General features: G+C 68.4%; 107 protein-coding genes (2 of these 107 running past the window's edge). 58 read left to right on the top strand and 49 right to left on the bottom strand.

From position 1 onward, the window contains the following. A protein-coding gene (locus ACJ4V0_RS08570) for a response regulator (protein WP_448299155.1) crosses the window boundary here: on the top strand, positions 1-348 show its 3' portion. The gene continues 36 nt to the left of window position 1, outside the view; 348 of the gene's 384 nt are visible here — the last part of the coding sequence; its start codon lies beyond the left edge, outside the window; it ends in the stop codon at positions 346-348. A 14-nt stretch (positions 349-362) separates the two neighbouring features. Here ACJ4V0_RS08570 and ppa read toward each other — a convergent pair whose 3' ends face one another. The 5 genes from ppa to ACJ4V0_RS08545 form a co-directional block, all read right to left on the bottom strand. Beyond that, positions 363-905 (bottom strand): inorganic diphosphatase, encoded by a 543-nt coding sequence (ppa, locus tag ACJ4V0_RS08565; protein ID WP_448299154.1) that lies wholly within the window; start codon positions 903-905, stop codon positions 363-365. Positions 906-1,002: 97 nt separating this feature from the next. Beyond that, entirely contained in the window at positions 1,003-1,512 is a 510-nt protein-coding gene (locus tag ACJ4V0_RS08560; RefSeq protein ID WP_448299153.1) for a GNAT family N-acetyltransferase, read from the bottom strand. A gap of 174 nt (positions 1,513-1,686) precedes the next feature. Further along, positions 1,687-2,691, bottom strand: coding sequence for a Tim44 domain-containing protein (locus tag ACJ4V0_RS08555; protein WP_448299152.1), 1,005 nt, complete (start codon positions 2,689-2,691; stop codon positions 1,687-1,689). Positions 2,692-2,847: 156 nt separating this feature from the next. Continuing rightward, on the bottom strand, positions 2,848-3,153 hold the full coding sequence (rpmB, locus tag ACJ4V0_RS08550) for a 50S ribosomal protein L28 (protein ID WP_448299151.1): 306 nt from the start codon (positions 3,151-3,153) through the stop codon (positions 2,848-2,850). A gap of 166 nt (positions 3,154-3,319) precedes the next feature. After that, positions 3,320-4,129 carry a hypothetical protein gene (locus ACJ4V0_RS08545; protein ID WP_448299150.1) on the bottom strand — a complete coding sequence of 270 codons (810 nt, stop codon included), beginning with the start codon at positions 4,127-4,129 and terminating at the stop codon, positions 3,320-3,322. Positions 4,130-4,332: 203 nt separating this feature from the next. Here ACJ4V0_RS08545 and ACJ4V0_RS08540 point away from each other — a divergent pair, with 203 nt between their 5' ends. From ACJ4V0_RS08540 to pbpC, 7 genes are all read left to right on the top strand, one after another. Beyond that, the gene (locus tag ACJ4V0_RS08540) at positions 4,333-4,737 is read left to right on the top strand and encodes a cupin domain-containing protein (protein ID WP_448299149.1); all 405 of its coding nucleotides are present in this window, start codon (positions 4,333-4,335) and stop codon (positions 4,735-4,737) included. Between the two features lie 34 nt (positions 4,738-4,771). Continuing rightward, entirely contained in the window at positions 4,772-5,731 is a 960-nt protein-coding gene (locus tag ACJ4V0_RS08535) for a Bug family tripartite tricarboxylate transporter substrate binding protein (RefSeq protein WP_448299148.1), read from the top strand. A 5-nt stretch (positions 5,732-5,736) separates the two neighbouring features. Continuing rightward, positions 5,737-6,903: an acyl-CoA dehydrogenase family protein gene (locus tag ACJ4V0_RS08530; protein WP_448299147.1), complete on the top strand. Its 1,167-nt coding sequence runs from the start codon at positions 5,737-5,739 to the stop codon at positions 6,901-6,903. A 35-nt stretch (positions 6,904-6,938) separates the two neighbouring features. After that, positions 6,939-7,934 (top strand): thiamine pyrophosphate-dependent dehydrogenase E1 component subunit alpha, encoded by a 996-nt coding sequence (locus ACJ4V0_RS08525; RefSeq protein ID WP_448299146.1) that lies wholly within the window; start codon positions 6,939-6,941, stop codon positions 7,932-7,934. Then, the gene (locus ACJ4V0_RS08520) at positions 7,931-8,908 is read left to right on the top strand and encodes an alpha-ketoacid dehydrogenase subunit beta (RefSeq protein WP_448299145.1); all 978 of its coding nucleotides are present in this window, start codon (positions 7,931-7,933) and stop codon (positions 8,906-8,908) included. Before ACJ4V0_RS08525 ends, ACJ4V0_RS08520 begins: the two co-directional genes overlap by 4 nt. 149 nt (positions 8,909-9,057) lie before the next feature. Continuing rightward, the gene (locus tag ACJ4V0_RS08515; RefSeq protein ID WP_448299144.1) at positions 9,058-14,418 is read left to right on the top strand and encodes an alpha-2-macroglobulin family protein; all 5,361 of its coding nucleotides are present in this window, start codon (positions 9,058-9,060) and stop codon (positions 14,416-14,418) included. Between the two features lie 11 nt (positions 14,419-14,429). After that, on the top strand, positions 14,430-16,484 hold the full coding sequence (gene pbpC / locus ACJ4V0_RS08510) for a penicillin-binding protein 1C (protein WP_448299143.1): 2,055 nt from the start codon (positions 14,430-14,432) through the stop codon (positions 16,482-16,484). Here the strand turns inward: pbpC and ACJ4V0_RS08505 are convergent, their stop codons facing one another. Next, the gene (locus ACJ4V0_RS08505; RefSeq protein ID WP_448299142.1) at positions 16,485-17,099 is read right to left on the bottom strand and encodes a TetR/AcrR family transcriptional regulator; all 615 of its coding nucleotides are present in this window, start codon (positions 17,097-17,099) and stop codon (positions 16,485-16,487) included. A gap of 108 nt (positions 17,100-17,207) precedes the next feature. Here ACJ4V0_RS08505 and ACJ4V0_RS08500 point away from each other — a divergent pair, with 108 nt between their 5' ends. Next, on the top strand, positions 17,208-17,903 hold the full coding sequence (locus ACJ4V0_RS08500; RefSeq protein WP_448299141.1) for a PspA/IM30 family protein: 696 nt from the start codon (positions 17,208-17,210) through the stop codon (positions 17,901-17,903). A 9-nt stretch (positions 17,904-17,912) separates the two neighbouring features. Here the strand turns inward: ACJ4V0_RS08500 and hisS are convergent, their stop codons facing one another. The 3 genes from hisS to ACJ4V0_RS08485 are packed head-to-tail and all read right to left on the bottom strand — an operon-like array spanning position 17,913 to position 20,866. Beyond that, entirely contained in the window at positions 17,913-19,460 is a 1,548-nt protein-coding gene (gene hisS, locus ACJ4V0_RS08495; protein ID WP_448299140.1) for a histidine--tRNA ligase, read from the bottom strand. A 33-nt stretch (positions 19,461-19,493) separates the two neighbouring features. Beyond that, positions 19,494-20,219, bottom strand: coding sequence for a hypothetical protein (locus ACJ4V0_RS08490; RefSeq protein ID WP_448299139.1), 726 nt, complete (start codon positions 20,217-20,219; stop codon positions 19,494-19,496). Then, the gene (locus ACJ4V0_RS08485; RefSeq protein WP_448299138.1) at positions 20,216-20,866 is read right to left on the bottom strand and encodes a hypothetical protein; all 651 of its coding nucleotides are present in this window, start codon (positions 20,864-20,866) and stop codon (positions 20,216-20,218) included. Before ACJ4V0_RS08485 ends, ACJ4V0_RS08490 begins: the two co-directional genes overlap by 4 nt. A 291-nt stretch (positions 20,867-21,157) precedes the next feature. Here ACJ4V0_RS08485 and ACJ4V0_RS08480 point away from each other — a divergent pair, with 291 nt between their 5' ends. Continuing rightward, positions 21,158-22,528 carry a glutamate--cysteine ligase gene (locus ACJ4V0_RS08480; protein WP_448299137.1) on the top strand — a complete coding sequence of 457 codons (1,371 nt, stop codon included), beginning with the start codon at positions 21,158-21,160 and terminating at the stop codon, positions 22,526-22,528. Between the two features lie 17 nt (positions 22,529-22,545). Here ACJ4V0_RS08480 and ACJ4V0_RS08475 read toward each other — a convergent pair whose 3' ends face one another. After that, positions 22,546-23,640, bottom strand: coding sequence for an enolase C-terminal domain-like protein (locus tag ACJ4V0_RS08475; protein ID WP_448299136.1), 1,095 nt, complete (start codon positions 23,638-23,640; stop codon positions 22,546-22,548). 101 nt (positions 23,641-23,741) lie between these two features. Beyond that, complete coding sequence (locus ACJ4V0_RS08470) at positions 23,742-24,623, bottom strand: LysR substrate-binding domain-containing protein (protein ID WP_448299135.1); 882 nt, start codon at positions 24,621-24,623, stop codon at positions 23,742-23,744. Positions 24,624-24,822: 199 nt separating this feature from the next. On the opposite strand from ACJ4V0_RS08470, the gene ACJ4V0_RS08465 reads away from it, so the two are divergent. The 3 genes from ACJ4V0_RS08465 (at position 24,823) to ACJ4V0_RS08455 (ending at position 27,013) form a co-directional block, all read left to right on the top strand. Then, complete coding sequence (locus ACJ4V0_RS08465; protein WP_448299134.1) at positions 24,823-25,161, top strand: DUF1127 domain-containing protein; 339 nt, start codon at positions 24,823-24,825, stop codon at positions 25,159-25,161. A gap of 188 nt (positions 25,162-25,349) precedes the next feature. Continuing rightward, positions 25,350-26,144, top strand: a complete 795-nt coding sequence (locus ACJ4V0_RS08460; RefSeq protein WP_448299133.1) for a sulfite exporter TauE/SafE family protein — start codon at positions 25,350-25,352, stop codon at positions 26,142-26,144. After that, positions 26,141-27,013 (top strand): DMT family transporter, encoded by an 873-nt coding sequence (locus tag ACJ4V0_RS08455; protein WP_448299132.1) that lies wholly within the window; start codon positions 26,141-26,143, stop codon positions 27,011-27,013. Before ACJ4V0_RS08460 ends, ACJ4V0_RS08455 begins: the two co-directional genes overlap by 4 nt. Positions 27,014-27,016: 3 nt before the next feature. Here ACJ4V0_RS08455 and ACJ4V0_RS08450 read toward each other — a convergent pair whose 3' ends face one another. Together ACJ4V0_RS08450 and ACJ4V0_RS08445 are read right to left on the bottom strand one after the other, a co-directional pair. Further along, the gene (locus ACJ4V0_RS08450) at positions 27,017-27,517 is read right to left on the bottom strand and encodes a PaaI family thioesterase (protein ID WP_448299131.1); all 501 of its coding nucleotides are present in this window, start codon (positions 27,515-27,517) and stop codon (positions 27,017-27,019) included. A gap of 119 nt (positions 27,518-27,636) precedes the next feature. Then, on the bottom strand, positions 27,637-28,137 hold the full coding sequence (locus ACJ4V0_RS08445; protein WP_448299130.1) for a MarR family winged helix-turn-helix transcriptional regulator: 501 nt from the start codon (positions 28,135-28,137) through the stop codon (positions 27,637-27,639). Positions 28,138-28,356: 219 nt separating this feature from the next. Between ACJ4V0_RS08445 and groES the strand changes: the two genes are divergently transcribed. From groES to ACJ4V0_RS08420, 5 genes are all read left to right on the top strand, one after another. Then, a complete protein-coding gene (gene groES, locus ACJ4V0_RS08440) occupies positions 28,357-28,647 on the top strand; it encodes a co-chaperone GroES (protein ID WP_106749553.1) in 291 nt (96 codons plus the stop codon). Between the two features lie 55 nt (positions 28,648-28,702). Next, positions 28,703-30,343 (top strand): chaperonin GroEL, encoded by a 1,641-nt coding sequence (groL, locus tag ACJ4V0_RS08435; RefSeq protein WP_448299129.1) that lies wholly within the window; start codon positions 28,703-28,705, stop codon positions 30,341-30,343. A gap of 370 nt (positions 30,344-30,713) precedes the next feature. Beyond that, the gene (locus ACJ4V0_RS08430; protein ID WP_448299128.1) at positions 30,714-31,838 is read left to right on the top strand and encodes a TRAP transporter substrate-binding protein; all 1,125 of its coding nucleotides are present in this window, start codon (positions 30,714-30,716) and stop codon (positions 31,836-31,838) included. A gap of 99 nt (positions 31,839-31,937) precedes the next feature. Next, positions 31,938-32,624 carry a TRAP transporter small permease subunit gene (locus ACJ4V0_RS08425; RefSeq protein ID WP_448299127.1) on the top strand — a complete coding sequence of 229 codons (687 nt, stop codon included), beginning with the start codon at positions 31,938-31,940 and terminating at the stop codon, positions 32,622-32,624. Between the two features lie 14 nt (positions 32,625-32,638). Further along, entirely contained in the window at positions 32,639-34,195 is a 1,557-nt protein-coding gene (locus ACJ4V0_RS08420; RefSeq protein WP_448299236.1) for a TRAP transporter large permease, read from the top strand. 6 nt (positions 34,196-34,201) lie between these two features. Here the strand turns inward: ACJ4V0_RS08420 and ACJ4V0_RS08415 are convergent, their stop codons facing one another. From ACJ4V0_RS08415 to ACJ4V0_RS08395, 5 genes are all read right to left on the bottom strand, one after another. Continuing rightward, positions 34,202-34,534 (bottom strand): hypothetical protein, encoded by a 333-nt coding sequence (locus ACJ4V0_RS08415; RefSeq protein ID WP_448299126.1) that lies wholly within the window; start codon positions 34,532-34,534, stop codon positions 34,202-34,204. A 47-nt stretch (positions 34,535-34,581) separates the two neighbouring features. Next, entirely contained in the window at positions 34,582-35,316 is a 735-nt protein-coding gene (locus ACJ4V0_RS08410) for an ABC transporter ATP-binding protein (RefSeq protein ID WP_448299125.1), read from the bottom strand. Next, positions 35,313-36,548, bottom strand: coding sequence for an ABC transporter permease (locus ACJ4V0_RS08405; protein WP_448299124.1), 1,236 nt, complete (start codon positions 36,546-36,548; stop codon positions 35,313-35,315). Before ACJ4V0_RS08405 ends, ACJ4V0_RS08410 begins: the two co-directional genes overlap by 4 nt. A 13-nt stretch (positions 36,549-36,561) precedes the next feature. After that, entirely contained in the window at positions 36,562-37,560 is a 999-nt protein-coding gene (locus ACJ4V0_RS08400; protein WP_448299123.1) for an efflux RND transporter periplasmic adaptor subunit, read from the bottom strand. 111 nt (positions 37,561-37,671) lie between these two features. After that, positions 37,672-38,748, bottom strand: coding sequence for a site-specific DNA-methyltransferase (locus ACJ4V0_RS08395; RefSeq protein WP_448299122.1), 1,077 nt, complete (start codon positions 38,746-38,748; stop codon positions 37,672-37,674). 314 nt (positions 38,749-39,062) lie between these two features. Here ACJ4V0_RS08395 and ypfJ point away from each other — a divergent pair, with 314 nt between their 5' ends. Then, positions 39,063-39,971 (top strand): KPN_02809 family neutral zinc metallopeptidase, encoded by a 909-nt coding sequence (gene ypfJ, locus ACJ4V0_RS08390; protein ID WP_448299121.1) that lies wholly within the window; start codon positions 39,063-39,065, stop codon positions 39,969-39,971. Positions 39,972-39,981: 10 nt separating this feature from the next. On the opposite strand, the gene ACJ4V0_RS08385 is transcribed toward ypfJ, so the two are convergent. Further along, entirely contained in the window at positions 39,982-40,659 is a 678-nt protein-coding gene (locus ACJ4V0_RS08385) for a response regulator (protein ID WP_448299120.1), read from the bottom strand. Between the two features lie 278 nt (positions 40,660-40,937). On the opposite strand from ACJ4V0_RS08385, the gene ACJ4V0_RS08380 reads away from it, so the two are divergent. After that, a complete protein-coding gene (locus ACJ4V0_RS08380) occupies positions 40,938-41,729 on the top strand; it encodes a S1 family peptidase (RefSeq protein ID WP_448299119.1) in 792 nt (263 codons plus the stop codon). Between the two features lie 15 nt (positions 41,730-41,744). Here ACJ4V0_RS08380 and ACJ4V0_RS08375 read toward each other — a convergent pair whose 3' ends face one another. Further along, positions 41,745-43,793: a M3 family metallopeptidase gene (locus tag ACJ4V0_RS08375; protein ID WP_448299118.1), complete on the bottom strand. Its 2,049-nt coding sequence runs from the start codon at positions 43,791-43,793 to the stop codon at positions 41,745-41,747. Between the two features lie 85 nt (positions 43,794-43,878). After that, positions 43,879-45,360: a dihydropyrimidinase gene (gene hydA / locus ACJ4V0_RS08370; RefSeq protein ID WP_448299117.1), complete on the bottom strand. Its 1,482-nt coding sequence runs from the start codon at positions 45,358-45,360 to the stop codon at positions 43,879-43,881. 71 nt (positions 45,361-45,431) lie between these two features. Here hydA and ACJ4V0_RS08365 point away from each other — a divergent pair, with 71 nt between their 5' ends. The 9 genes from ACJ4V0_RS08365 to ACJ4V0_RS08325 all read left to right on the top strand — a co-directional run bounded on the left by ACJ4V0_RS08365 (position 45,432) and on the right by ACJ4V0_RS08325 (position 54,741). Next, positions 45,432-46,091 (top strand): aspartate/glutamate racemase family protein, encoded by a 660-nt coding sequence (locus ACJ4V0_RS08365; RefSeq protein ID WP_448299116.1) that lies wholly within the window; start codon positions 45,432-45,434, stop codon positions 46,089-46,091. A 67-nt stretch (positions 46,092-46,158) separates the two neighbouring features. After that, a complete protein-coding gene (locus ACJ4V0_RS08360; protein ID WP_448299115.1) occupies positions 46,159-47,253 on the top strand; it encodes a microcin C ABC transporter permease YejB in 1,095 nt (364 codons plus the stop codon). A gap of 1 nt (position 47,254) precedes the next feature. Beyond that, a complete protein-coding gene (locus tag ACJ4V0_RS08355) occupies positions 47,255-48,421 on the top strand; it encodes an ABC transporter permease (protein WP_448299114.1) in 1,167 nt (388 codons plus the stop codon). 20 nt (positions 48,422-48,441) lie between these two features. Then, on the top strand, positions 48,442-48,702 hold the full coding sequence (locus ACJ4V0_RS08350) for a hypothetical protein (protein ID WP_448299113.1): 261 nt from the start codon (positions 48,442-48,444) through the stop codon (positions 48,700-48,702). After that, positions 48,702-49,163: a type II toxin-antitoxin system VapC family toxin gene (locus ACJ4V0_RS08345; protein WP_448299112.1), complete on the top strand. Its 462-nt coding sequence runs from the start codon at positions 48,702-48,704 to the stop codon at positions 49,161-49,163. The genes ACJ4V0_RS08350 and ACJ4V0_RS08345 overlap by 1 nt, the downstream gene beginning before the upstream one ends. Next, complete coding sequence (locus tag ACJ4V0_RS08340; protein ID WP_448299111.1) at positions 49,160-50,791, top strand: ABC transporter ATP-binding protein; 1,632 nt, start codon at positions 49,160-49,162, stop codon at positions 50,789-50,791. Before ACJ4V0_RS08345 ends, ACJ4V0_RS08340 begins: the two co-directional genes overlap by 4 nt. Then, a complete protein-coding gene (locus tag ACJ4V0_RS08335) occupies positions 50,788-51,738 on the top strand; it encodes a 2-hydroxyacid dehydrogenase (protein ID WP_448299110.1) in 951 nt (316 codons plus the stop codon). The genes ACJ4V0_RS08340 and ACJ4V0_RS08335 overlap by 4 nt, the downstream gene beginning before the upstream one ends. A 136-nt stretch (positions 51,739-51,874) precedes the next feature. Then, positions 51,875-53,968, top strand: a complete 2,094-nt coding sequence (locus ACJ4V0_RS08330; protein ID WP_448299109.1) for a methyl-accepting chemotaxis protein — start codon at positions 51,875-51,877, stop codon at positions 53,966-53,968. A 95-nt stretch (positions 53,969-54,063) separates the two neighbouring features. Continuing rightward, positions 54,064-54,741 (top strand): DsbA family protein, encoded by a 678-nt coding sequence (locus ACJ4V0_RS08325; protein WP_448299108.1) that lies wholly within the window; start codon positions 54,064-54,066, stop codon positions 54,739-54,741. Here the strand turns inward: ACJ4V0_RS08325 and ACJ4V0_RS08320 are convergent. Beyond that, entirely contained in the window at positions 54,738-55,610 is an 873-nt protein-coding gene (locus ACJ4V0_RS08320; RefSeq protein WP_448299107.1) for a C40 family peptidase, read from the bottom strand. The two genes, ACJ4V0_RS08325 and ACJ4V0_RS08320, sit on opposite strands and share 4 nt — an antisense overlap. 32 nt (positions 55,611-55,642) lie before the next feature. Further along, positions 55,643-55,993: a MarR family transcriptional regulator gene (locus ACJ4V0_RS08315; RefSeq protein WP_448299106.1), complete on the bottom strand. Its 351-nt coding sequence runs from the start codon at positions 55,991-55,993 to the stop codon at positions 55,643-55,645. A 119-nt stretch (positions 55,994-56,112) separates the two neighbouring features. Here ACJ4V0_RS08315 and ACJ4V0_RS08310 point away from each other — a divergent pair, with 119 nt between their 5' ends. Beyond that, entirely contained in the window at positions 56,113-56,586 is a 474-nt protein-coding gene (locus tag ACJ4V0_RS08310; RefSeq protein ID WP_448299105.1) for a YqaA family protein, read from the top strand. A gap of 98 nt (positions 56,587-56,684) precedes the next feature. Then, a complete protein-coding gene (locus ACJ4V0_RS08305) occupies positions 56,685-57,647 on the top strand; it encodes a complex I NDUFA9 subunit family protein (protein ID WP_448299104.1) in 963 nt (320 codons plus the stop codon). A gap of 6 nt (positions 57,648-57,653) precedes the next feature. On the opposite strand, the gene ACJ4V0_RS08300 is transcribed toward ACJ4V0_RS08305, so the two are convergent. Then, positions 57,654-58,457, bottom strand: a complete 804-nt coding sequence (locus tag ACJ4V0_RS08300) for an undecaprenyl-diphosphate phosphatase (protein ID WP_448299103.1) — start codon at positions 58,455-58,457, stop codon at positions 57,654-57,656. A gap of 221 nt (positions 58,458-58,678) precedes the next feature. Here ACJ4V0_RS08300 and ACJ4V0_RS08295 point away from each other — a divergent pair, with 221 nt between their 5' ends. Beyond that, positions 58,679-59,371 carry a glutathione S-transferase family protein gene (locus ACJ4V0_RS08295; RefSeq protein WP_448299102.1) on the top strand — a complete coding sequence of 231 codons (693 nt, stop codon included), beginning with the start codon at positions 58,679-58,681 and terminating at the stop codon, positions 59,369-59,371. Beyond that, positions 59,368-60,483, top strand: a complete 1,116-nt coding sequence (gene queG, locus ACJ4V0_RS08290; protein ID WP_448299235.1) for a tRNA epoxyqueuosine(34) reductase QueG — start codon at positions 59,368-59,370, stop codon at positions 60,481-60,483. Before ACJ4V0_RS08295 ends, queG begins: the two co-directional genes overlap by 4 nt. A gap of 9 nt (positions 60,484-60,492) precedes the next feature. On the opposite strand, the gene ACJ4V0_RS08285 is transcribed toward queG, so the two are convergent. From ACJ4V0_RS08285 to ACJ4V0_RS08275, 3 genes are read right to left on the bottom strand one after another with little or no spacing between them, the layout of a single operon-like run. Next, positions 60,493-61,674 carry a DNA recombination protein RmuC gene (locus ACJ4V0_RS08285; protein ID WP_448299101.1) on the bottom strand — a complete coding sequence of 394 codons (1,182 nt, stop codon included), beginning with the start codon at positions 61,672-61,674 and terminating at the stop codon, positions 60,493-60,495. A gap of 54 nt (positions 61,675-61,728) precedes the next feature. After that, the gene (locus ACJ4V0_RS08280; protein ID WP_448299100.1) at positions 61,729-62,352 is read right to left on the bottom strand and encodes an SCO family protein; all 624 of its coding nucleotides are present in this window, start codon (positions 62,350-62,352) and stop codon (positions 61,729-61,731) included. A 7-nt stretch (positions 62,353-62,359) separates the two neighbouring features. Then, entirely contained in the window at positions 62,360-62,530 is a 171-nt protein-coding gene (locus ACJ4V0_RS08275) for a hypothetical protein (RefSeq protein ID WP_448299099.1), read from the bottom strand. Positions 62,531-62,617: 87 nt separating this feature from the next. On the opposite strand from ACJ4V0_RS08275, the gene ACJ4V0_RS08270 reads away from it, so the two are divergent. The 8 genes from ACJ4V0_RS08270 to ACJ4V0_RS08235 all read left to right on the top strand — a co-directional run bounded on the left by ACJ4V0_RS08270 (position 62,618) and on the right by ACJ4V0_RS08235 (position 71,703). Beyond that, entirely contained in the window at positions 62,618-63,661 is a 1,044-nt protein-coding gene (locus ACJ4V0_RS08270) for a ligase-associated DNA damage response exonuclease (protein WP_448299098.1), read from the top strand. Further along, positions 63,658-65,304 (top strand): cisplatin damage response ATP-dependent DNA ligase, encoded by a 1,647-nt coding sequence (locus ACJ4V0_RS08265; protein ID WP_448299097.1) that lies wholly within the window; start codon positions 63,658-63,660, stop codon positions 65,302-65,304. The genes ACJ4V0_RS08270 and ACJ4V0_RS08265 overlap by 4 nt, the downstream gene beginning before the upstream one ends. Positions 65,305-65,569: 265 nt before the next feature. Next, positions 65,570-65,986 carry a nucleoside diphosphate kinase regulator gene (rnk, locus tag ACJ4V0_RS08260; RefSeq protein WP_448299096.1) on the top strand — a complete coding sequence of 139 codons (417 nt, stop codon included), beginning with the start codon at positions 65,570-65,572 and terminating at the stop codon, positions 65,984-65,986. Positions 65,987-66,054: 68 nt separating this feature from the next. Continuing rightward, positions 66,055-67,116 (top strand): AbrB family protein, encoded by a 1,062-nt coding sequence (locus ACJ4V0_RS08255; RefSeq protein WP_448299095.1) that lies wholly within the window; start codon positions 66,055-66,057, stop codon positions 67,114-67,116. A gap of 76 nt (positions 67,117-67,192) precedes the next feature. After that, a complete protein-coding gene (locus tag ACJ4V0_RS08250; RefSeq protein ID WP_448299094.1) occupies positions 67,193-67,939 on the top strand; it encodes an SGNH/GDSL hydrolase family protein in 747 nt (248 codons plus the stop codon). An 86-nt stretch (positions 67,940-68,025) separates the two neighbouring features. Continuing rightward, on the top strand, positions 68,026-69,222 hold the full coding sequence (locus ACJ4V0_RS08245; RefSeq protein ID WP_448299093.1) for an RLV_5639 family protein: 1,197 nt from the start codon (positions 68,026-68,028) through the stop codon (positions 69,220-69,222). A 52-nt stretch (positions 69,223-69,274) separates the two neighbouring features. Next, positions 69,275-70,219, top strand: a complete 945-nt coding sequence (locus tag ACJ4V0_RS08240) for a DUF6384 family protein (protein WP_448299092.1) — start codon at positions 69,275-69,277, stop codon at positions 70,217-70,219. Positions 70,220-70,230: 11 nt separating this feature from the next. Continuing rightward, positions 70,231-71,703 carry a coiled-coil domain-containing protein gene (locus tag ACJ4V0_RS08235; protein ID WP_448299091.1) on the top strand — a complete coding sequence of 491 codons (1,473 nt, stop codon included), beginning with the start codon at positions 70,231-70,233 and terminating at the stop codon, positions 71,701-71,703. On the opposite strand, the gene ACJ4V0_RS08230 is transcribed toward ACJ4V0_RS08235, so the two are convergent. The 3 genes from ACJ4V0_RS08230 to argB are packed head-to-tail and all read right to left on the bottom strand — an operon-like array spanning position 71,704 to position 74,298. Beyond that, entirely contained in the window at positions 71,704-72,405 is a 702-nt protein-coding gene (locus tag ACJ4V0_RS08230) for a pyrimidine 5'-nucleotidase (RefSeq protein WP_448299090.1), read from the bottom strand. Then, positions 72,405-73,409, bottom strand: coding sequence for a DUF1036 domain-containing protein (locus tag ACJ4V0_RS08225; protein ID WP_448299089.1), 1,005 nt, complete (start codon positions 73,407-73,409; stop codon positions 72,405-72,407). The genes ACJ4V0_RS08230 and ACJ4V0_RS08225 overlap by 1 nt, the downstream gene beginning before the upstream one ends. Continuing rightward, positions 73,402-74,298 (bottom strand): acetylglutamate kinase, encoded by an 897-nt coding sequence (argB, locus tag ACJ4V0_RS08220; protein WP_448299088.1) that lies wholly within the window; start codon positions 74,296-74,298, stop codon positions 73,402-73,404. Before argB ends, ACJ4V0_RS08225 begins: the two co-directional genes overlap by 8 nt. Positions 74,299-74,525: 227 nt before the next feature. Between argB and ACJ4V0_RS08215 the strand changes: the two genes are divergently transcribed. From ACJ4V0_RS08215 to ACJ4V0_RS08200, 4 genes are all read left to right on the top strand, one after another. Then, a complete protein-coding gene (locus ACJ4V0_RS08215) occupies positions 74,526-75,227 on the top strand; it encodes a lysophospholipid acyltransferase family protein (RefSeq protein WP_448299087.1) in 702 nt (233 codons plus the stop codon). 145 nt (positions 75,228-75,372) lie between these two features. Then, positions 75,373-75,990 (top strand): thiamine phosphate synthase, encoded by a 618-nt coding sequence (gene thiE, locus ACJ4V0_RS08210; protein WP_448299086.1) that lies wholly within the window; start codon positions 75,373-75,375, stop codon positions 75,988-75,990. A 67-nt stretch (positions 75,991-76,057) separates the two neighbouring features. Then, complete coding sequence (hemW, locus tag ACJ4V0_RS08205) at positions 76,058-77,221, top strand: radical SAM family heme chaperone HemW (RefSeq protein ID WP_448299234.1); 1,164 nt, start codon at positions 76,058-76,060, stop codon at positions 77,219-77,221. 4 nt (positions 77,222-77,225) lie between these two features. Next, a complete protein-coding gene (locus ACJ4V0_RS08200; protein ID WP_448299085.1) occupies positions 77,226-77,453 on the top strand; it encodes a hypothetical protein in 228 nt (75 codons plus the stop codon). A 3-nt stretch (positions 77,454-77,456) separates the two neighbouring features. Here the strand turns inward: ACJ4V0_RS08200 and ACJ4V0_RS08195 are convergent, their stop codons facing one another. Then, entirely contained in the window at positions 77,457-78,170 is a 714-nt protein-coding gene (locus ACJ4V0_RS08195; RefSeq protein ID WP_448299084.1) for an extensin-like domain-containing protein, read from the bottom strand. Positions 78,171-78,288: 118 nt separating this feature from the next. Here ACJ4V0_RS08195 and ACJ4V0_RS08190 point away from each other — a divergent pair, with 118 nt between their 5' ends. Together ACJ4V0_RS08190 and ACJ4V0_RS08185 are read left to right on the top strand one after the other, a co-directional pair. Beyond that, positions 78,289-79,665, top strand: a complete 1,377-nt coding sequence (locus ACJ4V0_RS08190) for an ActS/PrrB/RegB family redox-sensitive histidine kinase (RefSeq protein ID WP_448299083.1) — start codon at positions 78,289-78,291, stop codon at positions 79,663-79,665. Positions 79,666-79,741: 76 nt separating this feature from the next. Next, on the top strand, positions 79,742-80,314 hold the full coding sequence (locus tag ACJ4V0_RS08185) for an ActR/PrrA/RegA family redox response regulator transcription factor (RefSeq protein ID WP_448299082.1): 573 nt from the start codon (positions 79,742-79,744) through the stop codon (positions 80,312-80,314). Between the two features lie 4 nt (positions 80,315-80,318). Here the strand turns inward: ACJ4V0_RS08185 and ACJ4V0_RS08180 are convergent, their stop codons facing one another. Further along, positions 80,319-80,807 (bottom strand): MmcB family DNA repair protein, encoded by a 489-nt coding sequence (locus ACJ4V0_RS08180; RefSeq protein ID WP_448299081.1) that lies wholly within the window; start codon positions 80,805-80,807, stop codon positions 80,319-80,321. A 102-nt stretch (positions 80,808-80,909) separates the two neighbouring features. Between ACJ4V0_RS08180 and rpsO the strand changes: the two genes are divergently transcribed. Next, the gene (gene rpsO / locus ACJ4V0_RS08175; protein WP_448299080.1) at positions 80,910-81,290 is read left to right on the top strand and encodes a 30S ribosomal protein S15; all 381 of its coding nucleotides are present in this window, start codon (positions 80,910-80,912) and stop codon (positions 81,288-81,290) included. A 248-nt stretch (positions 81,291-81,538) separates the two neighbouring features. After that, a complete protein-coding gene (pnp, locus tag ACJ4V0_RS08170) occupies positions 81,539-83,692 on the top strand; it encodes a polyribonucleotide nucleotidyltransferase (protein ID WP_448299079.1) in 2,154 nt (717 codons plus the stop codon). Positions 83,693-83,766: 74 nt separating this feature from the next. Here the strand turns inward: pnp and ACJ4V0_RS08165 are convergent, their stop codons facing one another. From ACJ4V0_RS08165 to ACJ4V0_RS08150, 4 genes are all read right to left on the bottom strand, one after another. After that, complete coding sequence (locus tag ACJ4V0_RS08165; RefSeq protein ID WP_448299078.1) at positions 83,767-84,327, bottom strand: lectin; 561 nt, start codon at positions 84,325-84,327, stop codon at positions 83,767-83,769. 233 nt (positions 84,328-84,560) lie between these two features. Continuing rightward, positions 84,561-85,889 carry a malonyl-CoA decarboxylase gene (locus ACJ4V0_RS08160; protein ID WP_448299077.1) on the bottom strand — a complete coding sequence of 443 codons (1,329 nt, stop codon included), beginning with the start codon at positions 85,887-85,889 and terminating at the stop codon, positions 84,561-84,563. Positions 85,890-85,979: 90 nt separating this feature from the next. Further along, positions 85,980-86,267 (bottom strand): DUF2218 domain-containing protein, encoded by a 288-nt coding sequence (locus ACJ4V0_RS08155; protein WP_448299076.1) that lies wholly within the window; start codon positions 86,265-86,267, stop codon positions 85,980-85,982. Positions 86,268-86,389: 122 nt separating this feature from the next. Next, the gene (locus ACJ4V0_RS08150; RefSeq protein ID WP_448299075.1) at positions 86,390-87,166 is read right to left on the bottom strand and encodes an enoyl-CoA hydratase; all 777 of its coding nucleotides are present in this window, start codon (positions 87,164-87,166) and stop codon (positions 86,390-86,392) included. A 171-nt stretch (positions 87,167-87,337) separates the two neighbouring features. Between ACJ4V0_RS08150 and ACJ4V0_RS08145 the strand changes: the two genes are divergently transcribed. Next, positions 87,338-88,201, top strand: coding sequence for an aldose 1-epimerase family protein (locus ACJ4V0_RS08145; protein WP_448299233.1), 864 nt, complete (start codon positions 87,338-87,340; stop codon positions 88,199-88,201). A 4-nt stretch (positions 88,202-88,205) separates the two neighbouring features. Here the strand turns inward: ACJ4V0_RS08145 and ACJ4V0_RS08140 are convergent, their stop codons facing one another. The 6 genes from ACJ4V0_RS08140 to ACJ4V0_RS08115 form a co-directional block, all read right to left on the bottom strand. Then, positions 88,206-89,177 (bottom strand): acyl-CoA dehydrogenase family protein, encoded by a 972-nt coding sequence (locus tag ACJ4V0_RS08140; RefSeq protein ID WP_448299074.1) that lies wholly within the window; start codon positions 89,175-89,177, stop codon positions 88,206-88,208. Positions 89,178-89,187: 10 nt separating this feature from the next. Beyond that, positions 89,188-90,348 carry an acyl-CoA dehydrogenase family protein gene (locus tag ACJ4V0_RS08135; protein ID WP_448299073.1) on the bottom strand — a complete coding sequence of 387 codons (1,161 nt, stop codon included), beginning with the start codon at positions 90,346-90,348 and terminating at the stop codon, positions 89,188-89,190. 217 nt (positions 90,349-90,565) lie between these two features. Next, a complete protein-coding gene (locus ACJ4V0_RS08130; RefSeq protein WP_448299072.1) occupies positions 90,566-90,919 on the bottom strand; it encodes a DUF2794 domain-containing protein in 354 nt (117 codons plus the stop codon). A gap of 88 nt (positions 90,920-91,007) precedes the next feature. Next, the gene (locus tag ACJ4V0_RS08125; protein WP_448299071.1) at positions 91,008-91,583 is read right to left on the bottom strand and encodes a hypothetical protein; all 576 of its coding nucleotides are present in this window, start codon (positions 91,581-91,583) and stop codon (positions 91,008-91,010) included. A gap of 50 nt (positions 91,584-91,633) precedes the next feature. Continuing rightward, positions 91,634-93,424: an ABC transporter ATP-binding protein/permease gene (locus tag ACJ4V0_RS08120; protein ID WP_448299070.1), complete on the bottom strand. Its 1,791-nt coding sequence runs from the start codon at positions 93,422-93,424 to the stop codon at positions 91,634-91,636. A 120-nt stretch (positions 93,425-93,544) separates the two neighbouring features. After that, the gene (locus tag ACJ4V0_RS08115) at positions 93,545-94,477 is read right to left on the bottom strand and encodes an AEC family transporter (protein WP_448299069.1); all 933 of its coding nucleotides are present in this window, start codon (positions 94,475-94,477) and stop codon (positions 93,545-93,547) included. Positions 94,478-94,558: 81 nt separating this feature from the next. On the opposite strand from ACJ4V0_RS08115, the gene ACJ4V0_RS08110 reads away from it, so the two are divergent. The 3 genes from ACJ4V0_RS08110 (at position 94,559) to thpR (ending at position 96,521) form a co-directional block, all read left to right on the top strand. After that, complete coding sequence (locus tag ACJ4V0_RS08110; protein WP_448299068.1) at positions 94,559-94,933, top strand: response regulator; 375 nt, start codon at positions 94,559-94,561, stop codon at positions 94,931-94,933. Between the two features lie 132 nt (positions 94,934-95,065). Next, positions 95,066-95,851, top strand: coding sequence for a glutamine amidotransferase (locus ACJ4V0_RS08105; protein WP_448299067.1), 786 nt, complete (start codon positions 95,066-95,068; stop codon positions 95,849-95,851). 130 nt (positions 95,852-95,981) lie between these two features. Next, positions 95,982-96,521, top strand: coding sequence for an RNA 2',3'-cyclic phosphodiesterase (gene thpR / locus ACJ4V0_RS08100; protein ID WP_448299066.1), 540 nt, complete (start codon positions 95,982-95,984; stop codon positions 96,519-96,521). A gap of 75 nt (positions 96,522-96,596) precedes the next feature. On the opposite strand, the gene ACJ4V0_RS08095 is transcribed toward thpR, so the two are convergent. The 4 genes from ACJ4V0_RS08095 to ACJ4V0_RS08080 all read right to left on the bottom strand — a co-directional run bounded on the left by ACJ4V0_RS08095 (position 96,597) and on the right by ACJ4V0_RS08080 (position 100,642). Then, positions 96,597-98,177, bottom strand: coding sequence for a L,D-transpeptidase family protein (locus ACJ4V0_RS08095; protein WP_448299232.1), 1,581 nt, complete (start codon positions 98,175-98,177; stop codon positions 96,597-96,599). A gap of 304 nt (positions 98,178-98,481) precedes the next feature. Beyond that, the gene (locus ACJ4V0_RS08090; RefSeq protein ID WP_448299231.1) at positions 98,482-99,435 is read right to left on the bottom strand and encodes an acetyl-CoA carboxylase carboxyltransferase subunit alpha; all 954 of its coding nucleotides are present in this window, start codon (positions 99,433-99,435) and stop codon (positions 98,482-98,484) included. Between the two features lie 124 nt (positions 99,436-99,559). After that, entirely contained in the window at positions 99,560-100,483 is a 924-nt protein-coding gene (locus ACJ4V0_RS08085) for a site-specific tyrosine recombinase XerD (protein WP_448299065.1), read from the bottom strand. Positions 100,484-100,492: 9 nt separating this feature from the next. Next, positions 100,493-100,642 (bottom strand): histidine kinase, encoded by a 150-nt coding sequence (locus ACJ4V0_RS08080; protein WP_448299064.1) that lies wholly within the window; start codon positions 100,640-100,642, stop codon positions 100,493-100,495. A 158-nt stretch (positions 100,643-100,800) separates the two neighbouring features. Here ACJ4V0_RS08080 and xth point away from each other — a divergent pair, with 158 nt between their 5' ends. From xth to ACJ4V0_RS08060, 4 genes are all read left to right on the top strand, one after another. After that, positions 100,801-101,613: an exodeoxyribonuclease III gene (gene xth / locus ACJ4V0_RS08075; protein WP_448299063.1), complete on the top strand. Its 813-nt coding sequence runs from the start codon at positions 100,801-100,803 to the stop codon at positions 101,611-101,613. A gap of 167 nt (positions 101,614-101,780) precedes the next feature. After that, complete coding sequence (locus ACJ4V0_RS08070; RefSeq protein ID WP_448299062.1) at positions 101,781-102,530, top strand: electron transfer flavoprotein subunit beta/FixA family protein; 750 nt, start codon at positions 101,781-101,783, stop codon at positions 102,528-102,530. After that, the gene (locus ACJ4V0_RS08065) at positions 102,530-103,465 is read left to right on the top strand and encodes an electron transfer flavoprotein subunit alpha/FixB family protein (protein WP_448299061.1); all 936 of its coding nucleotides are present in this window, start codon (positions 102,530-102,532) and stop codon (positions 103,463-103,465) included. Before ACJ4V0_RS08070 ends, ACJ4V0_RS08065 begins: the two co-directional genes overlap by 1 nt. Positions 103,466-103,620: 155 nt before the next feature. Further along, positions 103,621-104,496, top strand: a complete 876-nt coding sequence (locus tag ACJ4V0_RS08060) for a 3-hydroxybutyryl-CoA dehydrogenase (RefSeq protein ID WP_448299060.1) — start codon at positions 103,621-103,623, stop codon at positions 104,494-104,496. A gap of 12 nt (positions 104,497-104,508) precedes the next feature. Here the strand turns inward: ACJ4V0_RS08060 and ACJ4V0_RS08055 are convergent, their stop codons facing one another. Beyond that, positions 104,509-105,636, bottom strand: coding sequence for a GGDEF domain-containing protein (locus ACJ4V0_RS08055; protein ID WP_448299059.1), 1,128 nt, complete (start codon positions 105,634-105,636; stop codon positions 104,509-104,511). 246 nt (positions 105,637-105,882) lie between these two features. On the opposite strand from ACJ4V0_RS08055, the gene ACJ4V0_RS08050 reads away from it, so the two are divergent. Beyond that, positions 105,883-106,068, top strand: coding sequence for a hypothetical protein (locus ACJ4V0_RS08050; protein WP_448299058.1), 186 nt, complete (start codon positions 105,883-105,885; stop codon positions 106,066-106,068). Positions 106,069-106,071: 3 nt separating this feature from the next. On the opposite strand, the gene ACJ4V0_RS08045 is transcribed toward ACJ4V0_RS08050, so the two are convergent. Together ACJ4V0_RS08045 and ACJ4V0_RS08040 are read right to left on the bottom strand one after the other, a co-directional pair. Next, on the bottom strand, positions 106,072-106,938 hold the full coding sequence (locus ACJ4V0_RS08045; protein WP_448299057.1) for an alpha/beta hydrolase family protein: 867 nt from the start codon (positions 106,936-106,938) through the stop codon (positions 106,072-106,074). After that, positions 106,935-110,159 carry the 3' portion of an NAD-glutamate dehydrogenase gene (locus tag ACJ4V0_RS08040; protein ID WP_448299056.1) on the bottom strand. Its footprint extends 1,608 nt past the window's final position, so the window shows 3,225 of its 4,833 coding nt (coding positions 1,609-4,833); its start codon lies off the right edge, out of view — the gene reads right to left on this strand; the stop codon is at positions 106,935-106,937. Before ACJ4V0_RS08040 ends, ACJ4V0_RS08045 begins: the two co-directional genes overlap by 4 nt.

The following is a 110,159-nucleotide window of genomic DNA, read 5'->3' as shown; positions in this document are numbered from 1 at the left end:
GTCCGCGCCTTCGTGCGCCGGGCGCTGGAGATCGACGGCCACACCGTGACAGAGGCGCGGGACGGCGCCGAGGCGCTTGAGTTCCTCGAGCGCGAGCGGGGCGCCTACGACCTTCTTCTCACCGATATCCGCATGCCGCTGATGGACGGCATCGCGCTGGCGCTTGCGGCCGCGCCGCAGTTCCCGGACCTCGTGATCCTGCTGATGACCGCCTATGCCGACCAGCGCGAGCGCGCCCATGGCCTCGAGGCCCTGGTCCATGACGTCGTGACCAAGCCGTTCACGCTGGCCGATATCCGCACCAAGGTGACGGAGGCGCTGGCCGCCGGGCCGAAGCGCCCGGGCTGAGGATACCGGGCGCCTCAGGCCTTCGTCTTGGCCTTGTTGGCCCGCTCGATCGCCTCGAGGATCAGCCGCTTGGCCTCCGCCGCATCGCCCCAGCCGACGACCTTCACCCACTTGGAGGATTCCAGATCCTTGTAGTGCTGGAAGAAATGCTCGATCTGCTTCAGCGTGATCTCGGGCAGATCCTTGATGTCGAGGATCTTCTCGTAGCGGCGGGTCAGACGTGACACCGGCACGGCGACGATCTTCTCGTCCCCGCCGGCCTCGTCCTCCATCTTCAGCACGCCCACCGGGCGGCAGGCGACGATGGCGCCGGGAACAATGCCGCGCTGGTTGGCGATCAGCACGTCGCAGGGATCGCCGTCCTCGGACAGGGTGTGGGGGATGAAGCCGTAGTTCCCGGGGTAGCGCATCGAGGTGTAGAGGAACCGGTCGACGACGAGCGTGCCGGCCTCCTTGTCCATCTCGTACTTGATCGGTTCGCCGCCGACCGGAACCTCGACGATGACGTTCACCTCGTCAGGAGGATTGCTGCCGATCGAAATCGCGTCGATACGCATGGGACGGTGTCTCCGGGGACCTGTGGCGCCTCGTTAGCCGCAACACGACCCGGGCCGCAAGTGCTGCAGTGCAAAATGCACGTTAGACCAAGGGAGATCAGGCGGCCCAGCCGAAGGCCGTCTTGTCGAGCGGCCGGTCGCCGAAGGTCTCGGAGGAACGGGCGACGGGCTTGCCGCCAAGGCTGCGATAGAAGCGCATGGCGGCGTCGTTGTCGGTCAAGGCCCAGATGACGAGGCTGTCGAGACCATGGCTGCCAAGATCCTTGCGGGCGGCATGGAACAGGCGCTGGCCGAGCCCGAGTCCGATGAACTTCGGCCTCAGATAGAGCTCGTAGATTTCGCCTTCGTAGGTCAGCGCCTTGGCGCGGTTCCGGCCGTAGTTGGCATAGCCGGCGATCTCGTCGCCAAAGCCGAGCAGCGCGATGCGGTTGCCTTTCCGGATGGCGGCATCCCACCAGTTCGGGCCACGGCGGGAGATGAGCTTCTCCAGCTCGGCGCCGGGAATCAGGCCGCGATAGGCGGCGCGCCAGGCCTCGTCGTGGACTTCGGCCACGATCGGGGCGTCGGATTGCCGGGCCAGGCGGATCTCTGTGGTGACGGTCTTCATCGCACCGCAATGGAACCACGAGAGCGGAAGCGCCGCAACGGTTTCGTTAAGACTTCCTCAACAGGTATGGACAAAGGGTTAATATCCACAGGGCGGCAAAAGAGCCGCCGCCCGGAAAGAAAAAGCCCCGGCGCGTGGCCGGGGCTCTGGATGTCGTGCGAGGGCTGACGGCGATCAGGTGTTCTGGATCGCCGAGAGCTGCCAGACGCCTCCGTGCGGGCGGCGGAACGTCCACAGTTCGGTCGCCTCCTCGCCTTGCGGATTGCCGCTGACGACCCGGCCGCTGGCGCGATCGATGGTCAGGTCGGTCAGCGCGAAGCGCATGGCGACCGTCGCGTAATCGGCGTCCTGCTCACGCCAGGCTTCCGACAGGTCTCCCTGCAGCAGCTTGACGTCGGAGATGCGGCTGACGACGCCGCGGGAGGCGGCATCCTTCAGGTCGTCGGCGAAATAGCCTGCCATCTCGGGCGTCGCCATGGCGCGCAGGGCATTCAGGTCCTCGCGCGAGTAGGCTTCGTTGACATGCGCGAGCAGGCGCTCGAAGGCATCGTAGTCCTGCGGGGTGACGCCGATCGTGTCGGTGGGGCCAGCGGCCGGGGCGGCGACGGAGCCGCCCGCCATGCCGGGGATCGCCCCGTTCCCGGGAAGACCCATCGGTCCGTTGCCCGGGCCGGTGGACGAACGCGCCATGGCCGGCTGCGGACCGGCGGCGCCTTCGCGACGGCCGCGCACCAGACGGACGACGAGGTAGATGACGCCGGCGATCAGCGCGAACTGGGCCAGAAAACCGAGCATGCCCATCAGCGAGCCGAGGCCGCCGAGGAAGCCCTGGCCCGAGAGCATGCCGAACAGGCCTGCGCCGAGGAAGCCGGCTGCGAGGCCCATGCCGAGACCGCCGAAGCGGGAGCCCTGGGCGGCCGGCGGCGTCATGCCGGGACGGGGCGCCATACCAGGTTGCTGCATGCCGGGCGCGGGTGTCGGCGCGGTCGTGCGCTGCATCGGCGCGGCCACGTTGGGCGCTGTGCTGGTGGCTGCGGGCGGCGTGAAGGTCCGGCCGCCGCGGCTTCCGCCACCGCGCGGACGAGCCTCAGCGGCAACGGCGCCGAGCATGATGGCGACGCCCGCAATCGCGAAGGCGCGCACGATATTCCTGGACCTGAAAAGGGTCTTCGACGACATGGATTCCCCACCGGTGACGCGGCGTTGTCGCTGCCGCTGTTTCATATAGTAGCGACATGTGGGGTCAGAGTCGCCGCGCGACAATGCCGCAGCGTCCACAAGAAAACCGGCGGCGGTTTCCCGGCGCCGGCTCCAATCGTCAGCAGGAAGCGCGCCTCAGGCGGCCTCGGCGGACTTCGCCTCGGCGCTCTTCTTGGCGATCGCCGTCTTGACCTGACGCGCCTTCGGCGACAGGTCCTCGGCGCGGGCCTTCAGCAGGAACGCGTCCAGACCGCCATTGTGGTCGACCGAGCGGAGGGCGTGGGTCGACACGCGCAGCGACACGGTCTGTCCCAGCGTCTCGGACGCAAAGGAGATGTTCTGCAGGTTCGGCAGGAAGCGGTGCTTCGTCTTGATGTTCGAATGGCTGACCCGGTGGCCAACCTGAACACCCTTGCCGGTGAGTTCACAACGACGCGACATCTGTCGGATCCCAAAGGTAAAGTGCGACGGCAACGGCCAGCCGCTGGACAAAATGGTCCTGTTCGGAGACGCGACGGCATAGTGACAGGACCCCGCCCTGTCAAGCAAAACCGGCAGGCGGCGCTGTCGGGAGGTCGATGGACGCCCCACGCGACCGCCGGAAGGTTCAGGCGGAGGCGATGATCGCCGCAACGAAATCCCGAGTCGACTGGCCGATGGCGCCGCCGCGACGGCCGGCCTCGGCATTGATCGCGGAGACGAAACCGTCGTTCCAGACCGACATGCCGTCGCCGATGCGGGCCGAAAAGGCCGAGACCATGGCGCCGGCGATGCCGCGCGCCTGGAGCGCGGGAAGGCGCGAGATTCCGGCATCGTCCAGGCCACGGTCGGCATCGACATAGACGGCGGCCAGCACGTCCGACTTGACCGCAGTCTCCGGCCTGCCGGCGAGCAGCCCGCCATGGGACGCGGTGACGACGATGTGGCCGGCGTCGTCCTTGCCGACGAGACCGTTGGAATCGAGGACGAAGACGCGGATGCCCTTGGCCCCCGCTCCGGCGATCTCGTGGCGAGCCTCGTCGAGCGGGGCCGGCGTCGGCGAGGGCGCGAGGTCTGCGCGCTGCAGGAGGTCGAGCGCCGTGCTGCAGGCCATGCCGGGCCTGAGGCCGAGGCTCGCCGCCGCCGCATTGACGAAGGACAGTACGCCGCGCTCCGGCATGTCGGCCCCCCAGCCGATGCGCGCCGAGCGGTGCGAGACGGTCGCCCCCGGCACGCCGAGTTCGTCGAGCCAGGCGAGGCCCGAGATGCCGGCCCGTTCGCGGCCGATGCCGGCATCGTTGAGGATCATGGCGGCGACGCCCTTCGTCGCGCCGTACCAGGCGGCATAGACCGCACCGTGCGAGGCGCAGACCGCGACCCGGCCGCGGGCGTCGGCGGTCAGGTGGGTGACGCTGTCGAGGATGATGGCTGGCTGCATCGGCAGGCCCCGTTCCGGTCGTCGTGGGCCGGCAGTCTTTCAATCTCGCCTGTCGGCGGCAATGCGCCAAGCCGTGCCGTTCGGCTGGTGCCAGACATGCCGGCGCTCGCCTTGACAGGTCGGGCCCGGTCCTGACACTCGCGGCGCAAGATCCGCTGCACGGATCACAGGCGGGCGAACGATCCGCAATCGGGAGGACTGACATGACGGCGTCGGCCGGGCGCGCGCAGCGCCGTTACCACGTCCGCGAGGAGGACGTTCAGGGCTATCACCCCGCCAACCATACCGGCACCCTGAACCGCCGGCTGATCAGCCGCGAGACGGTGGGGGCGGAATCCGTCGAGATGCTCGTCGGCACGATCGAGAAGGGCAATGGCGCGCTCCCCCACGCCCATCCCGGCATCGACCAGATCTGCTACCTGCTGGAAGGCACGGCCGACGCCGAGGTGGACGGCCAGCGGTTTTCGATGAAGGCGGGCGATTCCTGCTTCTTTCCCGCTGGCATGGAGCATGTCTTCACGGTGACGAGCGAGACGCCGGTGCGCGTCCTCGTCATCTATACGCCGCCCTATGAAGAGAACCCGGACAGGGTCATCCGCCGGCGCTGAGTCCGGCCCAACAGACGTCCCGGGAGGACAAAGCATGATCGACCGCAGAACCTTGCTCGCCAGCGCCGCCGCCATGGCTGTCGCCGCGCCGGCGCGCGCCGCCTGGCCGGAGCGACCCATTACCCTCGTCGTGCCCTTCGCTGCCGGCAGCGGCACCGACACGGTGGCGCGCATCGTCGCCCAGCAGCTCGCCGCAAAGCTCGGCCAGGGCGTCGTGGTGGAGAACAGGGCGGGCGCCAACGGCTCGGTGGCGGCGACCTTCGTCGCCCGCTCCCAGCCCGACGGCTACACGCTGTTCATGACCACCAACACCTCGCATTCGGCCAATCCGAGCCTGTTGAAGACGCTGACCTACGACCCGGTGAACGACTTCTCGCCCATCGCCCGCATGGGCAACCTGCCCTTCCTGCTGGTGGTCGATCCGAAGCTGCCGGTGACCTCGGTGAAGGAGCTCATCGCCCACGCCAAGGCCAATCCCGGCAAGCTGACCTATGCCAGCGGCAATTCCACCGGCATCGTGGCGGGGGCCACCTTCACCAAGCGCGCCGGCGTCGACATCCTGCATGTGCCCTATCGCTCGACGCCGCCCGCCATCACCGACATCATCGGCGGGCGCATCTCGATGATGTTCGTCGACATCACGGCTTCGCTCAGTCAGGTCAATGCCGGTTCGCTCCGGGCGCTCGCGGTGACGACGGCCGAACGGTCCAAGCTGCTGCCGAACCTGCCGTCGATGCAGGAGGCTGGCGTTCCCGAGTTCGACATCACCTCGTGGAACGGCGTGTTCGGGCCGGCGCGCACGCCGCCCGAGGTGATCACCCGGCTCAACAAGGAGCTCGCCGCCATCGCCACCGACCCGGAGACCGTGAAGAAGCTCGCCGAGATCGGCTTCGACGCCTTCACCCAGACGCCGGAGGAACTCGGCGCCTTCGTCAAGGCGCAGATCGCCAACTGGGCGCGCATGATCAAGGAAGCCGGCATCGAGCCGCAGTGACGTCGATGGACTTCTTGCTAACCGACGACCAGATGGCGTTGCGCGATGCCGTGCGGCGCCTCTGCGCGCGCTTCGGCGACGACTACTGGCTCGAGCGCGATACGAAGGGCGGCTTTCCCGACGATTTTCACCGCGCCTTCGCGGAGGCCGGCTTTCTCGGCGTCGCCATGCCGGAGGCCTATGGCGGATCGGGGCTCGGCATCACGGAAGCGGCCATCATGATGGAGGCGATCGCTGCCTCCGGCGCCGGCATGTCCGGGGCCTCCGCCATCCATCTCAACATTTTCGGCCTCAACCCCGTCGTGGTGAAGGGCTCGGAGGAGCAGAAGGCGCGCATGTTGCCGCCGCTGATCGAGGGCCGGGAGAAGGCCTGCTTCGGCGTCACCGAGCCCGACGCCGGCCTCGACACGCTGAAGATCAAGACCCGCGCCGAGCGTCAGGGCGACACCTATATCGTCACCGGCCAGAAGATCTGGACCTCGACGGCACAGGTCGCCGACAAGATCCTGCTGCTCGCCCGCACCGCGCCGCTGTCCGAGGTGAAGCGGCGCACCGACGGGCTGTCGCTGTTCTATACGACGCTCGACCGCGCCCATGTCGAGGTGCGCGAGATCGCCAAGATGGGCCGCAAGGCGGTCGATTCGAACCAGGTATTCTTCGACCGCCTGCCGGTGCCCGCGAGCGACCTCATTGGCGAGGAGGGCCGCGGCTTCGACATCATCCTGCACGGGCTCAATCCCGAGCGCATCCTCATCGCGGCGGAGGCCATCGGGCTCGGCCGCGCGGCGCTGAAACGCGCCACCGCCTATGCCAAGGAGCGCATCGTCTTCGACCGGCCGATCGGCCAGAACCAGTCGATCCAGCATCCGCTCGCCGAATGCTGGATGGAACTGGAGGCGGCCGAGTTGATGATGCTGAAGGCCGCCACCCTCTATGATCGCGACCAGCCCTGCGGGCCTTTCGCCAATGCGGCCAAGTATCTGGCGGCGGAGGCCGGCTACAAGGTCTGCGAGCGGGCCGTGATGACGCTCGGCGGCATGGGCTATGCCCGCGAGTTCCATGTCGAGCGCTACCTGCGCGAGGCGTGGATTCCGCGGCTGGCACCCGTGTCGGCGCAGCTCATCCTCTCCTTCATCGCCGAGAAGGTGCTCGACCTGCCGAAATCCTACTGAACCAGAACAGGACGCCAGTCCCCGGGGAAACGCCGATGCAACAGACCCACAACGTCCAGCGCCTGCTGGATCTCTACGGCACCATGTGCCGTATCCGCGCCTTCGAGACCGCGGCCCTCAACGCGCACAAGGAAGGGGTCGTGCCGGGGCCGCTGCACGTCTCCATCGGCCAGGAGGGCGTCGCTACCGGCGTCTGCCTCAACCTGACGCCTGAGGATCGGATCACCTCCAACCATCGCGGCCACGGCCACGCCATCGCCAAGGGCGCCGGCGTGCAGGGCATGATGCGCGAGCTGTTCGGGCGCGAGGGTGGCCATTGCCGCGGCAAGGGCGGCTCCATGCACATTGCCGACTTCTCGGTCGGCATGCTCGGCGCCAACGGTGTCGTCTCCGGCGGCATTCCGATCGCGGTCGGCGCGGCGCAGGGCCTGAAGATGCTGAAGTCGAGCGCCATCGCCGTCTGCTTCTTCGGCGACGGCGCCATCAACCGCGGGCCGTTCCTTGAAGGCCTCAACTGGGCGGCGCTCTACAATCTCCCCGTTCTCTTCGTCTGCGAGGACAATGGCGTCTCGGCCTTCACGCAGACGGATTCGGTGACGGCGGGCCCCGGCGTCATCGCGCGGGCGGAATCGCTCGGGGTGCCCGGCGTCACCGTCGACGGCAACGACGTCATGGCGGTGGACGAGGCGGCGGCCCGGCTGGTCGCCGAGGTGCGGGCCGGCAAGGGCCCGCGGCTCCTGCATGCGAAGACCTACCGGATCACCGGCCATACCTCGACCGATGCCGCCGCCTGGCGCAACCCGGCCGATGTCGAGGCGGCGAAGAAGCGCTGCCCCATCGACCGGCTCGCCGCGCTCCTCGCCGAGAGGTCTGTCTCCACCGCCCATCTCGCCGCGATCCGGACCAGGGCCGATGCGGAGATGGCGGAGGCGGTCATCGATGCCAAGGGCGCGCCGTGGCCGCAGGAGGCCATCGCCTACGAGGATGTGCAGGACGTCGGCGCGGTGCGCTTTGCAGGAGTTTCGGCATGAGCGGGCAGAGCGTCACCCTGGTCGAGGCCGTGCGCCTCGCCGCCCTTCAGGAAATGCGCCGCGATCCCACCGTCTGGGTGATGGGCGAGGACGTCGCGCGCGGCGGCCTCTACGGCCAGTACAAGGACTTCCTGCCGGAGTTCGGGGCCGAGCGCGTCGTCTCCACGCCGATTTCGGAATCGACGATCATGGGCGCCGGCCTCGGCGCCGCGCTGGTCGGCACCCGTCCGATCATCGAGATGCGCATCTTCGACTTCGTCATGTGCGCCATGGACGAACTGGTGAACCAGATCGCCAAGATCCGCTACATGTTCGGCGGTCAGGCCAAGCCTTCGGTGGTCGTGCGCATGCCGCACGGCATCTGGCGCAACTCGGCCGCCCAGCACTCGCAGATGCTGGAATCGTGGTTCGTCCATCTGCCCGGTGTCATCGTGGTGACGCCCTCGACTCCGGCCGATGCGGCGGGGCTGCTGGTGAGCGCCATCCGCTCCGACGATCCCGTGCTGTTCTTCGATCCGAAGAACCTCTTCCCCGTCACCGGCGAGGTCGCCTCCGTCATCGAGCCGATCCCCTTCGGCAAGGCGCGCCAGGCGCGCGAGGGGCGTGATCTCACCATCGTGTCCTGGTCGGCGATCATGCCGGCGGTGGAACAGGCGGCGGCGACGCTGGCGGCCGAAGGCATCGCCGCCGATGTCATCGACCTGCGCACGCTCTGGCCCTGGGACCAGGCGGCGGTCTGCGCCTCGGTCGAGAAGACCGGCCGGCTTCTGGTGGTGCAGGAGGCGGTGTCGGTCGCCGGCTTCGGCGCCGAGGTGGTCTCCACGGTCATTGAGACGCTCGGGCCGGCGAAGGTGAAGGCGGCCCGCCGGCTCGGCGCACCGCGCATCCCGGTGCCGTTCTCGCCGCCGCTCGAAGATGCGGTGAAGGTGACGCCGGCCAAGATCGTCGCCGCCGCGAAGGCTGCGATGGGGTGACGTGCCACGGCAGGAATGCCCGGTCCGTGCGGCGCGGGCATTCCGCTTAGGGGAATTACGTAGCACCCCTTATTGTCCCTGTTACAGGGGGGTGGGACAGTCCCGACCTGCGGACGATGGGGCGTCGGGCCGCGATGAGGACATTCGTCATGCGCATCCGAGGTCTTGTTGCGGCCGCGGTGCCGCTTGCTGTCGCAGCGGTTCTCGGTTTCACCGACCCCCGGACGGTGCTGGCTCAAGTCTTTGAGCCCGAACTCGTCGATCTCGCGCAGTTGCCGCCGCGCCCGCAGCCGCGGCCCGACGCCGCCCAGCCGCAGCGCGCCCCCACGCAGGCTCTGCCGCCACTGCGGGCCTATCAGCGCGACGACCTCATCGAGCAGGCGCGCCGCTTCGAGGCTTCCGTCGCCAACAAGAGCGCCGTCGATGTCCGGCCGATCCCCGATATCCGCCGCGATGCCGACGCTGCCGCGACGCGCGGCGACTTCCGCGCCGCAGCCCGTGCCTGGGAAGCGATCGCCCTGCGCTCGGGCACCGATTCGGCGCCCTGGGTGCGCTATTCGCAGGCACTTGGCGGCATCCGCACGAACGACTGGCGGGAGCGCCAGCAGTTGCAGACCGACATCCTGGCCTCCGCCTACATGGCCTATCGCCGCGCCGCGAACCGCAACGAGGAGGCCTTCGCGCTGGCTCACGTGCGACAGATCATGGTGGCGCGCCAGCAGTGGCGCCCGGCCATCGACATCGCCCGCGCCGTGGTCGAGACGCGCGACACGCCGGAGGCGCGCGACGCCTACAACCGGCTGCGCGACCAGCACGGCTTCCGCTTCCGCGAGACCAAGATCGATTCGGATGCGACGCGTCCGCGCGCCTGCTTCGTCTTCACCGAGAACCTGCGGACCGGTCGCACCGATTTCGCCCCCTATATCCGCCAGACGGGCGTCAACAATCCGCCGATCACGGTCGAGGACCGCCAGATCTGTGTCGACGGCCTCCGGCACGGCGAGCGCTACAGCTTCCAGTTGCGCGAGGGACTGCCCTCGGTGATCGCCAGCGAGAGCCTGACGCGCAATATCGACGTGTCCGTCTATGTGCGTGACCGGACGCCCTCGGTGCGCTTCACCGGCCGCTCCTACGTGCTGCCGCGCGCCGGCCAGCGCGGCCTGCCCATCGTCAGCGTCAATCTCCAGTCGATCGACGTGGAGATCATCCGCATGGGCGACCGGTCCATCGCCCAGACCATCCAGGAGGAATTTCCCAAACCGCTGGACAGCTACGAGATGCAGCAGGCCATCTCCGAGCGCGGCATCTCCGTCTGGAAGGGCCAGCTCGAGACCGAGAACCGGCTCAATGTCGACGTCACCACGGCGCTGCCGATCGACGAGGCGGTCCGCACGCTGGAGCCCGGCGTCTATGTGGTGACCGCCAAGCCGACCAATGCCCAGCGCCGCACCGACGATGACGACGGCAGCAACGGCCGCGCCGCCCAGTGGTTCATCGTCTCCGACCTCGGCCTCACCGCGCTGTCGGGCGTCGACGGCGTGCATGGCTTTGTCCATTCGCTGAACTCGGCGAAGCCCCTGGCGGATGTCGAGGTGCGCCTCATCGCCCGCAACAACGAGGTGCTCGGCACGGCGCGCACGGATGCCTCGGGCCATGTGCGGTTTGCGCCGGGCCTCACCCGCGGCGAGGGCTCTCTCGCCCCGTCGCTCGTCGTCGCCTCGACCGCACAGGGCGACTATTCCTTCCTCAACCTGCGCCAGCCGGCCTTCGACCTGTCGGACCGCGGCGTTGCCGGCCGCGAGGTGACCGGCCCGCTCGACGCTTTCCTGGTGCCGGAACGCGGCATCTACCGCCCCGGCGAGACGGTCTATCTGACGGCGCTGCTGCGCGACGCCAAGGGCGATGCGGTGCCGAACCTGCCGCTGACCCTCATCGTCGAGCGTCCGGACGGCGTCGAGTATCGCCGCATCGTGACGCAGGACCAGGGGGCCGGCGCGCGCGCCGTGCCGATCCCGATTGTCTCCTCGGCGCCGACCGGCACCTGGCGTGTCAGGGCCATCACCGATCCAAAGAGCCCGACGGCGGGCGAGGTGCGCTTCATGGTCGAGGACTTCGTGCCCGACCGCATCGCCTTCGATCTGACCGCCACCGCGCCACGCCTGACGCGCAACGATGCCTTCAGCGCGACCGTCGATGCCCGCTACCTCTTCGGCATGCCGGGAGCCAATCTCGGCATCGAGGGCGAGGTCGTCATGGAGACGACGCCGAACCTGCCGGACTTCCCCGGCTTCCGCTTCGGCCTCGGTGACGAGGAAGCCAAGCGCGACCGCGAGCCGCTGCCCGACGGGCTGACCACGGACGATGCCGGCAAGGCCACAATCGCTGCTCGGCTACCGCGCATGGAGGACACGACCCGGCCGTTGTCGGCCCGCCTGCAGGTGCGTGTCGCCGAGCCGGGCGGCCGCGCCGTGGAGCGGACGGCCACCGTGCCGGTGCTGCCGGGAACGCCGCTCATCGGCGTCAAGCCGCTGTTCGAGGGCGACCGCGTGTCCGAGGGCGACACCGCCTCCTTCGAGCTGATCGCCGTGGCCGCGGACGGGCGCACCCGCCGCTCGGCCCAGCTCACATGGCAGCTGCTGCGCCTCGAGACGCGCTGGATCTGGACCCGCGGCACCTCCGGCTGGTCGAGCCAGGCCATCGTCTCGACGCGCCGCGTCGCCGACGGAGAGGTGCAGGCGACCGCCTCCGGTGCTGCGCCGCGCATCGGCGCACCTGTGCCCTGGGGCCGCTACCGCCTCGAGGTGACGGCCGGCGGCGACGTTGCCGGGCCGATGACCACCGTCATCTTCGACTCCGGCTATGGCGCCGGCGGCACGGCCGATACGCCGGACGTGCTGGAGATGAGCCTCGACAAGCCATCCTACGTCTCCGGGGAGACCATGACGGTGGCCGTCAACGCGCGTTTTGCCGGTTCGGCGACCGTCGCGGTGATGGGCGACCGCCTCCTCGCCGAGCGCACGGTCGACGTGCCGCAGGGTCGCTCGAAGATCCAGATTCCGGTCGGCAGCGACTGGGGGGCCGGGGCCTATGCCACGGTCTTCATGCGCCGCCCGCTGGATGCCGCCGCCTCGCGCATGCCGGGCCGGGCCATCGGCCTTGCCTGGTTCGGCATCGACACGGCGGAGCGGCGTCTGCGCGTGACGCTCGACGCGCCGGAAAAGATGGCGCCGCGCACGGCGCTGCGCGTGCCGGTGAAGGTCGAGGGGCTCAGCGCCGGCGAGCAGGCCTATGTGACCGTGGCGGCTGTCGATCTCGGCATCCTCACCATCACCAACTACCAGCCGCCGAAGCCGGACGAGCACTATCTCGGCCAACGGCGCCTGTCGGCCGAGGTGCGCGACCTCTATGGCCTGCTCATCGACGGCATGTCGGCGGTGCGCGGCTCCATCCGCTCCGGCGGTGACGGGCCGGCCAACCGCCCCTCCGGCGCGCCGCCGGCGCAGCAGCCGCTGTCGCTGTTCTCCGGCATCCTGACCGTCGGTCCGGACGGCACGGCGGAAGCCGTCTTCGACATCCCCGACTTCAACGGCACCGTGCGCCTGATGGCCATGGCCTGGACGACGAAGAAGCACGGCTCGGCCTCGCGCGACGTGATCGCCCGCGATCCCGTCGTTGTCACCGCGACGCTGCCGCGTGTGCTCGGCCATGCCGATGCCGCGACCGCCCGCCTCGACTTTGTCAATGCCGAGGGACCCGCCGGCGCCTATCGCGTCACCGTCAGGCCGGAAGGCCCGCTGCGGCTTACCCAGACGCAGGCGACGGTCCAGCTCGGCGCCAATGGCGGCCGCGGCGCGGTCTCCCTGCCGCTCTCGGCATCTGGCCTCGGCGTCGGCCATCTCAACGTGCAACTGACCGGCCCGAACGGCCTCGACGTCACCTCGCGCTATGCGCTGGGGGTGAGGCCGGCGCTGCCCGACATCAGCCGGCGCACGGTGATGACGATGGAGCCGGGCCAGTCGGTCACGGTGTCCAGCGACCTCCTCGGCGATTTCCTCGCCGGGTCGGCGCAGGTCTCCGTCTCCGTCAGCCCGTCGACGGCGATCGACGTGCCGGGCCTGATCCTGGCGCTCGACCGCTATCCCTTTGGCTGCACCGAGCAGATTACCTCCCGCGCCCTGCCACTCCTCTATCTCGACGTCCTCGCGGCGGCGGAAGGCGGCCTTGGCCTGGAGACGCCGGTGCGCCAGCGCATCAGCGATTCCATCGAGCGCATCCTGTCGCGCGAATCCGGCTCCGGGTCCTTCGGCCTCTGGTCGGCCGGCTCCAACGAGGACGCCTGGCTTGACGCCTATGTGACCGACTTCCTGTCGCGCGCGAAGGAGAAGGGCTACGGCATCCCGACGGCAGCCTTCAATCTCGCCATCGAGCGGCTCAGGACCCTCGTCGTCTCCACCAACGGCGTCGGCGACAACAAGGGCATGGACCTCGCCTATGCGCACTATGTCCTCGCCCGCAACGGCCGCGGCTCGCTCTCCGAACTGCGCTGGCTCGCCGACACGCAGCTGAACGAAATCGCCACGCCGGTGGCGCGCGGCCAGCTCGGCGCGGCGCTCGCCCTCATGGGCGACATGGGGCGCGCGGAGCGCGTCATGGCCTCGGCGGTGACGCTGCTCACGGCCCGCGGCCAGGTCGATCTGGGCCGCTTCGACTATGGCTCGCGCCTGCGTGACGCCGCCGCCCTCATGGCGCTCGGCGTCGAGGCGCGGGTGACCCGGAGGATCGTCGCCGACGCCCAGCGCGTGGTCGAGGACCTGCGCGGCCGCACGCGCTATCTCTCCACCCAGGAGAAGGTCTGGCTGGTGCTCGCGGCGCAGGCGCTGATCGAGGACGCCAAGCGGATCCGGCTCGATGTCGGCGGCTCAGCCCATGAGGGCGCGCTCGCCCGCACCGTCCGCTCCGACGAGCTCGGCGCCGGCCTCGCCTTGCGCAACACCGGCCCCGAGGCGGTGCGCGCCGTCGTCGCCGTCACCGGCACGCCGGCGACGCCGGAACCCGCCGCGTCGAACGGCTTCACGCTTCAGAGGCGGTACATGACGTTGACGGGACAGCCGGCGGATATCGCCCGCGTCGCCCAGGGCACGCGCCTGGTCGTGGTGTTGCAGGTGACGGAGGCGCAGGCGCATCCCGGTCAGCTCATGCTGGTCGACCGCCTGCCGGCAGGGTTCGAGATCGACAATCCGAGCCTGATCGCCTCGGCGGAGACCTCGGCGCTCAAGTGGCTGCCGGCGGAGGCCGTCCAGCCCGACTACAAGGCGTTCCGCGACGACCGGTTCATGGCAGCCTACGGCCGCACCGGTGGCGGTCCTGGCACGTGGCAGGTGGCTTACATGATCCGCGCCGTGACGCCGGGGCGCTATCTGGTGCCCCCCGCCACGATCGAGGACATGTACCGGCCCGAGCGCGCCGCCCGCACCGCGGTCGGCCAGACCGAAGTCACGGGCGGCCGGTAAGGGAGCCGGCCTTGCGCAAGCGCCACATCGCGGCTGTCGCGGCCGGCGGGCTTGTTCTCGCCGGCCTCGGCGGGACTGTGGCCTTCCACCGGGGCGGCGAGGGATCGGACGGGGCGGCGACGCCGTTCTCCCGCGAGGTGGTGGACCGCAACGGCCGATTGCTGCGGCCGTTCCAGGCCGACGACGACATGTGGCGCTTCCCCGGCGCCGTCGCCGATGTCGATCCGCTGTTCCTCAGAATGCTCCAGGCCTATGAGGACCGCCGCTTCGCGCGCCATCCGGGCGTCGACCCGCTGGCGCTCGCACGCGCCGCCGGACAGTGGGTGGCGAGCGGGCGCATCGTCTCCGGCGGCTCGACGTTGTCCATGCAGGTGGCCCGCCTCATCGACAAGCGCGAGGATGGCCGCTCCGTCGCGGTGAAGCTGCGCGAGATGGCCCGCGCCGTGCGGCTGGAGCGCGATCTCGGCAAGCCGCGCGTGCTCGATCTCTATCTCTCGCTCGCACCCTATGGTGGCAATGTCGAGGGCATCCGCGCGGCGTCGCTCGCCTATTTCGGCAAGGAGCCGCGCCGCCTGTCGCCCGGCGAGGCGGCGCTGCTGGTCGCCATCCCGCAATCGCCGGAAGCGCGGCGTCCCGACAGGCATCCTGAAGCCGCCCGCCGCGCCCGCGACCGGGTTCTCGACAGGATGCTTCTCGCCGGCGTGCTGAAGCCCGAGCAGGTCGCCTCCGGCAAGGCCGAGCGCGTGCCCGTCGCGCGCCGCCAGATGCCGACTTTCGCCTGGCACGCGGCCGGCGAGGCCATCGCCGCGAGGCCGGCCGAGCGCGTGCACCGGATGGCCTATGACCGCAGCGTGCAGGAGGCGCTGGAGGCGCTGCTGCGCGAGCGGGTGCGCTCGCTCGGCACGCGCCTCTCCGGCGCGCTCATCGCCATCGATCACCGCAGCGGCGAGGTCATCGCCCGTATCGGCGCCGCCGATCCGCTCGACCACGAACGACAGGGCGCCGTCGACATGACGCGCGCCATCCGTTCTCCGGGGTCGACGCTCAAGCCCTTCATCTACGCCTTGGCCTATGAGGCCGGCCTCGCCCATCCCGAGACGCTGATCGAGGACAGGCCCTCGCGCTTCGGCACCTATGCGCCGGCGAATTTCGACCGCGGCTACCAGGGCACCGTGCCGACGCGTGTGGCGTTGCAGATGTCGCTGAACGTGCCGGCGGTGGCGCTGCTGGAGGCGGTCGGGCCGCAGCGCTTCTTCTCGCGGCTCGAACAGGCGGGCATCCGCCCCGTGCTGCCGCGCGGCGAGGTGCCGGGCCTTGCCGTCGGCCTCGGCGGCGTCGGCCTCAGGCTGTCCGATCTCGCAAGCCTCTATGCGGGGCTGGCGCGCGGCGGCGAGATGCCAGCTCTGGTCGAGCGGATCGGAACGCCACAGCCGGCCGGCCGGCCCGTCACCGACGAAGCAGCGGCCTGGCACATCGGCGACATCCTGACCGAGGCGCCGGCGCCCGACGCGGCGCTGACCGGCCGCCTCGCTTACAAGACCGGCACGTCCTACGGCTTCCGCGACGCCTGGGCGGTGGGCTTCGACGGCCGGCGCACGGTGGCGGTCTGGGTCGGGCGGCCGGATGGTTCGTCGGTTCCCGGCATCACCGGTCGCACGGCGGCAGCCCCCATCCTCTTCGACGCCTTCGCTCGGCTCGGTGCGCCCGCGGCGATGCCGGCGCGCCCCACGGCGGCCGCTGCGATGAGCCATGCGCAATTGCCCGCGCCGCTCCGCCGCTTCGGCCCGGCCCGCGAGCAGGAGGGCGATACGCGCGACCTCAAGATCGCCTTCCCGCCGGACGGCGTGCGCGTCGACCTTGGTGCCGCGCGCGGCGAGATGGAACAACTGGTGGTGCGCACCACGGGCGGGCGTCCGCCCTTCACCGTGCTGGTGGACGGCCGGCCCGCGGGGCGCTTCGGCGCCCAGCGGCAGGCCAACGTCCTGCCCGACGGGCCGGGCTTCACGACCCTCTCGGTGGTGGACGGCGAGGGCCGCAGCGCCTCGGTGACGGTCCGCGTCGAATAGTCAGCGCGCCGCCACCGCGCCCGGCAGGCCGAGCACCCAGCTTCGCGTCATCATCACGAGGGCCTGGGCGATGACCTCGTCGGGCGCCGGACCGAGCTTTTCCTCCAGCCCCAGTGAGACGATGCCGTGGGTGGCCGAGAACAGCGTGCGCGCGAGGCCGGCGCGCACCTCGGGCGTCGATCCCGGCAGGAGTTCCGTCAGCGGCCCCTCGATGTGGCGGAAAAGCTTGCCGACGACCCCGAGATACCAGTCCGGCGGCGTGCTGCCGTCGGGGATCTGGTGGGCGAAGACGGCGGTCCAGCGGCGGCGTTCGGCGCGGGAAAAGCCATGATAGGCGAGCGCGAGGCGGCGCATGGCGGTCTCCGGATCGGTGCCCGGACGGACGGTCGCGGCAAGGACCCGGTCGAGGCTCTCCAGCGTGCGGGCATTGACCGCGAAGATGAGGGCATCGAGGTCGGGAAAGACGTTGTAGATGGCGCCGACGGCGCAGCCGGCCGCCTCGGCGAGGGCGCGCGCCTTGAGGGCCGAGAGCCCGCCCGCCGCGATGGCCTGCTCGGCGGCGGCGATCAGGTCGTCGCGCAGCCTGGCGCGTTTTCCGGCCGTGTCCATCGACATTCCGAGCCCTCAGAAAAAATCTGAACGATGTTCAAAAAAGACTTGAACGACGTTCACGAGCTTGCTACACCCGATCCGTGAACGATGTTCATAGCGATGGGGTCGCCAATGTTCAAGTCCTTGTTCAGGCTCATGCACGGACAGTTGCATGTCGGCGCCGGACGCGTCGACGATCGCAGCGCCATGGCGCTGATCGACCATCAGGCGCGGGTCGCCGCCCGCGATCTGACCCTCGCCCGGCGCGAACTGGTGGCGGCAATCGCCTCCGAAAAGTCGGAGGCGCACCGGCTGCGCAACCTGAAGGCCCGCATGGCGACGCTCGATGGCCGTGCCGTCGCGGCGGTGAGGGCCGGCTTCGCCGACATGGCGGAGGAGGTCGCGACCGACATCGCCGCGCTCTCCGCCGACTGCATCGTCGGCACGCAATGCCTGAAGGTGCTGGCCGCCGAGATCGAGCGTCAGAAGCAGCGGGTGGCCGATGCCGAGCAGCGCCTTGCCCGCTGCGAGCGGGGCCGGCGCCTGGTCAAGGCCGAGCAAGCCGTGCGGGCGCTCAGGGAACGGACGACGGGACGCTCGGAGGACGATGGCCTCGTTCTCGCCGAGGCTGAGGTGACGCTCGCCTGCCTGCGTCGCCGCCAACTCGACGACTTGTCGCCGCCCCGGCGCGCGGCGGGCGACATCAGGGCGGTGCCTCAGCTTCCCGCAGCCTTCGGCAGCGGCCCCTGCGGGCGACGCAGCCCGAGCGCCGCGGAGGTGCTGGTCGGCATCAAGAACCGCGCGATGATGGCGAACCGGGTAGCGTGAGGACGAGCCTCAGCGCCCGGCCAGAAGCTCCCGGATCTTCGCGACCAGCTCGTCGCGCTTCGCCGCGAACTGCGCCGGACGCGAGGCGCGCCATTCGGCATTGTCGGTGATGGTCTTGGCGGCCTCGGCACCGGCGACGAGGTCCTTGATCATGACCTCGCCGGCCTCGCGCTCGTTGGAGCCCTGGATGATGACGGCCGGCGCGTTGCGGCGGTCGGCATATTTCATCTGTGCCTTCATGCCGGAGGAGCCGAGATACATCTCGGCGCGTATCGGCGGATCAGCATTCCGGAGCTCCGAAACCATTTTCTGGTACTCGGCGATCTGGTCGCGGTCCATGACGAGGACCACGACGGGGCCGACGGGCTTTTCCGCCCCGAGCTTGCCAAGGGATTTCAGCGCCGCCGCGAGGCGCGAGACGCCGATGGAGAAGCCGGTGGCCGGCACCTCCTCGCCGCGGAAGCGGGCGACCAGCCCGTCATAGCGGCCGCCGCCGGCCACCGAGCCGAAGCGCACGACCTGCCCATCGTCGTTGGTGACGGGGAAGGTCAGTTCCACCTCGTAGACGGGGCCGGTGTAGTACTCGAGGCCGCGGACGACGGAGGGGTCGATGCGGATCTGGTCGTCGCCATAGCCGCTCGCATGCAGTAGCGACTTAATGTGGCTTAGCTCCGATACACCTTCAGCGAATTTCACGTTCGCAGTTTGCTTAAACAGCTCATTGAAGGGAAAATCCGCATGGGGCGCGAAGGCGGCAGCGTTGCCGTAAGCCTCCGCGCCACCAGCCGCTCCCTGAATTGCCACCGTCGAATGGATGACAGCTAGGACAAGACCAATCTGCTCCTCATCCAGCCCGGCGCCCTTGGTGAAATCCCCGCTCTCGTCCTTGCGACCGGTGCCGAGCAGCAGTTTCACGCCCTCCGGGCCGAACTTGTCGAGCTTGTCAATGGCGCGCAGCACGGTCAGTCGCCGTCCGGCATTCTCGTCGCCGCCGAGGTCGATGGCTTCCATGACGCCGTCGAGCACCTTGCGGTTGTTGACCCGGACCACATAGTCGCCGCGGGCGATGCCGAGCTTTTCCATGGTGTCGGCGGCCATCATGCAGATCTCGGCGTCCGCCGCGGGCGAGCTTGATCCCACCGTGTCGGCGTCGAACTGCATGAACTGGCGGAAGCGCCCCGGTCCAGGCTTCTCGTTCCGAAAGACATAGCCGGCGCGATAGCTGCGGTAGGGCTTGGGCAGGGCGTCGAAATGCTCGGCGACATAGCGGGCGAGCGGCGCGGTGAGGTCGTAGCGCAGGCTCAGCCACTGCTCGTCGTCGTCCTGGAAGGAGAAGACGCCCTCGTTGGGACGGTCCTGGTCGGGCAGGAACTTGCCGAGGGCATCGGTGAACTCGACAGCCGGCGTCTCCACCGCCTCGAAGCCGTAGAGCTCATAGACGCCGCGGATGGTCTCCAGCATGGCGTTGACGCCGGCGATCTCGGCGGCGTCGCGGTCGACGAAGCCGCGCGGCAGGCGGGCGAGGGCCTGGGCCTTCTTTTTCGGGGCATCGGACATGGCGGTCTTCCGGCAGAAACGTGAGGCCGCTTGCTAACGCACCCTCAGGTCGATGTCGACCGCGCCCCGGTCGGCGTCGCGGCGGACATGGGCGAAATAGACAACCTGCGTCGGGCTGCGGGCGCCGAAGCGCGCCGCCCAGGCGGACACCGGGGCGCGGGAGACGCCATGGACGAGGCGCACCGGTTCGTCGGCGGCCGCGTTGGCGCCGGTTCGCTGGATGACGCGCGCGCCGTTCACCCACAGGGCAAGACGCCCATCCGCGCCTGCCGACCATGTCTGGTCGATGAGGATGTCATGCCAGCGATTGGTGAGAGCGTTGGCCGGCACCACCAGCGTGTCGCCGCCGAGCGCCGGGCCTGTGACGACGAGACCTACCTGTCGCCAGACGACGGCGACGAGCGTGCGGTTTGCCTGCACAAGCCGCGCCAGCGTCACGTCGAGGCCGGGGGTGGCCGTCGTGCCGCGCGGGATGAAGAGCGAGAGCGCCGTGAAGGCCTGCGCGCCGGGCGCAAGGCCCGGCCCCGTCTCAGCCAGTTCGGCCCGCTCGGTGTCGGGCGGGCAGGGCGCGCCGCATTCCCCGGCCCTGAGCTCGAAACGGGTGGTGACGAGGCCTGTCAGGCGCACCGGATGGGGCTGCGCCACCTCCATGACGGCGTGTCCACCGCCCGCCGCCTGCCGAACGAAGCCGGGAAAGTCCTGCGCGGCGGCCGGACCCGCGGCAAGCCAGCCGGCGAGGACCAGCGCCCTGCCGCTCACCGCCTGACCGAGAAGGTGAGGTCGAAGGCCGTCTGCTTGTTGCCGGCGCGGTCGCGCACCGTGGTGCGCACCACGTAGTCGCCCGGCTCGAGGCCGGAGAAGGAATAGGTCATGTAAAGGAAGAACTCGCGGTTCCGCCGGCGGCTGGCGGTGGCGATGGTGTTGAAGGCCTGCTGGGCGACAAGCGACTGGCCGTCGGCGCGGCGCAGCTCGAAGTCGAGCACCAGGTCGGTGCGGAAGATGTCGCCGGAGCGGCGCCAGCCCTGTCCCGCGAGTTCGGCATAGACGAGCAGCGGCTGCCCGATCTCGAAGCTTGTGGAATCGCGCGGGTTGAAGACGCCGTAGCCCTGCGGCTCCTCGGCGACGAAGGTGGCGCGGCGGATGGTGAGCGGCATCTTCTCGGAGACGGCGATGGCCGCCTCGTCGAGGGCGTCCAGCGCCTCGACCGAGCGGCCGGCGGCGGCGGCCTCCTGGGCGCGGCGCGTCTCGGCGGAAATGTCGGTCGGCGTCGGTCCGACCGGGACCGGAGCCACCCTGTCGGGCGCCTGCTGCGTCGGGGTCACCTGCTGGGTCTGACCTTGCGCGGCCGGAGCCGCCAGCAGGAAGGCAAGCGCGAGGCAGGCCGGAATCGAAACGGACAGACGCATGGGCACGAGGCTCCTCCGGACGAATCGAACTCCAAGATAGCACGGTCTCCGGCGCCGCCGAGGCACCCGGCCGCCGCCTCTTCCGCGGGAGGCAAACCCTTGTCATGGCGATGGTTTTCCCTTTGTCTGCGATGTCTTCGCATGGCGGCAATGTGTCCGCAGCACGGCGTGGGCATGGCGATGCCCCTTTCGAAACGCCACCGCGACCGCTATCTCCCCCGACTATGCCGGGCGGGTCCGGCGTGCTTTGCTCCCCGCCCTTCTCGCTCGCATCCGCATCAGGACCCCTGCATGGCCCGCGACACAGTCGACCTGACGCCCATCGAATCCCGCGACGAACTGGTCGCCTGGATCGAGAAGGGCAGCAAACCGAAGGACCGCTTCCGGGTCGGGACCGAGCATGAGAAGTTCGGATTCTACCGCGACGACTTCACCCCCGTTCCCTATGAGGGGCCGCGCGGCATCCGTGCCATTCTCGAGGGCATGGAGGGCCTCCTCGGCTGGGAGCCGATCCTCGACGGCGAGCACATCATCGGCCTTGCCGACGTCACCGGCGGCGGCGCCATCTCGCTGGAACCGGGCGGCCAGTTCGAACTCTCCGGCGCGCCGCTGGAGACGATCCACCAGACCTGGACGGAGGCGCACGCCCATTTCGCGCAGGTGCGGCAGATCGCCGACCCCATGGGCATCGGTTTCCTCGGCCTCGGCATGAGCCCCAAGTGGTCGCGCGCCGAGACGCCGGTCATGCCGAAGTCGCGCTATCAGATCATGACGCGCTACATGCCGAAGGTCGGCTCGCTCGGCCTCGACATGATGTACCGGACCTCGACCGTGCAGGCGAACCTCGACTTCGCCTCCGAGGCCGACATGGTCAAGAAGCTCCGGGTGTCGCTCGCCTGGCAGCCTGTGGCGACCGCCATCTTCGCCAATTCCCCCTTCACCGAAGGCAGGCTCAACGGCTACCTGTCGTTCCGCTCGGCGGTGTGGATGGACACCGACAACGACCGCGCGGGCATGCTGCCCTTCGCCTTCGAGGACGGCATGGGCTTCGAGCGCTATGTCGACTACGCCCTCGACGTTCCCATGTATTTCATCAAGCGCGGCGACACCTATCACGACGTCGCCGGTTCCTCGTTCCGCGACCTGCTGGCGGGCAGGAACGCGGCCGCGCCGGGCGAACGCGCGGTCCTCTCCGACTGGGTGAACCATGTCGGCACGATCTTCCCCGAGGTCCGGCTGAAACGGTATCTGGAAATGCGCGGCGCCGATTCCGGCCCGCTGTCGCGCATCGTCGCGCTGCCGGCGCTCTTCGTCGGCCTGCTCTATGACGACGGTGTGCTCGACGCCGCCTGGGACCTCGTCAAGGACTGGACGGCGGAAGAACGCCAGAAGCTGCGCGACGACGTGCCGAGGCTCGGCTTCAAGGCGGAGATTCGTGGCCTGACCGTCGGCGAACTGGCGCGCGAGATGCTCACGCTTGCCCGCACCGGCCTGCGCCGCCGAGACCGGCTCGACATGAACGGCTGCGACGAGACGCGCTATCTCGACCCGATCCAGGCGATCGTCGACGACGGCCGCACCGCCGCCGAGGCGCTGATCGAGAAGTATCTCGGCCCCTGGCAGGGTCAGATCGACCGGGTGTTCGAGGAGCAGGCCTACTGAGGCCTGCCGGCCTGACCCTAGAGGCTTTCGAGCCGGCTTACTCGATCCTCGTCCCAGACGATGCCGAAGCCGGGCCGGTCCGGGCATTCGGCGGCGCCGTGCGCGAGGCCAAGGGGCTCCACCAGCACCGCGTCGGCCCAGTCGACATATTCGAGCCGGTGCATGGTGGGGCTGGCGGCGAGCAGATGGACGCTCATCTCCGGCATCAGGTGGGACGAGATCGGCATGCCGCGCGCCGCCGCGAGGGCGGAGGCCTGGATCCAGCCGGTGACACCGCCGATCCGCATGACGTCGGGCATGACATAGTCGCAGGCGTCGGCGGCCAGGGCCGTCATCATCGCCTCAGGACCGTTGAAATTCTCGCCGATCTGCAGGGGCAGCGACAGGGCGTGGGCGATGGCCGCGTTACCGCGCCAGTCGTCGTGGCGGATCGGCTCCTCCAGCCATGACAGTCCCTCGCCCTCCAGCGCGCGGCCGCGATGCAGCGCTTCGGCCGGCTGCAGCGCCTGATTGTAGTCGACCATGAGGTCGATGCCGTCCGGAACGACGCGCCGGACGGCGCGCACGGCCGCGAGATCCTCTGCCAGCGTCGCGTAGCCGAGGCGGATCTTCAGTGCGGATAGTCCGCTATCGAGCAGTCGGAGAGCCTCGTCGGCCAGCGCATCCGGCGGCATGAGCCCCAGGCCGCGGCTGTCATAGGCGGGAACCGGCCGCGGTTCGGCCCCGAGAAGGCGGACGAGGGGCAGGTCGAGGGAGCAGGCCAGCGCGTCCCACGCCGCCATGTCGATGGCCGAGAGGGCGGCGCGCACGGTCCCCGTCACGCCGAGCAGGGCGAAGCGGCGCGACAGCATGCGGGCGAGGTCGGCCGGAGCGGCCGGCATGCCCTGCACCATCGCGACGGCCTCGGCGATATGGCCGGCGATGGCCCGCGCTCCTGATGGCGTGTAGGCGAAGAGATAGCACCGGCCCCGAACGCCCTCCTGCATGTCGAGATCGACGAGGAGAAGCGGCACGTCGCGGACGACGGCGGCGCTGGTGCCGAGAAGGAATGTCAGCGGGACTTTCACACCCCGTGTCGTGACGGAGCGGATGCGGAGAGGCGTGTGCGGCATGACGACCCCCTCGTCCGTTGCCGCAATGAGCCATCCTGCGGCCGGAGCGTCCGATCATCTCACCATGGATGACCGGCGGGGATCAACGGAATCCTGCCTGTTCACTCAGCCGCCTGGGCATGCTCCGTCAGGTTGTCGAGGCTGGAGACGACATGGTCGGCAAGGGCCTCGGCGAGCTGGGACATCTCGTGCGGGTTGCGCAGCAGGGCGACGCTGACCGAGGGCAGCGCGGGGAAGCCGTCGGAGGGCTGCAGCACGCGCATGCCGGGACGCAGGGCCGATTCCGGCAGGACGGAGACCGCGAGCCCGGCCATCACCGCCGCGCCGACGGCGGTGGAATTCCAGCTCGCATAGAGAATGCGGTAGGCGCGGCCGGCGCCCTCCAGCCGCTCGGTCGCGGCGCGGCGCCAGTCGCAGGTCGGCCGGCCGACGGCCAGCGGCACGGGATCGTCGCAATGGACCGAGGCCCGCGCCGACGACACCCAGAGGAGTTGCTCGCGCCGGAACACCAGCGCGGGGCCCTTCTGCGGCGTATGGGTGATGATGGCGATGTCGAGGTCGTTGGACTGGATGCGCTCGGCCAGCATCGGCGAGGGCTCGCAGACGACCGTCACCTCGGCGCGCGGATTGGAGCGCGAGAAGCGGGCGAGGATCTCCGGCAGATAGCGGTCCGCATAGTCGTCGGGGACGCCGAGGCGCACCCGGCCCGTCAGCTCGGCGTTGGAGAAGGCCGACACCGCCTCCATGTTCAGCTTCACGATGCGGCGCGCATAGTCGAGCAGGCGCTCGCCGTCCTCCGTCAGCCGCGAGGCGCGGCCGTCGCGCTCGAACAGCGGCTTGCCGATGCGCTCCTCGAGCCGCTTCATCTGCATGGAGACGGCCGACTGCGTCTTGAACACGACGTCCGCCGCCCGCGTGAAGCTGCCGGTGTCGGCGATCGCCATAAAGGTCCGCAACTGGTCGATGTCGAGAAGAATGGCCATCTGCGCGCCCCCGAGCGTCACATCATCAACTCTGATGATCCACATTAAAAACATTCGCTTCAATGATCAATCGTCTTCTGCCATTGTCTCTCCATCGGCACATGCCCCGAAAACCGGGTGAGAACCCGGCCGCTCGCGCCTCCGAGGCACGGCGTCGGGACAGTCGTGCCGACGTCCGTAGCCGTAGAGGAGATCCCCCATGCCGATGTTCGCCGCAACTCTTTCGTCCGCCGCTCTCTCGGTGGTCGCCGTCGTGCGCCGTCAGCTGGAGACCCTGCGAAACTGGCGCGAGGCGCGCCAGGGCTACACCGCGCTCTGCGAGATGGACGACCGCACGCTTTCCGACCTCGGCCTGACGCGGAGCGATCTTCGAGACGCCACGGCCGCCGGTTATTTCGGTGATCCGACCGTGGTCGTGGCAGCCCGGGCCGCCGAGCGCCAGGGCCGACGTGATCGCCCGCGCCCTCACCCGGTGACCGACCCCTCGCTGGTGCCCGACGTCGCCGCCGCGCTGCCGCGCGTCGTTCCGACCATGTGATCCGACGAGGTTCGCGGGGTCGCTTCCCGCTCCCCGCACAGCCTGTCCAGGAAGAGGCCGTCCCCTCGCAACGCTTCCTGGACTTCCCTGAGCCGTCGCGGCTGTCCGCGACGGCTCTTTTTCATGCGCGGCGATGATGCTGCCATGCCCCGCGCCAGGGCCTCTAGGCGACATCATCGACGACAGATATGACCGTCATCGCCATGACCCCCGCAGGATTGCCCGTCGACTGGATTTTCTACGCCGCGGGGGGCGCCGCGACCTTTCTCATGGGTCTCGGCAAGGGCGCCTTCGGCGGCGGGCTCGCCATTCTCGGCATCCCCATGCTGGCGCTCGTCATGGACCCGATCCAGGCGGTCATCGTGACGGCGCTGCTGGTCGCCTTCATGGACATCTTCGCCCTCGGCTCCTTTCCGCGCTCGGCCTGGTCGAAGCCGGATCTCGCCTGGATCATGTCGGGCTTCCTCGGCGGCCTGCTGGTCGGCTTCCTCGTCTTCGAATGGGTCGACCGGCGCTGGGTGGCGCTGGTGATCGCGCTGATCACGCTCGCCTATACCGTCCACTACTTCGCCCGTCGCGGGACGCCGCTTACCGGCATCCCCGTCTCGCCGGGTCTCGCCAGCATCGCGGGCGCGGGGGCCGGCTTCACGACCTATGTCGCCCATGCCGGCGGACCACCGATGGCGATGTATCTCCTGCGCCGCGATCTCACCAAGACCGCCTATGCGGCCACCACCGTGGCGATCTTCACGGTCGGCAACCTCGTCAAGCTGCCCGGCTATGTCTATTCGGGCCTCGGCGAGCCCGGCGTCTTCATGAAGGCGCTGGCGCTGTCGCCGATCGTGCCGGTGGGGGTGCTCGCCGGCCGCTGGCTGCACGACGCCCTGCCGCGCGAACGCCTCTTCACGCTCTGCTACGTCCTGGTCGGCCTCGCCGGCACCAAGCTCCTGTTCGACGCATCGCGCGCCCTGTGGTTTCCATGACCCCATCTCTCATTGCCGGCTCGCGGTTCGCCCCTTTCCTGACGGCGGCCCTTGGCATCCTTCTTCTTTCGATCATGGACGCCATGATCAAGAGCGTGGCCAGCGCCCATCCGACGACGCAGATCGTCTTCATGCGCTATGCCTGCGGGATGCCCTGGGCGCTGGCGTTCCTGCTGTGGACGCGCCCGCCCGCGCCGTCGGCCGAGATGCTGCGCGCCCATGTGCTGCGCGGCGTTCTCGTCACCATCACCGCCTTCCTGTTCTTCTACGCCCTCGCGACCTTGCCGCTGGCGGAGGCGATCACCCTGTCGTTCCTGTCGCCGCTGTTCCTGGCCGTCCTCGCCGCGATGATCCTGAAGGAGCCGATCCCGCGACCGGTGCTCATCGCCATTGCCGTCGGCTTCGTCGGAATGGGGATCATCGTCGCGGGCAAGGTGGGCGGCGGCGAGTTCGATCTCGTCCGCGTGCTCGGCATCGCCGCCGCCACCTCGTCGGCGCTGGCCTATGCGGCCAATCTCGTGCTGCTCAGGAAGCGTGCGCAGACCGACCCCTTCGGTCTGATCATCCTGTTCCAGAACCTTTTTCCCCTGATCATCATCGCCCCCTTCGCCTGGGCGGTGTGGGAGGTGCCGGAAACCCGCTCATGGCTGATGTTCCTCGGCATCGGCGCCTTCGGCCTTGCCGGCCACCTGTGCATGGCCTGGGCCTTCAAGCACGCCAATGCCGGGCCACTCGGGGTGATCGAATACACCGCCCTCGTCTGGAGCGCCGGGCTCGGCTATCTCGTCTTCGCGGAGGTGCCGGCCTGGACGACCTGGGCTGGTGCCGGCCTCATCGTCGCCGCCTGCCTGATGGCGATGCGCCGGTAGGGATCAGCGCGGCGCGCGGGTCTCGAAGATCATGCAGGTCTCGGTGGCGTGGGCGATGAGGCGGCCCCTGCCGTCGACAAGGCGGGCCTCGGAGGTGGCGATGCGCGAACCGGCATGGATCACCTTGCCCTCGCAGCGCACCCGCCCGGTGTCCGGCATCAGGGCGCGGACATAATTCACCTTCATCTCGACCGTGGTGTAGGCCTGTCCCGCCTTGACGAGGGTATGCACGCAGCAGCCGAGCGCGGAATCGAGGATGGTGGCGGTCCAGCCGCCGTGGATGGTGCCCAGCGGATTGAAGAAATCGGCCGTCGGCGTGCCCTCGAAGACGGCGCGGCCGGGATCCACCTCTGTCAGGATGAAGCCCATGCTCTTCGCGATCGGCGGGGCCGGATAGCGCTGCTCCAGCATGCCCCTCAGAAAATCGATGCCGTCCTGGCCGGTGGCCTCGGCGGCATCGACGACGCCATAGCGGAGGGCGGGATGGGGCGTTCCGTCAGTCATGGGGGAACTCGCGGGGAGAGATCTATCGTGTAGTTGCACGATAGCCGGCGGGCGGTAAGAACGTCAATGCCGTCAGAACCCCAACCTGTCAGCAGGCCCCCTCAGGGCCGCCGGCACTCTCAGCCTTCGCAGTCCTTGAGCGCGCGCCTGATGGTGCGCAAGCCATCGCGCGTCTCGGTCCAGACCTGGACGCCGACCGCCTGTTCCATCTTCGCGTGCTCGGCCTCCCAGAGTGGAATGGCCGCGACGAGGCGGCGCGCACCCTCCGGCGTCAGTTCCGGGCGCACGGCGCGTCCCTGTCCCGAGGAGACGCTGACGAGCCCTGCTACCTCCAGACGCTTGAGGTTGCGCGTCATCGTGGTGCGGTCGAGGGCCAGCGCCTCGGACAGCGCGGTGACCGAATTGGTCTTCGCCATCGCCAGCGCCGCCATGATGTTGAACTGCGTGACCTCGAGCCCGAGCGGGGCCAGCGCCCGGTTGTAGGCGCGCGTCACGGCGTGGGCCGTCATCCGCGTCTGGTAGCAGATGCAGGATCGTCCGATGCGCGCGAGCGTCGAAGGATCGGGGAGGGTCCCGTCCGCTTGCGCCGCGGGCCCGGCATGGGTGGTCGCCGTCGTCATGATGTCACGATCCGGCGCGGGAAGCCGCGCGTCAAGGTGATGTGGGGACTGCCAGCCGGATTCACCATGTTTGCGGCAGTTCTTGACTCAAGACCCGGCACAGCCTATATCACCGGCGGACGTTAGCAGTCACATCGAGTGAGTGCTAACAGTCTCGGCCGACGGGCCGTACCGAAATTTCGCGGCCTTTGCGCCGCTCATGCCAGGGACACGATATCCATGAAGTTCCGTCCGCTGCACGACCGCGTGGTCGTCCGCCGCCTCGAGGGCGAAGAGAAGACCAAGGGTGGCATCATCATCCCGGATACCGCCAAGGAGAAGCCGCAGGAGGGTGAAATCCTCGCTGTGGGTCCGGGCGGCCGCGACGAAGCCGGCAAACTCGTCCCGCTCGACGTCAAGAAGGGCGACAAGGTGCTGTTCGGCAAGTGGTCCGGCACCGAAGTGAAGATCGACGGCGTCGACCTCCTCATCATGAAGGAGAGCGACATCATGGGTGTGATCGCGAAGTAATTCGCGAACCGCTCATATCCTCCCATTCCATTCATTCCGACAGGAGTAAGCCACAATGGCTGCTAAGGACGTGAAATTCGGCCAGGACGCGCGCGACAAGATGCTGCGCGGCGTCGACATCCTCGCTGAGGCCGTGAAGGTCACGCTCGGCCCGAAGGGTCGCAACGTCATCATCGAGAAGAGCTTCGGCGCCCCGCGCATCACCAAGGACGGCGTCACCGTCGCCAAGGAGATCGAGCTCGCCGACAAGTTCGAGAACATGGGCGCCCAGATGGTCCGTGAGGTCGCCTCCAAGACCAATGACCTTGGCGGCGACGGCACCACCACCGCCACCGTTCTCGCCCAGGCGATCGTGAAGGAAGGCGCCAAGTTCGTCGCCGCCGGCATGAACCCGATGGACCTGAAGCGCGGCGTCGACATCGCCGTTCTCGAGGTCGTGAAGGCGCTTGAGAAGTCGGCCAAGAAGGTCAAGTCCTCGGCCGAGGTCGCCCAGGTCGGCACCATCTCCGCCAACGGCGATGCGCTGATCGGCGAGATGATCGCCAACGCGATGCAGAAGGTCGGCAACGAGGGTGTCATCACCGTCGAGGAAGCCAAGTCGCTGGACACCGAGGTGGACATCGTCGAGGGCATGCAGTTCGACCGCGGCTACCTGTCGCCCTACTTCATCACCAACGCTGACAAGATGGTGGCCGACCTCGAGGACGCCTACATCCTCATCCACGAGAAGAAGCTCGCTGGTCTCCAGGCCATGCTGCCGGTTCTCGAGGCCGTCGTTCAGACCGGCAAGCCGCTGGTCATCGTCGCCGAGGACGTCGAGGGCGAGGCTCTCGCCACCCTCGTCGTCAACAAGCTGCGTGGCGGGCTGAAGGTTGCCGCCGTGAAGGCTCCTGGCTTCGGCGATCGCCGCAAGGCCATGCTGGAGGACATCGCCATCCTCACCGGCGGCCAGGTCATCTCCGAAGACCTCGGCATCAAGCTGGAGAGCGTGACCCTCGCCATGCTCGGCCGCGCCAAGAAGGTGCTGATCGAGAAGGAGAAGACCACGGTCGTCGACGGCGCCGGCAAGAAGAAGGACATCGAGGCCCGCATCACCCAGATCAAGGCGCAGATCGAGGAGACCACCTCGGACTACGACCGCGAGAAGCTGCAGGAGCGTCTGGCGAAGCTCGCCGGCGGTGTTGCGGTGATCAAGGTCGGCGGCTCGACCGAGGTCGAGGTGAAGGAGAAGAAGGACCGCGTTGACGACGCTCTCAACGCGACCCGCGCGGCCGTGCTCGAGGGCATCGTCCCCGGCGGTGGCATCGCTCTCCTGCGCGCCAAGGCTGCTGTCGCCAAGCTGAAGTCGGAGAACGCCGAGGTTCAGGCGGGAATCAACATTGTGCTCAAGGCCATCGAGGCTCCGATCCGCCAGATCGCCGAGAACGCCGGTGTCGAGGGCTCGATCGTCGTCGGCAAGGTGCTCGAGAACAAGTCGGCCACCTTCGGCTTCAATGCCCAGACCGAAGAGTATGTCGACATGTTCGAGGCCGGCATCGTCGACCCGATGAAGGTCGTGCGCACCGCTCTCCAGAACGCCGCTTCGGTGTCCTCGCTGCTCATCACCACGGGTGCGATGATCGCCGAGTCGCCGAAGAAGGACTCCGGCGCTCCCGCGATGCCGGGCGGCGGCGGCATGGGCGGCATGGACTTCTAAAGTCCATAGAAGCCGCCCGTCACCTCAGGTGGCACGAGCCGGGCAAGCCCGGCACGTGCGTGCGGCATGGACTTCTAAAGTCCATAGAAGCCGCCCGTCACCTCAGGTGGCACGAGCCGGGCAAGTCCGGCACGTGCGGGCGGCATGGACTTCCAAGTCCCGCCACCAGCCACCATTCGCATACGGAAGGGGCGCCCTCGGGCGCCCCTTTTGTTTTGCCTTTGGAGAAAGTGCTGTTCTGCGGGGTCACAAGACTGGCGTCTCTGCGGCAAAGCTCGCCCTTGACCTTTCACGGAAGTGCATCAGTCTCTTCTCCAGCGACCCAATGAGCCCATCCATAAGGGCCGACAGTCGCCAGAGGAGACGTCCCATGACTGAGACCACTGCTTCGGCGCCGCCGAAGTCCGATCGTCGTCGCTTCCTTGCTCTCGCAGGCGCGACCGCCGCGGCCACCGTCGCCGCCCCCAACGTGTCCAACGCCCAGACCGTTTCGCTGCGCTTCCAGTCGACCTGGCCGCAGCGCGACATCTTCCACGAATTCTGCAACGACTACGCCACGCGCGTGAACGCCATGTCGGGCGGACGCCTGCGTCTTGAGGTCCTTGCGGCCGGGGCGGTGGTGCCGGCGTTCCAGCTACAGGATGCGGTCCATGCCGGCATCCTCGACGGCGGCCACGGCGTCACGGCCTACTGGTTCGGCAAGAACAAGGCCTATTCGCTGTTCGGCACCCCGCCGTCCTATGGCTGGGATGCGCACAACTTCCTTGCCTGGATGAACTACGGCGGCGGCTACGATCTCTACAACGAGCTCCTGTCGCAGATCACCCGGGTCAACGTCGTCGGCTTCCTCACCGGGCCGATGCCCTGCCAGCCGTTCGGCTGGTTCAAGCGGGAACTGACGCAGGCGAGCGAGTTGCGCGGGCTGAAGTACCGCACGGTCGGCCTTGCCGCCGACCTGTTCAACGAAATGGGCGCGGCCGTCACCATCCTGCCCGGTGGTGAAATCGTTCCGGCTCTGGAGCGCGGCCTCATCGACGGCGCCGAGTTCAACAATCCGAGCTCGGACTCGATCCTCGGCTTTGCCGACGTGTCGAAGGTCTACATGATGCAGAGCTATCACCAGGCGGCGGAAGCCTTCGAGGTGATCTTCAACAAGACCAAGTTCGACGCCATGTCGAACGAGCAGAAGGCGATCCTGAAATACTCGGCCGAGTCCGCGTCCTCCGACATGTACTGGAAGGCGCTCGACCGCTACTCGAAGGACCTCGCCATTCTGCGGACGCGCGGCGTCAACGTGATCAAGACTCCCGACGCCATCCTCAAGGCGCAGCTGGAGGCCTGGGACAAGGTGGTGAACCGGCTCTCCGCCGAGAACGCCTTCTTCAAGAAGGTGATCGACAGCCAGCGGGCCTGGGTGCAGCGCACGGTTGGCTTCGAGCGCATCAACACGCCCTCGCGCGATATGGCGTTCAACCACTTCTTCGGCGCCTCCTGACGCCGACGCAAGCGAAGGCGGCGGTGTTGTCACCGCCGCCTTCATGACGCGGCGGATAGCCACCGCCGTCCCTTCCGGCCTGCCCCGCGGACCTGTTCGATGGCGCCAAACCCGCTCTTTCTCTCGATGCTGCTCGGCGGCTGGGCCCTGACGCTCGCCGCCATCGCCTGGGTCATGGTCCGGCGCACCGGCAGCGACAGGCTGATGGCGCTTCTCTTCGCCGTCGACGAGGTCTCCACAATCATCGGCAAGGCTGCCGCCTGGGCCATCGTCGCGCTGACCGCCGCCATCTGCTACGAGGTCTTCTCGCGCTACATCCTGCAGGCCCCGACCATGTGGGCCTTCGACGTCAGCTACATGCTCTATGGCGTGCTGTTCATGCTCGCCGGCCCCTATGCGCTGGCCCGCAACGGCCATGTGCGCGGCGACTTCCTCTATCGTGCGTGGGCGCCGCGGACCCAGGCCCGGCTCGATCTCCTGCTCTATTTTGTCTTCTACTTTCCCGGGATCCTGGCGCTCTGCTACGCCGGCTTCACCTTCGCCAACTTCTCCTGGTTCATCTTCGAACGCTCGGCCAATTCGCCGAACGGGCCCTATGTCTTCCCCTTCAAGTCGCTCATCCCGCTGGTTGGCGGGCTGATGGTCATCCAGGGGCTCGCCGAGGTCGTGCGCTGCATCCTGTGCATTCGCACCGGCGAGTGGCCGCAGCGCCTGCACGACGTGGAGGAGACCGAGAAGATCATTCTGGAACAGGCCGAGGCGGCCAAGTCGAAAGGGGCCGCCTGATGTTCGGCATCACCATCGGCAATCCCGAGCTCGGCGTCCTGATGCTCGTCCTGTTCGTCATCTTCATCATGCTGGGCTTTCCCATCGCCTTCACGCTGATGGCGCTGGGCGTCATGTTCGGCTACGCGGCGCAGGGCGACATCGTCTTCGCGCTGGTGGTGCAGCGCACCTATTCGGTGATGACCAACGACGTGCTGGTCGCCATCCCGCTGTTCATCTTCATGGGCTACATCATCGAGCGCGCGAACATCCTCGACCGGCTGTTCAATTCGGTGCAACTCGCCATCGGCGGCCTGCCGGGATCGCTCGCGGTGACGACGCTGATCACCTGCACGATCTTCGCGACCGCCACCGGCATCGTCGGTGCGGTGGTCACGCTGATGGGGCTTCTCGCCTTCCCGGCCATGCTGCGGGCGGGCTATGATGAGAGGTTGTCGGCGGGCGTCGTCTGTGCCGGCGGCTGCCTCGGCATCCTCATCCCGCCGAGCGTCATGCTCATCCTCTACGGCGCGACCGCCGGCGTCTCGGTGCCGAAGCTCTACGCCGGCGCCTTCTTCCCGGGCCTGCTGCTCGCCACCCTCTACGTTCTCTACGTCATCGGCCGCTGCATGCTGAACCCGGCGCTGGCGCCGAAGCTGCCGAAGGAGCAGCGCATGCCGCTGGGCTTCGATTTTGACAAGGACAAACGGTCGCTGGTCAAATATGTGGCGATCGTCGTGCTGGCCGTTCCGGTCGCCTATGCAGTGGTCTACGGCCTGGAATGGGTGCTGAACACGTTCCGGGCCTTGACGACGCCAGCCGGCATCACGCCGCGCGAGATCGACTATTCCGTGCCGGACAAGTTGCCCCACGTTATCCTCGGGGCCGGGGCCATCGGCTTCGTGCTGCTCCTGATCCTCGGCAAGGCGGTGTTCAAGGAACTCGCCCGCAGCTTCTTCCCGCTGACGCTGCTCATCATGTCGGTGCTGGGCGCCATTTTCTTCGGCATCGCCACGCCGACGGAAGCGGCCGCCGTCGGCGCGCTCGGTTCGGTGCTGCTCGCAGCGGCCTATCGCTCCATCAGCTTCGTCAAGCTCAAGGAATCGGTGTTCCTCACCGCCCGCACCTCGGCGATGGTGTGCTGGCTCTTCGTCGGCTCGTTCATCTTCTCGTCGATCTTCGCCATTCTGGGCGGCCACGAGCCGATCAAGGCCTTCGTCGCCATGCTCAACCTGTCGCCGACCATGTTCATGATCCTGGCGCAGATCATCATCTTCATCCTCGGCTGGCCGCTCGAATGGACCGAGATCATCGTGATCTTCGTGCCGATCTTCCTGCCGCTGCTGGACACGTTCAAGATCGATCCGCTGTTCTTCGGTATCCTGATCGCCCTGAACATCCAGACCTCGTTCCTGTCACCGCCCGTGGCCATGGCGCCCTTCTACCTGAAGGGCGTCGCGCCGCCGCACGTCACGATCAACCAGATCTTCGCCGGCGTGATGCCCTTCATCTTCATCGTCGTGGCCTGCATGGCGGTGGTCTACACCTTCCCGGGCGTCGCCATGTGGCTGCCGTCAGTACTCTATCGCTGATCCCTCTCAGCCGCAGGAGGCTCCGCGAACAATGCCGCGCTCGTCGAGCCCGAAGGTGAGGCGGTTCGGCCGGAAGTCACGGGTGCAGATGGCGCAGTAGCGGACGATGACGCCGCGCGGGGCGCGAAATCGCGCCCGAACGGTCTCCTGCGGCAGGCCGACGAGGCGGCGCGCAATGGGCAGCACACGCCGGCAATGGCGCATCGCGGCCTGAAACGCGGCGGCCGACGACGGTCCGGAGACAGCTGGCTGGGCCATGGCGGCGGCGGGAAGGCCGGCCGTCAGCGGGGCGATGAACAAGGCCCCGGCGAGGGCTGTGGACAGAATGGCAATGCGCATGAGGCTCTCCTGATGTCGGGCCGGCAGCTTGGCACCGGAACGTGGCCTCAAGATGCCGGCAGGTTCTGATCCGATCCCGGGATGGCGCTCTCGCCCTGCCGTTCGTCCGAAACAATGCGGCCGTCGACGAGATGGACGCGCCGGTCCATGCGGTCGGCAAGGTCCATCGCGTGGGTGACCGCGACCACCGTGCGGCCGTCCCGGTCAACGAGCTCGCGCAGGATCTGGAACACCTGTTCCGAGGACTTCGAATCGAGGCTTCCGGTCGGCTCGTCGGCGAGGATGACCGGTGGATCATTGGCCAGCGCGCGGGCGACGGCGACGCGCTGGCGCTGCCCGCCGGACAACTGGTCGGGCCGCTTGGCGAGGTGATCCTTGAGACCCAGCGAGCTCAGAAGCCCCTCAGCCCGCTCGCGCATCTGCGCCGGCGTGAGCTTCGCCAGCGCCCGCATCGGCAGCATGACATTGTCGGTGATGGTGAATTCGGGCAGCAGGAAGTGGAACTGGAAGATGAAGCCGAGGGTGGCGAGGCGCACTGCGGCGCGCTCGTCATCATCAAAATGGCTGGTGTCCCGCCCGTCGACCAGCACCTCGCCGGAGGTCGGCACGTCGAGAAGTCCGAGCAGATAGAGCAGGGACGACTTGCCTGAGCCGGACGGGCCCGTGATGGCGACGAACTCCTTCGCGCCAATGGCGAGGTCGATGTCGGCCACCAGCGTCACCGGCACGATGCCCGGCAGGATGCGTGTCGCCTTGCGCGTCTCGATGATCGAACCGCTCATGTGGCGCCCCGGATGATCTCGACCGGGTGGACGCGGGCCGCCTTGCGGGCCGGGAAGAAGCCGGCGATAGCCGACGACGCGAGCGCGATGCCGCCAGCGATGGCGTAGTGAAGCGGGGCGACGACCAGCGGCAGATGCGTCGCATCGGTGAAGCCCGTCTTGATCTCGATCGACAGCATGATCTGCGTCAGCACGAAGCCGAGTACCGAACCGGCGAGCGCGCCGGCGAGGCCGATTGCCAACCCCTCCAGGATGAAGATGCGCCTGACCGTCGCCTGCGTCAGGCCCAGCGACTTCAGGATGGCGATGTCGCGGCTCTTCTCGAAGGTGATGGTCGATATGATGTTGTAGGTGCCGAAGGAGGCGACCAGCAGGATCGCGCCGACCACCGTGTACATGATGATGTTGCGGACGACGAAGGCCGACATCAGGTCCTCGTTGGCCTCCTGCCAGGAGATCGTCTTGAGGCCCGTGTCGGCGATGATCCTGTCGGCGACCGCCTTCGCGCCCATGGGGTCGTTGAGGCGGATGCGGATCTCGTTGATGAGGCCGGTCTGCTCGGCCAGCACCTGCGCGGTCTTGATCAGGACATAGGACGATCCCTCGTCCACCGCGCGCACGCCCGACCGGAAGATGCCGACCACCTGGCCCGTCATCACCTTGCCGGTGCCCGCCGACATGGAGATGTTGGAGCCGATGCGCGCGCCGAGCTTCTCCGCCAGGCGGTCGCCGAGAATGATGGCGTTGGTGGCTCGGAACAGGGCCGGGATCGAGCCCTGGCGCATCTGGTTGACGAGTTGCGAGACGCGCGGCTCGCGCTGCGGATCGATGCCGACGATGGACGCGGCGACGTCCTTGCCGCCGTAGCGCAGGATGCCCTTGGCCTGCACCGACGGCGTCACCGAGCCGGGCACCCAGCTCTCAAGCGCCGCAATGGTGGCGATGGGGTTGTTGATGCCGCGCCGCCGGGTGGCCGGCGTCAGGCCGCGGATCTGCGCCGCATCGAACATCACCTCGGCCGGCTGGCGCGGCGGCTCGCGCCGCTCGTCGTTGATCGAGACATGGGGCATCGCGTTGATCAGGGTGCGGACGAAATCGTCCTGCGAGCCCTGCATCAGCGCCGCCATCATGATCGAGAAGCCGACGCCGATGGCGACGCCGAGGACGGCCACCAGCGTCTGGCGCAGGCGCGCCGCGATATGGGTCCAGGCGATATCGAGGACGAGCGTCATGGCCCTGCGTCCCTCATGGCGCCACGCGCACCCGCTCGCCGCCGCGCCAGCGCGCCTCGGCGGGAACCGCGATGCGGTCGCCTTCGGTGAGCCCCGCGCGCACCTCGGTCAGGCGCGTGCCGCGGATGCCCGTCTCGACGGGACGGCGAACGATCCGCCCGTTGGCGACGGAGAACACTGCGCCGCCGACGATGGCCTCGTTGGGAACGAGAAGCACGTCCTTCGCCTCGCGCGTGATGATGTTGGCCTCCACCGACATGCCGAAATGCAGCGGCGTGTCGTCGGGCAGGGCAATGCGGATGCGGAAGGTCTTGGTCGCCGTGTCGCCCATGGGCGTGATGTCGCGCACCGTGCCGTCCAGCGGCCGGTCCTTGAAGGCGTCGGTGCGCAGGAGAACGGCCTGGCCGATCTTTACCCGGGGAATGTCCTCCTCCGCGACGTCGGCGGTCATCTGCAGGGGACGGGGGTCGCCGACGCGGAACAGGATCTGCCCGACATCGGCGATCTCGCCGACCTCGCCGTCCTGGCGCAGGACAACGCCGGCACGCGGGGCGAGAATGAGGTAGTTGCCGAGCCGTTCGTTGGTGGCCGCGATCAGGGCGCGGATCTGGGCGAGGTCGGCCGTCGCCTTGTCGAAGGCCTGCTGTGTCGCGACGCCGCGCTGAAGCAGCTGGCTGACGCGCTCGACCTCGCGCTGCGCCAGCGCCTGCCGCGCCTGCTGCTCGGCGAGATTGGCGCGCACCTCGCGGTCGTCGAGGCGGGCGAGAACGTCGCCCTCCTTCACCGTGCGACCCTCGCAGGCGCAGTGCTCGACGATGCGCTCGCGCGCCATGGAGGCCATCTTGGCCCAGCGCACCGGCTCCACCACGCCTGTCGCATAGACGATCTCGGCAGCGGTGCCGCGGCCGACCGGCTGGAGTTGCACCTCCTGGCCGCGGCCGTAGCGCCACCACAGGCCGCCGCCGGCGAGAGCGGCGAGAACCGCGAGAATGATCCAAGACCGCAGTTTCATCGCATGCCTTCCCGATCGCACGGCCATCCGCTAGCCGAGGATATAGCCCGCGGCCTTGATCGGTGTCATGTCGGTTCGGAACAACCTTGCCGCGAGGCCGCGGCCGAGGCGTCAGGCGACGCCCATCTCCTCGCGGATGCGCGCGCGCAAGGCGTCGATCGGCGACAGGCGGCCGTTGTCGTTGAGGTGCCAGAAGGTCCAGCCGTTGCAGGCCTGGGCGCCCTGGACCAGCGCGCCGATCTTGTGGATCGAGCCAACCTGCGGACCCACCATCAGCGCGCCGTCGGCCCTCACGATAGCCTCAAAGCGGCGCTTCTCGTCGGTCAGCACAGTGCCGGGGGCGATCATGCCGCGCTCGATCAGCGAGGCGAAGGCGACGCGCGGCGCCTCGCGGGCCGTCGTGAAGGCGGCGAGCGAGGCTTCCGCCAGCGGTTCCACCGAAGAGATGCGCGCCTCGGCCGCTCCGGCATAGGCAGGATCGCGTTCGATCCCGATGAACCGGCGGCCGAGGCGCTTTGCGACGGCCCCGGTGGTCCCGGAGCCGAAGAACGGATCGAGGACGACGTCCCCGGGTCTGGACGAGGCGAGCAGCACGCGGGCGATGAGCGCCTCGGGCTTCTGTGTCGGGTGAACCTTGCGACCCGCGCCGTCCTTGAGGCGTTCCTCGCCGGTGCAGAGCGGGATGAACCAGTCCGAGCGGACCTGGACATCCTCGTTGCCGGCCTTCAGCGCCTCGTAGTTGAAGGTGTAGCGGGCCTTGGCGTCGCGCGAGGCCCAGATCAGCGTCTCGTGGGCATTGGTGAACCGGCGGCCGCGGAAGTTCGGCATCGGGTTCGCCTTGCGCCAGATGACGTCGTTCAGAACCCAGAAGCCGAGGTCCTGCAGCGCCGTACCGACGCGGAAGATGTTGTGGTAGGAGCCGATCACCCAGAGCGAGCCATCCGGCTTCAGCACCCGCCGGGCGGCGGTCAGCCAGGCGCGGGTGAAGGCGTCGTAGGCGGCAAAGCTCTCGAACTGGTCCCAGTCGTCGGTGACCGCATCGACGCGGCTGTCATCCGGGCGGTGCAGTTCGCCCTGAAGCTGGAGGTTGTAGGGCGGGTCGGCGAAGACCATGTCGACGGAGCCCGCCGGCAGGTCGTTCAGCGCGGCGACACAGTCGCCGAGGATGATGCGGCCTCCCAGACCCATGCCCTGCTCGGGCACGATCGAAGGCGAACGGACCGCCCGTACGCGGTCACCAGATCGGGCAGTTCCGTTCGACGTCAACAGCATCAGGCGGCACTCGGTACGCAAAACAATCGTGTCGCAACGCCCCGCGAGATTGGCCGGGCAGGGTAAAGGGTTGCTTAAGCGCCCGCGTAAACTTCGAATTTATTCTGTGACCGAAACGTAAACGCGGCGTCCCGCAATCCGAAGATCTGCCTGAAACCCTTTGGCGCTTCGGGAGTTGCACCTGCCGTATCGCAGCGGCATGATCGCCGGGATCAGAGGGTTGGTTCGCCATGCGTTGGGAAGATCTGCGTCGTTCGGAGAACATCGAGGACCGCCGCGGCGGAGGTGGCGGAGGGGGCCGCGTTCCCGGCGGCGCCGCCGGCATCGGCATCGGCGGCATGATCGTCGTCGGCATCATCTCCTACGTCACCGGCATCAACCCGGCGGTCCTCGTCGGCGGCTACGAGGCTGTGACCCGCGGCAGCCAGCGCCAGATCGAGCAGCAGGCTCCCACCCGCCAGGGCGGCCGCCCGACCGACCAGATGGGCGATTTCGTCGCCGCCGTTCTCGGCTCCACCGAGGATGCCTGGCAGAAGATCTTCCAAGAGGCGGGACGCCGCTACCAGGTCCCGGGCCTCGTCATGTTCGCCGGCCGGACGCGCTCGGGCTGTGGCGCGGCGCAGTCGGAGATGGGACCCTTCTATTGCCCGAACGACAACAAGGTCTATCTCGACACCGCCTTCTTCCAGGAACTGGCGACGAAGTTCCGCGGCTGCAGCGGCGGCGACACCGCCTGCCGCTTCGCCTATGCCTATGTCGTCGCGCACGAGGTGGGCCACCACGTGCAGAACCAGATGGGCGTGCTCACCCGCGTGCAGCAGGCCCAGCGCGCGGCGGGCAGCGAGCGCGAGAGCAATGCGCTGCAGGTGCGCGTCGAACTCCAGGCCGACTGCTTCGCCGGCGTCTGGGCCTACCATACCCAGCAGCAGTATCGCTTCATCGACGAGGCCGACGTCCGGCAGGCGATGCAGGCCGCTTCGGCCATCGGCGACGACATGCTGCAGCGACGCAGCCAGGGCTATGTCGTGCCCGACAGCTTCACCCACGGCTCGTCGGCCCAACGCCAGCGCTGGTTTATGACGGGCCTGCGGAGCGGGCAGGTGTCGACCTGCAACACGTTCCAGGCGCGGGAGCTGTGAGGCAGGACCCTCACCCGTTGAGCGCCTGCCCCGGCCAGCCTTCCGCCGCGATCTTCGAGGCGGCGATCACCGCCTGGGTGCGGCTGTCGACGCCGAGCTTGGTGAGGATGGCGGAGACATGGGCCTTCACCGTCGCCTCGGAGACGGTGAGCTCATAGGCGATCTGCTTGTTGAGCAGCCCCTCCGACAGCATCATCAGCACGCGCACCTGCTGCGGCGTGAGGCTCGCGAGCCTCGCCGCGAGCTTGGCGCTCTCCGAATCCTGGCTCTTCGACAGGTCGACGTCGGGCGGCACGTAGCTGCCGCCGTCGAGGACCATCTGCACCGCCTGCCGCATCTCCTCGGTGCCGAGCGTCTTGCGGATGAAGCCGGAGGCGCCGAACTCGAAGCAGCGCCGGATGACGTCCGGGTCCTCGGTGGCCGAGACGATCACCACGGGTACACCGGGGTGCTGGGCGCGAAGATACATGAGGCCTGAAAAGCCCTTCACGCCAGGCATGGCGAGGTCGAGCAGCACGAGGTCGACATCGCCCTCGGCGCCGACGATCTCCGACATCTCGGCGAAGGACCCCGCCTCGGCGATGGACAGATGGCACGGCAGGCCGACGATGGCCTCGCGCAAGGCCCCGCGAAACAGCGGATGGTCGTCAGCGATGACGATGCGATAGGTGGCCGATGCGCTGTCCACGCCGCTTCCTTCTTGTTTCCCCTCGTGCGGCATTCTTGCGTGCCGATCCGGCGAATTGTCGCGCCTTGCGGCGGACAAGACAAGGCCGCACCGGAATATCGCGCCGAATGTCGGGGGAACGATGCCGTGGCGGCGGCGCATCGCCATCCGTGTAGCCGTTGCGGGCGGGGTCGGGTGCGATTGACAGGTCGGCGGCACGGGTCTCTGTTAGTCGTCACAGGCCTTCGGGGGCGTCGAATGCGTGGTGCGAGAGGTGATGCATGGTGCGGCGCGGATTGATGCGGCAGGCCCTGTGTGGACTGGCGGTGGCGGCGGTGCTGGCGTCGGCCGGCGAGGCCCTCGCCGTCATGCGCGGTGAGCCGGCGCGCGATCCCAACGGCACCCGGCGCTCCACCGTGCTGATCGAAACTCCCGAGGGCATCTGCACCGGCGCCATCGTCGGCCCTGACCTCGTTCTCACGGCCGGCCACTGCGTCTCCGCGCGCGGACGCTATCGCGTACGCTATCTCGACCGCGGTTTCCGCCGCCACGCCGTCGGCGTCGCCCGCACGGCGGCCCATCCGGGCTTCGATCCGGCCCACGGCTTTGCCTCCGACGATGTCGGCCTGATCCAGGTGGCGCGGCCCTTCGGCGCCGATACGGGTTCTGCGAGCCTTCCCGCAGGCGGCTGGGGGGTGTCCTGGTTCGGTGGCGCGCCGACCGGCGAGGAGCTGATCATCGCCGGCTTCGGCTCGACGGAACGCTCGCGCTCCCGCGACGGCGTGCTGCGCGAGGCGCTGATGCGCACGGCCCAGCCGAGCGTCGTCGGGCGGGGTTTTGCCGGCCTTGCCGGCGACGAGAGCCAGCAGCGGCCGGGCATGTGCGTCGGCGATTCGGGCGGACCGGTCTATCGGCGGACCGGCCGCACCTTCACCGTGGTCGGCATCCTGAAGGGCGGCACCACGGATCCCGGGCGCGAATGCACCTCGACGCCGATCTACGTGCCGGTGCGCGACTATGTCTCGTGGATCCGCCAGACCGCCGCCGGCTGGAACGCCCCGCTCGGCGGCGCCGTGGAAATGCGCCAGTAGGACAGGACCCCTGCGTCAGGCCGCCGTCGCAAGGCCCCGCTTGACCAGCAGCGCCTGCGGGTCGGGCTCGCGCCCGCGGAAGGCGACATAGGCCTCCATCGGATCGCGGCTGTTGCCGGCCGCATAGATATAGCGACCGAGCCGTTCGGCGAGCTTCGGGTCGAAGGGATCGCCGGTCTCCTCGAAAGCCGAGAAGCCGTCGGCGTCGAGCACCTCCGACCACATGTAGCTGTAGTAGCCCGCCGAGTAGCCGTCGCCCGAGAAGACATGGGCGAAGTGGGGCGTGCGGTGGCGCATGACGAGGCTCTCCGGCATGCCGATGCGCTTCAACTCCCCGGTCTCGAAGGCGACGGGATCGATGCCGTCGGCCGCGTCAAGGGAGTGGAAGGCGAGGTCGACCAGCGCCGAGGAGACGTATTCGACCGTAGCGAAGCCCTGGTTGAAGGTCCGCGCGGCGATGAGCTTGTCGATCAGCGCCTTCGGCATGGCCTCGCCGGTCTCGGCGTGGATGGCGAATTTCGACAGGACTTCGGGGCGCTCCAGCCAGTGCTCGTAGATCTGGGAGGGGAACTCGACGAAGTCGCGCGCCACCGACGTGCCAGAGAGCAGCGGATAGGTGACGTCGGACAGGAGGCCGTGCAGGCCGTGGCCGAATTCGTGGAACAGCGTGCGCGCATCGTCGAAGGAGAGCAGTGCCGGCTTGCCCTCGGGAGGCTTGGCGAAATTCATCACGTTGACGATGATCGGCCGCACCGGTCCCGACAGGTTCTCCTGGCTGCGGAAGGCGCTCATCCAGGCGCCCGAGCGCTTGGTGGAGCGGGCGAAATAGTCGCCGAGGAACAGGCCGACATACTCGCCGTCGCGCAGCACCTCATAGGCCCGCACATCAGGGTGATAGACGGGAACATCGTCGCGGCGGCGGAAGGTGACGCCGAACAGCTTGGTCGCCACGTCGAAGGCGGCCTCGATGATGCGGTCGAGCTGGAAATAGGGCTTCAGCGCCGCCTCGTCGATGGCATAGCGGCGCTGGCGCACCTTCTCGGCGTAGTAGCGCCAGTCCCAGGGCTGGATGGCTTCGTTCATGCCGTCTTCGCGGGCGATGGCCGCGAGGTCCTCGCGCTCCTCGCCGGCCCGCACCACGGCGCGGCTCCAGACACGCTCCAGCAGGGCGCGCACCGCTTCCGGTGTCTTCGCCATGGTCTCGTCGAGCTTGAACGCGGCGAAGGTCGGATAGCCGAGCAGCTTCGCCCGCTCGATCCGCAGTTTCACGGTCTCGGCGACGATGGCGGTGTTATCGGTCGCCCCGCCCATTTCGCCGCGCTTCACCCAGGCCCTGAAGATCGTCTCGCGCAGGTCGCGCCGCGGCGACAGCGTCAGGAAGGGTTCGACCATGGACCGGCCGAGGGTCATGACGTAGCCCTCGCGGCCGCGATCCTTTGCGGTCTGGGCGAGCGACGATTTGAGGAAGTCCGGCAGGCCGGCGACGTCGGCCTCGGACAGATCCATCGTCCAGGTGGATTCGTCCTTCAGGACGTTCTGGCCGAAGGCCGTGCCGAGCGTGGCGAGACGCTCCGTCACCGCCCGCATCCGCTCCTTGCCGGCCTCGTCGAGAGCGGCGCCGCCGCGGACGAAATTCTTGTAGGTCTTCTCCAGCACCCGCATCCGCTCGGTGGTCAGATGAAGATGGTCGCGCCGCTCGTGGAGCGCGCGGATGCGGGCGAAGAGCCGGGCATCCAGCGTGATGGCGTTGGAATGCTGCGTCAGGACCGGCGCCATGTCGCGCTGGATCGCCTGGATCGCCTCCGTCGCATCCGAGCCGGCGAGATTGAAGAACACACCGCAGAGTCGGTCGAGGGCGTGGCCGCCGGTTTCCAGCGCGTCGATCGTGTTGGCGAAGGTGGGCGCATCCGGATTGGTGGCGATGGCCTCGACCTCGGCGCGGTGCTCCGCCAGCGCCCGCTCGAAGGCAGGTCGATAGTCGTCGATCGTGATCTCGGTGAAAGGGGCGATCCCGAACGGCGTGGTCCAGGGGCGGAAGAAGGGGTTGTCGGTGCTCTGGGTCATGGTCACAATGTGGCGGTGCGGCGATGGCGCGGCAAGTCCGCGGGCGGGGTGTCCTCAACCCTTCGTGAAGGGTGTCCCGATGCCGCTAGAGCACCTTCGCGCCGAAATTCCGCGCCGGGTCCATGTCGGCGGTCAGCCTGCCGGTCGGCTCGGCCGCCCAGCCTCCCGTGCGCTTCAGCCAGCGCCCCGCGCCCGGTTTGCCGGCGAGCGCCCCGCCAGCCACCACTTCCTCGCCGCGCACCATCACCGTCTCCGGCCAGCCCTTCACGGTGCGGCCGGCGAAGGGCGTGTAGCCGGTGAGGTCATGCATCAGCGCGTCGGTGATCGTGACGGTCTTCTGCGGGTCCCAGATGGCGATATCGGCGTCGAAGCCGGGCGCGATCTGGCCCTTGCCCGGCAGGTTGTAGATGGAGGCCGGCTGTGTCGCGGTCAGGCTGACGAAGGCCTCGAGGCCGCGGCCGGAAAACTCCGGGCGCCCTTGTGAGACCATGGCGTCGAACATGAGCGGCAGGCGCACCTCGAGGCCCGGCAGGCCGTTGGCGATGGCCTTGAAACTGGAGTCGGGGCCGGCCGCGAGCTTGCCCGTCTCGTCGAAGCGGTAGGGGGCGTGGTCCGAGGTCACCGTCTGCAGGTCGCCGAGCGCCAACGCCCGCCACAGGGCGTCCTGGTCCTCGGTCTCGCGGGGCGGCGGCGAGCACATCCATTTCGCGCCCTCCATGCCGGGCTTGTCGAGGTCCTGCTTCGTCATGAACAGGTATTGCGGGCAGGTCTCGGCGAAGACCTTGAGCCCCTGCGCCCGGGCGTCGCGAATGACCCGCGCCCCTTCCGCCGTCGAGACGTGGAAGATCATGATCGGCTGGTCGATCAGCGCGGAGAGCGCGATCAGGCGGGTGAAGGCCTCGGCCTCCGAGCCGCGCGGATGGCTGATGGCGTGGTATTTCGGCGCGACATAGCCCTTCTTTACCAGACGCTTGCCCATCCAGGAGATCATGCCGTGGTTCTCGGCATGGACGCAGACGAGCGCGCCGTTCTCGCGGGCGGTCAGCAGCACGTCGAGCAGGGGTTCGTCGTCGACCTTGATGAGGTCGTAGGTCATGAAGATCTTCACGGAGGCGTGGCCCTCGCCGATGAGCTCGGGAAGGTCCTTGGCAATGGTCTTCTCGTCCGGATTGGCGACGATGAGGTGGAAGGCGTAGTCGATCAGCGAGCCGCGCGCCGCCAGGACCGAATAGTCGTCGACAACCTTGCGCAGGTCCTTGCCGCGGTGCTGCGCGGCGAAGGAGATGACCGTTGTATTGCCGCCGAAAGCCGCCGAGGTCGTGGCGCTCTCGAAGGTGTCGGCATTGAGCAGCCCGCCCGCCGAGACCTGCTCGATGTGGGTGTGGCTGTCGATGCCGCCGGGCAGGACCAGCTTGCCCGTCGCGTCGATCTCGCGGGCACCAGTTCCGAGGCCGATGCCGAGGGCCGCGACCTTTCCGTCCCTGATGCCGACATCCGCGGCAAAGCTGCCGCTCGCCGACCCCACGGTTCCACCGCGGATCACGACGTCGAAGGGGGTGGCAGGCATGTGGCGCTCCGGCTGGACGGGGAGGAATTCCGGCCCGACAATAGACCGACCCCGAGCCGAAGCGGAACCTCATGTCACGCAGACCCCGTATCCTCGTCATCAACCCCAATTCCAATGAAGCGGTGACCGAAGGCCTGCGCCAGGCGGTGAAGCCGCTGAGCTTTGCCGACGGCCCTGAGATCGTCTGCGAGACGCTTTCCGAGGGGCCCTTCGGCATCGAGACGCAGGAGCATGTCGAAAGCGTCACCCTGCCGCTTCGCCGCAAGGTCGAGGCGACGAACGATGCCGACGCCTTCATCATCGCCTGCTATTCGGACCCCGGCCTCTACGTCGCCCGCGAGGGCACGAACCGGCCGGTGTTCGGCATCGCCGAGTCCGGCGTGCTGACGGCGCTCGCCCGCGCCGACCGCTTCGGTGTCATCGCCATCAAGTCGCGCTCCATCCCGCGCCACATCCGCTATCTCCGCCAGATGGGGCTGATGGAGCGGCTCGCCGGCGAGCGGGCGCTGGAGATGTCGGTCGCTGAAACCGCGTCGGGCGACGGGACGCTCGCCCGCATGATCACCATCGGCCGCGAGCTCAAGGACCTCGACGGCGCCGGCGCCATCGTCATGGGCTGCGCCGGCATGGCGCGGCACCGGAAGCCGCTTGAGGAGGCCCTCGGCATTCCGGTGATCGACCCGACACAGGCGGCGGTGACCATGGCCATCGGCACGCTGGCGGTGAGTTGAACGCTCCGGGCCGCTGCGACGACGCCCCGCTATTGACGCGGGACTCCGACGCACCGAACCTGCCGCCATGCTGACCTACATCATCCGGCGCATCCTGCTCATGATCCCGACCATCCTCGGGATCATGCTGATCTCTTTCCTCGTCATCCAGTTCGCGCCCGGCGGACCGGTGGAGCGCGTCATTGCGCAGCTCACCGGCAATGACGTTTCGGCGACGCAGCGGGTCTCCGGCGGCGGGGCGGATGCGGCGCAGGCCAGTGCGGCCGAGGCCGCCAACAGCGCCTATCGCGGCGCGCAGGGCCTCGACCCGCAGTTCATCGCCCAGCTTGAGAAGCAGTTCGGCTTCGACAAGCCGGCGCACGAGCGTTTCCTGCTGATGATCTGGAACTATGCCCGCTTCGATTTCGGCAAGAGCTACTTCCGTGACGTCTCGGTGCTTCAGCTCATCGGCGAGAAGCTGCCCGTGTCGATCTCGCTCGGTCTCTGGCTGACGCTCCTGACCTATGTCGTCTCCATCCCGCTCGGCATCCGCAAGGCGATGCAGGACGGCTCGCGCTTCGACGTCTGGACCTCGGCGGTCATCGTGGTCGGCTATGCGATCCCCGGCTTCCTGTTCGCCATCCTCCTGATCGTGCTGTTCGCGGGCGGATCGTTCCTCGACTGGTTCCCGCTGCGCGGCCTGTGGTCGGACAACTGGGCAGAGCTGTCGTCCGGCCAGAAGATCGTCGACTATCTCTGGCACCTCGCCCTGCCGCTCACCGCCATGGCGCTCGGCGCCTTCGCCACCATCACGCTGCTGACTAAGAATTCGTTCCTCGACGAGATCCGCAAGCAGTACGTGATGACGGCCCGCGCCAAGGGGCTCGACGAGAACCAGGTGCTCTACGGACACGTCTTCCGCAATGCGATGCTCATCGTCATCGCCGGATTTCCCGGGGCCTTCGTGCATGCCTTCTTCACGGGATCGCTGCTGATCGAGACGATCTTCTCGCTCGACGGGCTCGGCCTGCTCGGCTTCGAGAGCGTGCTCAACCGTGACTATCCGGTGGTCTTCGCCACCCTCTTCATCTTTTCCCTCGTCGGGCTCGTCGTGAACCTCATCTCCGACCTCATGTACACCTGGGTCGATCCGCGCATCGACTTCGAGGCGCGGGAGGTCTGACATGAGCGCCGCCGCCCTGCGTCAGGCCGCCGCCGTCCCGACGCGGCCTTTCCTGTCCCCGCTCAACCAGCGCCGCCTCGCCAATTTCCGGGGCAACCGGCGCGGCGTGTGGAGCCTGCGTCTCTTCATGATCCTGTTCGTGGTGACGCTGTTCGCCGAGCTGATCGCCAACGACCGCCCGCTCTTCATCCGCATCGAGGGGCAGAACTTCTTTCCAGCGCTGGTCAACTATTCGGAGAAGCAGCTCGGCGGCGAGTTCGAGACCCCGGCCGACTACAAGGACCCGTTCCTGCTCGACCACTTCGACGAAAAGCGCGCCTTCATCGTCTGGCCGCTGGTCCGGCACAACTATGCCTCCACCGTGAAGGACCCGGTGACGCCCTTTCCCTCGGCGCCAACCTGGGCGCAGCGCGAAAGGCTGCCGGATTGCGCGGCGGCCGAGGCGAAGCCCCGCGGCGAGCGGCCGCAAGGGTCGAGCTATTGCCAGCTAGGCAACTGGAACTGGCTCGGCACCGACGACCAGGGCCGCGACGTGCTGGCCCGCGTCATCTACGGATTCCGCATCTCCGTGCTGTTCGGCCTGACCCTGACCGTCATCTCATCGGTGGTCGGCATCGCCGCCGGCGCCGTGCAGGGCTATTCCGGCGGCAAGACCGACCTCCTGTTCCAGCGCTTCATCGAGATCTGGACGGCCATCCCCTCGCTCTATCTCCTGCTCATCATCTCCTCGGTGCTGGCGCCGAGCTTCTTCGTTCTTCTCGGCATCCTGCTGTTGTTCTCGTGGGTGACGCTGGTCAACGTGGTGCGCGCGGAATTCCTGCGCGCCCGCAATTTCGAGTACGTCAACGCCGCCCGGGCGCTGGGCGTCGCCTCCTCCACCATCATGGTCCGCCACCTCCTGCCCAATGCCATGGTGGCGACCATCACCTTCATGCCCTTCGTGCTGTCTGGCAGCGTCATGACGCTGACGGCCCTCGACTTCCTCGGCTTCGGCCTGCCGGTGGGATCGCCCTCGCTCGGCGAACTGCTGCAGCAGGGAAAGTCGAACCTGCAGGCCCCCTGGCTGGCGCTTACGGGCTTCTGCACGGTGGCGGTGATGCTCTCGCTGCTCATCTTCGTCGGCGAGGCGGTGCGCGACGCCTTCGACCCGCGAAAGACCTTCGCGTAAGGGTATGATAGGCTGGCGCCATGAACGAGATCGTCAAACCACACTATCCGGTAAGCCAGCTGCCGGAAGATCTCCGCAGGGAGCTTGGCGACGTCAGTCACGTCACGCTGCGCATCGAGACGGAGCCATCGGCCCGACGCGAGAGCCTCGCCGAGATGCGCGCGCGCATTCTCGCGCAGCCCGGATTCAAGCCCTACGAGAGCACGCAAGAGGTTGTGGACGTGGTCCGCTGGATCCGCGACGCGGAGGGCGAACCGCCGGTGCGGTGGTCGCGCCGTTGATGGCTCGTCGCTTCTATTGCGACTCCAACGTCTTCATCATGGCGGTCGAGGGCGCTGCCGAGAGGATCGGTGCGGCGGGTGCATTGCTCGACGCCGCAATGGATGAACGCTGCACTGCGATCACCAGCATGCTGACGCTGAGCGAGACGCTGGTCGTGCCCCTGCGTTTCGGCCAGGGCGCTACGATCCAAAGCTATCGCAATCTCCTGGGGGGCGGCTTCCCCGGAATCGTCGTCAGGGGCGTCGACCCGGAGACGCTCGAGGCGGCGGCCCGACTGCGTGCACGGCATCCCCGCCTCAAGCTGCCGGACGCTATCCATCTCGCCACGGCCCAACTCGCGGAGGTCGGCTGGCTCGTCACCAATGACACCCGGCTTCCGACCTTGGCGGGCCTGCGCATTGTAACGCCCTTCGACGAGATGCTCGTTGATTTCATCGCACGCCTGTCCGAGACGCCATGAACGCCACCCCCCTTCTCTCGGTCGAGAACCTCTCCGTCGCCTTCCGGCAGGCGGGTCGGGAGACGCTGGCCGTCGACCGCATCTCCTTCGACGTGAACCGCGGCGAGACGGTTGCCATCGTCGGCGAGAGCGGTTCGGGCAAGTCCGTCTCCGCCCTGTCGGTGATGAAGCTGCTGCCCTATCCCGCTGCCTCGCACCCCTCTGGTCGTATCCTGTTCAAGGGCGAGGATCTGCTCGCCGCCGACGATGCGGCCATGCGGCGGGTGCGCGGCAATGCCATCACCATCATCTTCCAGGAGCCGATGACTTCGCTGAACCCGCTGCACACGATCGGGCAGCAGGTGGCCGAGACGCTGATCCTGCACAGGGGCATGTCGGTCGAGGCCGCACGCACAAGAACCATCGCCCTGCTCGGGAAGGTCGGCATTCCCGACCCGGCCGGCCGGCTCGACGCCTATCCGCACCAGCTCTCCGGCGGGCAGCGCCAGCGCGTCATGATCGCCATGGCGCTCGCCAACGAACCGGACCTGCTCATCGCCGACGAACCGACGACGGCCCTCGACGTAACGGTTCAGGCGCAGATCCTCGCGCTGCTGAAGGATCTGCAGCGCGAACTCGGCATGGCAATCCTGTTCATCACCCACGACCTCGGCATCGTCCGGCGCTTCGCAGATCGCGTCTGCGTCATGCGGCAAGGAAAGATCGTCGAACAGGGCAGGGTCTCCGACATCTTCGAACGGCCGCAGGACCCCTACACGATCGAGCTCATGGCCGCCGAGCCGCGGCGGGAGATCCGCACCGCCAGCGAGGAGGCCTCCATTATCATGGAGACCGATGAGCTCAGGGTCTGGTTTCCGGTGAAGCGGGGACTGCTGCGCCGCACAGTCGGGCACATCAAGGCGGTGGACGGCATCTCGATCAAGGTCCGCGAGGGCCACACCCTCGGCATCGTCGGCGAATCCGGCTCGGGCAAGACGACGCTCGGCCTTGCCGTGCTGCGCCTCATCTCCTCGCAGGGGCGGATCGTCTTCATGGGTCGCCCGATCCAGGAACTGGACTTCAAGGCCATGCGGCCGAACCGGCGCTTCATGCAGGTGGTCTTCCAGGACCCCTACGGCTCGCTGTCGCCGCGCATGTCGGTCGCCGAAATCGTCGCCGAGGGCCTCGCCATCCACCATGCCGGCCTGTCGGCCGATCAGCGCGACGCCCGCGTCGTCGCGGCGCTTGAAGATGTCGGCATCGATCCCGAGACGCGCCACCGCTACCCGCACGAGTTTTCCGGCGGCCAGCGTCAGCGCATCGCCATCGCCCGCGCCATGGTGCTGGAGCCGAGTTTCGTGCTGCTGGACGAGCCGACCTCCGCCCTCGACCGCATCGTGCAGGCACAGATCGTCGACCTGCTGCGCGACCTGCAGGCGAAGCGGAACCTGACCTATCTCTTCATCTCCCACGATCTGAAGGTGGTATCTGCGCTTGCCGACGACATCATTGTCATGAGGGGCGGCAAAGTCGTGGAGCAGGGTCCCGCCGAGCGCGTGTTCAGGGCGCCCGAGAACGACTACACCAAGGCATTGTTTGCGGCCGCCTTCGACCTTGCCGCCACCCCGAACGAGAGACCTGCGACGTGAACACCCTGCTTCTCGGCATCGGCGCCTGGGACCCGGAACCCTGGCGCGAGCGTTTCCAGAACGTCCTGCCCGACTGGCAGGTGGTGCTGCCGGGCGAGATCTTCGACCGGCGCGCCGTCCGCTACGCCGCCGCCTGGAAGCAGCCGGAGGGGACCTTCGCCGACCTGCCGCTGCTGGAAGCCATCTTCTCGCTGGGCGCCGGCGTCGATCACCTGTTCAAGGACCGCCGCCTGCCCGAGGGCGTGCCGGTGGTGCGCGTCGTCGATCCCGACCTCACCACGCGCATGTCCGAATATGTCGTCATGCACTGCCTCATGGCCCTGCGCCGGGTGCGCGTCTATGACGGCTTCCAGCGCGAGCGGAAATGGATCGACCTGCGCGACCAGCCGCAGGCGAGCGACATCCGCGTCGGCCTCCTCGGCATGGGTGTCCTCGGCCAGGATGCAGCTGCCAAGCTCAAGGTGATGGGCTTCCAGGTCGCGGGCTGGAGCCGTCGCCCGAAGGCTGTCGAGGGCGTCACCATGCATGAAGGCGCTGAGGGCCTGACCGCGCTCGTCGCTTCCTCCGACATCCTCGTCGCCATGATGCCGCTGACCCCCGACACGGCCGGCATCCTCAATGCGAAGCTGTTCGCCAATCTTCCGAAGGCCGAGGCCATCGGCGGGCCGGTGCTGATCAATGTCGGTCGCGGCGGGTTGCAGAACGAGGCGGACATCCTGGCGGCCCTGGATTCGGGCAGGCTCGGAACCGCGGTGCTCGATGTGTTCCAGACGGAGCCCCTGCCAGAGGACAGCCCGCTCTGGTCGCATCCGAACGTCACGGTGACGCCGCACAACTCGGCGATCTCCTCGCCGCCGGCGATCGCCGCCTATGTGGCGGCCCAGATCACGGCACACATGGACGGCGAACCGCTGGTCAACGTCGTCGATCCCGCGCACGGCTATTGATACAAACTTCCGCTACGGAAGGTAAAGCACGACAGGGTCTGGCTTTTTTGGTTCGCTCTGGCTTGCGCTTAGGGGTTCATTTACCCTGGGCGGCGATGGTGTTTTTGCACCTGCGAAGACGCCCCGGAGAATCCCCTTGCTCAACCGCCTGACCGTCAGCGGCCTCGTGAAGACCGTCGTTTCCGTCTTCGCGCTGGTGCTTATCGCCCAGTTCTCCATGGGGGCATGGACCTCCTGGACCCAGTATCAGAAGTCGATCCGGATCGCCTCCGTGGTCGACGCGACCACGCACATGTTCACCGCGCTGCACAACCTGCGTGTTGACCGGTCGAACTCACGGCGCGCCCTGATCCTCGAGGAGGTTCACCCGACGGTCCCGCGGACCATCGCGCCGCACCGGGAAGCCGAGATGCCGGCGCTGCGCGCCGCACTCGCGACGCTCAGGGGGATCCAGTATCCGGGAGCAGCGGCAGCCGCCGCGCAACTCGACCAGACCATCACCCGGCTCGCCGAACTGCAGGTGGAGACGGCGCGGGCCATGGCCCAGCCGAAGGCGCAGCGCCCCGCCGGCATCGCCGACGCATATTTCAATGCCACGGACGGGGCTATCACCCTGCTCGACCGACTCTCGGGTGAACTCACCCGGCTCATCAAGCTCGATGACGCCTTCGTCGATCAGCTCATGGAGATCAAGCAGAACGCCTGGGTCACCCGCCAGGCGGCCGGCGACGTCTCGGTCTACATCTCCAATCCGCTCGCCGGCATGCCGCTGCCCGAGAACCCGCTCGTCGGATACGCGACGCTCACCACGCGCATGGAAACCTCCTGGGCCGCGGTGCAGCAGCTCGCCTCCAGCCTGACGCTGCCGGCGAGCTTCGCGACGGCGATGCAGCAGGCGCAGACGGGCTTTCTCGATCCCGAGTTCGCCAAGGTACGCATGACGACCCTAACGGCGCTCATCAACAAGCAGCCTCCGGGCTTCACGGCCAGCCAGTGGTCGCCGATGGCGGTGGCCAAGCTCGCCACCATCCTCAACGTCGCCGATGCGGCGCTTGCCGCTGCGCGCGACCATTCGGCGTCGATGAAGGCGAGCGCCTTCCGCGCCCTGACGATGCAGTTGGGCGAACTCGCCCTCGCCCTCGCCTTCGCCATCGGCGCTCTTATCCTGATGTCGCGCCGCGTGATCGGGCCGCTCACCGAGATCAAGGACAACATGCTGCGGCTCGCCTCGGGCGACACGACCGTCGAGAGCCGCTTCGCCGGCCGCCGCGACGAGATCGGGGCGCTGGCCAGCGCCATGCAGACCTTCAAGGACAACATGATCGAGGCCGAGCGGCTGCGGTCCGAGCGGAGCGAAAACGAGGCGCGCGCCGCCGAAGCCCGCCGCGCCGACATGCTGCATCTCGCCGATGCCTTCCAGGCCACCGTCGGCGGCATCGTCGAGACGGTCTCGCGCGCCTCGTCGGAGCTGGAATCCGCAGCCACCAGCCTGTCGAAGACGGCGGCCAATACGCAGTCGCTGGCCACCGTCGTCGCCTCTGCCTCCGACGAGGCCTCGGCCAACGTCCAGTCGGTCGCCGGCGCGGCCGAGGAGATGGCGAGCTCGGTGAGCGAGATCGGCCGGCAGGTCGAGGAATCGAGCCGCATGTCGAGTGAGGCCGTGAAGCAGGCCGAGAAGGCCGACCAGCGGATCGCCGAGCTGCTCACGGCGGCCGGGCGCATCGGTGACGTGGTGAAGCTGATCACCGCCATCGCCGAGCAGACCAACCTGCTGGCGCTGAACGCGACCATCGAGGCGGCGCGCGCGGGCGAGGCCGGCAAGGGCTTCGCCGTCGTCGCCTCCGAGGTGAAGCAGCTCGCCACCCAGACCGCCAAGGCGACCGAGGAGATCGGTGCGCAGATCTCCATGATGCAGTCGGCAACGCAGGACTCGGTCGCCGCCATCCGGGAGATCGGCTCGACCATCGACACACTGGCCGGCATTGCCGCCGCCATCGCCGCCGCGGTGGAGGAGCAGGGCGCGGCGACGCAGGAAATCTCCCGCAATGTCCAGGAAGCGGCCCAGGGCACGGCCGAGGTCGCCGGCAACATCGCCAGCGTCAACAGCGGCGCCGCGGAGACGGGCTCCGCCTCCGCGCAGGTGCTCTCCTCGGCCCAGTCCCTGTCACGCGAGAGCGACGTCCTGCAGCGCGAGGTGGCGCGCTTCATCGAGACGGTGAAGGCGGCCTGAGCCGTCTGCCATCCGCCTGCCCGTCACGCAGGCTTGATTGTTATCCGGACGGCCGCTCCACGATGGTGCGGCCGTTCGCATATCGGAGACATCGCATGTTGCTGACCCGCCGCCTCGCCGTGCTGGCAGGGCTCGTACCCCTGACGGGTCCGCTCACCGCTCAGGAGGGCTGGTATCCGCTGAAGGATGACGCGGGGCGCGGCATCCAGAACTTCCGCGTGCCCGTCGAACTGCAGGGCGAGATCATGGCGCTCGACAACGCCTTCACGCTGGGCTCGGCCGATGCCGACGTCACGCTGATCGAGGTCTATGATTCCAACTGCAGTTTCTGCCGTCGGGCGGCGGACGACGTGAAGGCGATGACGGCCGCCGACGCCGACCTCGCCGTCAGCCTGATCAATGCGCCGAGCCTCGGACTACCCTCGGTGCAGGCGGCGCGGGTGGAGTATGCGGTGAAGAAGCTCGGCGGGGAGGCGAAGGTGCGCGAGTTCCATGCGCGCTCGATGGCGGTGCGCGGCGTCTTCGACGGCATCCGCGCCCTCGAACTGGCCTCCGATCTCGGGCTCGACCGCAAGGCCGTGGAAGAGGCCGCCGACCGCCCGGAGACCGGCCAGACGATCGTCCAGGCCGTTCGTCTCGCCAACGCGACCAATCTCGCCGCGACGCCGTCCTGGCTCATCGCCGGCACGGCCGTGATTGGCTGGCCGGGACGGGCCGTGATGGAGCGGATCGTCGCGTCGGTGCGCGACTGCGACAAGCCCGTCTGCAGCTAGGGTGCGAGACGCCGGACGCTGGTCACTTCGCCGTAGGACTTGTCGCGGATGCGGGCGATGGCGCCCGACAGCGGCTCCCTCACCACCATCATGTGGTGGCCGTTGGCGTGCAGGAGTTCATCGGGTCCGGAGACGATGCCGACATGGCCCTTCCAGAAGACGAGGTCGCCCCGCGCGAGGTTCGCGATGTCGCCATCGAAGGCGACCAGCTCCCCGATGGCCGTCTCCTGCATGTCGGTGTCGCGCGGCACGGCGATGCCGCAGGCCTCGAGAGAAGTCTGCACGAGGCCGGAACAGTCGATGCCGAAGCTGGTGCGCCCGGCCCACAGATAGGGCGTGCCGAGATAGGTCTCCGCCACCGCGACGAAGTCCGTCTCGTATTGATCGACGGGGACGAGATGTGCGGCGATCAGATGGGCGCCGGTATCCGTCACGGCGAAGCCCTCGGTGAAGCGCTCGACCGTGACGCGGCTGTTGCGATGCATGATCCAGGTGGGCGGCAGCTTGATGCTGGGACCGGGATAGGCATGGGTGCGGATGACGCCGACACGATGGGTCGCCGGCGCCCGTCGCGGCCGGAAGGCGCCGGCGATGGCGTAGCCAACATAGCCGTCGCGGTCCGACTGGACATAGACGAAGCCGCCGTCCTCGTCATAGACGACCACCTCCTCGCCGAGGAGGAATTCGCTGTCGCGGGCGGCGTTCATCAGCCGCGAGGGGGCCAGCGGCGCGACGGGAAACTCGACGCGCATCGGCCGGCCCTCGGCATAGCGGGCGGCCTCGACCTGGCCCTTCAAATGGGCGGCGGCAAGATCGGCACGGGCAGGAGTGAGGCGGCGGTCGAAGCCGGGCGGCAGCGTGAAGGTCATGGGCAGAGTGCTAGCACAAGGCGGTTAACGGCTCACGGCTGTAGCAGGCCGGCGTGCTCGGCGACGAGATCGCCGAGGCGCTCCACCGCCAGGGCGCCCTTCACCGTGCGCTGGATGACGACGTCGCGCCGGTCGTTCTCGTCGCGGCGGCGCGTGACGAGCTCGAGCTTGCCCATGCTGTCCAGCGCCCGGGTGATGACCGGCTTGGTGACGCCGAGCTTGCGCGCGAGATCGCGCACATGGTGCGGCGGCGGCTCGAGGTAGATCGTCAGGAGGATGGCGAGTTGGCGCGACGACAGATCGGGCTCACCGTCGCGCACGAGCGCCAGCGACACGTCGTGCATCAGCTTCATCGCCTGGGACGGGCGCAACACGACGGCCATGGACGATACGCAATCCTGGTCGGGGGAACTCGTTTCGGAGCCGTATTAAACGGGCAGCGGGCGGCCTGTGCAAGCCGGCCCGGGCGTGGCATGAGGCGAGGGTTAACCCGGAGGAGCGCTTGGTCGCCGAATTCGCCTCGCTGACGACCATGGCTCTCGCCGCCTTCACCGCCGCCACCCTGCTTCCCGGCGGTTCCGAGGCGGTTTTCCTGGCCCTGCTCGCCACCGGCTCCGCGCAGCCCTGGATGCTGTTCGTCGTCGCCGCGCTCGCCAATACGGCGGGCGGCATGACGAGTTGGTGGATCGGCACGCAGATCGCCCGCGGCGCGGACAGCGAAAGCGGCCACCGCTGGATGCGGCGCTTCCGCCTGCCGCCGGAGAGCTTTGCGCGCGCCACCCGCCTGTTCACGCGCTACGGATGGGCGACGCTGCTCCTGTGCTGGATGCCGGTCATCGGCGATCCGATCACGCTCGTCGCGGGGATGGCGCGCTATCCGGCGCTGCCCACCGCCGTCATCACCGGGCTCGCGCGCACCCTGCGCTATGCGGTGATCTGGGCCGCGGCGGCCGGTCTGATGGCCTGGTGGGGCTGAGCGGCAAGCGCCCCGGCTCGCCATTTCGGCCCCTGTACCTCATGGTGGAAATCGACTAATCACGGCGCGTTCCCCGCGATTTCGAGAGGGCCCCGCAGATGCAGACCTACGACCGCCTCGTCACCGTCTTCGGTGGCTCGGGATTCGTCGGACGGCACGTCGTCCGGGCTCTCGCGCGCCGGGGCTTTCGCGTGCGCGTGGCGGTGCGCCGCCCCGATCTCGCCGGCCACCTCCAGCCGCTCGGCGCGGTGGGGCAGATCCATGCGGTGCAGGCCAATCTGCGCTATCCGGATTCGGTGAAGCAGGCCGTGGCGGGTGCCGAGATCGTCATCAACTGCGTCGGCATCCTCTACGAGACTGGCCGCCAGAAGTTCGATTCGGTGCAGGCGCGTGGCGCGAGCGCCGTCGCGAAGGCCACCGCCGAGGCCGGTGCCCGCCTCATCCACATCTCGGCCATCGGCGCCGATGCGGCAAGCCCGGCGCTCTATGCGCAGACCAAGGCGGCGGGCGAGGCGGCGGTGCTGAAGGAGGCCCCCGACGCGGTCATCCTGCGCCCCTCCATCGTCTTCGGCCCCGAGGACGACTTCTTCAACCGGTTCGCGGGCCTTGCCCAGATGTCGCCGGCCCTGCCGCTCATTGGCGGCGGCGAGACGAAGTTCCAGCCGGTGTTCGTCGGCGACGTCGCGCAGGCTGTGATGGCCGCCGTCGACGGCCGCGCGAAGCCCGGCGCCATCTACGAGCTCGGTGGTCCCGCCGTGAAGAGCTTCCGGGACCTGATGGAGTTCGTGCTGGAAACGACCGGCCGCAAGCGGCTGCTCGTGCCGCTGTCGTTCAGTCTCGCCAGACTCAAGGCGAAGTTCCTCCAGCTCCTGCCGAAGCCGATGCTGACCGTCGACCAGGTCGAGCTGCTGCGCTCGGACAACGTGGTCGGCGAAAGCGCGAAGGCCGAGGGCCGCACGCTGGAAGGGCTGGGGATCCCTCCCCAGTCGGTCGAGGCCATCGTGCCGTCCTATCTGTGGCGCTTCCGCCGGCAGGGCCAGTTCGCCGAACAGGCGCGCTGACCGCCCTCAGCGGATCAGATAGAGTCCGGCCAGTCCTGCCGTCCCGACCACGATCCGCCACACGGCGAAGAGCATGAAGCCGTGCCGGCTGACATAGTCGAGCAGGAAGCGGACGACGAAGAGCCCGGAGATGAAGGCCGCGACGAAGCCGACGCTGATGGTGCCGACATCGGAGAAGTCGAGCAGCTTGTAGTTCTTGTAGAGGTCGTAGGCGAAGGCGCCCGCCATGGTGGGCATGGCGAGGAAGAAGGAGAATTCCGCCGCCGCCCTCTTGGTCGTTCCCATCAGCAGCGCGCCGACAATGGTGGCGCCCGACCGCGACACGCCGGGGAACAGCGCCGCGCACTGCCAGAGGCCGATCCTGAACGCCAGCCAGGGCGAGAAGCGGAAGGCATTGTCCTCCTTCGGCTCCAGCTTCAGGCGGTCGACGACGAGCAGAACGATGCCGCCGAGGATGAGCGCGACGCAGACGAGGTCCGGCCGCTCGAACAGCGCCTTGATCCGGCTGTGCAGCAATGCGCCGAGCAGGGCGGCGGGCAGGAAGGCGACGAGGACCGAGACGACGAACCGGCGCGCCCAGGCATCGGTCGGCAGGCAGAGCACAACCCCCAGCAGCCGCGAGAAATAGACCAGCATGATGGCGAGGATCGCGCCGAGCTGGATCAGCACCTCGAAGGTCTTGCCCGTCGAATGGAAGCCGAGGAAATGGCCGATCAGGATGAGGTGGCCGGTGGAGGACACCGGAATGAACTCGGTGCTGCCCTCGACGATGCCGAGGAACAGCGCCTTGCCGAGATTGACGATGTCCATGGCGACCCCGAGAGCGCGACCGGCCCCGGTCGGCCGGCATCAGCCCACTTAAGCGCGACGAGGTTCACGTTTGGTTAAGCATGACGATCGGTGAAGGGAGCCGGGCAATTCGCGTGGTTGTCTCTCCGGCGCGCGGGGGCTATTCACCCGGCCTCCCGCCGCAATGTCATGGAAAGACCATATCGGGCCTCTCGATTGCCGCCCGTTCAGGTTCGGAGCGCATGGAACTCGTTCTCCATCATCGATTCTTCTGTCCGCATTCGCGTTTCGTCCGCCTTGCCCTCGCAGAGCGGGGCATCGAGGCGGCGCTCGTCGAGGCGAGGCCATGGGAGCGGCGTGAGGATTTCCTCCGGCTCAATCCGGAAGCGACGACGCCGGTGGTGGAGATCGCCGACGGTCCGGGCGTCGTCGGGGCGGATGGCGTGGCCGCCTGGCTCGACGATCTGGAGACGGGGCCGGCCGACCGCCGGCTGATGCCCGAGGCGCTGACGCAGCGCATCGAGACGCGCCGGCTGATGCGCTGGTTCCACGGCAAGTTCTTCGAGGAGGTCTCCGGACCGCTGGTCGAGGAGAAGATCGACAAGCGCTTCATTCCGGCCGAGTTCGGCGGCGGGGCGCCCAACACCACGGTGCTGAGGGCGGCCCGCGCCAATATCCGCTATCATCTGGCCTATGTCGGCTGGCTGGCGGCGCGAAACGACTGGCTTGCCGGACCGCAGATGAGCTACGCCGATCTGGCGGCGGCGGCGCATCTGTCGGTCGTCGACTATCTGGGTGAGGTTGCGTGGAACGACGAGGCGGCCGCGAGGGACTGGTATGCGCGGGTGAAGTCCCGGCCGTCCTTCCGCGCCCTGCTGAACGACCGGGTGGTCGGCATGCAGCCGAGCGCGACCTACGCCGATCTCGACTTCTGAGCGATCCGGCCGCGCTGCGCGCCGCCATCACGGAGAAGGCAGCGGCCGAGGGCTTCGACGCCATCGGCTTCACCCGGCCCGACGCCATCCCGCACGCGCCCGCGCGCCTGGCCGAGGCCATCGCCGCCGGCCGTCACGGTTCCATGGCTTGGATGGAGGAGAGCGCGCCGCGCCGCGGCGACCCCCGCATCCTCTGGCCGGAGGGGCGATCGATCATCATGCTCGGGGTCAATTACGGCCCCGACGAGAACCCGCTCGACGGCCTGAAGGACCGCGATTGTGGGCTGATCTCCGTCTATGCGCGGGGCGACGACTACCATGACCTCATCAAGGCGCGGCTCAAGGCTGTGGGCCGGTGGCTTGCCGAGGAGACGGGCTGCGCGCTGAAGGTCTTCGTCGACACTGCGCCCCTGATGGAAAAGCCGCTGGCGGCTGCCGCCGGCCTCGGCTGGCAGGGCAAGCACACCAATCTCGTCTCGCGCCGGTTCGGCTCCTGGCTCTTCCTCGGCGCCATCATGACGACGCTGGAGATCGCGCCCGACGTGCCGGAGGAGGACCGCTGCGGCTCCTGCCGTGCCTGCCTCGACATCTGCCCGACCGCGGCCTTTCCCGCGCCCTACCGCCTCGATGCCCGCCGCTGCATCAGCTACCTCACGATCGAGAACAAGGGGCCGATCCCGCGCGAATTCCGCAAGGCCATTGGCAACCGCATCTATGGCTGCGACGACTGTCTCGCCGCCTGTCCGTGGAACAAGTTCGCGTCCGAGGGCCGGGAGATGAAGCTCGCCGCGCGCGAGCATCTCAAGCGCCCCGCCCTCGCAGACCTCGCCCGTCTCGACGATGCCGCCTTCCGCGCGCTGTTCACGAAGAGCCCGGTGAAGCGCGTCGGCCGCGACCGTTTCCTGCGCAACGTGCTGATCGCGATCGGCAACAGCGGAGACGGGGCATTGGTCGAGACTGCCGCGGCGCTGCTCGACGACCCCTCGCCGCTGGTCCGCGGCGCAGCTGTCTGGGCGTTGCGGGAGCTTGATCCGTCGCGTTTGCCCCGCGAGGCCCCGGTTGGCGAGGGCGATCAGGACGTACTGGCCGAATGGGCCGCGGCGCTGGCGTGAGGCGACGCCTCACTCCGCCGCCATCGATCCCTTCAGCGGCAGCTTGGCGAGCGGCGGCGGCGCCGTCGCCTCGTCGAACTCCAGCGCCTCGATGCGCCCGCCGCGCTTGGCGATCTTGTCGGCCGAGGTGAGGATCTGGCCGAGGTCATCCTGGGCCTGGCCGAAGTGCTTCTGCAGGTTGAGGACGCGGTCGGTGAGACGGGTGACGTCGTCGAGGAGGTGCGAGACCTCCTTCTGGATGACGCGGGCCTCCTCGCGCATCCGCTCGTCCTTGAGAAGGCCCTGCACCACCTGAACCGCGAGCATCAGCAGGGATGGCGAGACGACCAGCACGCGGGCGCGGAAGGCCTTCTGCATGACGTCGTCGAAATGCTCGTTGAGGTCGGCATAGATGCCCTCCGACGGCACGAACATCAGCGCCATGTCCTGCGTCTCGCCGGGGATGAGGTATTTCTCCGAGATATCCTTGATGTGGACGGTGAGGTCCTGCCGCAGGCGCTGGGCGGCGAGGCGCTTGACCTCCTCGGCCTTGGCCTCGCGCCACATGGTGACGGCCTCGAGCGGGAACTTGGCGTCGACGACGAGGCCGCGCGGGTCGCCGGCAAGACGGATGACGGCATCGGGGCGCTTGCCGTTGGTGAGCGTCGGCTGGAAGGTGAAGCCGGTGCGCGGCAGGCCGTCGGTGAGGATCGCCTCCATCCGCCCCTGGCCGAAGGCGCCGCGCGCCTGCTTGTTGGCGAGCACGTCCTTCAGCGTCACGACCTGCCCTGCAAGGTCGGTGAGGTTCTTCTGGGCGCTGTCGATGACGGCGAGGCGCTCGTTGAGCTTGCCGAGATTTTCCACCGTCGTCTTCGTCTGGCCTTCCAGCGACTGCCCGATGCGCGTCGACATGCCGTCGAGCCTGTCGCCGAGCTGCCTTGCCAGATCGTTCTGGCGCGAGCCGAGACCCTCAGCCATCGCCTGCAGACGCCCGGTGAGCTCGGACTGGATGCGCGTCATCTCGCCCATCCGCTCCTCGATCTCCTGGGCGTGGATGACGGCGCGCTCGGCCTCCAGCGCGCGCGCGGAGGCTTGCCGGCGCAGCGCAACGAACAGGATCGCCAGCATGAGCACGGAGAGGCCGAGAAGGCCGAAGGCCAGTTCGCCGGCCGTGATGGCGCGGCCACCGATGACGAGGATGATGTCAGACATGGGACGCAGCTTAAGCGATTCGCCCGGCAGTGCCGAACGAAGAGGGAACGCCCCTCACAGGTAGCGGCGCAGGTCCTGGGCCGCCTTGGCGGGATCGCGCGCGACGTCGAAGGTCGAGACGAACTGGCCCTGCCGGTCCATCAGATAAACGAAGGTGGTATGGTCCATGGTGTAGCCGCCGGCGTCGAGCGGCACCTTGCGCGCGAAGGCGCGGTAGGCGCGCATCGCCTGCGTCACCTGCTCCTCGCTCCCCGTGAGGCCGCGGATGCCGGCGTGGAAGCTGCCGAGATAGGTCGACAGCAGCTCGGTGGTGTCGCGCTCGGGGTCGACGGTGATGAAGACCACGTTGACCTTGCCGGCGTCGGCGCCGAGCGAATCGAGCATCTGCGTGATCTCGAAGAGCTTGGTCGGGCAGATGTCCGGGCAATGGGTGAAGCCGAAGAAGACGAGGCTCGGCTTGCCGGCGAGATCCTTCTCGGTGAAGGGCTTGCCGTTCTGGTCGGTGAGGTTGAAGGCGCCGCCGATGGCCGAGGAGCTGGAGGCGAGCTGGCCGCCGCGCGGCATGGTGAAATGCACCACCGCCGCCAGAATTCCGAGCCCTCCGACGAGCAGGGCGAGCGACAGGATCAGGGCGGCAGACAGCCGCCGCCGGGTGGGAACCTTGTTGTCCTGCGTCATGTTCGTCTCAGAAGCACCAGGCGAGGCCGGCCGCCAGCGTGTCGAGGAAGACCTTCGACCCCTGGGTCCACCACAGGACGCCGGAGGCCGCCGCGAGCGCGGCGACACCGATCCCCGTCGCCCAGAGCGCCAGGCGCGGCGTGTCGGAGGAAGGCTGCTGAACTGTCTTGGTCGACATGGCGTTTATCTAGTCCATCACGTCGCCGGAATCAAAAGGCGAAACCGCAGGACCGATCCCCTTTCCGTGAGAGACCGCCCAGACTACATGCCTGCGATGCGCCCCGACGACCTGCTTTTGCCGACGCCGCGCGGGCTCTACTGCCCGCCAGCGGACGTCTTCATCGATCCCGTCAGGCCGGTTCCGCGGGCGCTGGTGACCCATGGCCATTCCGATCATGCCCGCGCCGGACATGACGCGGTGCTCGCCACCGCCGCGACGCTGAGGATCATGGCGATCCGCTACGGCACGGATTTCGGCGGCACGACGCAGGAGGCCCGCTGGGGCGAACCGACGGTCATCAACGGCGTCACGTTCACGTTCTTTCCGGCCGGCCACATCCTCGGATCGGCGCAGATCGCGGTGAGCCACAAGGGCCTGACGATCGTCGCCTCCGGCGATTACAAGCGCGCCGCGGACCCGACAGCCGAGGCCTTCGAGGTGGTTCCCTGCGATGTCTTCATCACAGAGGCGACGTTCGGCCTGCCGGTGTTCCGCCATCCGGACGAGGCGGGGGAGGTTGCGAAGCTTCTCGCCTCGGTGCGGCTGTTCCCAGACCGCGCCCATCTCGTCGGGGCCTATTCGCTCGGCAAGGCGCAGCGGGTCATGGCGCTGATCCGCGCCGCAGGCCACGACGCGCCCATCTATATTCACGGCGCGGTGGAGAAGCTGACGCGCTTCTACGAGGCCGAGGGCCATGATCTCGGCGACATCCGCCTGGCCAAGGAGGCCGACAAGGCCGCGCTCGGAGGCGCCATCGTCATCTGCCCGCCTGGGTCGATGAAGGATCTCTGGGCCAGGCGCTTTCCGGACCCGGTGACGGCCTTTGCTTCGGGCTGGATGCGGGTGAGGGCGCGGGCGCGACAGGGCGGCGTCGAGCTGCCGCTGGTCATTTCCGACCATTCCGACTGGGACGAGCTGCAGCAGACGATCCGCGATACCGGAGCCGGCGAAGTCTGGGTGACGCATGGCCAGGAGGATGCGCTCGTCCACTGGTGCGGGACGCTGGGGCTGACGGCGCGGCCGCTTCGGCTCGTCGGCTATGGCGACGAGGGGGAGGCCGAGGCGAGCCCGGCGGGCGCCACCGCATGAACCGCTTCGCCGCCCTCCTCGACCGCCTCGCCTACGAGCCGCGCCGCAACGCCAAGCTGGCGCTGATCGCCGACTATTTTCGCGCGACGCCCGATCCCGAGCGCGGCTGGGCCCTCGCCGCCATGACCGGGGCGCTGACCTTCAGGCATGCCAAGGCCGGCCTCATCCGCGGGCTGATCGCCGAGCGCACCGATCCGGTGCTCTTCGCGCTCTCCTACGACTATGTCGGGGACCTGTCGGAAACCGTCGCACTGATGTGGCCGGGGCCGGGCATGGCGGAAACCGGCCACAACCGCCCGCCGCCTCCGACCCTCGCCGAGGTGGTCGCGACGCTGGCGACGACGTCGAAACCGGCCCTGCCCGCCCTGCTTGCCGGCTGGCTCGACCAGCTCGACGAGACCGGCCGCTGGGCGCTCCTGAAGCTCATCACCGGCGGCCTGCGCATCGGCGTTTCGGCCCGTCTCGCCAAGACGGCCGTCGCGGCGCTGGGTGGACGGGATGCCGACGAGGTCGAACTCGTCTGGCCCGGCCTCAAGCCCCCCTATGAAAAGCTCTTCGCCTGGGTCGAGGGCAGGGCGGATCGTCCCGAGGCCCTCGACCCCGCGCCGTTCCGGCCGCCGATGCTGGCCCATCCGCTGGAGGACGACGCCTTCGATGCGCTCGATGCGGCGCATTTCGCCGCCGAATGGAAGTGGGACGGCATCCGCGTGCAGGCCGCCGGCGGAACCCTGCCCGACGGCCGGCGGGTGGCGCGGCTCTATTCGCGCACCGGCGAGGATATTTCAGGCGCCTTCCCCGACATCGTCGAGGCGCTGGATTTCGACGGCGCCATCGACGGCGAACTGCTGGTGCTGCGCGAGGCGCGGGTGCAGAGCTTCAACGTGCTGCAGCAGCGCCTCAACCGCAAGCGCGTGACGGCGGCCATGCTGGCGGAATCCCCGGCCCATATCCGCGCCTACGACCTGCTCTTCGAGGGCGCCGTCGACCTGCGCGACCGGCCCTTCGTCGAGCGCCGGGCCCGGCTTGAGGCTTTCGTGGCCGGCCTGTCGACGCCGCGCATCGATCTCTCGCCGCTGATCGCCTTCCCCGACTGGGCGGCGCTGGCGGCGGCACGTCTCGATCCGGAAAGCGCGGCGGCCGGCGACGATGCGGAAGCCATCGAGGGGCTGATGGTGAAGCGCCTCGACGCGCCCTACCTGCCCGGCCGTCCGAAGGGTCTCTGGTACAAGTGGAAGCGCGATCCGATGGTCGTCGACTGCGTGCTGATGTATGCGCAGCGCGGCCACGGCAAGCGCTCCAGCTTCTATTCCGACTTCACCTTCGGCGTCTGGCGCGGCGCGACCGGCGCCGAGGAGTTGGTGCCGGTGGGCAAGGCCTATTTCGGCTTCACCGACGAGGAGCTCGGGCGGCTCGACCGCTTCGTCCGCAATCACACGGTCAACCGCTTCGGCCCGGTGCGCGAGGTCACCCACACGGCGCGCGAAGGGCTGGTGCTGGAGATCGCCTTCGAGGGTCTCCAGCGCTCGACCCGGCACAAGTCGGGCATCGCCATGCGCTTCCCCCGCGTCGCGCGCATCCGCTGGGACAAGCCCCCCGGCGAGGCGGACCGCATCGAGGCGCTGGAAGCCAAGCTCCGGCCGTGAGCGGGGCAGGGGGTGGCGGCGTGTCGCCTTGACACCTCGAAGAAACGGGCCATGTTCGGCTCATGATCCGTTGCACCCCCTTCGCCGCTCCGACCTTCAGGCTGATCTTCGGCCTCTGACCCCTGCCCGGCCCCTGCGTGCCTCCGGGCATGGGGCGAGGGCTCATCCGGTATCGGCACGCGCTTCCGTTTCTTCTCCGTCCCATCATCCTCATCGCATCCGGCGCCGCGTCGCGGGTGCGTCGTCAGCTTTGAAAGCTCCCGACATGAACACCTCCACTGCCCCACGCCGGCGGCGCGCCATGCCCTCCATCGTCGTCAGCGACAACGACCATCGCATCGTCACGGGCCTTGCCATGTCGGCGCTCGAGCGGCTTCCCGCGGTCGCCGAAGTCCTGCTCCACGAGATGTACCGGGCACGCATCGTGCCGCCGACGAAGCGGCCGGCCGATGTGATCGGCATTGGCTCCGAGGTCGACTATGTCTCCGATAGCGGCCAGAGCCGGACGGTGCGGCTGGTCATGCCTGCGGAAGCGGATATTTCCGCCGGACGGATCTCGATCCTGACACCGGTGGGCGCGGCGCTGATCGGCCTGTCGCCGGGACAGTCCTTCGACTGGACCGGGCCGAGCGGCCATGCCCACAGCCTGACGGTGCAGGCCGTCAGGCCGCCCATGGTCTGATGCTGCCGCCCGGCAGGCATGTCTGGGCGGCTTTGCCTGCCGGCGCGCTTCATGCGAAGCGGGGCGCGATGCCCAGCGCTTCCGCCCTTCTCCGGTTCCTGACGAGCTTCGTCGTCCCCTGCCTCGTCGGCGCGGCGGGCGGCTATCTCTTCCATCGGCTCGGCATGCCGGCGGCCTGGATGTCGGGCGCGCTGATTGCGGCGACCGTCCTCGCCCTCGCCGGTCTGCGGGTCGATGTTCCCGGTCCGATCGCCACGGTGACCTTCCTGCTGCTCGGCGCCGTCATGGGATCGGCGGTGACGCCGGAGACGCTCCGTCTCATGCTGTCATGGCCGGTATCCATGGCCGGCCTCGCCGTGCTGGTGCCGGGCATCGTGGCCGGGATCACCCTCTATCTGCATCGCCTGGAGGGCATGAACCGCCACACCTCGTTCTTCGCCTCGATTCCCGGCGCGCTGAGCTACGTCATGGCCATGACGCTGACTTCGCCGGCCGACACCCGCAGCGTCGCGGTGATCCAGAGCGTGCGCCTGCTTCTGCTGATGGCGGTGCTTCCCGGCCTGCTGTCGATCGCCGGCATGGGCGGCACGGCGGTCGCGCCGCCATCGTCCCCGACGACGGCCAACTGGACGGAGCTCGTTCTGCTGCTCGTCCTGTCGGTGAGTTGTGGCCTCGGCATGGAAAGGCTCGGGGTGCCCGGCGGGGCGACCGTCGGCGCCATGTTCGCCAGCGCGGTTCTGCATGGGTCGGGAACGGTCACGGCGACCGTGCCGGAGCCGTTTATGATCATCGGCTTCGTCGTCATCGGCGTCCTTATCGCCGCCCGCTTCGCCGGAACATCGATGGCCGAACTCAGGCGGCTGGCGCGCGCCTCGGTCGGCGCCTTCCTGATCGGCATCGCGGTGACGCTCGTGGTGGCGCTGGCGGTCGCGTGGATCGCCGGGCTTCCGGTTGGCAAGGTGGTTCTCGCCTATGCGCCCGGCGGCATCGAGGCCATGGCGATCCTCGCCTTCGTCCTCGACATGGACCCCGCCTTCGTCGGCGCCCACCACATCGTCCGCTTCGTCGGCATTGCACTTCTCCTGCCGGTCGCGGCGCGGATCGTGCTCGGGCCGCCACAGAAAGACTGACTTTTCGCGCAAGGACGTTGCGGAGGCGGGTTTTCTTCCGCTATCGATAGCCATATCGTCACTTCGGGGTCCGTGCATGTTTCGTCCTCGCCTCCCGCATGCCGCCATCGCCGCTCTCGCCGCGATCCTCGCCCTTCCCGCCGCCACCGAATCCGCCGAGGCCCGCTGCTCGGTTCCCGCTGTCGCATCGGCGACCGCCGGCGGGTCGCTGCCGCGCACATCCGCGCGCATCCGGGCGCGCCAGACCGTGCGCGTCCTCGCCATCGGTTCCTCGACCACGGCCGGCGTCGGCAGCGGCGGCGCGGGCTTTGCCCATCGTCTCGGACCCATGATCAAGGCGCGGTGGCCGAACTCCGTCATCGAGGTGGTGGTGTCGGGCGTCTCCGGCGAGACCGCATCGGGTGCGGCAGGACGGCTCAGGGCGGAACTCGCGCAGCACCAGCCGACGCTGGTCGTCTGGCAGCTCGGCACCAACGACGCCAATTTCGGCGTCTCCGCCGAGGCGTTCAGGGCGACGGTTGCCGGCGGCCTCGCCGCCATCCGGGCGGCCGGCGCCGATGCCGTTCTGGTCGACCCGCAATATTCCCGCTGGGCCGAACGCGGCACGCGTACGGCCCAGTTTGCCGGCATCATCGCCTCGGAGGGCGCCCGTTCCGGGGCTCCGGTGGTGCGCCGCTACGATGCCATGTACCGGTTGGCGGTCAGCAATCGCAGCGCCTTCGACTCCCTCATCGCCTTCGACGGCCTGCACCTGACATCGGCGGGTCACGACTGCATGGCGCAGCAGGTGGCCGGAACCATCGTCCGCACGGCCGGTCGCTGAACCTGGCGGCGTCTTGCCTTTGGGGCAGGCGCCCACCACATTGACCAGGCCGGCGGCGGGCCGGTTCTGGCCAGATGAGCGTAGCGATGAACACGACCACCACGCCGACGACGACCACGACCGTCGTTCCCTCGCCGATGCAGTATCTGGACCGCGCCACGGGCGTGCTGCGCGACCTGGGGCTGATGCCCTCCAAGATCGACGAGCAGCCGATCATCCCGCTGCTGCAGAAGATTTCGCACCTCGACCAGGACCGTGTGACCATGATCGCGCGCACCCTCAACCAGGTCGGCGTGTTCAACGAGGTGGTCCGCAATCAGGTTGCCGGCATGGAGATCGGCGAGCGCTACGAGCTGATCACCAGGAGCTTCAACTCCATTCGTGACGACGCCAAGCGCATGGTCGACCAACTCGCCGACGGCAAGCTCTCGACCTTCGAGCGGCTGGAGAACATCTGGACCAAGGTCCGCCGCGGCGATATCGCCACCCGTTTCGACGGTATCCGCACCGTCTATCTCGACGTTGCGCGCGCCACGAAGGACCAGATTCAGCGCGAGGTCACCATCCTCGACGCCTACCGCGACTTCCGCGGCGCGCTGAAGCAGGCCGAGGTGCAGGCCCTCGAGGTTCTCGAGAAGGCCTACGAGGCGCTGCAGGCCAGGCAGGCCGATCTGAAGACCGCCTCCGAGGCGGTCGCGGCCTACACCGGCACGGTGCCGGCCGAGCGCGCCAATCTCGAACTCGTCCGCGACACCAAGCTGCGCGAGATGCAGGACGAGGAGAAGCGCTACCAGATCGCCAAGGACCTCTCCGACAACCTGACCATCGGCTACAACACCTCCGAGGTCATCATGGCGCGCCTGATGCAGACGACGAACGCCAAGGAGCGCGTCTATGCCCAGGCCATCTCGTTCTTCTCCACCAACGACGCGGTGCTGACCGCGCTGAAGGCCTCGTTCACCGGCCTGCAGGGCCTGCACGAATCGACCCGGACGCTGAACGAGATGAAGGAGGGCGTCTCGAAGTCGCTCGAGACTCTCTCCGAGATCGGCGACAAGGTGCAGGAAGAGGCGCTGCGCGCCGGCTACGGCCCGACGGTCCGGGCCGACGCGGTGAAGAAGCTGGTCGAGAGCGTCGTCTCCTTCCAGGAGAAATCCGGCGAGATCATCCTCGAGATGCGCAAGATGTCGACCCAGAACTCCAGGGAGATTCGCGACGTGGTCGAGGACGGCAAGAAGCGCCTGGCGGCTCTCGCCGAGAAGGGCGCGGCGCTCGGCATGTGATCCGGGCTTCCGGTATCGCCGTGCGCGCATGTTCCGACCGGAGGGTCGTCCGATGACCGACACCGCCGTTGCCTCTCCGGTCGCCGCGCCGGTGGTGGAACAGCAGTCTTCCAAGCTCGACGACATCATGCTCGCCATGGATGTCGTCGACACGCTCAGGCACGACCAGAAGATCACCGAGCGCGAGCTCGCCGAGGGCGACCGCGAGGTGGACCTGATCGAGCGCCTGCGCGACATCTACCGCAAGCAGGGCATCGACGTTCCGGACGAAATCCTCCGCCAGGGCGTCAAGGCGCTGCGGGAGGAGCGCTTCGTCTACAAGCCGCCGCGCGACAGCTTCTCCGTGAAGATGGCGCGGCTCTACGTGACCCGCGGCAGATGGGGAAAATGGGCGCTCGGGGCCCTGGCGGCGCTCGCCATCGGCGCCGGCGTGCTGTCCTACCAGGGCTATGTGGCGCGCACCGAACTGACGCAGACGATTCCCGCCGCGATCACGCGGCTCTCCGCCGACATCAACCGGGAGGCGACGGTGGATGCCGTGCGCACGCGGGTCGCGGCCCTGGTGACCGACGGCACGATTGCCGCCCGCGACGGCAAGGCGGTGTCCGCCCGGGCCGTGGTGGCTGAGCTCGAGCGCCTGCGCGACGACATCCGTACCGAATACGACGTGCGCATCGTCTCACGGCCGGGCGAATCGACCGGCGTCTGGCGGCGTCCGCGCCGCAACCCCAACGCCATGAACTATTACCTGATCGTCGAGGCGATCGGCCGCGACGGCCGACCGCTGTCGCGCACCATCACCTCCGAGGAGGACGCGACGACGAAGGTCGTCACCAAATGGGGCGTCCGCGTTCCGGAAAGCCTCTACCGGCAGGTCGAGGCCGACAAGCGCGACGACGGCATCGTCCAGAACGCCATCCTTGGCCGCAAGCTGCGCGGCCAGCTCGATCCGACCTGGCGCGAGACGCTGCCGGGCGGCGCGATCACGAGCTGGTAGGAGGGCAGCGCATGATCCCCGGACATTCAGCCCTCGGCGGCATCGAAGGCGCCCTCGCCGAGATCCGGCAGGCCGAGAACGCGATCAATCGGCGCCTCGACGAGGCCAGCCGTGGCAGCGCCGAGGCGCGGGCCGAGGAGGCGGAGCGCTTCCGTGACCTCGCCGTCTTCCGCCTGAAGAGCGAGAGCGGCCTCGGGGGGCGGCTGACGCAGGTGGCGACCGACGTCAGGGCGATCCTCGCCCTGCGCCTTAACGACCGCAACAGGCTCGAGGCCGAGATTGCCGCCGTGGAGGGTGAGATCGAGCGCATCGCCGCCGAGCGTGAGGACTTCGCCCGCCGCCTCGCGGAAGCCGAGGAACGCCGCGACGCCGTGCAGAACGAAGCGCAGGTCGGTTTGGCTGCGAAGAGCGACTACGTGGCGACCCGGGCCGAGGCCGACCGGATCGTCCATATCGCCGAGGAGTCGGAGAAGAAGGCGAGGCTCGCCGAGGAAGAACTGGAGGCCAAGCGCAAGCCTTACGAGGACGATGCGCTGTTCATGTACCTGTGGAAGCGGACCTATGCGACGCAGGCCTACGAGGCGGGCAATGTCGCGCGGCTTCTCGACGGATGGGTGGCGCGCCTGGTGCGCTATCAGGATGCGCGGCCGAACTACGCCCGCCTGACGGAGATCCCCAAGCGCTTGCGCGAGCACGCAAACCGCAGCGCGGCGCTGGCCGTGGACGCGGTCGAGCGGGTGAAGGCGATGGAGAAGACCGCCTTCCTCGGCACCGGCGGCGATGCGGCCGAGGCCGAGATCGCCGGCCACCGGCAGAAACTCGACGCCCTCGATGCAGCCCGCGCGGCGGCCGAGGAACGGCACAAGGCTCTCGACCAGCGGGCGGGCGCCTTCGCGCGCGGCGAGGACGACCGCTTCCGCCAGGCCATCGGCCTGCTCGCGGAAACCCTGCGGCGCGAGGACATCGAGCGCCTCTATGCCGAGGCCCTGCGGACCCCCTCTCCCGAGGACGAGGCCATCGTCGGCCGCATCCGGATGCTACGCGAGAGCCAGGACCGTTTCGACATCGAGGCGAAACGCGTCCGCGCCGAACTTGCCGAACTGACCCGGCGCCGGTCCGAGGTGTCGCAGGTGGCGACCGGTTTCCGGCAGCGCCGCTACGACGCCGACGGCTCGGTGTTCAGCAACGACGTGGTCGGCGCGCTGCTGCGCGGCCTTGTCACCGGCGTCATTACCGGGGCCGACTACTGGTCACGCATGGAGCAGGGGCGGCGCTGGAGCCGCAACGACCAGAGTTCCTGGGGCGGTGGCGGCTCCTGGGGCGGCGGCGGGTCCTGGGGTGGCGGCTCGTCCGGGGGTTCCTGGGGCGGGGGCTCGTCCGGCGGTTCATGGAGCGGTGGCGGCTCCTCCGACAGCGGCGGCTCGTGGAGCGGCGGCGGGGGTGGTGGAGGCGACGACGGGTTCGAAACCGGCGGCCGGTTCTGATCAGAGCCGCAGCATCACCAGGAAGGCGGTCAGGTCGTCGGTGACGAAGTCGACGTGGTCGTCGTCCCGGCCCTCGAACTCCCAGGCCTCGCGAAACACCTCGCGGGTGCGCTCCGGCACCACGAGGACCGTCTTCATGCCGAGCGCATGCGGCGCCTCGAGATTGCGCGCGAGATCCTCGAACATGACCGCGCGCGCCGGATCGACGCCGTGGTCGGCGAGGAACTTCTCGTAGGTCGGTCGATGCGGCTTCGGCAGCAGCCCGGCGTCAACGATGTCGAACACCCCGTCGAAATGGTTCTCGATGCCGAGCCGCCGCGTCACCGCCGCCACATGCGAATGCGTGCCGGAGGTGAAGACGAACTTGCGGCCGGGCAGGGCGGCGATGGCGGCGCCTAGTTCGGGATTGGCCTGCAGCGGCGAGTGGTCGACGTCGTGGACATAGGCGAGGAAGTCGTCGGGGCTCATGCCGTGCTCGATCATCAGCCCGCGCATGGACGTACCGTAGCGCCTGTAATAATCCTTCTGGAGTCTGAAGGCCTCGTCATCGGAGATGTCCAGGAGCTTCGAGACGTAGCCCTTGATGCGGGCGTCGATCTGCTCCCACAGCGACAGGTGCGCCGGGTAGAGCGTGTTGTCGAGGTCGAAGATCCACGCCTCGACATGGGCGAGGGCGGCGCGGATCGTTGCAGCGTCGGTCATCACGGCTCCCGGAAGCGCAACGCGGCGCGGCGGCGCCCGTCGAATGAAACGGGCAGGAACTTTGCCGGCGAACCACCATGGGCGGCACAGTCCCCGGCGCCGGCGATCTCGAACTCACTGGGGCGGATGCAGGCGGTCACATCGCCGCCGAACAGCAGCGGCCGACCGTTGCGCTCGACCGGCCGGCCCTCCGCGTCGACAGCCTCGGCGAAGGACAGAATGCGGGCCGGCGATCCCTCGATCGGCGGCTTCAGGCAGGTGCCGGCCTCGATGCGGTACCAGCCGCGGGTGACAATGCGTCCGCCCTGATCCGTGCCGAGCGCCGCCATGACGCGGTGGCCGGTCTCGTTGCACCAGGCAAAGCCGGGCCCCTCGCCCGCACGGAGCGCGGCGAGCAGGCGGTCGAAGATGTCAGGCGACTGGGTGGCGTCGGTAGGCAGGTTCAGATCGGTCACAAAGGCGCGTATCGCGGCATCGGTCTTCGGTCCCTCCAGGCCGTCGATGGGGCCAGGATCGTAGCCCATGCGGGTCAGCAGCCGCTGGATGCCGGCCTTGCGCGCCTGCGGCAGGTCGTAGTCGGCCTCCTCGGACAGGAAGAGGATGCCGATCCCCTCGACGACGGTGGGCCTGACCTCGACGAAACCGGCGAGACGCGTATTCGGCTGCCGGCAGGACTGCGCCGCCGGGACGAGGAAATCGCCGTCACCGATGCACAGGTTCATCTGCTCGGGCTGGCCCAGCGAAGCGCCGTGCGCCTCGCCAACCGGCCGGCTGTGCAGGAACAGGCGGCCCGGCGCCTCGGCGGTCTGCAGGATGGCGCGGCACTGACCGGGGTCGAGCCGGAACCAGCCGCGCGTCGCCGCCGTGTCTCCGACAACGACGCCGATCGCCGCCTCGGTGACCACGCTGGTGCGGTTGCACAGGCGGGTCTCCGCCAGAGCGGGCGCGGCCAATGCCGCCGCGGCGATGACGGCCGCGACGGCGATGCCGATCGCTTCACGCATGAATGAGCGTGCCGGCGCCACCATCGGTGAGCAGCTCCACGAGAACCGCGTGCGGGGTCTTGCCGTCGAGGATGACCACGCCCTCGACGCCGCGCTCGATGGCGTAAATGCAGGTCTCGATCTTGGGGATCATGCCACCGGTGGCGGTGCCGTCGGCGATCAGCCGGCGGCAGTCCTCGACCGAGAGCGACTTGATCAGGTTCTTGTTCTTGTCGAGCACGCCGGGAACGTCGGTCAGCAGCAGCAGGCGTTTCGCCTTGAGCGCGCCGGCGATGGCGCCGGCGAAGGTGTCGGCATTGACGTTGTAGGTGTCACCCTCGACCGAGGTGGCGACCGGCGCCAGGACCGGGATGAGTTCCTTGCCGAGCACAGTGTCGAGCACCTTGGTGTCGACCTTGTCCGGCTCGCCGACATAGCCGAGATCCACCGCGCGCTCGATGTTGGAATCGGGATCGCGCGTGGTGCGGCTGACCTTTGCCGCCTTCACCATGTCGCCGTCCTTGCCGCACAGGCCGATGGCCTTGCCGCCGGCGGCGTTGATGAAGCCGACGATCTGCTTGTTGATCGAGCCGGCGAGGATCATCTCGACGATCTCCACCGTCTGCTTGTCGGTGACGCGCAGGCCGTCGACGAACTCGCTCTTGATGCCGAGCTTGGCGAGCATCTGGCCGATCTGCGGCCCGCCGCCGTGGACCACGACCGGATTGATGCCGGACTGCTCGAGCATGACGATGTCGCGGGCGAAGGAGCGCGCGCCGCCCTCGTCGCCCATGGCGTGGCCGCCATATTTCACCACGACGATCTCGTCGTCGTACTTCTGCATGTAGGGCAGCGCCTCGTTGAGAACGCGGCCGATGTCGTGGGCGTCGAGGGGCATGTGCGACGTCATGGGCGGCTCCGAAGGTCGCGTCCCGGCGCGCGACGGTGGCGGCGGTCTTAGCCGATTTCCGGGGCACCGCGAAAGGCTGCAAACGGCATCGGCGCCGTGCGCCTTCCGGCTGCCATCTTCACGGCGCATCCGATCGCCGGGGGTGACAGGGATGGCCTCACCCCCTATGGCATCTGCGAACCGGCCTCGCGCGGCGGTCGGACCCTCATACTTTGCAGTCGGAGACCATGACCAACCTCCGATCTCGTGTTTTCGACCTGCTTCTCGGCGCCTGGACCGCCCTGTTCGGCGCGCTTATTCCTGCCCTCGCCTGGGTCGATCCGCGCCGCGTTCGCGCCGCCTCGCGCGTGTGGGTCGCCGGAGTCATGGGGCTTCTGCGAACCGTCGTCGGCCTCGATCACGTCGAGATCGGCCGGGAGAACCGTCCGGCCGGGCCCTGTCTCATCGTCTGCAACCACCAGTCGACCTGGGAGACAATGGCGCTGATCAAACTGTTCCCGGATGTCGTGATCGTCGCCAAGGAGGAACTGCTCAGGATCCCGGTCTTCGGCTGGTACCTGCGCAAATCGCCGATGATCACCATCGACCGCGAACTCGGCACCCAGGCGCTGCGCCGCATGGTGGAAGGCGCAAAGCAGGCGCTCGGCGAGGGCCGCCCGGTGCTGCTGTTTCCCGAAGGCACGCGCAAGGAACCCGACGAGCCCATCAGCTTCAAGCGCGGCGTCGAACTGCTCTATGGGCGGCTCGACGTGCCGGTGCTGCCGGTGGTGGTCAATTCAGGTCGGTTCTGGGGCATCGGCGGCGGGCCCAAGCGCGCCGGCACCATCACCCTGTCCTGCCTGCCGCCGATTCCGCCGGGCCTGAAGGCAGGGGAGATGATGGCGCGCGCCGAGCGTGTCATGGAAGAGGAACGGAAGAGAATCGGTTGAGGCGAGGTGCCGCCGGACGCCTGCGGCCGGCGCGAACTGCCTCAGATCCCGTTCCGGCCACCTTGACTTGCCCGGCCCCGGCATCACATTCGGCCTGCCCCCGGGGGCCATGAGCCCGCACGACCGCCATCAGGAGAGTGAGGCCATGACACGAAACCCCTATCCCGACCGCTTCTATCCCGTGGTCGAGAGCATTCGCATGCTGATGGATCTCGCCCGCCTCGGCGTCGGCACGATCCAACTCAGGGTCAAGGATCTCGGTGAGGCGCAGGCCGAGGCGCTGGTGAGGGAAGCGGTGGAGTCGGTGGACGGGCTGCCGGTCCGGCTGGTGATCAACGACTACTGGCACGCCGCCATCGTCGGCGGCGCGCGCCACCTCCATCTCGGCCAGGAGGATCTCGCCACCGCCGATGTCGCCGCGATCCGCGCCGCGGGCCTGACGCTCGGCGTCTCCACCCACGACGAGGCGGAGCTTGAGGCGGCCCTGGCGCACAAGCCCGACTACATCGCCCTCGGCCCGATCTACGAGACGACGATCAAGGCCATGCGCTTCGCCCCGCAGGGGCTGGAGCGCATCGGGGCGTGGAAGAAGCGCATCGGGTCGATCCCGCTTGTCGCCATCGGCGGCATCACGCTGGAGCGGGCGCCGGCGGTCTATGCGGCGGGCGCCGATTCCATCGCCGTCGTCTCCGACATCGCGAAGGCGGACGATCCGGAGACGCGGGCGCGCGAATGGCTGGCGCTGGAGCCGGCGGGGGAGTGAACTCGGCCGGCTGGCCTTCGGCGGCCCGAGGGGTTATCGGATCGCCATGACCATCATCCTGCCCGGCATGGGGGCCAGCGGCGATCCCGGCTTCGGGGTCTATGTCCATTGGCCCTTCTGCGCCTCCAAATGCCCCTACTGCGACTTCAACAGCCATGTGCGGCATGTGCCGCCCGACCAGGCGCGCTTCGTCGCCGCCTTCGCGCGGGAACTCGGCACAGCCGCGCGGCGCACGCCGGGCCGCTCGGTGTCGTCGATCTTCCTCGGCGGCGGCACGCCCTCGCTGATGGAGCCGGCAACGGTCGGCGCTGTCCTCGATACCATTGCCCGGCTGTGGGCGGTGGCGCCCGATTGCGAGGTGACGCTCGAGGCCAATCCGACCAGCGTCGAGGCGGAGCGCTTCAGGGGCTTCCGCGCCGCTGGCGTCAACCGCGTCTCGCTCGGCGTCCAGGCGCTGGATGACGCCGACCTGAAGAGCCTCGGCCGCACCCACTCGGCGGACGAGGCGCTGCGCGCGGTCGATGTCGCCCGCCGGCATTTCGATCGCTATTCCTTCGACCTGATCTATGCCCGGCCCGGCCAGACCGAGGCCGGCTGGGAGGCGGAACTGAGGCGCGCCATCGCGGAAGCCGCCGAGCACCTCTCGCTCTACCAACTCACCATCGAGCCCGGCACTATGTTCGAGGCGCTGCACAAGGCCGGCAAGCTCGCCATGCCCGACGCCGAGATGGGCCGTGTGCTCTATGACCTGACGCAAGACGTCTGCGCGGACGCCGGGCTGCCGGCCTACGAGATCTCCAACCATGCCCGGCCGGGCGCCGAATGCCGGCACAACCTCATCTACTGGCGCTCCGGCGATTTCGTCGGCGCCGGTCCCGGCGCCCACGGCCGGCTGACGCTCGGCAACGGCCGCGTGGCGACCGCGACCGAAAAGCATCCCGAAACATGGCTGGACCTGGTCGACCGGCAGGGTTCAGGCATCGTCGCGGAAGAGCAGCTCGTCCAGATCGAAAATGCCGACGAGTTTCTGGTCATGGGGCTGCGGCTCGCCGAGGGCATCGATCTCGCCCGCTACGAGGCGCTGTCCGGCACGCCGCTCGACCCCGAACGCATCGCCTTCCTGGAGCAGGAGGGCTTCGTCCAGCGCCTGCCGGGCGGGCGGCTGAAGGTCACGGCGGCGGGCTTCCCCGTGCTGAACGCTGTCGTCGCCGATCTGGCACAGTCGGATTAGCGCCATGCTGTTTCAGAGCGGCGAACCGGTTCGGGTTGGCGATGCCGTGATGCTGCATGGCATGGCGGGCGTCGTGGTGTTTTCAATCGATGGCCGCGAATACGCGCAGGACTATCCCAGGGACGTGTGGGAATATCTCGGAGAAGGCGTTGGAATTCTCACCCAAGAAGCTGGGTTGATCCATATCGCCTCCAACGACGACCTCGTCCTCATCGCTCGCAAGGATGGCTAGCACCTAGCGGCAGGCCCGCCCGCCTCCGGTGTCGAGGTGGAAGTGTTCATAGTGCAGCAGGTTGTAGTCCGGCGACAGGGTGACACCGAACCAGCGGCAGGCGCCGTCGCGGGCCGCCCGCAGGAATCCGGCGCGAGCCTCGTCCGATGACGACCAGTCCGCCGTGAGCGTCAGCCGCCGTCCGTCGGCAAGCACGAAGCCGCTAACGTCGATGGCCTCGGCGGTGGCGTGGCGGCTGCGCCGGCCGGTCGCAGCGTGATTGATGTTGCGGCAGGCATAGGTCCCGAGATGCTCGATGCGGACGATGCGCCCGTTCAGAAGGGCCGCGGCTGCGGGAGCGAGCTGGTGGCGCTCATAGGCCGCCAGCGTCAGGGCTGTCGGACAGGCGAGGATGACCGGCGAGGCGAGGGATGCGGTCGAGAGGCGGCCGATGCGTCCAGCATTGGTGAAGCCGCAGCCCTCGCCCGTGACACGGTCGGCCACCGGCTCGAAGGCAATGCCGCCGCGGGCAAGGGCTGCGCGGCAGAGCTCCCCGTCGGCGCGGGCGCGCGCAAACTTGAAGCGGGTGAGGAACCCCGGATCCTCCGCAACGTCGAACGGCGCGAAGGGGTCGTAGCGCGGCGGCAGCGTGATGCGTCCGGTGGCAATCAGCGCCGCGACCGCGATCAGACCAAGGATCAGCGGCAGGACCAGGAGGCGGGCGATGCGGATGGCCATGGGCGAGCCTAACCGGCGGCGGCGGTCGATGTTCCCGGGTGCCGGCGCGGCATGGCGCCGCTGGCGGGAGCGGCGACGGCGCATGGCATTCCGGCGGCGAACACCCTAGTTTCGTTGCATGCCGTCCTCACTCTCCCTGCCCATGATCGACGCCGCGCCCTGGCACCGGAGCCTGCGCCTCGAGACGCTCATCCGGCTGCGCTGGTTCTCCATCGTCGGCCAGACGGCGGCGATCCTGGCCGTCTACTGGGGCCTCAATTCCGATCTGCCGCTCGACCTCTGCCTGCTGGCGGTCGCGGCGTCGGCCTGGCTCAACATCGCGCTCCGCCTGCGCTACTCCGCCAACCACCGCCTGTCGCCGACCGAAGCGGGGCTGTCGCTCGCCTGGGACATCCTCCAACTGGCCATTCTGCTCTACCTGACCGGCGGGCTGGAAAACCCCTTCGCCTTCCTCTTCCTCGCTCCGGTGCTGATTTCCGCGACGTCGCAGCCGCCGCGCGTGACGCTGCTCCTCGGTCTCCTGACGGTGATCTGCGCCAGCGTCGTCCTGTTCCTGCACCTGCCGCTGCCCTGGGAATGGACGAACGACCTGAGGCTGCCGCCGCTCTACCTCGCCGGCGTCTTCATTGCGCTGCTGCTCTGCCTGTCCTTCATCGGCGTCTATGTCTGGCAGGTCGCGGAGGAGCAGCGCCAGTTCACCGAGGCGCTGACGGCGACCGAACTCATTCTCGCGCGCGAGCAGCACCTGTCGCAGCTCGACGGCCTCGCGGCCGCGGCGGCGCATGAACTCGGCACGCCGCTCGCCACCATCGCCCTCGTCAGCAAGGAACTGGCCGGGGTCCTGCCCAAGGACGGTCCGATCGGCGAGGACATGGCATTGTTGCGCGAGCAGGTGCAACGCTGCCGCGACATCCTCGCCAAGCTGAAGAGCCTGGCGAGCGGGGATGCGCCCTTCGACACCATGACCCTTGCGCAACTGATCGAGGAGGTGGTGCAGCCGCACCGCTACTTCGGCGTGGAGATCAGCGTCGACCTGCCGGAGAAGCGGGGCGGCGAGCCGCTCATCGCCCGCAATCCCGGCCTGCTCTACGGGCTCGGCAACATCGTCGAGAATGCCGTGGACTTCGCCCGGTCCTCGGTCGTCATCACCGCGCGCTGGGACAGCGAGACGGTCACCGTCACCATCCTCGACGACGGGCCGGGCCTTGCGCCGGAAATCCTCGACCGGATCGGCGAACCCTATCTCACCCACCGGGGCAAGGGACGCGGGCGGCGCGCCGTGCAGGGCGAGGATCCGGGCGAGGAGAAGTCGGGCCTCGGCCTCGGCGTGTTCATCGCCAAGACGCTGCTGCAGCGCTCGGGGGCCCGCATCACCTACCGCAACCGGCCGGGGCTCGAGTCCGGCACTGCGGTCGAGGTGGTCTGGCCGCGCAGTGCCTTCGGCGGCCCCCCTGCGACAATTGCGGCACAGCCCGTGCCGGCGGTGGCTTCTTGAGAACCGGGCGTCCCGGGCCTACATCCACGAGAGCATCTGTATACCATGCCGTATCCGCCCCGGGAGGAGGACTTTTATGGTCGAGACCGAATCCGCCGCGCTGGCGCCCCAGATTGCGCTTCCCGCTGATCGCTCCCTGCTCGTGGTCGATGACGACAGGCCCTTCCTGCAGCGGCTGTGCCGGGCCATGGAGGCGCGCGGCTTCGTGGTGACCGCCGCCGAGAGCGTCGCCGACGGTCTGGCCGCCGTGGCTAAGCACCCGCCCGCCTTCGCGGTGGTCGACATGCGTCTCGGCGATGGCAACGGCCTCGACGTCATCTCCGCCCTTAACGCGGCGCGGCCCGATGCGCGCGGCGTCATCCTCACGGGCTACGGCAACATCGCCACTGCCGTGACGGCCGTGAAGCTCGGCGCAGTCGACTATCTCGCCAAGCCCGCTGATGCGGACGAGGTTTTCGCGGCGCTGCTCGCGGTCGCCGGGAAGACCGCCGATCTGCCGGAAAACCCGATGTCGGCCGATCGCGTGCGGTGGGAGCATATCCAGCGCATCTACGAACTGTGCGGGCGCAACGTGTCGGAAACCGCCCGGCGACTCGGCATGCACCGGCGCACCCTGCAGCGCATCCTCGCCAAGCGCGCGCCGCGCTGAGGGCTCAGAGGTCCGTCTGCCCCCGCGCCTCGGGGTCACAGAGCAGTGTCATGCGGCCTGCCGCGATGCGGGCGAAGCGCAGCATCATGACCTTGCGGGTGGGTGCCGGCAGGGCTAAGGCCTCGCCCTCGCGCAACAGTTCGGCGCCATGGGCATCGGCCAGGATGAGACCGGCCTCCTCGGGGAGAATGCCTGTCGGAAAGTCCGGCGCCACGGCGAAGAGCACCCGGTCGGCATGGGCGCGGTAGTCGCCCCACTTGCGGTCGGAGCGGAAATCCTCGACCGACGACTTGACCTCGACGATCCAGAGCGTGCCGTCGCGACCGAGCGCGGTGAGATCAGCGCGTCGGCCCGAAGGCAGCGCCAGTTCCGGCACCACGGCGAAATCCAGGGCGGCGAGAAGCCGCGTCGCGCCGCGCGCGATGGCGAGCGCCCGCCCGGACTGGCGGCCATCGACGGGTGGCTGGAGGCGGGCTGCGGCAAAGCCGGTCATCAGGCGATCATGCCGCGGATCGGGTGGGAATGAAACGGGAACGTGCCCGGTCCCTTCCCTTGCTGCCATTTTCGTGTATAAGCCGCGCCTTCGGCAGCCCGCATGGGCCGCCGGAACGTGCTTGCGCGCCCGTCGCGCATCACGGCCATTCGACCGCGCTGGACGACATCCCGGCCCGGCCGCACCTATCGATCCCTACAGAAGGAACACCCGATGTCGATTTCCGACGCCCGCAAGGCCGAACTCATCGTTGAATATGCCACCAAGCCCGGCGACACCGGTTCGCCCGAGGTGCAGGTCGCCATCCTCACCGAGCGCATCACCAATCTGACCGGACACTTCAAGACCCACGCCAAAGACAACCATTCCCGCCGCGGCCTCCTGAAGATGGTCTCTGCCCGCCGCTCGCTGCTCGACTACGTCAAGCGCAAGGACGAGGCCCGCTACAAGACGCTCATCGAGCGCCTCGGCATCCGCCGCTAAGATTTCGGACCGGCCCCGACGGATCACCGCGCGGGGCCGAGCCGCATTCCGGACGCCGTCGCGGCGTCCGTGCTCCATCGCCAACTGCGACCCGCGCAGCCGGCGCGCCAACAAGGCCAATCCACTGGACAAGCCGACCGCCATGGCAGGATCGCAAGGGGCTCGGGATCACTAGATCCTGACGTCGAGCCCCTCGCCGTCTTGCGCATGGCCGTCCGCCGTCCGATCCGTCCGAGAAAGGAAACAAGATGTTCGAAACCCATCGCGAGGAGATCACCTGGGGTGGTCGCAAGCTCGTGCTCGAGACCGGCAAGGTCGCCCGCCAGGCCCATGGCGCCGTGCTCGCCACCTATGGCGAGACCACCGTGCTCGCCACCGTCGTCTCCAACTACGAGCCGAAGCCCGGCCTCGACTTCTTCCCGCTGACCGTCAACTACCAGGAGAAGTACTTCGCCGCGGGTCGCATCCCGGGCGGCTACTTCAAGCGCGAGGGTCAGCCGACCGAGCGCGAGACGCTCATCTCCCGCCTCATCGACCGTCCGATCCGCCCTCTGTTCGTCGACGGCTACAAGAACGAGACGCAGGTCGTCATCACCACGCTCTCCCATGACATGGAGAACGATCCCGACGTGCTCGCCATGGTCGCCGCTTCCGCCGCGCTGACCCTCTCCGGCGTGCCCTTCATGGGTCCGGTGGGTGCCGCCCGCGTCGGCTTCATCGACGGCGAATACGTGCTGAACCCCTATATCGACGACATGAAGGACTCCAAGCTCGACCTCGTCGTCGCCGGCACCGCCGACGCCGTCCTGATGGTGGAGTCCGAGGCGCAGGAGCTCTCCGAGGAGACCATGCTCGGCGCCGTCATGTTCGGCCACAAGTACTTCCAGCCGATCATCAACGCGATCATCTCGCTGGCCGAGAAGGCCGCCAAGGAGCCGCGCGACTTCACTCCGCCGGACCATTCGGCGCTGGAGAAGGAGATGCTGGCGCTGGTCGAGAAGGACCTGCGCGCCGCCTATTCCATCCGCGAGAAGAGCGCCCGCTACGCCGCCGTCGGCGAGGTCAAGAAGAAGGCCCTCGAGGCCTTCACCGGTGAAGGCGAAGGCAAGTACGAGAAGCAGGTCGCCGGCGCCGTGTTCAAGGAGCTGGAGGCCAAGGTCGTCCGCTGGAACATCCTTGACACCGGCAGCCGCATCGACGGCCGTGACCTCGTCACGGTGCGCCCGATCGTCTCCGAGGTCGGCATCCTGCCGCGCACCCACGGCTCGGCGCTGTTCACCCGCGGCGAGACGCAGGCGATGGTCGTCACCACGCTCGGCACCGCCGAGGACGAGCAGTTCATCGACTCGCTGAACGGCACCTACAAGGAGAACTTCCTCCTACACTACAACTTCCCCCCCTTCTCGGTGGGTGAAGCCGGCCGCATGGGCCGTCCGGGCCGCCGCGAAGTCGGCCACGGCAAGCTCGCCTGGCGCGCCGTCCATCCGATGCTCCCCGAGCGCCACGAGTTCCCCTACACGATCCGCGTCGTCTCGGAGATCACCGAGTCGAACGGCTCCTCGTCGATGGCCACGGTCTGCGGCGCCTCGCTGGCGCTGATGGATGCGGGCGTGCCGATCAAGCGTCCGGTGGCGGGCATCGCCATGGGCCTGATCCTCGAGGGCGAGCGTTTCGCGGTGCTCTCCGACATCCTCGGCGACGAGGACCATCTCGGCGACATGGACTTCAAGGTCGCCGGTACCGCCGAGGGCATCACCTCGCTGCAGATGGACATCAAGATCGCCGGCATCACCGAGGAGATCATGAAGGTCGCCCTCGGACAGGCCAAGGGCGGCCGCGAGCACATCCTGAACGAGATGTCGAAGGCGCTGACCTCGGCCCGCGCCGAGCTCGGCGAGCATGCACCGCGGATCGAGAGCTTCAAGATCCCGACCGACAAGATCCGCGAAGTGATCGGCACCGGCGGCAAGGTGATCCGCGAGATCGTCGAGAAGACCGGCGCCAAGGTGAACATCGAGGACGATGGCACCGTGAAGGTGGCCTCGGCCAATGGCGAAGCCATCCGCGCCGCGGTGAACTGGATCAAGTCGATCACGCAGGAGCCCGAGCTCGGCATGATCTACGACGGCACGGTGGTGAAGGTCGTCGACTTCGGCGCCTTCGTTAACTTCTTCGGTTCGCGCGACGGCCTCGTCCACATCTCGCAGCTCGCCAGCAACCGCGTCGGCAAGGTGACCGACGTGGTCAAGGAGGGCGACAAGGTGAAGGTGAAGCTGCTCGGCTTCGACGATCGCGGCAAGACGCGCCTGTCCATGAAGGTCGTCGACCAGGCGACCGGCGAGGACCTCGAGAAGAAGCAGAAGGAAGCGGTCGCCGCCGAAGAGGGCGACGCGGTCGATTGATCCCCGGCCTTTCAGGTCCGGAGACTACGAAAGGGCGGCCCTGGGGCCGCCCTTTCCTGTTTCAGTCCGGGCGCTCAGTTCGCCGCGAAGCAGTAGAACAGGCCGTTGCCGCCGGTGGCGCGCAGGGAGGGCAGGTCGCAGCCGCGCGAGGGGTGCGAGGAGTTCCAGGAGAGCGCCGGCGGCTCGGTGTTGAGGCCCATACGGTCGTGATGGCCGACCATGGCGGAGCCCTCGCCGCCCCTGGTCCAGTTGCCGCAGGTTCGGTCGGCCTCGCCGGAGAAGGCCGTGCCGTCCGGCTGGCTGCCGGTGAGGATGTCGTGCTGGTTCGGCGTGTCGCCGCGCCCGTTCACCACGGCACCGGTCTCGGTGAGCGCCGTCTGCTTGGTGAGGTTGTTGGTGCCGTGCAGTTCGGCGACGGAAGCGGCGATGACGACGCCGCGGGCATTGGCCCAGGGGCCGCTCCCGATCCGGTCGCGGGCGTTCACCGCGCCGGCCCCTTGCGTCGACAGATAGGCGCGCCAGGTGCGGTTGCCGGCGCCCGCCGCCGCGGCGAGAGCCTGGCAGTGCCGGTCGGCGCCTTCCAGGCCACCGAGGTTGCCGCCCGCCAGCGGCGCCGAGGTGATGAAGAAGCCCATGGGGTCTGTTGCGCCGCGGCCGGCGCGGCCAGCAGCACGAGCGCGCCGGCGCCCGCCAGCGCCATCCTGAAGCCTGTGGTCATGGGATCCTCCGCCCTGTCGCGATGCCTTGTGCGCCGCACGGCGAGGCCATCGGCCGGCATCTGCGACGAGCCTAGGAAGGCCCGCGCGACCCACCAACACACAGGTGGGTGAGACAGGTAATCAAGTTACGTTGCGGAAGATCGCGCCTTTCAGCCCCTCGCCTCCGCCAGCTTGCGCACGGCGGAACTCGCCACCACCTCGCGGCGCTCGGCATAGGCCTCGTGGTTCTCCTCGATGCGCGGCAGGTCGTAGAGGTAGTTGACCATCACGCCGTGGGACTGGGAAAGGCCGGATTCGGAGAGATCGGCGCCGGTGTTGATGCGTTCGAGCCGGGCGCCATTCCCGAGATGGAAGCGGGCGACGGGATCGAGCGGGCGGTTGCCGGAGCTCTTCGCGAGGAGGAAATAACGGGCCGCGCCGCGCGCCAGCACCCGGTCGATTTTCTGCGCCCGCGCCGTGTCGGCGCGCCAGTCCGGCTCGTCGAGCGCAGCCAGCAGGGCCCGCTCCTCGTCGAGCAGGAAGCCGGTCTCGGTCCTTCGCTCCTTCGCCAGCCACTTTGCGAAGCCCGGCACCGGCGAGAGCGTCACGAAGGTCGTCAGCTTCGGCAGCTCGCGCTTCAGTTCCTCCACCACCTGCTTGATCAGCAGCGAACCGAAGGAAATTCCGGCAAGGCCGGTCTGGCAGTTGGAGATGGAATAGAACACCGCGACGCGCGCCTCGTCGGCGGCGAGCGGCGTGCCGCCCTCGGCGATCAGCGGCCCGATGGCGGCGGGAATTTCCGCCGTCAGCGCCACCTCGACGAAGATCAGCGGCTCGTCCTCCAGCCGCGGGTGGAAGAAGGCGTAGCAGCGCCGGTCTTCCGGCTCGAGCCGCCGCCTGAGGTCGTCCCAGTCGCGGATCTCGTGCACCGCCTCGTAGCGGATGATCTTTTCGAGGATGTTGGCCGGCGTCGACCAGTCGATGCGCTTCACGACGAGGAAGCCCCGGTTGAACCATGACGAGAGGAGATGGACGAGGTCGTCGTCCAGCACCTTCAGATCGGGATGGGCAGGCAGTTGGGCAAGGAGGTCGTCGCGCAGCCTGACGAGCGCCAGGGTGCCGTGCGGGGCAAGGTTCAGCCGGCGGATGAGCTCCTGGCGACGCGGCTCGGCGGCGACATGCAGGGCCGCGGCGGCGGCGGGCGAGGGGTCTGCCTGGTAGGCGGCGATGGCGGCGTCGAGACGGGCCGGGTCGGCGCCGAACCCCTCGGCGAAGTCGCGGAGAACGGCAAGGCGGCCCGCCGTGTCGAGACGCCGGAAGGCGGCGAGGATGTCGCGGGCCAGTGCCGTCCCCGACGCTTCACCACGCCGCGACAGCAGGGTGCGGGCGAGGACACAGATGTCGGCAGGGGTGCGCGGGTCGAGTTCGGCCGGCTTCCAGCCGATCAGGGCGCGGCTGCGGCGGGAGACGGTGGACAGGAGGTCGGTGACGAAGGTCATGGAAGCCCTCTGCGGCCGGGATGTCGCCCGACGGGACCCATGCTGCCACAAATTGTTGCGCCGCGGCGAGACCCTTCGTGCCGCGACCGATCAGCCGACAGGCTGCCAGTCGATGTGCAGTTCCTCATCATGGGCGAAGCGCCTCAGATGCTCGGCCACCACGTCCTCGAGCGTCGGAAGCCGGTCTGCGGTCGCATCCAGCCGCAGGCTCAGCACGTCGCCGTTGGCCTTCAGGGTGAGCCTCGCATGCTCGCTGAAGGGAACCTTGCCGGAGCAGGTGTCGAAGGTGACCGGGAACTTGTGGCTCCAGTGCTTGCAGAGCTGCTGGAGATAACGGCTCGCATGGGCCGTCGCGATGTCCGCGAGCGAAACTTGCATAACGAAACCTCCGAGGACCGACCTCGATCAGGCAATGATTGGGGACGAGAACGCGCCGAATAGCATCCCGTCCGCCCGCAGGTCACCTGCGCGCGGCCGGAATGCTCGGCTGGCATGCCGAATTAGCGGTTCTTGAAGCCCGGCTTGCGCTTCTCGGCGAAGGCCGCCATGCCTTCCTTCTGGTCCGCCATGGAGAACATGGCGTGGAAGACGCGCCGCTCGAAGCGAATGCCCTCCGCCAGCGTCGTCTCGTAGGAGCGGTTCACCGTCTCCTTCGTCATCATGACGGTCGGCATCGACATGTCGGCGATCTGGCCGGCGACCTTCACCGCCTCGTCGATCAACTCGGCGGCCGGCACGATGCGCGAGACGAGTCCGACGCGCTCGGCCTCCGCCGCATCCATCATGCGGCCGGTGAGGCACATCTCCATGGCCTTGGACTTGCCGACGAAGCGGGTGAGACGCTGGGTGCCGCCGGCCCCCGGCATGACGCCGAGCTTGATCTCCGGCTGGCCGAACTTCGCGGTCTCCGCGGCGAGGATGAAGTCGCACATCATGGCGAGCTCGCAGCCGCCGCCGAGGGCGAAGCCGGCGACCGCCGCGATGATCGGCTTGCGGCGCTGGCCGACGCGGTCCCAGGCGGTAATGAAGTCGTCCAGATAGGTCTCCGGATAGGTCTTGTCCTTCATCTCCATGATGTCGGCGCCGGCGGCGAAGGCCTTCTCCGACCCGGTGATGACCATGCAGCCGATGGTCGGGTCCTTCTCGAAACCGTCCATCACGGCGTTGAGTTCGCCGATGAGCGGGCTGTTCAGCGCATTCAGCGCCTTGGGCCGGTTGAGGGTGATCAGACCGACCCTGCCGCGGGTCTCGACAACAATGGTTTCATAGGCGGCCATGGCGATCCTCGGTTCCTTGGGTCCTGCGTGACGGCAGAGCTAACCGAGGCGCGGCGCGCTGTCATCCTGTCCGAAGGGGGATGCGGCTGGAGCGGCGCGACCCTTGCTGGCCAGCCGGCGGGTGAGGCCCCTATAAGACCGGCAGTGCAACGCGGGGGAGGCGCTGTGACGATGATCCACCTGCGCAAGGGCCGAAGCGAGGCGGCGATCTCCGCGATCGGCGGCGAGCTCAGGCGCTGGTCGGTGGACGGGTCCGACCTTCTCTGGCCGGGCGATCCGGCGTGGTGGGAAGGCTCGGCGCCCATCCTGTTTCCGATCGTCGGATGGGCCCGCAACGGCGAAGTCCGTATCGACGGGATCGCGCGTCCGATGGGCGTCCACGGCTTCGCCGGCTCCCGCCCGTTCCGTGTCGTCGAACAGGGCGAGGCGTCCTGCCGGCTGGAGCTGGTCGATGATGCGGAGACGCGCGCCGTCTATCCCTTCGGATTTTCCCTCTCGGTCTCCTACGGCCTGACCGTCGACGGACTCGCCATCGGTTTCACTGTCGCCAATGCCGGCGACCGCCCCATGCCCTATACCCTGGGTTTCCATCCGGGCTTCCGCTGGCCGCGGGCCGGGGCGCAGCGGAGCGGCCATGCCGTCGTCTTCGCCGAGCGGGAGGAGCCTTCCGTTCCGGTGATCGCTCCCGGTGGTCTGTTCTCTGCCACGCGGCGCCCGGTGCCTCTCGATGGCCGGCGCCTTGTTCTCGACGATGACGTCTTCGCGGCCGAGGCCCTGTGCTTCCTCGATGCCCGCAGCCGGTCCTGGAGGTTCGAGGCCCCGGACGGCAGCGCCATTCGCATGGACCTCGACGGCTTCCCGCACCTGGCCCTGTGGTCGAAGCCGGGCGCGCCCTTCGTCTGCCTGGAGGCCTGGACGGGCTACGGCGATCCGGTCGGCTTCGAGGGAGAGCTCAAGGACAAGCCGTCGATGCGCATTCTGGCGCCCGGCGAGGTCGATCAGGCCCGGGCGATGCTGACGTTCCAGCCGGGCTGAGGCGTCAGGCGAAGATGCGCTTGCGCACGAAGTCGAGCATCATCGGCTCGCCCGCATCCAGCACAGCCCGGCCGAGGCGCTCCGCCCAGTAGCGTTCGGAACCGTAGCGCAGGCGGCCCCGCCGCAGCCGATCCGACAGCAAATGCAGGTCGAGTTCCTCGGTCATGCCGATGGCACCATGCACGGCGTGGGCGATGGCCGCGACCTCGGCCGCGCCCTCGCCTATGGTGACCTTGGCGGCGGCGATCGCCGCGATGCCGCCGGAGCGGGCCGCCAGTTCCGCCGCGGCGCGGGCGGAATGGACCAGTTCCGTCATGACCGCGAGTTGCTGCTGCACCGCCTGGAACTTGCCGATGGGGCGGCCGAACTGGGAGCGGTCGTTGGCGTAGCGCAGCGTTGTCGTGAACATCGCCTCCATGGCGCCGGCCATCTCCGCGGCCTCGATCAGCGCGCCGGTGGCGAGGATGTTGTCGGCCTTGACCGGCGTCCCCTTCGCGTCGGTCCACCGCATCCGGCAGAAGGTGCCCTCGCCGGTCGGCTCGTACGACGCGCCGTCCGCCGGCAGCAGCACCGCGTTGCCCTGCCGAGGCACCACGACCCAGTCGGCGAATTCGCCCGCCGGCACGTCGGCGATCCAGCCGCCGCCCTCGGCCCGTGCCGAGGAGGCGATGGCGATCATGCCGTCGGGCGCCGTATGGCCTCCGGCCGCGATCAGAGCCCGCGCCGCCATGGTCGCGCCGAGCGGCAGGGGCAGGGCATGTCGCCCGGCCGCGAGCATGACGGGCAGGGTGTCGGCCGGGGTCAGCCCGGCGCCGCCCTCGGCTTCGGCTACGAGCGCGTCAAGAAAGCCGGATTCGGCCAAGGCCGCCCAGACCGGGGCGGCCGAGGCACGGTCCTTCAGGCGGCGCACGGCGCTTGCCGGAGCGACCTCGGCCATCAGCCTGTCGGCGGTGTCTGCGATCAGCATGTCGGACATGGTCGACCCCTCACCTCAGGCCAATGCCGCGGGCGATCATGCCGCGCAGGATCTCGCGCGTGCCGCCGCGCAGCGAAAAGGATGGCGACATGCCGACCGTATAGGCGAGCGTCCGCATCAGTGATCCGGACGGCCCTGCGTCCGGGTCCGCCGCGATGGAGGCGGAGATGGCCGCCGGGATCATCTGCTCGTAGGTCGTGCCGAGGTCCTTGACGAGGGCCGCATGCACCACCGGGCTGTCGCCCGCCGCCAGTCGCGCGGTCACCCCGAGCGAGAGCGCTCGCAAGGCAGCGAGATGGGCCGCCAGCCGGCCGACGAGAACGACATCGTCGCTCGACATCCGCTGAAGGCCCTTCAGGTGCTTCAGCCACTCGTCGACGAGCACCATGGAAGACAGGATGCGCTCGGGGCCTGAACGCTCGAAGGCAAGTTCCGCATTGACCTGTTCCCAACCGGCGCCCTCCTCGCCGATGAGAGCATCGGCGGGCAGCATCACGTCGTCGAAGGTGACCTCGGCGAAATGAGCGTCGCCCGACAGGTCGCGGATCGGCCGGATGGCGATGCCGGGCTGCTTCAGGTCGATGATGACCTGCGACAGGCCGCGCTGGCGGTCCGCGGCCGTGCCGGAGGTCCTGACGAGGGCGATCATGTAGTCGCAGATGGCCGCGTTGCTGGTCCAGATCTTGCGGCCGTTCAGGCGGAAGCCGCCGCCGGGCAGCGGCTCGGCACGGGTGCGCACGCTCGCCAAATCCGAGCCCGAATTGGGTTCGCTCATGCCGATGCAGAAGAAGATTTCGCCGGCCGAGATCTTCGGCAGGTAGAACTGCCGCTGCGCCTCGGTGCCGTAGCGCAGGATGAGCGGTCCGGACTGGCGATCGGTGATCCAGTGGGCGGCCACCGGCGCGCCGGCGGCGAGAAGTTCCTCGGACAGGACGAAACGGGCGAAGTAGCCGCGCTCGGCGCCGCCATAACGCTTTGGCAGGCTGAGGCCGAGCCAGCCACGCGCGCCCAGCGCCCGGCTGAAGGCGGGGTCGGAGCCCATCCAGGAGCGGGCGCGGCGTTCCGGCGGCATGGCGGCGAGTTGGTCGGCGAGGAACGCCTTGACCTCGTCGCGCAGTGCCTCGTCCTCGGTCGGGATAGCAGCGGGCGGAAGCGGAGACAGGTTCGTCACGGCTTGGCTGTTCCTGATCGTCGCGATCCCCGCGGGACCGGCGCGGAGGCGATGCCCCGCAGACTCTACCGTTTCAATAGATGAAACGCATATTCATTTTATGAAAAGAGCATGTAGGGCCGGGCACGGTCAAGGAAAGCCCCTGCAGCCGTTCGGCCGAGGCGCGCCGCCGCGTGAATGCGCCCGGCAGGGCGTGGGGTCAACAGAGCGGACGATCCTACTGGACCAGCTTCAGGGGCTTTTCGAGGACGGCGAGGACGCGCCTGAGGTCGTGTCCGCGCTTCAAGACCAGGCCCGCCGTGTTGATGACGGCATAGGGACCCTGTTTCGCGTCGGGGTTCTTCTCGACCCGGTAGAGCGGCATCTCGGAGGCGCGGCGGAAGATGGCGAAGACCGCTCTGCCCTTCAGGAAGTCGATGGCGTAGTCGCGCCATTCCCCGGCCGCCACCATGCGTCCGTAAAGCTGAAGAATGGCCTGCAGTTCGCGACGATCGAAGGAGACCCGTGGGGCGGCAGCACCGGCGTTCAATGGAACGACGGTGCCGATCGAACTCGTCTCGATGTCGGACATGAGGCTCCTTCCGGCGCTCCGGCTCGTGTCACGGTCCGGTCATGATCGACCGGACCGCGCCGATTGGCAAGCCACCGGGCGAGCGGTCTCAGACGGGCTTCGTCGTCCGCTCGAACAGCGGCAGGGTCTTGTACTGGCCCTTGGGGGTGAGAAGGCCTTCCTCGACCATACGGTCGTGCTCGATCTTGCCCTTCTCGTAGGCGAACGAGCCCGCATAGAAGGCGACCGTCCCGCCCGGCTTCGTCTGGCCCACCAAGAGCTTGACCATCTCGTAGTCGGTCAGCGCGCCGTAGGCGTCGTTCTCCGGACCGCGGAACTCGCCGACATGGAACAGCGTGACGATGTCGAACATCGGCAGGAGCCGCTTGTCGAGCTGGTAGATGTCGCCAAAGAAGGCCTTGTAGCCCCAGCCGAGTTCCGGATTCTCGACGATCATCGTCTCGTAGGTGCGGATCTCGCCGGGCGAAGCGGTGATGCCGAGGATGACGTTCTTGCGATCCTTCTCGACGTTGTGCAGGCCGAGAACGTGATGCCCGCCCGTGCCGAAATGGAAGATCGCCTTTCCGGAGACCTCGTTTTCGTCGAGCCAGTCGCAGAAGTGGACGTCGCAGGGGCATTCCTTGACCCTGAGGTCCCAGAAGTGATCCCAGATGTGCAGTGCCATGGCGTTGTGTCCTTTCGCGGCGCCGGCGTCGCCGCTTGTTCAGCCGGATGTCAGGGGTTGCGGGAGGCGGTCGCCGGCCTGAGCGGCACCGATGCGAGGTGGGCGCCGCGCTCGCCGCGCGACAGGACGAGCTTGCGGTCGTGCAGGGCCTCGAGGCCGGGCCTCAGGCCGACGCTGATCAGGGTCGAGCCCTCCAGCGCCGCGACGAGGGTGGCCATCAGCCTTGCCTCGCCGCCTTCGTCCATGGCGCTGGTGGCGCCGTCGAGGATGACGAGTTCCGGCCGCTGGACCAGCAGGCGGGCGACGGCGAGGCGCTGGCGCTCGCCGTTGGACAGCGTCTGGTCCCAGCGGTCGCTCTCGTCGAGCCGGTGGCTGAGATAGCCGAGACCGGCCTCGACGAGCGCCTCAGAGAGCACTGCGTCGTCGACGGGGAGAGACTGGGCCGGATAGAGCAGGACCCCTCGCAGCGAGCCTGCCGGCAGATAGGCCCGCTCGGGAATGAAGGCGACGCTGCCGCCGGCGGGGAGCGCGATGACGCCGGTGCCCCAGGGCCACAGGCCGGCGAGCGCCCGGACCAGGGTCGACTTGCCGGAGCCGCTCTCGCCCGAGACCATGACCTTCTCGCCTGCCTCGATGCGGGCATTGGCCTGATCGATGAGCACGCGGCCCGAGCGGTCGGCGATGGTCAGTTCGTCGAGCCGCACCGCGCCGGTTCCCGAGGGCGCCAGAACCAAGCCGCTGGTGTGATTGCGGTCGAAATCCCCGGCGATGTCGTCAATCGCGTTGGTGAGTTCGGTGACGCGCTGCATCGAGGCGTAGCACTGGGCCAGGGCGCGGAAATTGTCGACCAGCCAGGCAATGGCGACCTGCACCTGCATGAAGGCGCCGGCGAGCTGTGTCACCTGGCCGAGCGTGAACTCGCCCGACAGGTATTTCGGTGCGGCCAGCAGCAGGGGCAGCACGGGGATGAAGACGCCGCTGCCGTTGGTCAGCCAGGTGATGTGGCCGTGGCGGCGGACGACGGCGAGCCAGCGCCCGACGAGATCGCCGTAGGTGACGCCGAGCGCGCGGCGCTCGTCGGCCTCGCCACGGATGAGGGCGACGCTCTCGGCGTTCTCGCGCAGGCGCGTCAGTTCGAAACGGAGCTTGGCCTCGGCCTCATTTCGGCGGGCGACCGCCCCCGGCAGCTTGCGGCCGATCCACAGCATGAGGCCGGACATGGCGATACCGTAGAAGAGCGCCGCCAGCACCATGTAGCCGGGAATGACGAAGGAACTGGAGCCGACGGGGACCGTCAGCCCGCCGCCGACCACCCAGAGTACGCCGACGAAGGTGAGGGCAGAGACGATGGAGGAGAGCAGGCCGATGGCGAAATCGACGATCGGCTCTGTCGCCAGCCGCGTGTCCTCGGCGATGCGATACTCAGGATTGGCCGGCTCGGTGCGGGCGAGGCCCATGCGGTAATAGCGCTGGCCGCCCATCCAGCGTTCGATCAGCGAGCCGATGAGCCATTCGCGCCAGCGCACCTGCAGCGTCTCGCGCGAGACCACGATACCAACGCCGATGGCGGCGGCGCAGACGACGAGGCCGAGGAAGACGATGACCGCCCAGATCACGGTCGGAGTATCGGTGTTCTCCAGCGCGTCGAAGAAGCGGCGGTTCCAGGTGTTGACCGCGAAATTGATGCCGACATTGATGATGAGACAGGCGGCAAGCGCGCCCGTCAGGAACCACGCCCGACGCGCCGTGGCGCCGGACCACCAGCCGGACGCGAGCGCGAAGAAGTCGCGGAAGACCTTGCGGTCGAGGCCTTCGGCAGGGGAGGCGGGTGAGGACGTCAACGCTAGGGGCACCCGCGAACGGCTGAACACGACTTCGTGAGCGCCACCTTCCACGATCCCGGGAAGCTACGCAATTCCCCCATTCACGCCCGAAACGGATGAATGGCCGCTGAACCGCCGTCAGCCGATGCCGAGCACCCGGAGCCAGAGGATCGAGGTCACCACCGCCAGCAGGGTCGACAGCGCCACGGCCGTCGAGGCGATGCCGACGCCCTGGCCGTAGCGGGCGGCGAAAAGATAGGCGTTGATGCCGGCGGGCATCGCGGCGAACAGCACCACGGTGCCCGTCCAGGCCGGCGGCAGAGCGAAGAGGTAGTGGGCGATCACATAGGCGATGGCCGGGTGGACGAGCAGGCGCAGCACGCAGATCATCAGGGCCACCGGGACGTCGGCGCGCACGCCATAGGTCTTCAGCGACAGTCCCAGGGCGATCAGCGACAGCGGGATCGTGGTGCCCGCCACCATCTCCAGCATCGTCGCGGGGATACCGGAGGGTCGGATGCCCGCTGCCTGGAAGGCGACCCCCGCGGCCATGGCGATGATCAGCGGATGGGTGGCGAGGCCCTTGCCGAGCTTGACGACAAGCAACCCGCCACTGGCCGCCCGCGTACCTTCGAGCATCAGCGTCGCCAGTGTCATGGTGATGGGCAGGTTGACCGCGAGCAGCATGGCGATGGGAAAGGCCGCCTCCTCGCCATAGGCCTTGAGGATGATGGGAATGCCGATCAGAACCGTGTTGGCCTGGCCGGTGGCCAACCCGGCGATGACGGCATCACCATGGCTGCGACGGAAGACGCCAGCGGCGAGGATGCTCGCCAACCCCCAGACGATGGCCATGCCGGCGTAGTAGGCGATCCAGTAGCCCCACGGAAAAGCACCGGGGAAGACGGCAGCCGTCAGCAGCTTGAACATCAGGGCCGGCGCGCCGATCGTGAAAAGATAGGAGGTCAGGCCCTCGTTGGCGCGCTCGCCGATGAGGCCCGCCAGCGCTGCCCCGTAGCCGAGGGCGACGAGGCCGAAGACCGGCGCGACGAGCATCACAAGTTCGAGCATGGAGAGCGAATTTCCGTTGGCAAGTCACGGGCAATAAACCATTTCTTTGTCAATCTGCGGTAGTCCTGCCGCATGCCCGTCATGTCCCACCGAAACGCCGCGAAAGCTGCCCGCGGAGCGTCGCTCAAGGTGTTGATCGCCGACGATCACGCCTTCTCGCGCGAGGTCGTGGCGCGTATCGCCAGCGCCCTCGGTCATCAGGTGACGCAGGTCGAGGGCGGCCATGCCGCGCTCGAGGCCGTGGCCGCGGCGAGCTTCGACGTCGCGGTGATCGACCGGCGCATGCCCGACATGGACGGGGCCGCCGTGGCCATCGCCATGAAGGCGTGTCCCGGCCATCCCCGTCTCGTGGCGCTGTCGGGCGACGATCCGGCCGACATGCTGCCCGGGCTTTTCGACGTGGTGCTGCAGAAGCCGGTCGATGCCTCGGTGCTGGCCCGCGCCCTCGCAGGCTGAGCAGGCGTTCGCTCCAGGACCATCTGTGACAGTTGTGCAACGCACACCTGCCATTTGTTCAGCCATCTTTAAGCAAGCTCACGTTTTCATCACACTCACGGTCAGCTTCATGGCCCGAGGTGATTCAGCCCCATGTCCGTGCGTCCCCTGTTGCGACCCGACGCGACGATCTCCGGACCTGCGGCGCCGACCGGCCGGCGCGCCTCTCCATCACGCACAGCACGGCCGAAGGACATCCTGATCGTCCTTCATCAGGAGCATTCGACGCCCGGGCGCGTCGGGCGCCTCCTGCAGGAGCGTGGCTTTCGCCTCGACATCCGCCGGCCCCGCTTCGGAGACCCGCTGCCGGCCGATACCCGCAACCTCGCCGGCGCGGTCATCTTCGGCGGGCCGATGAGCGCCAATGACCCCGACGATTTCGTCAAGGCGGAGATCGACTGGATCGGCGTCGCGCTCAAGGAGGAGCTGCCCTTTCTCGGCATCTGCCTCGGGGCGCAGATGATGGCGCGACATCTCGGCGCGAAGGTCGCCTTCCATCCCGAAGGTCAGGTCGAGGTCGGCTACTACCCCCTCTATCCGACGGAGGCGGCGCGCAGCGAGCTGCCCTGGCCGGACCATGTCTATCAGTGGCATCGCGAGGGTTTCGACGTGCCGACCGGTGCAGAACTGCTGGCCACCGGCGACTGCTTCGCCAACCAGGCCATCCGCGTCGGCCGCGCCGCCTATGGCATCCAGTTCCACCCCGAGGTGACGCACTGGATGATGAACCGCTGGACCACGCGGGCGCACGAGCGCATGGCCTCGCCCAATGCGCGGCCGCGCCAGGACCATTTCGACGGGCGCTACCTCCACGATCCGGGCGTGCGCCTGTGGCTCGATGCGTTTCTGGATCACTGGACGGCGCTGAAGGTCGCCTGACGGGTGGCACCGTCATGGTCGTGACATCAGCCCCGGCCAGCGTCACAGTCGAGGAAGTCGGGGGGCGATTCGTCCCTCGGAGGGCGCCGGGGCCCATGCGGTTTCCGGCGTCGAGCGCAGGGAGGTCGCCATGCCGCGTATCTTCACCGGTCTCGCCGTTCCCGAGGCCATGGCGGCGGATCTGGCGAGGCTGCGGGGCGGCCTGATGAGCGCCCGCTGGATGGAACCCGAAGACTATCACCTGGCTCTGCGCTTCGTCGGTGACGTGGACGAGCGTACCGCCAACGAGATCGCCGACCTGCTGCACGCGGTGCGCAAGCGCGCCATCGAGGTGACGCTGACCGGTCTCGGCGCCTTCGGGGGAGACCGCCCGCGGTCGATCTACGTCGCGGTGAAACAGACCCAGCCGCTGATGGAACTCCAGGCCGAGCATGAGCGCATCATCCGCCGAATCGGGTTTTCTCCGGAGCCGCGCAAGTTCGTGCCGCACATCACCCTGGCGCGGTTGAGCCGCGACGCCACGGCACGTTCCGTCGCCGACTGGCTGGCGCTGCGCGGGCTGTTCATGAGCCGCACTTTCATCGTGCCGAGCTTCGAACTGTTCTCGGCCAAGGAATCGGTCGGCGGCGGCCCCTATCTGGTCGAGGAGACCTATCCGCTGGCGGCCTGACCTGCCGGCGCGGGTATCAGGAAACGACAAAGCGGACCGCAGGGCCAGCCCCACCTGTCGATGCCGGCGCTTATGTCAGTTGCCGGCCGCGCCCTGATTGGCGACCTGCGGTGCGGCCTGCGGCTGCGGCGCGGCGCCCGTACCACCGAGGCCGATGGATCCCATGGTCCGGCTCAGCCAGTTGCCCTGCGGCGCGGCCGGTGCCGGATCCCGCGTAAAGGCCGAAACGGCGGAGGCTTGGGCGGATCCGGTCGAACGGGCCGCAACCGTCGTTCTGAGCGGCGAGGGGACGGGAACGGGGGCGCTGGCGATGCTGGTCGCCACCGAGGTCTCGAGTGCGGCCGGGGAAGCCGGCTGGCCGGCGACCGACGCCGGCAGGGTGACCGGCGTCGACGATGCCGAAGCGAGGGCCGGGCCAGAAGCCGCCGCCTGCGGCTCAACCGGCGAGCGGGCGGAGACGAGCGTCACCGGCTGGCTCTGCTGGCTGGCCAGCGAGAAGGTCTGCTCGCTGGAGCCGACGCGGATCTGGCGATGGGCGAAGCGGGCCGCGAAGGTGCGATGCGTGCCGCCGTCGATGCCGGAGCGGGCGGGCGCTGCCGTCACCTCGCGCGACAGGGCGGCCATCTGCGCCATGTCGCGGGCGTTCTTGGCCGCGACGGCCTGCCGGATCGGTGCGGGAACGACATAGGCCGGGCAGCGGCCCGCGGCCTGGAAGGCCGGGCGCGGCGCCGAGGTGTCATCGCCAATAGCGGTGAAACGCGTGCGCATGGAGCGGGCGGTCTCGGGCGCCGCCCGCGTCACCGGCGCCATGGTTGTCACCGGCTGGTTGAGCGAGGTCGGCACCGGGGTGCGCGGCGCGGCGGAGGTGGTGACATTGGCGCGGGAGGCGCCGGGGCTGCGGGTGCCCGCCCAGGGATCGTTGGCGGCGATCATCTCGCGGGTCTGCGGTGCGCCACCCTGCGCCAGAACCGATTCAGGGGCGACCGCATTGAACACATAGCGGCGCTCGCAGACGTCGACCTGCGGCTCCTGGCGGGTCACCTCAAAATGGTCATGGCCTTCCTTCAGGTTGCGCCAGAAAGCCATGTGCGGATTGTTGCGGTGGCGCGCCATGTTCCGCGGCGTCATGCGGAAGGGATAGGCCTGCACCTGGAAGCTGTCCTGGCCGGCCTGCAATGCGTCGCGGGCGAGCGCATAGACCTCGGCGATGGCCTCGTCGGTCATGGCGTAGCAGCCGCGCGACGAGCAGTCGCCATGCACCATCAGGTGCGACCCGCTACGACCGTAGGAGCGGTCGAACTGGTTGGGAAAGCCCATGTTGAAGGCGAGGTAGTAGGAGGAGCGCGGATTCATCAGACCCATGTTGATCTGATAGAAGCCCTCCGGCGACTGCCGATCGCCTTCGCGGACCTTCGGACCGAGGTCGCCCGAATAGTTGCAGATCGGATAGGTCTTGAAGAGGGCATAGCGGCCGGACGCGTCGCGCTTCCACACCTCGAGCTCGGCCTCTTCCTTGAAGATGCGCATCAGCACGGGCGAGGCGCGTGTCATGCCCTTGACGTTCAGTTCCTCAAGGACGGCCTGGGAGATCGGGCGGTTGCCGCGGTTCGGATCGCCGCGCGACACGGTTTCGCCCTGGCAGCCGGCGAGCAGCAGCGCGCAGGCCGCCGCGGAAACGGCGAGCCGCCAACCCGTGACCCGAAAGGACCGGGAGGTTTCCCCCTGAGACTGACCGGCCGTCTGCTGCAATGCTCTGCTCCCGAAACCGGGCGGAAACCGCCCCATGCACGGTGTCAGCTTGGCGCCGCTGATCCTTAACGGACCCTTGAACCCGACCGATAGCGTCAACCCGAGGTTACCGCAAGCCGGCGAAAACACGACCGAGGGTTAACGATTTCCACCGGACGCTCACTTCCCGGTGATGTTGCCATGGGGAAGGTGGCGACCGTGTGGCCGTGGCTCAGACCGCGCGGCCGATGGCCAGGAACTTGTCGCGTCGCAGGCGCCGGATATCTTCCGGGGTTCGGCCGACGAGATCCTGAAGGGCCGTCTCGATGGCGTCGCCGACCCGCGTCACCGTCAGGTCCGGATCGCGATGGGCGCCGCCCACCGGTTCCTGCACGATCTGGTCGATCACCCCGAAACGCATGAGATCGTGCGCGGTGATCTTCATGTTGGTGGCGGCTTCCTGCGCCTTGGTGGTGTCGCGCCACAGGATGGAGGCCGCCCCCTCCGGCGAGATGACACTGTAGATGGCGTGTTCCAGCATCATCACCCGGTTGGCCGTGGCGATGGCGATGGCCCCGCCCGAGCCGCCTTCGCCGATGATGATCGCGATATTCGGAACGCCGAGACCCAGGCTGCAGTCGGTGGAGCGGGCGATGGCCTCGGCCTGACCGCGCTCCTCGGCGCCGATTCCCGGATAGGCGCCGGCGGTATCGACCAGCGACACGACGGGGATGTCGAAACGCTCGGCCGTCTCCATCAGGCGGACCGCCTTGCGGTAGCCCTCCGGCCGGGCCATGCCGAAATTGTGCCGGATGCGCGTCTCGGTCGTGTCGCCGCGCTCGTGGCCCATGATGCAGATGCTCTGCCCGCGAAAACGGCCGAAGCCGCCGACGATGGCCTCGTCCTCGCCGAAGACGCGGTCGCCGGCGAGCGGCGTGAAATCCTCGAGCAACTGGGCGATGTAGTCCAGCGTATGCGGCCGGCCGGGATGGCGGGCCACCAGCGTCTTCTGCCAGGGGGTGAGGCCCTGATAGAGGTCCTTCAGCGCCTGGTCAGCCTTCTGCTCGAGCCGCGTCACCTCATCGGTGATGGAGACGCCGCCGTCGCGTGCTGCGACCTCGCGCAGTTCCTCGACCTTGGATTCGAGTTCGGCGATCGGTTTTTCGAAATCGAGGTAGCTGCGCATCGGCAAGGGTGCGGTCCAGAACCTTGAGGACGATCCCGCGGGGACCTGGAGAAGGGTCCCGGAGACCCGTTGAAGGGCGAGGACATGCCTTTCGTGGCATGGCAAGTCAAGGACGGAGGACTGCCTAGTCGTCGCCCGCAAGCGGATGCAGGTCCCGCACCAGGCTCCTCAGCCGCTCATCCAGCACATGGGTATAAATCTGCGTCGTCGCAATGTCGGCATGGCCGAGAAGCTGCTGGACGGAGCGCAGATCGGCGCCGTTCTGCAGGAGATGGCTGGCGAAGGCGTGCCGGAGCACGTGCGGCGAGACCTTCGCCGCGGACAGGCCGGCGGCCCCGGCGACGGCCTTCAACTCGCGTCCGACGTGCTGTCGCGTCAGATGGCCGCTTTCGCCCGACGATGGGAACAGCCACTTCGACGGGCCGAGGCCTGCGTCCTCGCGGAGCGACAGGTAGGCGGCCATGGCCTCCTTCGCCGCGCCGTTGAGCGGGACGATGCGCTCCTTGTTGCCCTTGCCGCGGACCACCAGGAAACGCTGGTCGCGGCGGGCCGCGGCGATGGGGAGGGAAATCAGCTCCGAGACGCGCATGCCGGTGGCGTAGAGAAGCTCCAGCAGGCAGGCGAGACGCGCCGCCCTGAGCCGCTCGCCGATCGGACGATCCGGGTCGGCTATGCCTTCGCGCGAGGCGGCAAGCAGGCGGTCGACCTCGGCGAGGCCGAGCGTCTTCGGCAGCGGGCGGCCGCGCTTGGGGCCTTCGAGCACGGCGGCAGGGTCCTCCGGGCTCATCCCTTCCCCGTAGAGAAAGCGATGGAGCTGACGCACGGACGACAGGCGGCGGGCCAGGGAGGCGGTCTTCAGCCCGCGCGACTGGCAGTCGGTGAGATAGGCGCGAATGGTCGTCGTGGTCACTGATTTCGGGCTGGCGCCCTCGGCCGCGAGGAAGCCGGAATAGTCGTCGAGGTCGCGCCGGTAGGCCTCAAGCGTGTTGCGCGCGGCCCCGCGCTCCGCCGCCATCATGTCGAGGAAGAGATCGATTTCGCCCGCCACCGGGGTCGCCTAGCGCCGTGGCTGCAGGCGGGCGGGCGGCACGGCGACGCTCATCTCGCGCGGCTCAGGCTCCACCAGATAGGCGAGGGCCAGCATGCCGGAAAAGCCGAGGCCGCCCAGCACGAGAAGAACCACAACGAAGCGGAACAGTGTCGGCACCCGGGCCTCCTCGCCGAATCGCCCTCTTCGACCATCAAAGCCGGTTCGCGGCAAGGTGCAAGCGAGGCAGATGGCTGCTTGCAACCGTGGACAGCCGGCCGTCCGGTGCTTTGCGGGCGGGTCCAGCGCCTCTATGGTCGCGCCGCCGAGGGGACCGCATGAGCCTGACGATCGCCACCTGGAACATCAATTCCGTCCGCTTGCGCATCGAGACGGTCGCCCGTTTCGTTGCGGAGCATCGGCCCGACGTGCTGTGCCTTCAGGAGACCAAGTGCATGGACGGCCAGTTCCCGCTGGCGGACGTCAAGCGCATGGGCTTCGACCACATCGCGATCCACGGCCAGAAGGGCTACCACGGCGTCGCCGTCTTCTCCCGGCACGCCCTCGCCGGTGTCGACCGGCGGGCCTTCTGCGGCAAGAACGATGCGCGCCACATCGCCGTGACGCTGGCCGAGGGGCCGGCAGCCGGGACGCGGATCCACAATTTCTATGTGCCGGCCGGCGGCGACGAGCCCGATCCCGCGATCAACGAGAAATTCGCTCACAAGCTCGGCTTCCTCGACGAGATGGAGGCATGGGACGCCCTGCAGGTCGGTGCCGGGTCCTCGAAGGCGATCCTCGTCGGCGATCTCAACATCGCCCCGCTCGAACACGATGTCTGGAGTTCGAAGCAGCTTGCGAAAGTCGTCTCCCACACGCCGATCGAACGGCGGCGCCTCAACGAGATCGCGAGCCGTGGCCGCTGGGTCGACATGATGCGGGCGCTGACCCCCGAGCCGCACAAGCTCTACACGTGGTGGAGCTACCGCGCCGCCGACTGGGCCGCCGCCGACAGGGGCCGCCGCCTCGATCACGTGTGGCTCAGCCCCGCGCTGGCCCCCGCAATGAAGCGCGTCGACGTCCTGCGCGAGGCGCGCGGGTGGGACCGTCCGTCGGACCACGTTCCGGTCATCGCAACGCTGTCCCTGTGACAAAGCGGCGCGGATTGTGTTGCACCGCACCACCTGAACGGCCTATGGCCGGCGGGCCGCCGTTTCGTTGACACCCTGCGGGGCCGCTTCTACGGTGCGCGCCCGGTCGAAATGACTTTCAAAACCGATTGTCCGAGGGATATTTCATCCGCTCGGGGAGGGACACGATGAAGATCCTTGTGCCCGTGAAGCGGGTCGTCGATTACAATGTGAAGATCCGCGTGAAGCCCGATGGCTCCGGGGTCGAACTCGCCAACGTGAAGATGTCGATGAATCCCTTCGACGAGATCGCCGTCGAGGAGGCGCTCCGCTTGAAGGAGAAGGGCGCGGCGACCGAGATCGTCGTCGTCTCCATCGGCCCGCAGGGCGCCGCAGAGACCATCCGCACCGCGCTCGCCATGGGCGCAGACCGCGGCATCCATGTGAAGACGGACGCCACTGTCGAGCCGCTCGCCGTCGCCAAGATCCTCAAGGGCGTGGTCGGTGAAGAGGCTCCGGGCCTCGTCATCCTCGGCAAGCAGGCGATCGACGACGACGCCAACCAGACCGGCCAGATGCTCGCCGCCCTCCTCGGCTGGCCGCAGGGCACCTTCGCCTCCAAGGTCGATGTCGCCGGCGACGCCGTCTCCGTCACCCGCGAGGTCGATGGCGGTCTGCAGACAGTGAAGCTGAACACGCCTGCCATCGTCACGACGGACCTGCGCCTCAACGAGCCGCGCTATGCCTCGCTGCCGAACATCATGAAGGCGAAGAAGAAGCCGATCGACGAGAAGTCTCCCGATGCCTACGGCGTCGATGTCGCCCCGCGCCTCACGGTGCTGAAGACCACCGAACCGGGCGGCCGCAAGGCCGGCGTCAAGGTCGCCTCCGTCGCCGAACTCGTCGGCAAGCTCAAGAACGAAGCCGGGGTGCTCTGATGGCCACGCTCCTCCTCGCCGAACACGACAATGTCGCGCTGAAGGATCCGACGCTGAAGGCGCTGACTGCAGCGGTCGCCCTCGGCGCGCCGGTCACCGTCCTCGTCGCCGGCTCGGGCTGCCAGGCCGCCGCCGAGGCCGCCTCCAAACTTGCCGGCGTCGCCAGGGTGCTGGTCGCCGACAGCGCCGCCTATGCCAACCTGCTGGCCGAGCCGACCGCGGCCCTCATCGTCTCGCTGGCCGGCGGCTATGACGCGATCGTCGCGCCCTCGACCGCCAACGGCAAGAACATCCTGCCGCGCGTCGCCGCCCTGCTCGACGTGATGCAGATCTCCGACATCACCAAGGTCATCGCGCCCGACACGTTCGAGCGGCCGATCTATGCCGGCAACGCCATCCAGACGGTGCAGTCGACCGACGCGAAGAAAGTCATCACCGTGCGCACCGCCTCCTTCCAGGCGGCCGGCGCAGGCGGCTCCACCCCGATCGAAGCAGCCACGGCCGCCGCCGATCCCGGCGTCTCGACCTTCGTCGGCGAGGAGATCGCCAAGTCCGACCGGCCGGAGCTCGGCGCTGCCAAGATCATCATCTCCGGCGGCCGCGCGCTCGGCTCGAAGGAGAACTTCGCCAAGGTGATCGAGCCCGTCGCCGACAAGCTCGGCGCCGCCATGGGCGCCTCGCGCGCCGCGGTGGACGCCGGCTATGCGCCGAACGACTGGCAGGTGGGGCAGACCGGCAAGGTCGTCGCTCCCGATCTCTACATCGCCGTCGGGATTTCCGGTGCGATCCAGCACCTCGCCGGCATGAAGGACTCCAAGGTGATCGTCGCCATCAACAAGGACGAGGAGGCGCCGATCTTCCAGGTGGCCGACTACGGCCTGGTCGGCGACCTCTTCACGATCCTGCCCGAGCTTGAGAAAGAGCTCGGCAAATAAGACCATCTTCGGCGGGCGGGGTCCTGATCCCGCCCGCTGTCCTATGCACGGTCGGGATAGCATCCGTGACGGGTCCGTCGTAGAGATGTCCGCCAGATCGTCTTGATCGGACCGCCGCCCGGCGCAAGCTGCCGGGCCGCGCACCGGGTGGAACCATGGACATTCGCAAGATCGGCGTGATTGGCGCCGGCCAGATGGGTAACGGCATCGCGCATGTGGCGGCTCTCGCCGGCATCGACGTGGCCCTGCACGACCTTTCCGAGGAGCGCATCAAGTCGGGCCTCGCGACGATCAACGGCAACATGAGCCGTCAACTGTCGAAGAACCTGATCACCGAGGAAGAGCGGCAAGGCGCGCTGCTGCGCATCGAGGGCGCCCCAAAGGTGGACGACCTCGCCGATTGCGACCTCGTTATCGAGGCGGCGACCGAGAACGAGCAGGTCAAGGTCAAGATCTTCCAGTCGGTCTGCCCGGTGCTGCGGCCGCACGCGATCCTGGCGACCAACACCTCGTCGATCTCGATCACCCGCCTCGCCTCGACGACCGACCGCCCCGAGCGCTTCATCGGCATCCACTTCATGAACCCGGTGCCGGTCATGCAGCTCGTGGAGCTGATCCGCGGCATCGCCACCGAGGACGAGACCTTCGAGGCCTCGCGGGCGCTCTGCATCAAGCTCGGCAAGACCATCGCGGTGGCTGAGGACTTCCCGGCCTTCATCGTCAACCGCATCCTGCTGCCGATGATCAACGAGGCGATCTACACGCTCTATGAGGGCGTCGGCTCGGTCGAGGCCATCGACACCGCCATGCGGCTCGGCGCCAACCATCCGATGGGTCCGCTGCAGCTCGCCGACTTCATCGGTCTGGATACCTGCCTGTCGGTCATGCAGGTGCTCTACGAAGGCCTCGCCGATTCCAAGTACCGGCCCTGCCCGCTTCTGGTGAAATATGTCGAGGCCGGTTGGCTCGGACGCAAGTCCCAGCGCGGCTTCTACGACTATCGCGGCGAGCGCCCGGTTCCCACGCGCTGAGCGCGCCGCAGGCTAGGCGCCGACCCTGCCAGCGTCCTGCGGGTCGACGTCATCGCTGCTGGTGACGCGGTTGCGCCCCGAACGTTTGGCGGCATAGAGCGCCCGGTCCGCGGCGCCGACGATCTGTCCGATCTCCGCCTGGCCGTGCGCCGTGGCCGTGCCGACGCTGACGGTCAGCGGCGGGGTCAGGCAAGGATCGCCCACGATCTGGCGGATCTGTTCCGCCAGCTCTCGGGCGTCGGCCTCGTCGGCTCCCGCCATCAGCACCGCGAACTCCTCGCCGCCGAACCTTGCTACCACGCGGTCGGACGCCGTGGTCAGGTCGCGCAGCTGGTCCGCCACCCGGCGCAGGGCGTCATCACCGGCGAGGTGGCCGTGCGCGTCGTTGAAGTGCTTGAAATGATCGACGTCGATCAGCAGCAGCGACAGCGGTCCGCCGCCCCTGACCGCCGCGGCCGCCATGATGGCGAGCGCCTCCTCGAACCGCCGGCGATTGCCGATGCCGGTGAGCGCATCGCTCATCGCCGAATCGGCGAGGCGCAGGTTGGCGCGGGTCAGTTCCGTATTGGTGCGCTGGAGTTCGCCGAGGAGACGCAGGGTCTCGCGTTCGGCGTTCATCTGCCTGACCCGTACCCGCCCCAGCGACACGATGCACATGCCCTGGAAGGCGGTGTAGAGGATGCAGATGGGGACCAGCACATAGAGGCCGTCGAGGACGATGGCCGCCGCATGGAAGGCGATGAGGATGACCACCTGCGCCATGGTCGGCCCCGGCGCCATGTAGGTGCGGAATGTGACCGCCTGGACCAGGACGCAGCCGAGCGCCAGCACCACGAGGCGCATGTTGTCATCGGCTGCGCGGTAGAGAAGGGCCCCCGTGATACCCCACAGGACCGCCACGCACACGCACATGACGGCGAAATGGACGGCGCAGCGTGCGACATCGCCCTGCGGTCCTTTCGCCTGGTAGCGGCGAGCGACCGTGATGCGCAGGACCGCGCCGATGGCCACCAGCACCGCGCAGAGAGCGGCATCGCCGTTTGCGCCCGACAGGAAGACCTGCAGGATCACCAGCCCCGTCGCGGCACTGGCCATGAGGTAGGGGCGGTAGTCGAAGAGTTCGTCGAGGATCTCCCGCATCTGCCGGGCATCGGATGCGTCCGCGCCGAGCAAGAGGGGGAAGCGAAAGGTCGCGCCGGAATTCATGCGATACAGGAGGGATGTGCTCGGGGAACTGCTGAAGCGAATCTCAGGTTACGCAGGGACATATCAAACCGCCACCGGAATGTGACGCGCTGTGACAGCATTTGCACTCTCCGCCGCGTCGGAGGTCTCAGGCTTCGTTAACCGCAACCTGCGACAACAACCGGGAGCAGGAGAGGTCGGATGTCGACAGCCGGAATCGCCGGGACGATGGTCGCCATGCAGGGCGCGCAGACGCGCATGGGACTCCAGACCGCCATGGTGAAGCAGCAGTTGCAGGCCGACCAGGGCGTGGTCGACCTTCTGGCGGCTGCTGCACAGTCCGCGCCTGCGCCGGGCACCGGCCTCACCGTCGACAAGACCGCCTGAGGCCTATCTGAACCGCAGGATGAAGCGCTCGACCTCGGGGCCCCAGATCGGGATGCCATTGCCGTTGGGAAGTAGCGCGTGGCCGTCCCTGCCGAAGGGCGGCATCATCCGGAATTCCAGCACGCCGCCGGCAGCGCGAAACGCCTCTGCCATCGATCTTGCCAGGGCAGGCGGGAACGACAGGTCGTTCTCCGTGTAGATCCACAGCGATGGCGTGCGTGCGCGGCGACCGATGACGCCGGCATCGCGGACGAGAGCATCCAGCGCGCACGCCTCGCCTGTCGCACCGGAGCGACCGCGCCGCCCCCCGCCGAAATTGACCACGCCAGCGACGGCGGGGTGATTTTCCGCCGCCAGGGCGGCCACAGCCCAACCGCCGGTCGACTGGCCGAGGGCGATGACCGCGTCCTTGCGGATGAACGGCAGCCCGGTGAGCGCGTCGATGGCTGCGGTGAGGTCTGCGGCATCCGCCCGGCCGGCGGCGAAGTGGTTGGGCCGCGCGCAGGAAAAGCGCTCCGCCCGCTCGCCCCCCGTCAGCCCGTAGCCGCGCCGGTGGACGACGGCGACGACATAGCCCCGCTCGACGAACCAGTCGACGACATGCGGGTAAATGCCGTGGCTCGGATCCCCGTTGCGGGCGGCCTCGCCCGAGGTGTGGTGCGTCAGGAGCACGAGCGGCCGCGGTGCATCGCCGGGCGGTCGGAAGACGATGGCCGCGATCTGGCGTCCCTCGTCGGCCGTGTGCGGAAGGCGCCAAACCTGCTCGCGGTGGAGCTGTCCCTCGGGGCCCTCGGGCGCCGCCTGCTGCGCCATGGCCGAGGCGCCGAGAACCAGCGCTGCGGCGAGGGCCAGGACGGTGCGACGCATCATCCGCGCATAAGGTCCCCGAGCAGGCTCGCCGCCACGGTCGCCTTCGACACGGTGAGGCCGGACCCTGCGATCTCGGACACCGCCGTGCGGATGCGCTCGGCGCGCGCGCCATGCACTCCCATCCAGGCGTCGACGGCAGCCTGACCCGAGGCATTGCCGGCCACCATGTCGGCGGCGATGCGACGTTCGGCATCGGCAATGGAATCGAGCGCCCGGTCCAGCGCCAGCCGGTCGAAATAGTCGGTGACCGTGATGGCCCGGGCCGCGGCCTTCATCTGGTCCAGACGGAAGACGGCGGAGGCCGCGAAGGTGGTTGCCGCGACATCGGTGACCCTGCGCCCGGTCTGGTCCGCGACAGCCACGATGTCGGGGGCGGCGGCGAGATGGTCGAGACTGGCGAGCACGCCGGCGAGCGGGTCCGGCACGCCGGCGGCGCGCAACTCGCCGGTCCGCGCATGGCGATGGGCGGCGGCGTCGTGCGGCAGCGCCGTGTCGAGGCTTGCCGCCACCGCCTCGATGCCCGCCCGATGGTGGGCGACGACATCGGCGAGGCCACCCGTCAGGTCGACATTGCGGATGAACCAGATCACCCGGTCGATCAGCAGGTCCTGGATCGCCGCATAGAGTTCGAGCTGGAGGGTTCCGGCGATGCGATTGTCGAGGCTATCCAGTTCGGTGTTGAGCGCCGTCATGCCATAGGCGTCGCGCACGGCCGCGAAGGCGGAGGCGATGGTCGCCACGTCCGCGCCCGTCTGGTCGATGAGGCGGGCGACGAAGGCCGGTCCGCCGCGATTGATCATCGAGTTGGACAGCCCTGTCGCGATAATCTCGCGGCGCAGCCGATGTGTCTCGACCCCATCCGGGAAGCGCTCCTGCACCGGCCGAGGGAAGTAGCGGATCAGTTCGCGCGCCAGATAGGGGTCGTCCGGCACGCTGGAGGCCAGAAGGTCGTCGTAGAGATCGATCTTGGCATAGGCGAGGAGCACCGCAATCTCCGGCCGCGTCAGAGGGTCGCCGCGCCGCCGCCGTTCGGCAAGCTCTGCTCCGTCAGGCAGGTATTCCACCGCCCGGTCGAGCTTGCCCTCCGTTTCCAGGTTCTGCATCAGCCGCTGCTGGAAGCCGAGGTCCTCGAGGCCGCGCCGCTGCGACAGCGACAGCGCCAGGGTCTGCAGGTAGTTGTTGCGCAGCACGAGCGCGCCGACCTCGTTTGTCATGTCGGCCAGCAGGGCGTTGCGGGCCTCAGGGTCGAGGCGGCCGTCGCGCTCCGGTGTCGTCAGGGCGATCTTGATGTTGACCTCGAGGTCCGAGGTGTTGACGCCGGCCGAATTGTCGATGGCGTCGGTGTTGAGGCGTACGCCCTTGCGGCCGGCCTCGATGCGGCCGCGCTGGGTCATGCCGAGATTGGCGCCCTCGCCGACCACTTTCGCCCGGATGTCGCCGCCGGTGATGCGGATGGCGTCGTTGGCCCGGTCGCCGGCCTGGTCGTCGGTCTCGGTCGCGGCGCGGACATAGGTGCCGATGCCGCCGAACCACAGGAGGTCGACTGGCGCCTTCAGGATGGCGTTCATCACCTCCTGCGGGGTGGCCTCGGCCTTCGGCAGGTCGAGGACGGCCTGCGCCTGCGGCGACAGGGCGATCGACTTGGCGGAGCGCGAGAAGACGCCGCCGCCAGCTGAGATCAGGCTCTTGTCGTAGTCGGCCCAGGAGGAGCGCGGCAGGTCGAACAGCCGTTGGCGCTCGGCCCATGCCGCCTGCGGGTCGGGCGAGGGGTCGAGGAAGATGTCGCGGTGGTCGAAGGCGGCGACCAGCTTGATGGTTTTCTCCAGCAGCATGCCGTTGCCGAAGACGTCGCCCGACATGTCGCCGACGCCGGCCACGGTGAACGGCGACTGCGAGATGTCGGTGCCCATCTCACGGAAGTGCCGCTTCACGGCCTCCCAGGCGCCGCGCGCCGTGATCCCCATCTTCTTGTGGTCGTAGCCCTGGCTGCCGCCCGAGGCGAAGGCATCGCCGAGCCAGTGCCCCTTCTCGATGGAAAGCTGGTTGGCGGTGTCGGAGAAGGTTGCCGTGCCCTTGTCGGCAGCGACCACCAGATAGGGGTCGTCGCCGTCGTGGCGCACGGTCTCGGGCGGGGGAACGATGCTGCTGCCCTCGATATTGTCGGTGAGCTGCAGGAGCGAACGCACGAAGATGCGGTAGGATTCGGTGCCTTCCGCCAGCCACGCGTCGCGCTGGCTCGCCGGCGGCAGCCGCTTCGGCACGAAGCCGCCCTTCGCCCCCACCGGCACGATGACGGCGTTCTTCACCTGCTGTGCCTTGACCAGGCTCAGCACCTCGGTGCGGAAGTCCTGCGGCCGGTCGGACCAGCGCAGGCCGCCACGCGCCACCTTGCCGAAGCGCATGTGGACGCCCTCGACTCGCGGCGAATAGACGAAGATCTCGTAGAGCGGCCGCGGGGCCGGCAGATTGTCGATCTTCTTCGATTCGAACTTGATGGCGATGGTCGGCCTGACCTGCCCGTCCTCGCCGGTCTGGTAGAAGTTCGTGCGCAGCGCAGCCTGGATCAGATTGATGAAGGCCCTGAGGATGCGGTCCTCGTCGAGCGATGTGACCTGGGCGAGGCTCTCCTCGAACCGCGTCATCAGGTCGGCCTGCCTGGCGTGGCGTTCCTCCACCGACAGGCCGAGGCGCGGGTCGAAGCGCAGGTGGAACATCAGCACCACGCCCTTGGCGATGGCCGCGTGCTTGCGCAGCGTTGCCCAGAGGTAGTCCTGGCTGAAGGGCGCGCGGATCTGGCGCAGCATGCGGGCCAGCGTGCGGATGACCGCGACGTCGCGCCAGGCGAGGCCCGCCTCCAGCGTCAGCGCATTGAAGCCGTCGCTCTCGGCATCGCCGCGCATCACCGCCATCAGGGCGGCCTCCAGCTTCTCGTCGAGGGCCTCCAGGTCGATCGCCTGTCCGCTTGGGCGGGCCAGCGACATGTCGTGCAGCCAGACCGGCGCGGTGCCCTCGCCCTTCGGGGCGACCTCGTAGGTGCGTTCGTCGACCACCGCAAAGCCCAGCGCCTCAAGGATGGGCACCCGTTCTGAGAGGGGAATCGGCCGGCCGCGCGAGAAGACCTTGAGCCCAGCCTCCAGACGGTCGGTCGGGTTCGGACGGTAGAAGTCGATGGCGAGCGGACGCGCGTCCGACAGGCCTTCGAGGATGCGGATGTCGCCGAT

The sequence above is a fragment of the Phreatobacter aquiterrae genome (assembly GCF_053471285.1).
This window is presented reverse-complemented; position numbering and strand designations above follow the sequence as displayed.

What these genes read in the sequence shown, in the direction of transcription:
- ppa (WP_448299154.1), bottom strand. Translation starts at nt 905, where the DNA reads ATGCGTATCGACGCGATTTCGATCGGCAGCAATCCTCCTGACGAGGTG.
- ACJ4V0_RS08560 (WP_448299153.1), bottom strand. Translation starts at nt 1,512, where the DNA reads ATGAAGACCGTCACCACAGAGATCCGCCTGGCCCGGCAATCCGACGCC.
- ACJ4V0_RS08555 (WP_448299152.1), bottom strand. Translation starts at nt 2,691, where the DNA reads ATGTCGTCGAAGACCCTTTTCAGGTCCAGGAATATCGTGCGCGCCTTC.
- rpmB (WP_448299151.1), bottom strand. Translation starts at nt 3,153, where the DNA reads ATGTCGCGTCGTTGTGAACTCACCGGCAAGGGTGTTCAGGTTGGCCAC.
- ACJ4V0_RS08545 (WP_448299150.1), bottom strand. Translation starts at nt 4,129, where the DNA reads ATGCAGCCAGCCATCATCCTCGACAGCGTCACCCACCTGACCGCCGAC.
- ACJ4V0_RS08540 (WP_448299149.1), top strand. Translation starts at nt 4,333, where the DNA reads ATGACGGCGTCGGCCGGGCGCGCGCAGCGCCGTTACCACGTCCGCGAG.
- ACJ4V0_RS08535 (WP_448299148.1), top strand. Translation starts at nt 4,772, where the DNA reads ATGATCGACCGCAGAACCTTGCTCGCCAGCGCCGCCGCCATGGCTGTC.
- ACJ4V0_RS08530 (WP_448299147.1), top strand. Translation starts at nt 5,737, where the DNA reads ATGGACTTCTTGCTAACCGACGACCAGATGGCGTTGCGCGATGCCGTG.
- ACJ4V0_RS08525 (WP_448299146.1), top strand. Translation starts at nt 6,939, where the DNA reads ATGCAACAGACCCACAACGTCCAGCGCCTGCTGGATCTCTACGGCACC.
- ACJ4V0_RS08520 (WP_448299145.1), top strand. Translation starts at nt 7,931, where the DNA reads ATGAGCGGGCAGAGCGTCACCCTGGTCGAGGCCGTGCGCCTCGCCGCC.
- ACJ4V0_RS08515 (WP_448299144.1), top strand. Translation starts at nt 9,058, where the DNA reads ATGCGCATCCGAGGTCTTGTTGCGGCCGCGGTGCCGCTTGCTGTCGCA.
- ACJ4V0_RS08505 (WP_448299142.1), bottom strand. Translation starts at nt 17,099, where the DNA reads ATGTCGATGGACACGGCCGGAAAACGCGCCAGGCTGCGCGACGACCTG.
- ACJ4V0_RS08500 (WP_448299141.1), top strand. Translation starts at nt 17,208, where the DNA reads ATGTTCAAGTCCTTGTTCAGGCTCATGCACGGACAGTTGCATGTCGGC.
- hisS (WP_448299140.1), bottom strand. Translation starts at nt 19,460, where the DNA reads ATGTCCGATGCCCCGAAAAAGAAGGCCCAGGCCCTCGCCCGCCTGCCG.
- ACJ4V0_RS08485 (WP_448299138.1), bottom strand. Translation starts at nt 20,866, where the DNA reads ATGCGTCTGTCCGTTTCGATTCCGGCCTGCCTCGCGCTTGCCTTCCTG.
- ACJ4V0_RS08480 (WP_448299137.1), top strand. Translation starts at nt 21,158, where the DNA reads ATGGCCCGCGACACAGTCGACCTGACGCCCATCGAATCCCGCGACGAA.
- ACJ4V0_RS08475 (WP_448299136.1), bottom strand. Translation starts at nt 23,640, where the DNA reads ATGCCGCACACGCCTCTCCGCATCCGCTCCGTCACGACACGGGGTGTG.
- ACJ4V0_RS08470 (WP_448299135.1), bottom strand. Translation starts at nt 24,623, where the DNA reads ATGGCCATTCTTCTCGACATCGACCAGTTGCGGACCTTTATGGCGATC.
- ACJ4V0_RS08465 (WP_448299134.1), top strand. Translation starts at nt 24,823, where the DNA reads ATGCCGATGTTCGCCGCAACTCTTTCGTCCGCCGCTCTCTCGGTGGTC.
- ACJ4V0_RS08460 (WP_448299133.1), top strand. Translation starts at nt 25,350, where the DNA reads ATGACCGTCATCGCCATGACCCCCGCAGGATTGCCCGTCGACTGGATT.
- ACJ4V0_RS08455 (WP_448299132.1), top strand. Translation starts at nt 26,141, where the DNA reads ATGACCCCATCTCTCATTGCCGGCTCGCGGTTCGCCCCTTTCCTGACG.
- ACJ4V0_RS08450 (WP_448299131.1), bottom strand. Translation starts at nt 27,517, where the DNA reads ATGACTGACGGAACGCCCCATCCCGCCCTCCGCTATGGCGTCGTCGAT.
- ACJ4V0_RS08445 (WP_448299130.1), bottom strand. Translation starts at nt 28,137, where the DNA reads ATGACGACGGCGACCACCCATGCCGGGCCCGCGGCGCAAGCGGACGGG.
- groES (WP_106749553.1), top strand. Translation starts at nt 28,357, where the DNA reads ATGAAGTTCCGTCCGCTGCACGACCGCGTGGTCGTCCGCCGCCTCGAG.
- groL (WP_448299129.1), top strand. Translation starts at nt 28,703, where the DNA reads ATGGCTGCTAAGGACGTGAAATTCGGCCAGGACGCGCGCGACAAGATG.
- ACJ4V0_RS08430 (WP_448299128.1), top strand. Translation starts at nt 30,714, where the DNA reads ATGACTGAGACCACTGCTTCGGCGCCGCCGAAGTCCGATCGTCGTCGC.
- ACJ4V0_RS08425 (WP_448299127.1), top strand. Translation starts at nt 31,938, where the DNA reads ATGGCGCCAAACCCGCTCTTTCTCTCGATGCTGCTCGGCGGCTGGGCC.
- ACJ4V0_RS08415 (WP_448299126.1), bottom strand. Translation starts at nt 34,534, where the DNA reads ATGCGCATTGCCATTCTGTCCACAGCCCTCGCCGGGGCCTTGTTCATC.
- ACJ4V0_RS08410 (WP_448299125.1), bottom strand. Translation starts at nt 35,316, where the DNA reads ATGAGCGGTTCGATCATCGAGACGCGCAAGGCGACACGCATCCTGCCG.
- ACJ4V0_RS08405 (WP_448299124.1), bottom strand. Translation starts at nt 36,548, where the DNA reads ATGACGCTCGTCCTCGATATCGCCTGGACCCATATCGCGGCGCGCCTG.
- ACJ4V0_RS08400 (WP_448299123.1), bottom strand. Translation starts at nt 37,560, where the DNA reads ATGAAACTGCGGTCTTGGATCATTCTCGCGGTTCTCGCCGCTCTCGCC.
- ACJ4V0_RS08395 (WP_448299122.1), bottom strand. Translation starts at nt 38,748, where the DNA reads ATGGGTCTGGGAGGCCGCATCATCCTCGGCGACTGTGTCGCCGCGCTG.
- ypfJ (WP_448299121.1), top strand. Translation starts at nt 39,063, where the DNA reads ATGCGTTGGGAAGATCTGCGTCGTTCGGAGAACATCGAGGACCGCCGC.
- ACJ4V0_RS08380 (WP_448299119.1), top strand. Translation starts at nt 40,938, where the DNA reads ATGCGGCAGGCCCTGTGTGGACTGGCGGTGGCGGCGGTGCTGGCGTCG.
- ACJ4V0_RS08375 (WP_448299118.1), bottom strand. Translation starts at nt 43,793, where the DNA reads ATGACCCAGAGCACCGACAACCCCTTCTTCCGCCCCTGGACCACGCCG.
- hydA (WP_448299117.1), bottom strand. Translation starts at nt 45,360, where the DNA reads ATGCCTGCCACCCCCTTCGACGTCGTGATCCGCGGTGGAACCGTGGGG.
- ACJ4V0_RS08365 (WP_448299116.1), top strand. Translation starts at nt 45,432, where the DNA reads ATGTCACGCAGACCCCGTATCCTCGTCATCAACCCCAATTCCAATGAA.
- ACJ4V0_RS08360 (WP_448299115.1), top strand. Translation starts at nt 46,159, where the DNA reads ATGCTGACCTACATCATCCGGCGCATCCTGCTCATGATCCCGACCATC.
- ACJ4V0_RS08355 (WP_448299114.1), top strand. Translation starts at nt 47,255, where the DNA reads ATGAGCGCCGCCGCCCTGCGTCAGGCCGCCGCCGTCCCGACGCGGCCT.
- ACJ4V0_RS08350 (WP_448299113.1), top strand. Translation starts at nt 48,442, where the DNA reads ATGAACGAGATCGTCAAACCACACTATCCGGTAAGCCAGCTGCCGGAA.
- ACJ4V0_RS08345 (WP_448299112.1), top strand. Translation starts at nt 48,702, where the DNA reads ATGGCTCGTCGCTTCTATTGCGACTCCAACGTCTTCATCATGGCGGTC.
- ACJ4V0_RS08340 (WP_448299111.1), top strand. Translation starts at nt 49,160, where the DNA reads ATGAACGCCACCCCCCTTCTCTCGGTCGAGAACCTCTCCGTCGCCTTC.
- ACJ4V0_RS08325 (WP_448299108.1), top strand. Translation starts at nt 54,064, where the DNA reads ATGTTGCTGACCCGCCGCCTCGCCGTGCTGGCAGGGCTCGTACCCCTG.
- ACJ4V0_RS08320 (WP_448299107.1), bottom strand. Translation starts at nt 55,610, where the DNA reads ATGACCTTCACGCTGCCGCCCGGCTTCGACCGCCGCCTCACTCCTGCC.
- ACJ4V0_RS08315 (WP_448299106.1), bottom strand. Translation starts at nt 55,993, where the DNA reads ATGGCCGTCGTGTTGCGCCCGTCCCAGGCGATGAAGCTGATGCACGAC.
- ACJ4V0_RS08305 (WP_448299104.1), top strand. Translation starts at nt 56,685, where the DNA reads ATGCAGACCTACGACCGCCTCGTCACCGTCTTCGGTGGCTCGGGATTC.
- ACJ4V0_RS08300 (WP_448299103.1), bottom strand. Translation starts at nt 58,457, where the DNA reads ATGGACATCGTCAATCTCGGCAAGGCGCTGTTCCTCGGCATCGTCGAG.
- ACJ4V0_RS08295 (WP_448299102.1), top strand. Translation starts at nt 58,679, where the DNA reads ATGGAACTCGTTCTCCATCATCGATTCTTCTGTCCGCATTCGCGTTTC.
- ACJ4V0_RS08285 (WP_448299101.1), bottom strand. Translation starts at nt 61,674, where the DNA reads ATGTCTGACATCATCCTCGTCATCGGTGGCCGCGCCATCACGGCCGGC.
- ACJ4V0_RS08280 (WP_448299100.1), bottom strand. Translation starts at nt 62,352, where the DNA reads ATGACGCAGGACAACAAGGTTCCCACCCGGCGGCGGCTGTCTGCCGCC.
- ACJ4V0_RS08275 (WP_448299099.1), bottom strand. Translation starts at nt 62,530, where the DNA reads ATGTCGACCAAGACAGTTCAGCAGCCTTCCTCCGACACGCCGCGCCTG.
- ACJ4V0_RS08270 (WP_448299098.1), top strand. Translation starts at nt 62,618, where the DNA reads ATGCCTGCGATGCGCCCCGACGACCTGCTTTTGCCGACGCCGCGCGGG.
- ACJ4V0_RS08265 (WP_448299097.1), top strand. Translation starts at nt 63,658, where the DNA reads ATGAACCGCTTCGCCGCCCTCCTCGACCGCCTCGCCTACGAGCCGCGC.
- rnk (WP_448299096.1), top strand. Translation starts at nt 65,570, where the DNA reads ATGAACACCTCCACTGCCCCACGCCGGCGGCGCGCCATGCCCTCCATC.
- ACJ4V0_RS08255 (WP_448299095.1), top strand. Translation starts at nt 66,055, where the DNA reads ATGCCCAGCGCTTCCGCCCTTCTCCGGTTCCTGACGAGCTTCGTCGTC.
- ACJ4V0_RS08250 (WP_448299094.1), top strand. Translation starts at nt 67,193, where the DNA reads ATGTTTCGTCCTCGCCTCCCGCATGCCGCCATCGCCGCTCTCGCCGCG.
- ACJ4V0_RS08245 (WP_448299093.1), top strand. Translation starts at nt 68,026, where the DNA reads ATGAACACGACCACCACGCCGACGACGACCACGACCGTCGTTCCCTCG.
- ACJ4V0_RS08240 (WP_448299092.1), top strand. Translation starts at nt 69,275, where the DNA reads ATGACCGACACCGCCGTTGCCTCTCCGGTCGCCGCGCCGGTGGTGGAA.
- ACJ4V0_RS08235 (WP_448299091.1), top strand. Translation starts at nt 70,231, where the DNA reads ATGATCCCCGGACATTCAGCCCTCGGCGGCATCGAAGGCGCCCTCGCC.
- ACJ4V0_RS08230 (WP_448299090.1), bottom strand. Translation starts at nt 72,405, where the DNA reads ATGACCGACGCTGCAACGATCCGCGCCGCCCTCGCCCATGTCGAGGCG.
- ACJ4V0_RS08225 (WP_448299089.1), bottom strand. Translation starts at nt 73,409, where the DNA reads ATGCGTGAAGCGATCGGCATCGCCGTCGCGGCCGTCATCGCCGCGGCG.
- argB (WP_448299088.1), bottom strand. Translation starts at nt 74,298, where the DNA reads ATGACGTCGCACATGCCCCTCGACGCCCACGACATCGGCCGCGTTCTC.
- ACJ4V0_RS08215 (WP_448299087.1), top strand. Translation starts at nt 74,526, where the DNA reads ATGACCAACCTCCGATCTCGTGTTTTCGACCTGCTTCTCGGCGCCTGG.
- thiE (WP_448299086.1), top strand. Translation starts at nt 75,373, where the DNA reads ATGACACGAAACCCCTATCCCGACCGCTTCTATCCCGTGGTCGAGAGC.
- hemW (WP_448299234.1), top strand. Translation starts at nt 76,058, where the DNA reads ATGGGGGCCAGCGGCGATCCCGGCTTCGGGGTCTATGTCCATTGGCCC.
- ACJ4V0_RS08200 (WP_448299085.1), top strand. Translation starts at nt 77,226, where the DNA reads ATGCTGTTTCAGAGCGGCGAACCGGTTCGGGTTGGCGATGCCGTGATG.
- ACJ4V0_RS08195 (WP_448299084.1), bottom strand. Translation starts at nt 78,170, where the DNA reads ATGGCCATCCGCATCGCCCGCCTCCTGGTCCTGCCGCTGATCCTTGGT.
- ACJ4V0_RS08190 (WP_448299083.1), top strand. Translation starts at nt 78,289, where the DNA reads ATGCCGTCCTCACTCTCCCTGCCCATGATCGACGCCGCGCCCTGGCAC.
- ACJ4V0_RS08185 (WP_448299082.1), top strand. Translation starts at nt 79,742, where the DNA reads ATGGTCGAGACCGAATCCGCCGCGCTGGCGCCCCAGATTGCGCTTCCC.
- ACJ4V0_RS08180 (WP_448299081.1), bottom strand. Translation starts at nt 80,807, where the DNA reads ATGACCGGCTTTGCCGCAGCCCGCCTCCAGCCACCCGTCGATGGCCGC.
- rpsO (WP_448299080.1), top strand. Translation starts at nt 80,910, where the DNA reads ATGGGCCGCCGGAACGTGCTTGCGCGCCCGTCGCGCATCACGGCCATT.
- pnp (WP_448299079.1), top strand. Translation starts at nt 81,539, where the DNA reads ATGTTCGAAACCCATCGCGAGGAGATCACCTGGGGTGGTCGCAAGCTC.
- ACJ4V0_RS08165 (WP_448299078.1), bottom strand. Translation starts at nt 84,327, where the DNA reads ATGGGCTTCTTCATCACCTCGGCGCCGCTGGCGGGCGGCAACCTCGGT.
- ACJ4V0_RS08160 (WP_448299077.1), bottom strand. Translation starts at nt 85,889, where the DNA reads ATGACCTTCGTCACCGACCTCCTGTCCACCGTCTCCCGCCGCAGCCGC.
- ACJ4V0_RS08155 (WP_448299076.1), bottom strand. Translation starts at nt 86,267, where the DNA reads ATGCAAGTTTCGCTCGCGGACATCGCGACGGCCCATGCGAGCCGTTAT.
- ACJ4V0_RS08150 (WP_448299075.1), bottom strand. Translation starts at nt 87,166, where the DNA reads ATGGCCGCCTATGAAACCATTGTTGTCGAGACCCGCGGCAGGGTCGGT.
- ACJ4V0_RS08145 (WP_448299233.1), top strand. Translation starts at nt 87,338, where the DNA reads ATGATCCACCTGCGCAAGGGCCGAAGCGAGGCGGCGATCTCCGCGATC.
- ACJ4V0_RS08140 (WP_448299074.1), bottom strand. Translation starts at nt 89,177, where the DNA reads ATGTCCGACATGCTGATCGCAGACACCGCCGACAGGCTGATGGCCGAG.
- ACJ4V0_RS08130 (WP_448299072.1), bottom strand. Translation starts at nt 90,919, where the DNA reads ATGTCCGACATCGAGACGAGTTCGATCGGCACCGTCGTTCCATTGAAC.
- ACJ4V0_RS08125 (WP_448299071.1), bottom strand. Translation starts at nt 91,583, where the DNA reads ATGGCACTGCACATCTGGGATCACTTCTGGGACCTCAGGGTCAAGGAA.
- ACJ4V0_RS08115 (WP_448299069.1), bottom strand. Translation starts at nt 94,477, where the DNA reads ATGCTCGAACTTGTGATGCTCGTCGCGCCGGTCTTCGGCCTCGTCGCC.
- ACJ4V0_RS08110 (WP_448299068.1), top strand. Translation starts at nt 94,559, where the DNA reads ATGTCCCACCGAAACGCCGCGAAAGCTGCCCGCGGAGCGTCGCTCAAG.
- ACJ4V0_RS08105 (WP_448299067.1), top strand. Translation starts at nt 95,066, where the DNA reads ATGTCCGTGCGTCCCCTGTTGCGACCCGACGCGACGATCTCCGGACCT.
- thpR (WP_448299066.1), top strand. Translation starts at nt 95,982, where the DNA reads ATGCCGCGTATCTTCACCGGTCTCGCCGTTCCCGAGGCCATGGCGGCG.
- ACJ4V0_RS08090 (WP_448299231.1), bottom strand. Translation starts at nt 99,435, where the DNA reads ATGCGCAGCTACCTCGATTTCGAAAAACCGATCGCCGAACTCGAATCC.
- xth (WP_448299063.1), top strand. Translation starts at nt 100,801, where the DNA reads ATGAGCCTGACGATCGCCACCTGGAACATCAATTCCGTCCGCTTGCGC.
- ACJ4V0_RS08070 (WP_448299062.1), top strand. Translation starts at nt 101,781, where the DNA reads ATGAAGATCCTTGTGCCCGTGAAGCGGGTCGTCGATTACAATGTGAAG.
- ACJ4V0_RS08065 (WP_448299061.1), top strand. Translation starts at nt 102,530, where the DNA reads ATGGCCACGCTCCTCCTCGCCGAACACGACAATGTCGCGCTGAAGGAT.
- ACJ4V0_RS08060 (WP_448299060.1), top strand. Translation starts at nt 103,621, where the DNA reads ATGGACATTCGCAAGATCGGCGTGATTGGCGCCGGCCAGATGGGTAAC.
- ACJ4V0_RS08055 (WP_448299059.1), bottom strand. Translation starts at nt 105,636, where the DNA reads ATGCGGGAGATCCTCGACGAACTCTTCGACTACCGCCCCTACCTCATG.
- ACJ4V0_RS08050 (WP_448299058.1), top strand. Translation starts at nt 105,883, where the DNA reads ATGTCGACAGCCGGAATCGCCGGGACGATGGTCGCCATGCAGGGCGCG.
- ACJ4V0_RS08045 (WP_448299057.1), bottom strand. Translation starts at nt 106,938, where the DNA reads ATGATGCGTCGCACCGTCCTGGCCCTCGCCGCAGCGCTGGTTCTCGGC.